This is a genomic window from Arthrobacter sp. U41, assembly GCF_007679325.1.
GTDB lineage: Bacteria > Actinomycetota > Actinomycetes > Actinomycetales > Micrococcaceae > Arthrobacter.
The window spans coordinates 1,424,651-1,535,624 of record NZ_VEGI01000001.1 but is presented as its reverse complement, the minus strand read 5'-3'; the positions used below and the strand labels follow the sequence as shown (position 1 = coordinate 1,535,624).

Genomic DNA, 110,974 nt, shown 5'->3' with positions numbered 1-110,974 from the left:
CCGGCTGGTCGAACTCCCTGGCCACGGTAATGAAATCAACCCCGGGATCTGCCGCGAGGCGGGCCGCGGCGGACGGCGTCATGGTGGCGGCGTACCCTTTCACGGCATTGCGGTAGACCGTGGAAACAGCCAGACCGTACTTTCCTTGCTGGGCCGAGGCTGCTGTTCCGGCGTCAACGGCGCCGTCTTTCAGCACCACGATGTAATCCTGTTTCTGCTCGGCGCCGGTTGAGGGCACGGCGGCAACGAGGCTTCCGGCCACGGCCAGGCTCAGCGCCGCAAGGCCGCCGAGGATTCCCCGGATCCGTTGCCTGGCCTTGGGTGGGGGAGCAGATTTCCCGGGATCTTTGCGTCGACCCGCGGTGGCGGGCGCTGGTTGTCGCAATATTCCCGGACGGCGGACGTAGCTGAACATGGTGGCCTCCATTTTTGCGTCTTCGCTATTGAGCGCCCCCCGCTCCTTAGCTTAGGCCAGCGATTGGATATTGCCCACGGACCTTAGGATTTTCTTGGAGCGACCTGTGAAATCACGCCGACGGCGGGAGGCTTAGGCGCGGAGCCAGTCCTGCTCGAAGCCGGGATGGTCGTAGTAGGGAAGGGCCAGGGCATAGAGCGACTGTTCCATCCACTCGAGGGATTGCGGGACCCAGCCCAATTCCGGGCCGGTATCGCTGACCATCGCTGCGAGGGCCGACTGACGGGCGGATTCCACAATGCGGATCAGGCGCCGCTTGGCCTCGCACTCGAGCAGCAGGCGCTGTTCGTACCAGGCGCCGGATTTCGAGACAGCCCGGTCGCTGAGAAGCGTCCGCGCCACGGCCTCGTCCTCGGTGATCCGTTCGGACAGGAATTCCACGATGTCCACACCGCGAGCGTACGCGCGCTTGGGCCCCGGCAACCAGCGCCGGGTGCCGGATACGCTGTGGAACCTTAGCGTGCTGCCAGGTTTTCCGCGTCCTCGGGCGCAATGAAGTGGCAGGACCCCTCATGCCGCTCGGACAGGACACAGGTCCGGCCCGTGGGCAGATGCACGTTGCCGCAAAGCCCGGTAATCGCCACGTCCTCGCGGACATGCAGGCTGCTGAGGTCGGGACGTTCCTGGCTGGTCTCGTGGATCCGGGGGCCGCCGGGGGAGTTGGGTTCTGGACTGGTCATGTCTGCTGCTCCTTGGAGGGTTTGCCGTGCAGGAAGGTGTCAGTCTCGAATGGCTCCGTAATCCAGTTTCACACCGCCGCGTTAACTGTGGGTTACCAGCCCGTAAGATTCTTGTCTCCGGTCCGCTGCCGGGGCGGGTTCACCGGTGCACGTCGGCGGCGAGCGGGATCTCCAGGCACCCGGCGGCGGCGTCCCACCTGCTCGCCGTCCCGAGATGGCGGCTGAGCCGTTGCATCCGTTCTGCGATCTGCCGGGAGCTCCTGCCCGCCAGCCTTGCCTGGAAATCAGTGATCATTGTCGGATACAGCCACAGCGTCCGGGGCGTGCCGGCGTCGGTGTGGAGCAGGAAAATGAATGACTGGTCGTTGCGTTCCACCGGATCCACCGCATAATCGTCCACGAAGTCTCCGGCGCTGTAGATGACGGGCCTGCCCTGAAAGACCTCGATGCCGCGGAAGATGTGCGGCGAGTGCCCGAAAACGACGTCGGCACCCGCCTCGATCAGTGCCCGCGCCAGTCCGCGGTGCTCGGACGGCACCCCGGAGCCCCAGTTCGGCCCCCAGTGCGCGGACACAATCAGGAACTCCACGCGGGCCTTCGTCCGACGGACCAATGCCAGCAGGTCCGCCACCCTGCGGTCGCTGTCCACCACCGGCACAAAGAAGACGCCGGGCCCGCCATCTGCTTCCCAGTCCGGCTGGTTGTCGGTAAACGCAACGAGACCGACGGCGGTCCCTGACACGCGGCGCACCGCGGGCCGGCGGGCGGCGTCGCCGTCGACACCGGCCCCGGCATGCAGGATGCCGGCCGAGTCGAGCGCGGGCAGCATCTCCCGGAAGGCCCCGGCCCCGTAATCCAGGACATGGTTGTTGGCCAGCGACACCATCCCGATCCCCGCGGCGCGGAGGCTCGCCACATTCCTCGGGTCAGAGCGGAAATGGAACACCTTGCCGGCCTGCGGTTCGCCGCCGGCAGCCAGGACGCATTCAAGATTGGCGATCCTGAGGTCCGCCCTGCCCAGAACGGTGTGGGTATCTCCCCACGGATAAGCAGCGCCGGCCCGCCGCAGCCGCTCATTGACCAGGCGGCCCAGCATGACGTCGCCCACCAACGCAATTAACATGGCAACCCGCCCGTCGGCGCTTCCCCGGAATGTTCCCGGTCCTTCTCCCAGCATGGACCGTCCCACGGATCCTGGCCAGCCGCCGTCAGGCGTCAACCACAATATAGTCAGCTTGCTTATTACTTTGTGGCTTCCTAGAGTTGATCCTGTCAGGCATCAAAATTCCCCGAGCGGGGATCCGGCCCGTCCAAAGGCCGCGGATCCTCCCCGGGCACCAAGAGGAGGACCCATGTCCCAGCACAACATTGCCGGTAAGAAAGTCGCCTTCCTGCTCACCGACGGCGTGGAGCAGGTGGAACTGACCAGCCCTTGGAACGCCGTGAAGGAGGCCGGGGGCGAGCCCACCCTGGTGGCGCCCAAGCGCGGAACGCTTCAGGGCTACGACGGCACCGAGAAGGGGCAGACGTTTGATGTCGACATGGCGGCCTCCGAGGCCAACGCCGCTGACTTCCATGCCCTTGTGATCCCCGGCGGCGTGGTCAACGCGGACCATCTCCGCGCGGACAAGGACGCCCAGGCTTTCACCCGGGCCTTCTTCGAGCAGCACAAGCCGGTGGCTTCGATCTGCCACGGCCCTTGGCTCCTGATCGAGGCCGGTGTCATCAGCGGCCGGAACGTCACGTCCTACTACACGCTTCAGACCGACCTGAAGAATGCCGGTGCCAACTGGAGCGACCAGGAAGTAGTGGTGGACCAGGGGCTGGTGACCAGCCGGAACCCGCACGATCTCCCCGCCTTCAACGACAAACTGCTGGAGGAAATCGAGGAAGGCGAGCACGCCGGACAGACAGCCTAAGCGGCGGCAATGCCCTGACGAGGGGACAGCGGCGGAGGCCTACCGTGAAGGCCCGATTTGGGGCAGGATATGCCGTGTAAATGTGCGTCGGCCGCGCCGCGACATGGCACGCTTGCCGGCATCCCAGCTGCAAGGAGTCCCGGATATGACAACGCTGAACCCGTACCTGAGTTTCCGCGACAACGCCAAGGAAGCCATGACCTTCTACCAGTCGGTCTTCGGCGGTGAACTGCACATGAGCACCTTCGGCGAATACCACGCCAGCGAGGATGCATCCGAGCAGGACAAGATCATGCACGCCATGCTGACCACTGACAAGGGCATGGTGCTGATGGGCGCGGACACGCCCAACGGTATGGACTTCACACCCGGCAACAGCATCTCCGTGTCCCTGAGCGGCTCGGACGAAGCAGAACTGCGCGGCTACTTCGACAGACTCGCTGAAAGCGGGAAGGTAACAGTTCCCATGGAGCAGGCGCCGTGGGGAGACGTCTTCGGCATGTGCACGGACAAGTTCGGTACTGACTGGCTGGTCAACGTCGGTCCGGAGGCGGTCCAGGGCTAGCGCAGGCGGGCGAGGTCCAGGGCAGGGTTCGCAGGTAATAAAGGATCCGGCCGTGTTCCCCTCCCTCAGGGGCGCGGCTATCCTGAAGGCGGCCGGGACACAGCATCATCGAGTCCACCTGTCCGGCTCAGAGAGGCACGCCATGAGCGAGAAGCTGCACATCACACCGGAGGATGAATTCCCGGAGGACCTCAGCAAGGTGGGGGACAAGGACCTTCAGGTCCTCGACAGCCAGGTCCAGCGGCAGCTGGACTATGAGTACGTGGCCGACGGGGAACCGAATCCGGAAACCGAGTTCAGGCACTACGACCTTGACGAGGAGTTCAGCGAGCGGGACAAGCGGGAGGACTGACCGGCGGAATTCTGTCAGTATGCTTAGCGGACGCTGACACTCGGCGGGGAAACACCGGACAGAAAAGAGCCCACCATGAGCAGGCCCGACCGTCTAGAGATCGAGGCCGCAGGCCATGTGGGCCATGTGTTCGTCTCGGCGGGCCAAGCCGGCCCGGCGGGCGGCGGGGCGGCGCGCCCCGCCGTCGTGCTGATCCACGGGATCGGTGTCTCACATCGCTATCTCGGCAGGCTCCACCGGCACCTGGCGGAGTCAGCCGACACGTACTCGATCGATCTCCCCGGCTTCGGAGCCACCCCACATCCCGAACACGCTCTTTCGGTCGCGGACCACGCCACCTACATTCTTGGGGCGCTGGAGCAGCTGGGCGTCCGGGAGTTCGTGTTGGTCGGACATTCAATGGGCGCCCAGTTCGCGATTGAAGCCGCGCTTCAGCAGCCCGGGCGCGTGTCCCGTCTTGTCCTGATGGCGCCGGTGGTCGATTCGAAACGGCGCACCATCATGCAGCAGGCCCTCGCGCTCGGCCGGGACAGCCTGTTCTTCGAGAGCCCGTCCGCCAACGCCCTCGTCTTCACGGACTATCTCCGCTGCGGTCCCGGCTGGTACCTGAAGACCCTGCGCGTCATGATTGGCTACCCCACGGAGCAGAAAATTGCCGGCGTGACCGCCCCGGTCCTGTTGGTGCGCGGCGCGAACGATCCCGTAGCCTCGGCTGAGTGGTGCCGCCGGCTGGCCGCCCACGCGGCCGAGGGGCGGTTACTCGAAGTCCCAGGCAGCGGGCACGTCGTGCAGCACAACCGCTCCGCGGAAGTGGCGGCAGCCATCCTGGAATTTGCCGGGATCCGCCAGCGCGCAGGGGAGGCCACCCAAGGACACCCGGCGTGAGCGGGGTGCTGAGCGGGGCGCTGCAGACCGCCCGCTGGTGGGTCCAGGACTATGTGTATGCCGCGGGCCGGCAGATCCTCAGCGCCGCCTCCCGCACCAAGCCGGAGGATTTCCTCTCCGGAACCCGGCGGCCCGTCGTGGTGATTCCGGGAGTGTATGAGGACTGGCGCTTTATGCTGCCGCTCGTGAAGCGGCTTCATGAGGCGGGCCATCCGGTGCATGTGCTGGCGCTGCTGCGCCGGAACCGGCACGCGGTGCCCAAGGCCGCGGACTCGATCGCCGGGTACATCCGGGAACGTGAGCTGACGGACGTGATGATCGTCGCGCACAGCAAGGGCGGACTGATCGGCAAATTCGTGATGATGCAGCTGGATCCGGAGCGCCGGATCGCGGGCATGGTGGCGGTCTGCACGCCGTTCTCCGGATCGCGCTATGCGTCGTTCATGCTGCTGCCGAGCCTGCGCGCCTTCTCGCCACGGAGTGCGGTGACCATGCAGCTCGCGCGGGAAGAACGCGTCAACCAGCACATCACGTCGGTCTACGGAGGCTTCGACCCGCACATCCCCGAGGGCAGCGTGTTGCCCGGAGCCCGGAACATCCAGCTGGACACCGCCGGGCACTTCCGGATCCTGGCCGATGAGGAGACCGTCCGGACCATCCTCGACATCGCGGCCGCGCCTTAGCACCGGGCCTTGCCGGACGTTCGGCCACCGGACGGCTAGTCTGTCAGTAAACTTATCAATTTCCGGACCCCGGACTGACTTCCCAATGGATCCAGCATGTCTCTTCGCAGGCCACCTCCCGCGCTCACGGCCTCGCCCCACGTTGCCGATGGCATTCCCCCGGAGCTCCTTGTCAGGGCGCTGTCCGCAACGTCCGAAATCTCGCTGATCACGGACGCGGCGCAGAACATCCTGCACGCCAGCCGCTCCTTCAGCACCATCACCGGGTACTCGGAAGCCGAGGTGCTGGGCACCAACTGCCGGATCCTGCAGGGGCCGGGCACAGCGCCGGAGGCCGCCGCGACCATCCGGGACGCGTTGGCGCGCGGGGAACAGTTCCGGGGGGACATCCTCAACTACCGCAAGGACGGGTCACCGTTCTGGAACGCACTGACCATCACCCCGCTCCTGGACGAAAACGGTCAGGTCACACACTTCGTCAGCGTGCAGCGGGACATTAACGCCCGGATGGCACTGCACGAACAGCTCCGTTTCCAGGCCACCCACGATCAGTTGACGGGCCTGCCCAACCGTGCGGCCCTGGACGGGCACCTCGCCAAGGCGCTGGATCCCGACGGCGGCTCCCGGCCCGTCGTCGCCGTCGGACTCATTGACCTGGACCGGTTCAAGGAAGTGAACAACTCCCTCGGCCACGAGGCCGGCGACGGCATCCTGAAAAGCTGGGCCGCCAGGATGCAGGCGCGGCTCCAGCCAGCCGAGTTCCTCGCCCGGATGGGCGGCGACGAATTTGTGCTCGTGGTTGAAGGCGCCGACGGGGATGACGCCGCGGCGACACTGGGCGGCGTGCTCCGGCGGCTCGGCCACAGTGTCGACGAACCCTTTGACGTGGGCGGGGAAACGATTTCCCTGACCATGAGCGCCGGGCTGGCCTGCTCGCCCCGGGACGGCAACGACATGCGCACCCTGCTGCGCGGCGCCGACGCCGCCCTCAACGTGGCCAAAGCCCGAACCGCGGGAACGCAGGGCTGGTGGGAACTGGCCGGGAACGCGCCGGACGCCGGTGCGGCTCAGGCCCCCGTTCCGGCGGCCGGCGCACCCGCCGGAGTGGGGCCGGCGCCCGGGCCGGCCAACGACGTCGTTGCCTCATACCGGGAGCAACTGTTCGACGGCGGGCTGGAGATGTTCATGCAGCCGGTCGTGGACCTTCACGCCGGCAGCGTCTACCTGTTCGAGTCCCTGGCCCGGCTGCGGCTGCGCGACGGCAGCCTTCTACCGCCGGCAGCGTTCCTCCCGCACCTCAACCCGGCGGAGACGGACAGGCTGTTCAGGGTGGGACTTGATCAGGTACTGGCCTGCCTCGCGGCGTGGGACGGACTGGAGCTGTCCGGCAAGGTCTCCATCAACATTGCACCGTCCAGCCTGCTGGACCCGGACTGCCCGCGTTTCGTCGAGGAAGCCCTCCGGCGGCACACGATCGCCCCGCCGCGGCTGGTCCTGGAATTACTGGAAACCGAGACCACGGACTGGGACCGGCTCCGGGGCCCCTTGGACCGCCTGATCGAGCTGGGCGTCGGGCTCGCCATGGATGATCTCGGTGCGGGCTACAGCAGCCTGAAGCGACTGTCCATGCTGCCCTTCACGGCGGTTAAAATCGACAGGGACATGCTCACCGGCCTGCGTACCAGTCCGCTGGAGACCCTCAGTCTGATCGCCACCCTGGTACAGATTGGCAGGGATTTCGACCTGTCGGTCGTGGCAGAGGGGCTCGAAGACCTCGGCATGACCGAAGCCGTGGCCGTCCTCGGTGCCCGGTACGGCCAGGGCTACCATCTCGCCCGCCCGATGCCTGCCGCCAAGGTGCCCGGCTGGACAGCGGGCTTCGAATCGCTCGAGTCCCCCCGCCAGGTCACCACGGCCCTCGGAGCCCTGGCCTTTCACTGGAAGTTCGTTCGCCTCGGTTCCCCGCACCCGCACCACCTCCAGGACTGCCCTTTCACGGACTACCTCGAGTCCCGCGGCGGACGGCGGGGCGACGTCCACCGCTGGCACGCGCAGCAGCACCGGGCCGACAGCAGTTCCGGCGCCAGCCGGATGATCGTGGACTGGCTGATCCGGGAAATCCGGCGCGAGGCTTAGACGTCGAAGTGCGTCCTGGCCGGCCCCTTGCCCAGTGATTCAACAACGCCGGCGGCCACCGCGTGCAGCTTGACGTTGCGCGCGCTGGACGCGGCCTTGAGGAGCTCAAAGGCCTCGTCCTGGCTGCAGCGGTTCTGCGCCATGATGATGCCCACCGCGACGTCGATGCCGGTCCGTGTCTCCAGGGTGGCCCTGAGGTTCGCCGCTGTGTCGCTGTAGTTCGCGAAACGCACGGCGAGGCGCAGCGCCATGGACGTTTGGCTCACGAAGTTCGACGCCAGGTCCATCGCCCTGCCGTCGAACCGGCCGGAGCGGTGCGAGTACAGGTTGAGCGCCGCACGGGTGTCGCCGTCCAGCAGGAACGGAAGGGCCAGAATCGAACGGACGCCGTGGCCCCGGACGGTGGCGGCGTATTGCGGCCAGCGTCCGCAATCCTCCAGGTCGCGGATATGCACGGTTTCCTGTTCCCGGGAGGCCGTCACGCACGGGCCGTCACCGAAGGCGTACTGGATCTCATCCATGGCCTGGGCGGCCGGGCTGCTGCTCGCCACGGTCGCGGCCTTGCGGTGCCGGAAGAGCGTGATCCCGCACAGGATCTCGTCACCGGGCTCCGAGAGGCTGCCGGCGGATACCCGGGCCAGTTCGCCCAGGAACTCCTCAACGTCGGAGCTGCTGAGCACCAGTTCGTTGAAGTGCTGATCGGTTGATGTTGCGTCTGTGTAAGCTGCGGTTGATTCGCTAACCACTGTCTCGTCGTGCCGTTTCACTCAGGTCAAAACGATCCGGACAGGCCACCGACGTGCGGAAGCTGCAACGCCGGGCGGCCGGATCGAAGAACAATCCAACGGCCCGCTGCAGAACCGTACCGGAAAATTATATACAGCCGTTTCGCGCCTTTTCGTCACGGAACCGTCCCCGCCAAACCGGGCATAAAGGCCCTCACGTCCGGAGGGTTCCTGGCAGATAGTGGAGGAAGAGGCCAATCGGTCATTTTCCCAGCCTGCGGAGCGCACTCCTGAATGGAGGCCACCGGCGGCACCTCGAGTGGAAAGCCTTACCGATGAGCATTTTCGAAGACAGGGTCGACGCCGGCCGGCAACTGGGCCGCCGCCTCGCGGACCTGCGGGGACAGGACATCGTGGTCTTGGGCCTGCCGCGCGGGGGCGTCCCGGTGGCCTTCGAAGTCGCCGCCGCCCTTGATGCTCCGCTGGACGTGATCGTGGTGCGGAAACTGGGACTTCCCTATCAACCTGAGCTTGCCATGGGCGCGATCGGGGAGGGCGGTGCCCGCGTGCTGGAGGAACGTGTGCTGGCCCATTCCCGGGTCAGTGACACCGAGTTGCAGGCCGTCGAGGACCATGAACGAGCTGTTCTGGAGAACCGGGTGGTGCGGTTCCGGAAGGGCAGGACCCGGCAGGAGCTCACCGGGCGCATCGCCGTGATCGTCGACGACGGGATCGCCACCGGGTCCACGGCCAGGGTCGCCTGCCGGATCGCCCGGCAGCTCGGTGCCGCGAGGGTCATCCTCGCTGTTCCGGTGGCACCCGCCGACACCCTCAGGAGCCTGACCGAGCCCGACGAAATCGTCTGCCTCGCCACCCCGCACCAATTCTCCGCGGTGGGCTACCACTACCGAGATTTCTCGCCCACCGAGGACGACGAAGTGGTGCAGCTCCTCGACGCGGCGGCCAAGCGTCTGCGGAATTCGAAGCCTGCGCCGTGGAAGCCGTCGACGGACAGTGTGGAGGACCCGGCGGAGATCGAGGAGGAGGTCGAGATCCCGTCGCGCGGGGTGCGGCTCCAAGGCCAGCTGCACCTGCCGGTCCCGGCCCGGGGGGTGGTGCTGTTCGCGCACGGCAGCGGCAGCAGCCGCCACAGCCCGCGGAACAGGTATGTTGCCGGGGTGCTCCAGCAGGCCGGTCTCGGCACACTGCTGCTGGACCTGCTGACCCCGGCGGAGGAACGGCACCGGGCCAACGTCTTCGACATCGAACTGCTGGCCCGGCGGCTGTCCTCTGCCACGGACTGGCTCGCCTCGCGGCAGGACACCGCGTCCTGCACCATCGGCTATTTCGGTGCCAGCACCGGCGCCGGGGCCGCGCTCTGGGCAGCCTCCGAACCAACCGCCAGGATTGATGCCGTGGTCTCCCGCGGCGGCCGTCCTGACCTGGCCGGGCCCAGGTTGTCCGCCGTCCGGGCCCCCACGCTCCTGATCGTGGGCAGCTATGACTACGAAGTGCTGGAACTCAACCGGAAGGCGAAGTCCATGATGCGGTGTCCCAACCAGCTGGCGGTGGTCCAGGGCGCCACGCATCTTTTCGAAGAGCCCGGCACGCTGGCGGCGGCTGCCATCCTCGCCAGGGACTGGTTTGTCGACTATCTGCTGCAGGCAGGCACCGAATAACAGGGGTAGGCGCGTCAGATCCCGTGGGCCTTGTGGTGGCCGCCGGTGCGATGGCGGAGGGCGTAGATCAGCAGCGCCACCCCGGCGAGCACCAGCAGCACCGGGACGAAATACTCGCTGGCGGTGAGCAGCGCCGTGGCCTCCAAGGCGAAGATCAGCCCCAGCACGGCCAGGACCGCGGCCGGAATCAGCGGCCACTTCATCCGTGAGGGTTCCGCTGCCGCGGTCTGACCCTGCTGACCCGGCTGACCCGGGAAAGCTGCGGGCCCGCCCGGGCTGTGCTCGGGGCGGACGGGAACCAGGGACAGCGCCGCAAACGTGGCTGCCAGGCCCAGAAACAGAACCGCGGCAACGGGCATGCCTTCCCAGGCCGGCGGGAGGGCCACAACGAGTGACAATGTCAGCATCACCCCGCAGGGGATCAGCGCCCACCAGTTGGCGCGTTCGCGCACGTACACCGCGCCGAAGCCTGCGCCCATGAACAGGAACAGGGCGGCGCCCGCCCAGTACGCCGCCGGGCCCGGCCAGAGCTGGGTGATCAGGATGACCGCCGCCAGGCCCAGAAAGACCGAGCCCGGAATGGCGGCCCACCAGTCAGCGCGGCTGCGGAAGAACACGGTCAGGAACGCGGTTCCGGCGGCCGCGAAAATGAGCGGCCACACAAGGGCCGCACTGTCGAGGATCCCGAGCAGATCCAGGAGCAACAGGACGCCGGCCCCCATCAGCACGATGCCGGCGATGATGCTGGTCTTTGCCGAACTCACGGGGTGCGCCCCTCCGCCCGGGACTTGATGCCCAGGAGCATGCGCCGTTCCATCACGAACTGTACGGGTTCCAGCAAAGGCCGGAGGATGAGTCCCACGGCCAGGGGAGCATAGTCGTACCGCGTCCGGGACAGCAGCCGCGTGGTGCGCTCATCGACGGGTTCCAGCACGAACGTCCAGCCGAACTCCATTCGCGGAGCTGCGGCCGGAGAACCGGGTGCGATGGCGTCCCCGGTGAGCGGATCCATGGTGCCGCCGAGAGCCAGCACGGAGCCGGCCACGATCTGCCGCACCGGGACCCCGAGGTCGGGGCCCAGCGGAATGACGTCGCCGACGTCGAGCCTCTGGTGTTCGGGAAGGATCCGGTCGGCGCTGTGGATGCCGAGGCCCGCAGCGTTCTCCAGCAGATCGTAGCTGTACATTCCGCCGCGTCCGGCGCCCAGCTGGACGAGCCAGGGCCAGACGTCCGCGGCCGGTGCATGGATGGTGACGGCACGGGTGCTCTGCATCCGAGGTGTTGGAACGAGTTCATCGCCGGGAAGCGGGCCGGCGGCTTCCTGGGTGCTTGCACCCCACCGCAACAGCCGGGGCCGGACTGCCAGGACGTAGCAGGCGGCCGCTGCCGCCGCGGCAAGGCCCGCCAGGGGGCCGCGGAGCCGGAGTGATGCAGGGGTCCGGTTCATCCGCCCGGCCGGGTTTTGCCCGTGTCCTCACCGACGACGAGGACCGGGCAGTGCGCGTGGGCCGCGCAGGCGCCGCTGACAGAACCCATGATCTGCGCGAGGAAGCCGCCGCGGCCCCGCCGGCCGACCACCAGCAGCTGGGCATCCCGGCTCTCCTCCACCAGGACCTTCGCCGGCGGGCCGAACTTCACGGTCCGGGTCAGTCCCTGGGGCATGTCGCCGCCGAAGGCCCGGTCCAGGGACTCGTCAACGAGTCGCTTCGCCGTCTCTTCAAGCTCGGTGGTGGTGGGGGAACTCTCCTCGGGCAGATGGGAGGCCAGGAAATGGTCCGAGCTGCCAAGGCAGGTGACCACCGCCAGCGGTGCGTCGAGGCTCCTGGCAAGGCGCCCGGCGAGCCGGAGCGCTGTCGTTGAGAAATCCGAACCGTCCACACCCACGACTATCCGCTGATCAGCGTTCATGGCCCCCAGCCTGCCCGGTCCGCCCGGCAGCGCCTAGGGCCAAAAGTCACCCGGGAAGCCGTCCGGCGCGCCCGGTGCGCGGGACCTGGGGCTGTGCACCGTCCGCGGTCCCCTCTAGGGTGGAACAAACCTGCCATATAACCCCACCCCCAAGGAGTGCTGATGAGAGTTGCTGTTACCGGAGGAAGCGGAAAGCTGGGCCGGAGCGTTGTCCGGCGGCTGAGCGAGGAGGGCCACGACGTCACCAACCTGGACCGCGCCGGCACGCGCGAACACGGTTTTACCGAGGTGGACCTGCGCAACTACGGCCAGGTGGTGGACGTGTTCCTGGGCCTGGAGGACCGGCACTCGGGGTTTGACGCGGTGGTGCATCTGGCCGCCATCCCGGCGCCCGGTCTCGCACCGGACGCCGCTACCTTCGAGAACAACATGCTGGCCACGTACAACGTGTTCCAGGCGGCCCGTCGGGCAGGGATCAAAAAGATTGTCTACGCGTCCAGCGAGACGGTGCTGGGACTGCCTTTCGACGTCGATCCTCCCTATATACCGGTGGACGAGGAATACCCGGCCCGGCCGGAAAGCACCTATTCCCTGGTGAAGCACCTGGAGGAGCAGATGGCCATCCAGCTCACCCGCTGGGATCCGGAACTCAGCATTACCGGCCTGCGCTTTTCAAACGTGATGGACGCGGAGGACTACGAGGAATTCCCTGGCTTCGACGCCGACGCCAGGCTGCGCAAGTGGAACCTCTGGGGCTACATCGACGGCCGCGACGGCGCGCAGGCAGTATCACGGGCCCTCGAGCACGGCGCCCCCGGGTTTGAGGCGTTCATCATCGCCAACGCGGACACCGTGATGAGCCGTTCCAGCGCCAGCCTCGCGGCGGAGGTGTTCCCGGACGTGCCCGTGGTGAAGGAACTCGGCGAGCACGAAACCCTGCTCTCCATCGAGAAGGCCAAACGCCTGCTGGGCTACGCGCCGGAGCACAGCTGGCGGAGCTACCACCCGCTGCGCACCACTCCCACCGAAGACTGAGGAGACCCATGCACTACCGCACCCTGGGTACCAGCGGCGCCGTCGTCTCCAGCTACGCGCTGGGCACCATGACCTTCGGCGCCGAATGCACTGAGGAACAATCCCACGCGATCCTTGATGATTACGTCGCGGCGGGCGGCAATTTTATCGACACCGCCGATGTCTACGCCGGAGGGGTCTCGGAGGAGATCATCGGCCGCTGGCTGGCCGCGCGCCCGGACGCCCGGGACCGCATGGTGCTCGCCACCAAGGGCCGCTTTCCGACGGGCACGGCCCCGAACGACGTCGGCACCTCCCGGCGGCACCTGACCCGCGCGCTGGATGACTCGCTGCGCCGTCTCGGTGTGGAGCAGATCGACCTGTACCAGCTGCATGCCTGGGATCCGATCACACCCCTGGAGGAATCCCTGCGGTTCCTGCACGACGCCGTCAGCAGCGGGAAAATCGCCTATTACGGTTTCTCGAATTTTCTGGGCTGGCAGCTGACGAAGGCCGTCCACGTGGCGCGTGCCCACGGCTGGAGCGGGCCGGTAACGCTGCAGCCGCAGTACAGCCTGCTGGTCCGCGAAATCGAGTCCGAGATTGTGCCGGCATCGCTCGACGCCGGGATCGGCCTGCTGCCGTGGTCGCCGCTGGGCGGGGGCTGGCTGTCCGGAAAGTACAGGCGTGACCAGCCGCCCGCCGGCGCCACCCGGCTGGGTGAAAACCCGGAACGCGGCATGGAAGCCTGGAAAGCCCGGAATGCCGACCCACGCACCTGGGAAATCGTGGAGGCAGTCCATGACATCGCCGGCCGCCATGAGGCCAGTGCCGCCCAGGTGTCTTTGGCCTGGCTGGCCGAACAGCCGGCCGTGACCTCCGTGATCCTGGGTGCGCGCAGCACGGAACAGCTCGCCGACAATCTCGCGGCCGCGGACCTCCTGCTTACCGAGGGGGAGCTGATGCGGCTGAGCGAGGTGAGCCGGCCGCGCGTCGGAGTCTATCCGTACGGGCCTCTGGCCCAGGAGCAGCGCAGCCGGAAGCTCAACGGCGGCCGCTAAGTGAGCAACGCGGGGTCACTTCCCGCCCGTCCAGGGCGCGAAGTGACCCCGCGTTGTGGTGCGGGCGCGGGTGGGGCGGGTTGCTGGTGCCTGGACCAGATGTCGCCCATCTCCTCGGTGGACTGCTCCACGATCCGGCTCATGGCGGCATGGGCCGCCGCCGCCTCGCCACGCTGGATGGCGCTGGCAACATCCACGTGCAGCTGAAGCGCTTCATGGTGCGGCAGGTGCGGCATTAGCCCATGCTCGGTGCGTCCTGTCAGGACCTCGGTCACGAGGTTGTGCAGCTGGGAAAACATGGCATTCCCGGAAGCCTTGAGCACGGCTGCGTGGAATTCGATGTCGAGCCGGAGGAATTCGTCGTGGTCTCCGCGCTGCCCCGCGGCCCACAGCCGCGCCGCCTGGGAGACGAGGTCGCTGGCTGCGTCCAGGGAGGCGCGCCCCGCGGCCAGCCGCGCAGCCTGGGGTTCGATGGCTCCGCGGAGTTCATTCAAGGCCTGTAGCTGCTCAAGCCGTTTGGATGAGGCGAGCCGCCAGCGGATCACCTGAGGATCGTACGCGTTCCAGGAGCCTTCCGGCTGAACAACGGTGCCCAACCGGCGTCGTGACTCCAGCATGCCCTTGGAGGAGAGCACCCGGGTGGCTTCCCGGACCACCGAGCGGGACACGCTGTGCTGCGCTTCAAGCTCGTCCAGGCGCAGGATCGAGTGCGGCGCCAGGGTCCCCTCGGCAATGGCGAGTCCCAGGTTTTGGACCAGCACCGAATGCAGGTCAGCTGAGGACTCCGCCTTTGGGGTTTTCATAAATAAATCATACGGGTGCGGCACAAGGGGTTGTTTAAGTCTGCTTTATTTCTCTAAGATCGCTTCCAGAGCAGATGTAAAGATGCATTTGCAACCGGCTGGACTGTGACGCCCAGCCCTGAAGAACCAAGGGAGTCGTAATGAAGCGACGTTCGATCGTGCAGTACGCGGCTGTCGCCGCGGCCCTGTCTCTGGGCCTCACCGCCTGCGGCGGAGCCAGCGGCAGCAGCGATGCCAAGGCCGCCGGCACCGTCCGGGTCACCCTCGCAAACCACGTCTGGACCGAAGGTATCAAGGCCGCGATTCCGGAATTCGAGGAGTCCAGCGGCCTCAAGGTCGAGCTGACCCAGCTGGGCGAAGACCAGCTCTCCGACCAGTACAACGTCAAGCTCAACGCCGGCAGCGACGAGATCGACGTCATGATGTACCGCCCGCTGCAGGAGGGCAAGGCGTTCGCCAAGAACGGCTACCTCGCCGACCTGACATCCAAGGTTTCCTCGGACACCAGCTGGGACTGGAAGGACTACCAGGAGGGCCCGGTCAAGGCCACCACGGCTGACGGCAAGGTGGTGGGTGTCCCGATCATCACCGAACGCGAAGTGCTCTACTACCGCAAGGACCTGCTGAAGGCAGCCGGCCTCGACGTGCCCAAGACCATGGAAGAACTTGAAGCGGCAGCCAAGGCCATCAAGGCTTCCTCGCCGGACACCGCAGGCTTTGTGGCCCGCACCGGCAAGTCCGCAGCCGTCACCCAGTTCTCCAGCTTCCTGTACAGCTTCGGCGGTGACTTCACGGATGCCGACGGCAAGTCCGCCGTCAACACCGACGCCGCCAAGAAGGCCTACGCGTACTACGGCGGCCTGATCAAGAACTACGGCCCGGCCAACGTCAGCACCGACATGAGCTGGCCCGAGGCGATGGCCATCTTCACGCAGGGCAAGGCCGCCTTCTACACCGAAGCCGACTCCCTCTACAAGAACGCCACCGACCCGGCCAAGTCCAAGGTCGCGGACACGGTCGGCTTCGCCGCGCTGCCCGCCGGCCCGGCCGGTTCCAAGCCTTACAACATCCCGTCGTGGGGCCTCGCCGTCAACGAAGCCTCGGGCAACCAGGACAACGCCTGGAAGTTCATCCAGTGGGCCACCAGCAAGGAACGCACCCTGGAAGCGCAGAAGGCCGGCGTCCCCGGACCCCGCGCCTCCGTCTGGGCCGACCCCGCCGGCACCTCCACCTACCCGAAGGACCTGGCCGAGGCCATCGCCGCCAGCGCCAAGAACGGCGTCGGCCACGACCGTCCCGAGGTTGTCACCGTCGGAAAGGCCCGCGAAATCGTGGGCGGACCGATCGTAGCCAGCATCACCGGTGAAGACGCTTCCGCAGCCGCCGACACGGCCCACGAGGCGTTCCAGAAGTTCCTGGACAGCGAAAAGAAGTAACGCACCCGGCGCGGTTCGCGCCCGATGCATCACCAGCCCGGCGGGGCGTCAGCCCAAACCGCCGCCCCGCCGGGCCAGCTCTTCACTTCACCCCCGACTCCTTAGGTGAACCATGTCTGTATTGACCCCTCCCCGCAGCGCGCAGTCCCAGCCGCCGTCCGGCCGCAACGCCGGCCGCGCCACCGGTGCTCGTGAGAATTTCTCCGCCTGGGCGAACCTGCACCGCAAGTGGCTTTTCGCGGCCCCCGCCATGATCTTCGTCGGCGTCCTCATCATCTTTCCACTGGCCTGGACCCTTTATCTGAGCCTCACCGATTCGCAGGGCTCGGTCCGCGCCGCCACCGAGTTCATCGGGCTGGAAAACTACCTCACGGTCCTGTCCGACGTCGAACGCTTCTGGCCCGCCGTCGGACGCACGCTGACATTCACCGGAGTCGCCCTGGTCTGCGAGGTGGTGCTGGGCATGTGCATCGCGCTGCTGCTGTGGCGCCCGTTCCGCGGTGAAAAGTGGGTCCGCGTGGCCATTCTCCTGCCGCTCGTCGCCACCCCGGTAGCTGTCGGCATGATGTGGCGGCTGATCTTCGATCCCAATATCGGCTTCGTCAACCAGCTGCTGGGCATGGTGGGCATCCCGCCCCAGCCGTGGCTGTCCGGACAGGACACCGCGCTGGGAACCACAATCTTCATGGACGTGTGGCAGTGGACGCCCATGGTGGTGCTGATCCTGCTCGCCGGCCTGACCTCCCTGTCCGAGGAGCCCGACGAAGCGGCCCGGATGGACGGCGCCAACGCGTTTCAGCGCTTCTTCTTCATCACACTGCCACTCATGATGCCGACCGTGATTGTGGCCATCCTGCTCCGGGGCATCGACGCCCTGAAAACCTTCGACATTCTGTACGCCACCAAGGGCAAGGGTGGCGGTTCCTTCCACGAGGTGGAGACCCTCAACGTCTACGCCTATGGCCTGAGCTTCGACTACAACCAGTACGGGCTCTCCTCCGCGGTGCTGATCCTGTTCTTCATGATCATCATCGGCTCCATGTGGCTGCTGACCATGCGCAAGAAAGCGGTAAGCAAATGACCGGCCTGACAAAAGAAACAGAACACACAGAACACACAGAACTCGCCGGGCCCTTGTCCGCAACCCCCGCCCGGCCCGGACCGGCCCCCCGCCGCCGCAAGCCTCTGGGCACCCGCGCCTACAAGGTCTTCCGCGTTGCTGCCTTGGTCGCCGTCGTGCTGTTCCTGGTGGCCCCGCTGTTCTGGATGCTGCTGGCATCATTCAAGACCAACGTGGACATTTACGACACCGGCAAGTCGTTCTTCTTCACGCCCACGGGCGAGAACTACGCGAACGTGCTGCAGCGCAACAACTACTTCGTCTTTATCTTCAACAGCTTCTGGGTGGCCTTCGTCTCCACGGTCCTGTCCCTGGTCCTGGGTGTTCCGGCGGCGTACGCGATGAGCCGCTTCACGATGCACCGCTCGGCCCTGGTGGTCCTGATGGCCCGCGTCATCCCGGGCGTCTCGCTGCTGGTGCCCTGGTACTACGTCTTCTCCAACCTGAAGATGGTGGGTGGCTTCGAGGTCCTGATCCTCAGCCACATGTTCGTCTCGCTGCCGCTGATCGTCTACATCATGATGAGCTACTTCGACTCGCTGCCGCTGGAGCTGGAGGAATCCGCGCAGGTGGACGGGCTCACCCCGATCGGTGCGTTCCGGCGCATCACCCTGCCGCTCTCGGTGGCCGGCATGGCCACCGCGGGCATCCTGTCCTTCATCTTCTCGTGGAACAACTTTATGTTCGCCCTGGTGCTCTCCGGTTCCAAGACCAAGACCCTCCCGGTCGCGATCTTCGACTTCGTCTCCTACGCCAGCATCGACTGGGGCGGGCTTATGGCGGCCGCCACGGTGGTCACCGTTCCGATCATGATCATTGCGCTCTTCACGCAGAAGTACATCGTTTCCGGCATGACCGCCGGCGCGACCAAGGGCTAGGCCACCGATGACACTCATCAGCAGGATTGAAACGTTCCTCGTCGCGCCGCGCTGGCTGTTCGTACGGATCGAAACCGACAGCGGGATCGTCGGCTGGGGCGAGGCCAGCTGCGAGGGCCGCAGCGAAACGGTCCGCACCGCCGTCGACCAACTCTCCGAGCTCCTCATCGGCACCGATGCCCTGCGGATCGAGGACCACTGGCAGGTGATGACCAAGGGGTCCTTCTACCGCGGCGGCCCGATCCTGGCCAGCGCAGTCTCCGGGCTGGACCAGGCCCTGTGGGACATTGCCGGCAAACACTTCAACACCCCCGTGCACCAGCTCCTGGGCGGCCACGTCCGCGACCGGATCCGGATGTACGGCTGGGTCGGCGGGGACGAACCCAACGAGGTGGCGGACCAGATCAGCGCCCAGCTGGAGGTCGGGCTCACGGCCGTCAAGATGAATGCCAGCGGCAGGATGAGCCCCATCGCTTCCGTCGCCGAGCTCGACGGCGTGGTCCGCCGCGTCGCGGCCGCCCGCGAGGTTTTGGGCGACCACCGCGACGTCGCGGTCGACTTCCACGGCCGCTTCAGCCTGGCCAACGCCCGCCGGGTGGCACCGCTGCTGGAACCGTACCGGCCCTTCTTCCTGGAAGAACCCGTGGTCCCGGAAAACACGCACCTGCTGCGCGAATTCACCTCGTCAACCACGACGCCGGTCTCCACCGGCGAGAGGCTCTACAGCCGGCAGGAATTCCTGCCCGCACTGCAGGCCGGCATCGCGGTGGCCCAGCCGGACCTTTCGCACGCCGGCGGCATTACCGAGGTCCGCAAAATCGCCTCGCTCGCCGAAATCTACGAGGTCCAGCTCGCCCCGCACTGCCCGCTGGGTCCGCTGGCCCTGGCCGCCTGCCTCCAAGTGGGCTTCGCCACGCCCAACTTCCTGATCCAGGAGCAAAGCATCGGCATCCACTACAACCAGGGCGCCGAAGTCCTGGACTACGTGGTGGACAAGTCCCCGCTGAAGTTCGTGGACGGCCATATCGAACGCCTGACCGGCCCGGGTCTTGGCATCGAGGTCGACGAGGCCGTGGTCCGCGCCGCGGACAAGCGCGGACACGCCTGGCGCGGGCCCGTCTGGCGACACCCCGACGGAGCCTTCGCAGAATGGTGAACAACATGACTTCAGTACTGACCCCGGAAGTACTCCTCGCGGGAATCCGGGAGACCCGGCTGGTGGCGATTGTGCGCGGCACCGACGGCGCCGCGGCCGCGAAGGCGGCCCTCGCCGCGATGGAGGAGGGCTTCCGCTTCGTCGAAATCGCCCTGACCACGCCGGACGCCCTCGCGGCGATCCGCGCAGTCCGCGCCGCCGCCCCGGCAGGCTGCTTCGTCGGCGCCGGCACCGTGCTGACCGCGCAGGACGTGGACCACGTGGCCGAGGCCGGCGGCCAGTTTATGGTGACGCCGTCACTCGCCGGGTCGATCGAAGCCTCCGCTGCCCTGGGGATCCCCGTGCTGGCGGGGGCCCTGACCCCCACGGAGTCCTACGAGGCGATGAGCCGCGGCGCCACCGCCGTCAAGCTCTTTCCCGCCTCCATCGGCGGACCGGGCTACCTCAAAGCCCTGCGTGACCCGTTCCCCGGGATCCCGTTCATCGCCGTCGGCGGCGTGGGCCTCGACGAGGCGGCGGGCTACTGGAGCGCCGGTGCCATCGCCGTCGGACTCGGCGGACCGCTGTTCGGGGATGCTGGCTCCGGCGGGGAACTGGCGCCGATGCGCGAGAGGGCCCGGGCCTTCGTCGCGGTCGCGGCCGACTTCGACCGCCGGTTCGCCGCGGAGCGGCTGCCGTGACTTCCGATTCTGTGCTTCCCGTCCCGGGGATTCCTGAGCTCCTGACCTTCGGAGAGTCGATGGTCTCGCTGCGCTCGGCCGGACCGCTGTCCGCCGGCGGCTCCCTGGCGATGCATGTGGCCGGGGCGGAATCGAACGTGGCCGTGGGAGTCGCGCGGCTCGGCCACCGGGTGGGCTGGGCAGGAGTGGTGGGCGCTGACCCGCACGGCGAGTTCATCCTGCGGCAGCTGCGGGGCGAGGGCATCGGGGTGCACCACCGCGTGGACGCCTCCCGTGGCACCGGAGTGATGTTCCTGGAACAGCGCACCGCGGACGTCACCCGCGCCTTCTACTACCGTGCGGGGTCCGCAGGATCCACCCTCAGCCGGGACGACGTCGACGCCGCCTTCCGCAACGGCGCCCGCGTCCTGCACCTCACGGGAATCACGGCCGCGCTCAGCCAGCAGGCGAGGCGGGCCGTGGAATATGCGGCCGCACGGGCTGCCGGCGAAGGGCTGGACGTTTCCCTGGACGTCAACTACCGCAGCAAGCTCTGGTCCCGTGACGAGGCGCGCGCCGTGCTCACCCCGCTGGCCCGGCATGCCAGCATCCTGATCGCCTCCGACGACGAACTCGGCCTGGTCTGCGCTGCAGACGCCGGCAACGGCCCTGAACCGTACACGGCAGACGACGCCGAACTGGCCATGGCCGCCGAACTCCTCGACCGCGGCGTACGGGAGGTGGTGGTGAAGCGCGGCGCGGCTGGCGCCGGGGTCCACACCGCGGCCGGCCGGTGGGAAACGCCCGCCGTCCCCGTCACCAGCATCGACACCGTGGGCGCCGGGGATGCCTTCACCGCCGGCTACCTCTCGGCCCTGCTCGATGGCGAGGACGTGCCCGGCCGCTTGCAGCGAGGCGCCCTTGCGGGGGCATTCGCCGTGAGCACCGCCGGTGACTGGGAAGGCCTGCCCCTCAGGGCCGAGCTCGCACTGCTCGGGGCCACGCCCAGCGGAACCACCCAGCGCTAGGGCATCCCCGCAAGCATCCACCCGCCATCCACCGAACTTCAATCGACACCGAAAGCCTGGACCACCTGTGAAAATCATTGCTGCTGAAGTCTTTGTGACCAGCCCTTCCCGGAACTTCGTGACCCTGCGGATCACCACGGAGGATGGTGTGACGGGCATCGGGGATGCGACGCTGAACGGCCGGGAGCTCGCGGTGGCCGCGTATTTGAAGGAGCATGTTGCTCAGCTGTTGATCGGGAAGGACCCTCAGCGGATCGAGGACACGTGGCAGTTCCTGTACCGGTCCTCGTACTGGCGGCGGGGTCCGGTGACGATGGCCGCGATCGCCGCGGTGGATATGGCGTTGTGGGATATTAAGGGCAAGATGGCCGGGATGCCGGTGTACCAGTTGTTGGGCGGGGCGTCGCGGAACGGGCTGCGCGCGTACGGGCATGCCTCGGGCGCTGACCTGCCGTCGTTGTTCGATTCGGTCCGGGAGCACCTGGAGCTCGGGTACAAATCGATCCGGATCCAGACCGCGGTGCCCGGGATCAAGGCCGTGTACGGGGTCGCGGCGCAGGCGCAGGCCTCGGGGGAGCGGTATGACTACGAGCCGGCCGGGCGCGGTGCGTTCCCGTTGGAGGAGGACTGGGACACCCGGGCGTACCTGCGGCACCTGCCGGGCGTGTTTGAGGCGGTCCGGAACGAGTTCGGTCCGGACCTGCCGCTGCTCCATGACGGGCACCACCGGATGACGCCGATCCAGGCCGCGAAGCTGGGCAAGTCGCTGGAGCCGTATGACCTGTTCTGGCTGGAGGACTGCACCCCGGCGGAGAACCAGGAGGCGCTGCGCCTGGTCCGGCAGCACACCACCACGCCGCTGGCGATCGGTGAAATTTTCAACACCGTGTATGACTACCAGACGATCATCAAGGAACAGCTGATCGACTACGTCCGGGCCGCGTCCACGCACTTCGGCGGGATCAGCCCGTTGAAGAAGGTGATGGACTTCGCCGCGCAGTACCAGATCAAGTCCGGCTTCCACGGACCCACCGACATTTCCCCGGTCGGATTCGCCGCGCAGCTGCACGTGGGCCTGGCGATCCATAACTACGGGATCCAGGAGTACATGCAGCACTCGGACAAAACCAACGAGGTCTTCGAGCAGTCCATGACATTCGTCGACGGGTACCTGCACCCGGGCGACAAGCCCGGCATCGGCGTCGAGTTCAACGAAGAGGCCGCCGCCGCGTTCCCGTACCAGCAGGCCTACCTGCCCTATAACCGACTCGTCGACGGAACCGTTCACGACTGGTAGTCAGGAAACAGTGCCGGGCGCAAAGAAGGTCCCGGGCGGGAGTCGAGGCTCAGCCGCCCGGGACCTGGCTTTGTGCGCCTGGGCATGCGCCCAGGCGGCGGCGGGGCTAGTGAATGAGTTCCCTGGTCATGCCGAAGGGGACCTGATCGGACAGCGCAGCCGTGTAGTGGCCGGGCTTGTGCCGGGTGATCAGGATGCCGTGCGTCCCGGTTGCCATGGCGATCTGCTGGAGTCCGCGCACGGCGTCGTCGAGCCGTTCGTCCAGGACCTGGCGGCTGTCAACCTGGATTTCAATGCACTCGGTTATTGTGGTCATCGCTCTGTTCTTTCTTGGGAGTTACTCGTTGGCCCCAATAATTGAAGCGACAATAACGTCATATTTATCGGCCCGTCAAATCACCACGCCGTGTCCCGCCGGAGCCTGTCCGGATCCAAGCTTCGACCGCAGCCTGCGGCGCGGCGCTGACCTGCGGTTCCATCCCTGCCGGCGTCCCTCTCGTGAAGATGCTCACCCGGATCAGGCAGAACGCCGGCAGGCGAAGGGTTCACGGTCGCGGACGGCGGTTGCTGCTACGGTCCGCAGCGCCTGAGGCGTCCCGGGGGCTGGGGCCGCTGGCAGTGGGCACGCCAGGGGCGGCTCAGTCCTTGTCGAGTTCGGCCAGGAGGGATTTCGCTGCCTTGGCGATGTCGTTGTGATCGTGCTGGGCGGCCCGGCTTTCGATCGCGAGGATGGCGCAGCGGTGCAGGCGCCGGAAGTCACCGAACGGGAAGCTGTACCGGCCCTTTGTGCCCTCAGTTTTCTCGCTGTCCGTACCCAGATGCCAGGTGCCGTATTCGGCGTAGCCGTGTTTGTCGATGTAGGCGTTTTCCTGGCCGGTATCGGGGGCGTGCTCGCTCCAGTCGTCGCGCGCGTCCCTGGCGATCCTGGAGTCTTTGATCAGTTGCCGGGCGTGGCTCAGAGCTGCCTGGTTGAGCTTGACGGCCATGGTGTTCCTTTCGTCGACTAGCGGCGCCCGTACGGCGGATTGGTTCTTGGACCTGGGCTGTCAGCTGCTGACGGTGCGCGCCTATGCGCGCCGCGATCTTTACGACCTCACTTTTTGCCTGTCGTTTCATCCCCGTGGCGCGCCGGTTTTGACGAGGGACCGCCCCAGCGGCGCCACGCCAGGGCTGCGGCGGCGACGGCAAGGATGAGCACTGCGGCCAGGACATAGGGAGCGTAGTCCACACGTGTTTCCTTAGCGGCCGGTGTTTCGCCGGTGCCAGGGTCCACGGGGCCGGAAGGGGACGCCGAGTCAGTGGGTGTAGCCGTGGTGGAGACGCTATTGAGGGCGCTCAACCCGTCAGCCTGATTGGGTGTTGCAGCACTGCCCGCCGCCGCAGGCATAAGGAAGGCTGCGCACAGCGCGAGTGCGGCGAAAGCGGTCCTGAGAATAGATTTCATCGGTTCTCCTTTACAAAGCCCAAGTGGCGCGGGCCCGCGGGCCCGCGCCGGGTTCCGTCCTTGCCCGTCCGGACACGGTCGGTCAGTGCTGCCCCAGGCTTCCCCCGGTGGGCGGGACAGGGCCCGGGCGGCGTTCCCTGCCTGCTTCGCGGTCGGCCGCGCTCGATGTGTCGCTCGCGGCGGTCCCGTCGGAATCGCCTTCGGTATCGATGAGGCCATTGGTCTGGTCGAATGGTTTGGCCTCGGGCCGGCCAACTGTCCCGTTCGAACGAGGCGTCGCGTCCTGGGAGAGTCCCTCCCCGGGGAAGACGCTGCCTGCGGTGCCCGTCGGAGGAACGGCCGTAGCCGGCACGGCCGAGGGCCTCGCATCAGCCGCGGCGCCGGGTTCCGGGTCGCTGGGATTCTTGCGGCCCGCTGCTGCCGCAACGCCTGCGCCGGCCGCGGCAGCGATTCCGACCCCGGCGATGACTTTGCCGGAGACGCCTGCTTTGCCGCTGTCTCCCCGGGAGTCGAGCGCCGCCTCAACGCCCGGCGAACCGGCCTGTGTCCCTCCGCTGACGGTGCCGCGCCAGGCACCTGTCGCATAACCCTCATCTTCGATGAAGGCCTTGAACCGGTTGAGGTCGTTCTCGGCCTGCTTGTCAACAATGCTGAGCTTGTCGCCGATCTTTTCCACAATCCCTTCGGGATCGTATTCAAGTGACAGCTGCACGGAGGTTTGCCCGCCGCCGAGGTCTTCGAACACCACGGACCCTGCGTTGGTGGCGCCCTCGGTGGCCGCCCATGCCACTTTCCGGTCAGGTATCTGCTCCAGGATCCTGGCCTGCCACTGCCGGCGCACCCCGGCGATCTCTGCAATCCATTCCAGCCGGTCGTCACTGAGCTGCTTGACGCTCTTCACCCCGCCCATGAAGTGGGGGAATTCCTCGAACTGGGTCCACTGGTTATAGGCCACGCTCACAGGAACGTTGACCAGAATGCGCTTTTCAACCTTGGTGCTCACGATGTCTCCTTTGACTCAATTTTCGGGAACGGCGAGAGGGTGCCATTGATTATCAGCATGCTTACTATAACCAGCCACGGACGTCTCCGCCAGAGGGCGGCGCCAGTGGAGCAACGAGGAAGCGGCCACCGGCGACGTCGGCACACCTACGTGAGGACGGTGAACTCCTCCGCCGGATATCGGACCCCGTTGACCTGCAACTGCAGGGTGTGGCCGCCGGGGTGGTGGACGCGCGTGGTCATCTGGCGGAACGCGTGGCGCTTCGAAAAGGTCCGGGACTCGCCCGGGGCAAGGACGGCCGTTCCGAGCTTGAACACCTTCTCCGTGCGGGTGCCGTTGGCCTTGGCGTAGTGGACCACGTAGTCGACGGCGAGCCGGGCCTCCGCCGGCCCGGTATTGGACACCGCGAACGTGAAGCCGAGTTCCCCGGGAAGCTCGACGACGGTGCGATCCAGCTGGGGCGCCGTCACGGCCAGCGAAGCAGGCGGGAAACCCAGCAGCTCCAGCGCGCCGGGGTGGGCCTTCTTGAGCAGGGTCCGCAGCCCGTGCCGGACCACGCTGGCCGTGTTCCCGTCGGGTTCGGCCATCCACCGGGCCGCGGTGGCAACCACTTCGTCCGGGGCGTGGCGGGCCAGGTCGTTCAGGTGGTTGGCCACCGAGCGGCGGACATCCTCGACAGGATCCCGGTACAGGGCGTCGAGGATCGGCAGGGTCGCGGCGGGCCGGTCCGTGATCTCCGGGACGCGGATGGCCCACGGCAGGTAGGGCCGGGTGCCCTCGCTCGCGAGCCTTCGCACGTGCCAGTCCGGATGCGACGTCCACCCCTGGATGACGGACAGCGCCCGGTCCAGATCGGCCGCGAGGAGCCGCCGGATCGCGAATTCCCCGGTCAGCCGCGGCGTCAGCTCGGCGAGGAGCGCCAGGCAGTCCTCGAAATCGGCGGGTTCCGCGCGCGTCAGGGCGAGGGTGGCCGCGGTCTCGGTCACCGGCCAGATCATCCACCCGGTGAAATCCGGTTCCTCCAGCGCCCGGCGGAAGATTGCCGCCGTGCCGGCATAGTTTTCCGGCAGGTCAGCCAGCAGCGCGCGGCTCAGGAGGTCGGTGCGTTCCCGCAGGCTCAGTGGATCGAGGTGCCCGGCCGTGCTTGCGAGACCAGGGAATGTGCGGTCCGGCGAGGCAGTGGCGAGGATGCGCTCCAGCGAGCGGACGGCGTCCGCATTGATCAGTTCATTCATGACGCCCATGGCATCAGGCTACCGGGGGGCGCGCCGCGGGCCCGCCGCGGAGCTGTACGCCCCCGCCGGTCCCGAACCGGGATATTCTTCACGAAGGAAATGTCCAGACACGGCGAAGAGGCGGATGCGGAAATGGCTGAGGATACTACCGGGAAATCGCCCGGCAGGTGGCGCGTATTCCACGACAAGTTCGTGGTGGAGGAACGCTACATGGAGGCCCGGGACCGGAAGAACCTGTACCGGATCGCCGTCGGCCTGGTGGTTCTGGGCGTTGTGCTGTTCTTCTCGATCCTTGCCGGTGTCCTCCAGCAGGACGGCCTGACCGCCGGCGACGAGCCGGTCCGCTCGTGGCTGCTCACCCTCCGCTCCGAACCGCTCACGACCATCATGATCTTCCTTGCGATCGTTTTCGGACCCGTGGCACTGCCGATCATCATCCTGGTGGTGACGGTGGCCTGGGGCCTGCTGGCCAAGCACGCCTGGCGGCCGATGCTCCTGGCCGGGGCCATGCTCACCGGTGTGATCCTGGCCCAGATCATCGGGCGCACCATTGACCGCCAGCGCCCACCCGTGGACCTGATGCTCTTCGGCGCCGACTTCACCTTCTCTTTCCCGTCCGGCCACGTCCTTGGCGCCTGCGACTTCCTGCTGGTCAGCGCCTTCCTGGTTTTCTCCCGCCGGCACAACCGCATGGCCGCCGTCGCAGGGTTCCTGCTGGCCGGCGTCGGGATCTTCTTCGCCGCGGTGAGCCGGCTGTACCTGGGCTACCACTGGCTGACCGACGCGTTTGCCTCGCTGTCCATCTCATTCGTGATCCTGGGCGGCGTGATCGCCCTGGACACCTGGCGGACCGCCCGGGTCCGCGGTGAGGAGATCACCGGAACCCTCTCCAAGGCCGATACGAGCCAGACGTAGTTCCCGGCGGGAGCCTCTTGCCCGGCGCCTGCACCGGTGCCACAGTGGGGCATGCCCACCGAAGACGATGTCCGCCGCACCGCACTGGCCCTGCCGGGTGTGGTCGAACGGCCCAGCTGGGGCCAGCCCGCCTGGTTCGCGGGCACGCTCATGGCCCGGATGTGGGAGGAAGGTGTACTCACGGTCAAGACCGGGGAACGCGAAGCGCTCGCAGGAACGGACCCGCAGACCTATTTCTGGACGGCCCATCATGAGCGGTCACCGCTGCTCGTGCTCGTGCGGCTGGACCGCATCGACCTGGCGGAACTCGGCGAGCTCCTCGAGGAGTCCCACCGCATCGCAGGGGGCCGAGGGCGCTAGGTCCGGCGTGACCGGAGCCGCTTCAGCTCGCTCTGCAAACGGGCGTTGACCGCTTCCAGCTCCAGCACCTTGGCTACCCCGGCAAGATTCAGCCCCTCCTCCAGCAGTTCGCCGATCCGCTGCAGCACCGCCAGGTCCGCATTGCTGTACTGCCGCGTTCCCCCGGCAGTGCGGTCCGGCGTCAGCAGGCCCCTCCGCTCGTAGAGCCTGATGTTCTGCTGCCCGGTCCCGACCAATTGGGCCACCACGGAGATCGCGTAAACGCCCGGCTCCTCTCCACGTTCCGTCACGGTGTTCCCTTCCCAGTTGTTCGATGGCCCGGTTTCCCTCTTGTGTCCGGTTTCCCTCTTGCATCAGTTTCGCACCGGTGCTATAAAAAATCTATATCCACCACTACAGATAATTGAGTGGTTCGGATACAGGAAAAGGCACACAAATCTCGCATGAAGGAGTGGGAAATGATGTTGATGCGTACGGACCCGTTCCGTGAACTGGACCGGCTGACGCAGCAGGTCTTTGGAACAGCGGCACGGCCGGCGGCCATGCCGATGGACGCGTGGCAGGAGGACGACGAGTTCGTCGTCGCATTCGATCTTCCCGGCGTCAACGTTGACTCGGTGGACCTCGATATCGAGCGCAATGTCCTGACCGTCCGGGCTGAACGGCGCGATCCGACGCCCCCCAACGTTGAACTGATTGCTGCGGAGCGGCCGCGCGGCGTCTTTAGCCGCCAGCTCATCCTCGGCGACACCCTGGACACCGAGAAGGTCAGGGCGCACTACGCCGACGGTGTCCTGACGCTCCGGATTCCGGTGCTGGAACGGGCCAAGCCGCGGAAGATTGAAATCACGCACACGCAGGACAAGATGCAGGAGATCGGGACGTAGCTGCGGCGGCGGACGCACGCCGTCCGCCCGCCGATGAGCACGGGACCAGAGGGCGCCGGCCGCCGCCGGAGTCGTCTGGTCCCCGCCCGGTCCGTACAGAGGCGGCGAATGACAATGAACCGCGACCCCCGTGGCTACTATGCTGCGCTGCGGGTATCGCCGGACGCGACGGCGGCCCAGATCCGCCACGCCTTCCGGGCGCTGATGCGCCTCCGCCATCCCGACGTCGAACTGTCCGCCGGAAGTGGGCAGGGTGACGTGTATGGCGCCGGCGAGGCGCGGCGCATCCTGGAGGCTTTCGCAGTGTTGCGGGACCCGAAATCCCGGGCGGAGTACGACCCCGACGCCGGCGGTGCCGGTCCCGGCTCCGGCGGCACCGGGAGCCGGGACATTCCGGTGCGCCTGCACCGGAACCCCCAGCCGTTGTTCCGGGCCACCCCGGTGCGCTGGGAACGGGGGCCGTACTGACTTCAGGGCCTTGCCCACGCAGCTCCCGCCACGACACGTCAGGCGAAAACACACTTCCGAGCACCACAGAAGGAGGGCGGCCATGAGCGCATGGCGCCGCTACGATTCGCATCTTATGCCGGTCTTCCACGAGCGCTTTGAGGCTCGGTGGGGCCAAGGCACAGCCCCGTTTCTTGACCCGGAAGCCCACGAAGCGCCGCTGCCGCGGGCGCAGTGGATCAATATCGACACCGGGGCCGCCCTCGCGGTGGTTCCCATCTGGACCGTCGATGACAGCCAGCACCGTTCCTTCGGCGTCTTCTACCTCCCTCCGGCCGGCGATATCTGGGTGCTGCGCCCGGGCTACACGAGTTACCTGGAACCCACGGCCGACGAGACCGAACAGCTGCAGGCGCTGCGGAACGATGCGTTCAAGAAAGCGGTAGCCCACGCCAAGGAATTCCTGTTCGGACCTGAGGCCGCGTCGTACTGAGGCGCGGTGGATGCTGGTGCGGTGAGGGACCCGGACCGGCCCGCGGACGGAGGTCGTGGCGCGGGGATGCGCCACGGCCTAAAATCAGTCCACTGCCGGAAACTACATAGGGGAATCCACTGATGAAAGCATCCGCCAAGGACTTGGCCGCGCTGCTGCCGCCGCGCTTTACGCTGGGCGTGGCCACCGCCGCCTTCCAGATCGAAGGCGCCCTGGATGAGGACGGGCGCGGCCCCTCGGGGTGGGACGTCTTTGCGGCGAAACCCGGATCGATCGTGGAGGACCACAGCCCCGCCATGGCGTGCGACCACTACCACCGGATGCCCCAGGACGTGGCCCTGATGAAGGAACTCGGGATCGATTCCTACCGTTTTTCCCTGTCCTGGTCCCGCATCCAGCCTGGCGGCAGCGGCCCGGTCAACTCCGCCGGCCTTGATTTCTACGACCGGCTGATCGACCTGCTGCTGGCCAACGGGATCGCACCGATGGCCACGTTGTATCACTGGGACACGCCGCTGGAGCTGGAGGAGGCGGGCGGCTGGATGAACCGGGACACCGCCTACCGGCTGGGAGAGTTCGCCGCGATCGCGGCGGCAGCCTACGGAGACCGGGTGACCCGCTGGGTGACCGTCAACGAGCCCGCCACGGTCAGCACCAACGGCTACATGCTGGGGATGCACGCGCCGGGCGAGGCACTCATGCTCAAAGCCCTGCCCAGCGTCCATCACCAGCTGCTGGGCCACGGGCTGTCGCTGCAGGCACTCCGGGCCGCCAACGTGCCGGGCGAGATCGGGATCACCAATGTGTACTCACCGATGGTGCCCGCGTCGGGCAACCCGCTGGACAAGCTCAGCGCCGGCCTGATGGACATGGCCCAGAACCGGCTCTACGCGGACCCCGTATTGCTGGGCAAGTACCCGGACACTATCCGGGCCGCCACCTTCTTCTCCTCGTTCAGCCCCTCCAGTGAGGACATGAAGCTGATCTCGCAGCCGCTGGACTTCTACGGCCTTAACTACTACATGCCGACCCGTGTGGCCTCCGGTCCGGGCGAGGGCGCCGTGCCCAAGGGAATGGCGGAAGCGATGGGCGATGACCTGAGCGGCACCGCTCCCGGCTCGCCGTTCCACATTGCGTCCTTCCCGGACACCGAGATCACCGCGTACGGCTGGCCCATCAAACCGGAATACATGGCCGTCGCGCTCGCGGAAATGGCCGAACGCTACCCGGATCTTCCGCCGGTCTACATCACGGAGGGCGGGGCAAGCTTCGAGGACCTTGAGATCCAGGATCCCGACGGCGGGCTCATCATCCCGGACGAGCGGCGGGTGCGCTACCTGGCGGACCACATTGCCACCGCCATTGAGGCGACGTCACCCGGAGGCGCGGCAGAATCCGTCGACCTGCGCGGCTACTACGTGTGGTCGCTGCTGGACAACTTCGAATGGTCGGCCGGCTACAAGCAGCAGTTCGGGCTGCTGCACGTGGACCGGGAAACCCAGGAGCGCACCAGGAAGGCCTCGTTTTACTGGCTCCGGGAAGTCCTCGGGGCGCGGCACCGGGACGCCGTCCCGGAGGCTCCCGTCGCGGGCGCAGCGCCGGGGGCTGGCGCCCAGGCCGCCGCCGCGGCGGTGGGGACTTCCGACGTCGAACGCCCCCACCCGGTGGGCTGAGTACAGCCGGGGCAGGTTAGAGAAGGTCCATATCCTGCAGACTCTTCGCCATGCCTGCGCCGTCCGGGGAGTAGATCCACGGAACCTGGGAGCCGGTGTGGTCGCCGGACTCCGAGTGGCCGCCGGCCAGGACGGCCTCGCTGGCGGAGAGCTGGCGGATGCCGATGGCGGCCACCCGGTCGCCGTGCTGCTGGGCGAAGTGTGAGTAGATTGCTTCGTCGTGCTGCCCGTTGTCCCCGAAGAGCAGCCAGCGCATGTTCGGAAACTCCTCGGCGAGCAGTTCCAGGTTGCGGCGCTTGTGCTCCTGGCCGCTGCGGAACCAGCGGTCCTGGGTGAGCCCCCAGTCCGTGAGGAGCAGAGCGCCGGAGGGGTACATGTTCCGGGTGATGAAGCGGGCCAGGGTGGGGGCTGCGTTCCACGGCCCGGTGGACAGGTAGATCACCGGGGCCTCCGGGTATTCCACCATCAGCCGGTCCATCAGCACGGCCATCCCCGGCGTCGCCATCCGGGCCCGCTCATTGAGCACAAACGTGTTCCACAGCGCGAGGAACGGCCTGGGGAGTGCGGTGACCATGATCGTGTCATCGATGTCGGAGACGATGCCCAGCTTGGTGTCGGGGGAAATGACGAAGATCTTCGCGGTGGCAGGTTCGGTCCCCTCGGCGCGCAACACCGCCGAGTGCCAACCCGGTGTGAGCTCCACCTGCACCACCGTGTCCACCAGTCCGCCGCGGTCCGCATGCACCCGGGCCGTCACCCCGCCGATCTCGATCTCCACCTCGGAGTATTGGATCGGTACGGACGTGAACGCCCGCCAGCCGCGGATGTTCTGGTTGCCGTTCTGAGCTGCCTTCTCGGCCCGGCTGCCGGGGTTCGGCTTGCTGGTCAGCACCACCCGGCCCAGCACCCGGACCCACGTGGTGGACCCGTAGCCCTGGTATGCGACGGTCTGCGGGACGAAGTCCCAGCGGCGGGCGGTCTTCAGGCGAAGACTGTTGACGGTATCCGAGACCCAGTGCGCCAGGCGGAAAGCCCGGTTGCCGGTGGCCGGTTGCTGAGCGGGTGTTTGCTGTGACGCCAATTCCATGCCTCCACTCTCCCACACGGGCCCGTTCCGCCGTCGCCTGTGTCCGGAGGCGCGCGGTTCAGGTGTCGCCTAGCACGTGGCGCAGTGCCATGGCGTTGCGGACGGCGTTGCCGCCGCCGTCGTTGTTGAAATACACAAACACCTCCTTGCCGGCGTGCTGCCATTCGCGGATCCGGTCCGCCCACCAGCGCAGGTCACCGTCCGGGTAGGAGCCTCCGTAGAGGTGCTCCCGGTCCGGTCCGTGCAGCCGGACGTAGACGAACTCTGCGGTGGCCCGGAGGACGCACGGGAGGCCCGCGCCGCTCATGATGCAGTAGGCGGCGCCGTGCCGTTCCAGCAGCGCGTAGACCGCGGGCTCGTCCCAGCTGGCGTGGCGGAACTCCATGCTGACGCGGATCCAGTCGGGAAGCGCCGTCAGGAAGTAGTCCAGCCGCGCGTCGTCCCGGGGGAAGTCCGGGGGCAGCTGGACCAGCAGCACCGCCCGTTTTTCGCCCAGTTCATGCCAGCACCGGGCGATCCGCTCGATCCAGACCTCCGGGGCGAACAGCTTTTTGCCGTGCGTTAATCCGCGGGGGGCCTTGACGGAGAGCAGGAACCCGGGAGGAAGGCGCCGGCGCCAACTGGCGAACGTGGCCTCCCGGGGCCAGCGGTAGAAGCTGGCGTTGAGCTCCACCGTGGCGAAGCGTGCCGCGTAGTACCCCAGCCGCTCCCGTGCCGGGAGCCCGGGCGGGTAGAACACGTCCTCCCAGTGGTCATAGCTCCAGCCGCTGGTGCCGACATGCGTGCGTCCGATCTGGTGCCCTTTTAGCATCTACGGATCCTAGTCCGACGGAACCGCCTATGGCACTGTCTGGGTCCGGCCGATATTTACGGCCGGTGTTCGTCCACAGTTTAGATAAGTATACTTACTAATATCCCAACGTGGGGTAGAGGATAAAGGAGTGTGCGATGGCTGGCTATTTTGAACTCGTGGACGCGCCCGACGGCGGCTACAGGATCCGCATGCTGGACGGATCAGGCAGCCTGATGGCCGTCTCCGTCACCTTTCCCACCAAGGGGGCAGCCGTTGCCGGCATTGCCCAGGCCCGCGAAATCGCCGGCACGGGGCTTATCCGGGACCGCAGCGCCGGCGGCCAGGCCGCGCCGGCGGGTTCGCTCTCCAGGGTGACCAGGCGGACCGCCGGGGGCGCCGGCCGGGGAACCTCGCTGTCCGGAGGGTCGCTGGCCGCGGGAAAGCGGGCGCGCGCCCACCACTGAGTGGTCCGCCCCTTCGCGTGATGACACATCGCCGCTCGCGTGATGACACGTCGCCGCGAGATGACACGTCGCCGCAATGTTGGCGCTGGACACTGCCGTGAGGTGCGAACTCGGCATACGCTAGCCGGATGACACGACATCACCTGCCCGGCCGAGTCGCCGTCGTCACCGGCGCCGGATCCGGAATCGGACGGGCGGTAGCCCGGCTCATGCTCGCCGACGGCTACCGGGTGGTGCTGGCCGGCCGCCGGGAATCGCAGCTGCGGGAAACCGGCGCGGGACATGCCCAGGCGCTCGCCGTTCCGTGCGATGTGACGGTGCCCGACGACGTCGAACGGCTGTTCTCCGAGACCCTCAAGCTGTGGGGCCGCGTGGATGTCCTGTTCAACAATGCCGGCGTGTTCGGCCCTGCCGCCTCCGTGGACGAGATCAGCCTCGCCGACTGGGACGCGACCCTGTCGGTGAACCTCACCGGCTCCATGCTGTGCGCCGCCGCCGCCGTCCGGGCGATGAAGGCCCAGTCGCCCCAGGGCGGGAGGATCATCAACAACGGCTCGATCGCCGCCCATTCGCCGCGGCCCCGGACTGTGGCTTACACGGTCACCAAACATGCCATGACCGGGCTGACCAAAAGCATCGAACTCGACGGCCGGGGGTTCGGGATCACCTGCGGCCAGATCGACATCGGCAACACGGCCACGGAGCTGATGGACACGATCGGCGTCGGCTCCGGCGCGGTCCAGGCCGACGGCAGCAGCCGCGTGGAACCGACTTTCCCGGTGGACGAGGCCGCCCGTGCGGTGCTGCTGATGGCCGGGATGCCGCCGTCGGCCAGCGTCGGCTCCCTCGTCATCACCGCAGCCGGAATGCCGTTCATCGGGCGCGGCTAGCGCCGAAAGCCTAGAGCGGCAGCAGGGCGGACAGGTCGGCGCGCAGCCCCGACGCTGCCACCCGGCCGGCGTCGACGGCGTCTGCCCAGCTCAGCTGCCCGCTGACCATCGCCAGCCAGGTGGCGGCGTCGCACTCAATGACGTTCGGGGGAGTGCCGCGGGTATGCCGCGGACCCTCCACGCACTGCGTCACGCCGAAGGGCGGGACGCGTACTTCCACCGAGTTTCCGGGGGCCCGGGCGGTGACTTCCTCCAGGGAGTAGCGGACCGCCGTCGCGAGCGTGCTGCGGGGGACGGGGCTGCCGGCCTCGGGGCCGCCGGCTGCCTGCCATGCGGCGAGGGCCGCGCGGCCCTCATCGAGGGCTATCCGGCGTCGGGCTACACCCATGGCTAGTCCAGCAGGGCCGAGACGGCGTGGCCCAGCCGGATCTTGCCCACCGGCCGGCCGCCGCCGAGCACGGGGGCGACCACCTTGTCCAGGACGCTGGCCACCTCCGGGACGTCGACGGCGCCGGCCGCGGCCAGCAGGGTCAGCCCGACGAGCGTGGTGGCCCGGACGTTGCCGTCCAGGATCTTGATCGCGACCGAGGCGCCGGTGGGGGTGGCCATCACCAGGACACCCTCGGCGCCGATCTTGGCGAGGATCCCGAGGTCGTCCATCACCACTGTGTTGGACTCGCCCTTCCCCTGCACGGCCCACGGGTAGTCCAGCATCGAGGTGGCGATCGTGGCGGCGCGGGCGTTGGAGTTCTTGTCCCCGGGGGCCTTGGCGAGTTTGGAGAAGGCCCGGGCCAGCCCGGTCAGGGAGACGGCGGCCACGGGGGCGCCGCACCCGTCGATGCCGAGGTGGGCGATGCTCTCGCCGCAGTATTCCTCGATAACGGAGCGGATGCGCTGCTGCAGGGGATGGTTGGGTTCGAGGTAGCTGTGGGTGTCCCAGCCGTTTTCGGTGCAGGCCCAGAGGAACGCGGCATGCTTTCCGGAGCAGTTGAAGGCAAGCTTGGACTGGCCCCGCTCTGTGCGGACCAGCCATGTGCGTGCGGTCTCGTCCTCGGGCCAGGCTGCCGGGCACTGGAGCTGTTCTTCCTTGACGCCGGCGGCCTTGAGCATGCCTTCGACGACGTCCATGTGATCCAGCGAGCCGACGTGGCTGCCGCAAGCGATCGCCGCCTGCGCGCCGCGCAGGGGGACGCCGGCCTGCATGGAGGCAAGGGCCTGCAGGGGCTTCAGTGTGGACCTGGCATAGATCGGCGTGGTGATGTCGCCCAGTTCGGTGACGACGGTGCCGTCCCCGGCGATGAGGACGGCCGAGCCGATGTGCCGGGACTCCACGAAGCCGCTGCGTTCAACGACGGCCAGTTCGACGGCGGACTCGACGGTGAAGGTGGCACGCGAATTCAAGGGCATGCAGCAAGTCTATGGTGCCCGGCGGGGATACCCCGTTATTCCACGGTCACCATCAGCGACTGCCAGCCGGACGCGCCGTCGGGCACGGGATCCGCGCGCTTGTCCGTCTGGACCTCGCCGGTTCCGTCCGTGGCGCGGGCCTTGATGTAGTGCGGGCCCGGGGTGGCCTCCCAGTCGAAGGACCACTGCCGCCAGGTGACCAGCGAGGCTTCCGTGGAGAGGGTGGCCTCAACCCAGTCCCCGTTGTCGATCTGCACCTCAACCTTGGTGATGCCGCGCGTCTGGGCCCAGGCGGTCCCGCCGATCGCGACCCGCCCGGCCGGAACCTTGGCGAAGGACTTGGGGACCTCCACGCGGGCCATGGTCTTGATGGGGCCGCGCTCGGACCAGCCGCGCTGCGTCCAGTAGGCCTTGCTGTCCGCGAACCGGGTGACCTCCAGGTCCACCACCCATTTGGTGGCCGAGACGAAGCCGTACAGGCCGGGAACAACCATCCGCACCGGATAGCCGTGTTCCAGCGGGAGGGCTTCGCCGTTCATGCCGATGGCCAGCATGGCGTCCCGGTCATCCTGCAGGACCTCCAGTGGAGTCGAAGCGCTGAAGCCATCGATCGAGGTGGAGAGCACCATGTCCGCGCCTTCCTTGGGCCGGGCCAGCTTGAGCACGTCACGGATGGGCATGCCCAGCCATTTGGCGTTGCCGGCCAGGTTCCCGCCCACCGGGTTGGACACACAGGTCAGGGAAACGTGGGACTCGATCAGGTTCGCGCCGAGCAGGTCCTGGAAGCTGAGCCGGACTTCCTGTTCCACGAGGCCGTGGATGCGCAGCTCCCAGTCCTGGGCGTTGATCTCGGGCACGCTCAGTGCGGTGTCAATGCGGTAGAACTCGTTGTTGGGCGTCAGCCACGGCGTGACCCCGGGCGCCTTGGACTGCACCCCGGCGGGCACCGCGGGGGCGGGCTTCACCGGTGCGGGGAGCTGCAGGGATTCGCGGGCCTGGGCCACGTTGCTGCGGGCCGCGCTGAGCATCCGGCCCCCGGTCGCGGCGACGGCCGAGGCAGCGGCCGTGACTCCGGTAGCGGCGAAGAAGGCGCGGCGGCTGGTGGCGGGACGTTCCGGGTCCTTGGCGGCCAGGTCCGCGTCCATCTCCGGCCACGGCTGCATCCGCCACAGCCGCGTGATGAGGAACCGGAGCGCAATGAGTCCGGCCACGGTACCGATCAAAGTAGGAATCGCATCCAGCGGCTTCACACTGGCCCGGGTCACCACACTCGCGACGATCACGGCGCCCATCAACAGCACGCCCGCGACGCCGAGGGCCCACTTGCGGTAGGCCACAATGCCCAGAACGCAGGCAAGCAGCAGGATGGTCACCGCCATGCCGACGAACAGGGCGAGTTTGTCATTCGTACCGAAGGTGGCGATCGCGAAATCCTTCAGCCACGACGGCGTGAAGTCGATGAAGGTCGAGCCCAGGGCGATCACAGGCGTCGCCCGCGCCGTGAAGAACGCTCCGATCAGCTCCGCCACGGACAGCACGACGGCGGCCGCCGCCACCCCGGCCAGTGCGGCGAGGGCGGTGGGACCGGACAGCCGCCGGGACGGCCTGTGCTTGCCGGGCTGCTTCCGGGCGGGCTTCACTATGCTGAGTTCTTCCGCGCGGGGCGTCTGCGTGCTGGGCTTCTCCATAACCAGTCTTCGCAGCCGGACGCGCCGCGGATGGCCCCGGGGGCTTCCGTGGGGGACATGCCCTCCGGTCGGGCGTACGAATGAGCATATGGGCACTATGTCCAGTGGGTGCGGCCGAGGCTGGGCATGTCCGGTGGGCGGGAGGCGGCTGCGCGTGGGGCATGCTCTCCGGTCGGGCGGAAGAATGAGCATGTGGGCACTATGTCCAGTGGGTGCGGCCGAGGCTGGGCATGTCCGGTGGGCGGGAGGCGGCTGCGCGTGGGGCATGCCCTCCGTGCGGGCGGAAGAATGAGCATGTGGGCGCTATGTCCAGTGGGTGCGGCCAAGGCTGGGCATGTCCGGTGGTGGTCACAGCTTAGGAGCCAGCAGGGTCCACAAAGTACCCTTGGGAACTGTGAAGGTACTTGTCATCGGCCCCGGCGGCCGCGAACACGCCATTGTCCGATCCTTGCTTGCAGATCCGAATGTAGCCGAGGTCCATGCGGCCCCGGGCAACGCCGGCATTAGCAAACTGGTCCCCACACACGCCATCGACGCCAACAATCCCGACGCCGTCGCTGCCTTGGCGACCAAACTCGCCGTCGACCTGGTGGTCGTCGGCCCCGAGGCGCCGCTGGCCGCCGGCGTTTCCGACGCCGTCCGCGACGCGGGCATCCCGGTGTTCGGCCCCAGCAAGGCAGCGGCCCAGCTTGAGGCCTCCAAGGCGTTCGCCAAGGAAGTCATGGCCGAGGCCGGTGTCCCCACCGCGATGGCCCGGGTGGCCGGCAACGCCGAGGAAGCCGCCGACGCGCTGGACACGTTCGGCGCGCCCTACGTCGTCAAGGACGACGGACTCGCCGCAGGCAAGGGTGTGGTGGTCACCAACAACCGGGACGAGGCCCTCGCCCACGCCCAGAGCTGCTTCGATGCCGGCGGCACCGTGGTGATCGAGGAATTCCTGGACGGACCCGAGGTCTCGATCTTCGTCCTCTGCGACGGCAGCAACACCGTGGCGCTCTCCCCGGCGCAGGACTTCAAACGGATCTTCGACAACGACGAGGGCCCCAACACCGGCGGCATGGGCGCCTACACCCCGCTGGAATGGGCCCCCGAAGGCCTCGTCCAGGAGGTTCTTGACCGCGTCGCCCAGCCCACGGTCAACCAGATGGCCCACCGCGGCACCCCGTTCGTCGGTGTGCTCTTCGTCGGGCTGGCCCTGACGTCCCGCGGCACCCGTGTGATCGAATTCAACGTCCGCTTCGGCGACCCGGAAACCCAGGCGGTCCTTGCCCGCCTCAAGACCCCTCTCGGCGGGCTCCTGATGGCAGCGGCCAAGGGCGAACTGGACAAGGTCCAGCCCCTGCGCTGGTCCAGGGAGACCGCAGTCGCCGTCGTCGTCGCCGCCGAGAACTACCCCGACGCGCCGCGCACCGGCGACCGGATCCGGGGGCTCAAGAAAGTCGAGTCGATCGAAGGTGTCCACGTGATCCACGCCGGCACCAAGCTCGACGACGAAGGCAAGGTTGTGTCCGCGGGCGGACGCGTCCTGGCCGTGGTGGCGCTCGGAACGGACCTCGTCGAGGCCCGGGAGCGGGCGTACGACGGCGTCGAACTGGTCCAGCTCGACGGCAGCCAGTTCCGCACCGACATCGGCGGCAAGGCGGCGCGCGGCGAGATCAAAGTGCAGACGCCCGGCGCCCCGGCCGCCACGAAAGCGAAGGCTTGAGCATGACCCGTGAACCCCTGCCGGACGCCACCGGACCCACGCCGTCCGCGCCGAAAGGCGGCCTGGATACCGCGACGCTGGACCTGCCGGGCTGGAAGCACATCTACTCGGGCAAAGTCCGCGACCTCTATGTTCCGGTGGACCGCTCCATCACGGAGCGCATCGGCCAGGAATGTGTCCTGGTGGTCGCCAGCGACCGCATCAGCGCCTATGACCACGTCCTCGCCAGCGAGATCCCGGACAAGGGCCGCATCCTGACCCAGCTGAGTCTGTGGTGGTTCGAACAGCTGGGCGTTGCCCACCACGTGCTCGCGTCCACGGTCGACGGCGGTGTGCCCGCCGCGGTGGAGGGCCGCGCGATGATCTGCAAGAAGCTGGACATGTTCCCGGTCGAGTGCATCGCCCGCGGCTACCTCACCGGCTCCGGGCTTGTCGAGTACCGGGCGTCCGGCACCGTGTGCAGCATCCCTCTGCCCGGGGGCCTGGTGGACGGGTCCCGGCTCGACGAGGCCATCTTCACCCCCTCCGCTAAGGCCGAGGTGGGCGAGCACGACGAGAACATTACTTTCGACGCCGTCGTGGAGACCGTTGGGGAGGACATCGCGTCCCGGCTGCGTGAACTCACCCTGGAGATCTACACAAAGGCAGAAGCCATCGCCCGTGGCCGCGGCATCATCCTTGCCGACACCAAGGTGGAATTCGGCTTGGACGTCGCCACCGGCGTCATCACGCTCGGCGACGAGGTGCTCACCCCGGACTCCTCACGTTTCTGGGATGCCGCCACGTACCAGCCCGGCAAGGCCCAGCCTTCCTACGACAAGCAGTACGTCCGCGACTGGCTGACCTCGGCCGCATCCGGCTGGGACAAGTCCTCGGACCTGGCGCCTCCGGCGCTGCCGGCCGACGTCGTCACCCGCACCCGCAGCCGGTACGTCGAGGCTTACGAGAAACTCACCGGCCGGACGTTCGCCTAGGGGGTTCGGGGCGGTCCGCTTGGGCTGCGGCTGCGGCCCGCTCAGGTTCCGGACGCCGCGGCGGACTGCGCGCGGCGCTGGGCCAGCCGGATTTCCAGCACGGCGTCCATCGACTGCTGGACCCGGTCCGAGGCGCCGGCCGCGCTGAATTCCTTCTGGGCCTCCTCGAGGTAGACCAGTGCCTCGTCGGATTCGCCGGCGGCCTTGAGGGCCTTGCCGAGCAGCAGCGATACTTCGCCGGCGGTGTGCTTGGCGAGCGCACCCTTGTCGGCGTGGATTTCGCGCAGCTTCTGGATGGCCGCGACGATATCCCCGGTCAGGTAAAGCCAGCGGGCCCGGATGAAGGCCACCTCCAGCTGGTCCGTTTTGTTGCCGCCGACGATCGAGAGCGCCAGCTCGGCCCGCTCAATCGATGTCAGCGTCTCCGGTTCCACGATCCCGGAGGACAGGCGCACGGCCGCGGAGGCCTTGTTGAACCGGGCCCAGAGGTCGATGTCGTTTGCGGGGGAGAGCAGCTGCGCCGCCCGCTCGTGGTACTTGATCCCCTCCGGGTAGTCATGGCGCATAAAGGCCACGTTGCCGATCACCCACGCGACCTCGCCGGCGAGCTGGGTCATGGAGTGGTCGTCCATCTGCTCGTTCATGGCCTGGCAGTATTCCCACGCCTCGTCCAGCCGGCCGCTTTCGGCCAGCGCGCCGATCAAGGCGCGCAGCGCGCCGATGACCAGGGTGGAGCCCTTGGGCAGCTCGGCGCAGAGCCGCACCGCCTGCTCGGCATGCTCGACGGCGGCGGTCAGCTGCCCTTGTCCCTGTGAGGCCGCGGCGAGCATCTGCCGGGCCCGCACCCCCAGGCCTGCCGATTCGGCGGCCATCGGGTGGTCCAGGAGGCGCTGGACGATGTCCTTGCATTCCTGCCACTGGCCCTGCTTGATCAGGCATTCGGCCTGCATATAGGTCATGTTCCACCAGGCGCTGGTGTTCCTGGCTTCGAGGGCGATCCGGGCCGCAGCCGCGGCATGGGTCGCCGCCAGGGAGTAGTCGCGCAGATCCCAGGCCTGGCGCGCATAGAGGCCCGAGAGTACATATTCCGCGTCGCTGACGGAGACCGGCTGGCTCCAGGCTTCCAGCGCCTTGGGCGCCAGCTCCAGTCGTCGGGCCAGTTCCTCGATGACATCGGCCGTCGGTTCGCGGCGTCCGGTCTCCAACAGGGAGATGTAGCTGGGCGAGTACAGGTCCCGGCCCAATTCCGCTTGCGTTAGGCCACGTTCGAGCCGTTCCGCTCGGAGTTTCTCCCCGAATCCGTTCCCCACGGATACCTCCTAATTCCGGACAATCTTTGTACTAAATGCTTGACAGTCTCTGTGGAAATCATTTTACAATGTGTGTCAACAAGGGTAGTGCTGACTTGGTAAGGACCCCGACTCATATTGAGGAACTCTATGTTGAAGAAGATTGCGGCCGGCGCCGTCCTGGCGGGCGCTCTGGCATTCTCCGCTGCGGCTCCGGCCGTCCTGTCCATTGGTTCCACTGGTGACGCTGGCTTCACCGCCGTCGGCAACTGGCCGGACCCCATGAAGGCGCCTCAGGCCGTCGGTAACTGGCCTGACCCCATGATGTACTCCACGAATGTCGGCAACTGGCCTGACCCGATGACGTACTCCACAAATGTCGGCAACTGGCCGGATCCGATGTAGGCATTGGCTTTTTGATAGCTCCGGGACATGCGCGAACCGTGTCCCGGAGCTATTTTTTTGCCCCGCAACCCTCATCGACTGCTCCGTAGCCGCCCTTTTGAGGGGTCAAAACGGCAGTTGCGGAGCAATCGACGGGAACCGGGCGCACAAAGAAGAGGGCCTTCCTAATGGAAGACCCTCTTCTTGATTGGTCGGGATGACAGGATTTGAACCTGCGACCTCGTCGTCCCGAACGACGCGCGCTACCAAGCTGCGCCACATCCCGATCCGTTACTTCAAAAGCAACTTCACAAGAGTATCCGATCGGGGCCCCGGATGCGAAATCGAGCCACGGGCGGCCGCGCAACAGAACGCACTGCACGCGCAGCCGGGCCGCGCAGAGCCGGTGCGGCTCAGACCAGCGAGTCCTTCCAGGCGCCATGCAGCTGCGCGAAGCGGCCGCCGCCGCCGATCAGCTGATCCGGGGTGCCGTCCTCGACCACCCGCCCGTCGTGGACCACCAGCACCCGGTCGGCGGTCTCCACTGTCGACAGGCGGTGCGCGATGATGAGGGCGGTGCGGCCGCTGTCGGCGCCGATGCCCTGCAGCAGCCCGGCCAGGCCGGTTTGGACGAGTCGTTCGGACGGGATGTCCAGCGAGGAGGTGGCCTCGTCCAGGATCAGCACGGCCGGACGGGCCAGGAACGCCCGGGCGAAGCTGATCAGCTGGCGCTGCCCGGCGGACACCCGGCCGCCGCGTTTGTTGACGTCCGTGTCGTAGCCGTCCGGGAGGGCCTGGATGAAGTCGTGCGCGCCCACGGCCTTGGCCGAGGCCTCGATCTCCGCGCGCGAGGCCCCGGGCCGGCCGAGGGCGATGTTGTCCGCGACGGAGCCGCTGAACAGGAACGCCTCCTGGGTGACCATTACGACGTTCCGGCGCAGGTCCGCCGTCGCGAGTTCCCGCAGGTCCACGCCGTCGAGCGTGAGCGAACCGGCGGAGACGTCGTAGAAGCGGGCGATCAGTTTGGCGAGCGTGGACTTGCCGGCGCCGGTCTGGCCCACCAGCGCCACCGTCTGGCCGGCGGGGATGTGCAGGTCCATGGCCGGGATGATGACGGGCCCGTCGCCGTAGCGGAATTCGACCGCCTTGAAATCAATGGTTCCCTTGGCGTCGTGCAGGGTCACCGGGTTTTTGGGCGGACGGACCGTGGGGACTTCCTCGAGCAGTCCGGAGACTTTCTCCAGCGCCGCCTGGGCGCTCTGGAAGGAGTTGTAGAACATGGCCATCTGGTCCACCGGCTGGAAGAAGCGTTTGGTGGACAGGATCAGGGCCAGCAGCACGCCGACGGCGAGGTCGCCGCTGAGCACCCGGAAGCCGCCGAACAGCAGGACGACGGCGACGCAGACGTTGCCGATCAGCACCAGGCCGGGCTGGAAGACGCCGTTGAGGTTGATGGAACGGACCGTGACCTTGCGGTAGTCCTCGGCGAGCTCGGCATAGAGGCCGGCGTTTTCGCGTTCCTTGCGGAACGCCTTGACGGCGCGGATGCCGGTCATGGTCTCGACGAAGTGCACGATCAGCCGGGCCGAGACCACCCGGGACTCGCGGAACGCGATCTGGGAGTGCTTCTGGTACCAGCGGGCCAGGAAGTACATCGGCACGCCGGCGGCCAGGACCAGGAGCCCGCTCCTCCAGTCGAGGGCGAACACGGTCGCGGCCGTGAACACCATGAACAGCATTCCGGAGGCCAGCGAGCTGATCCCGGAGTCCAGGAGTTCGCGCAGCGCCTCCAGGTCCGAGGTCTGTCGCGCGATGATGCGCCCTGAGGTGTACTTTTCGTGGAATTCGAGGCTGAGCCGCTGGGTGTGCCGGAAGACCCGGACGCGGAGGTCCAGGAGCATCGCCTGGCTCAGTCTGGCCGTCGAGGTCACATACAGGGCGGTGAGGCAGGCCGTGGCGACGGCGGCGGCGAGGTACGCGGCGCCCGTGAGCATCAGGGGGACGTTGTCGCCGGCGATCAGGGCCGGGAGGGCCCGGTCGATGCCGAAGGCGATCAGCGCCGGCCCGGCGACGCGGGCGGCCTGGGACAGCACGACGGCGGCAATGGTCAGCCAGAACCGCCGGCGGACCGGGCGGATCAGCGAGCCGAGCAGGGCCAGGGACCGGCGCCGGACGGTTTTGCTCTCGGTCCTGGACAGGTGCGCGTTGTCTTCATTCGCGGTGCCGAAGGTTGCGCTGCTCATCGGGAAACCTCCTCGGCGTTGAGGCCGGACAGCTCCGAGTCCAGCAGATCGGAGTCCAGGTCGCGCGGCTCGGGGTCGAGGCTGGCAATCACGTAGCGGTAGTGGGGGTTCTCCGCGAGCAGTTCGGTGTGGGTGCCGACGGCGGTGATCCGTCCGTTCTCCAGCAGCGCCACCCGGTCCGCCAGCGCGACGGTGGACGGCCGGTGGGCCACGATCAGCGTCGTCGTGGCGGTAAGCACCTCCCGCAGCCTCGTCTCGACGAGTTCCTCGGTGTGGACATCGAGGGCGGACAGCGGATCGTCCAGGACCAGCACCCTGGGACGGGCGGCGATGGCCCGGGCCAGGGCGATGCGCTGCCGCTGCCCGCCGGAGAGGCTGAGTCCCTCCTCACCGATCAAGGTGTCCAGACCGTCCGGAAGCGAGTACGCGAAGTGGGCCTGGGCGACGTCGAGCGCCTCCTCGAGGAGTTCTTCGCGGCGCTCGGGCGGGAGGCCGGCCGGGGCGCCAAGCAGGACGTTGTCGCGGACCGAACTCGAGAACAGCGTGGTGTCTTCGAACGCGACGGCGACCACTGTGCGGAGGTCCTCAACGCTGAACTCGCGCAGGTCCACCCCGTCGATGGTGATGGTGCCGGCGGTGACGTCGTACAGCCGGGGGACCAGCTGGAGCAGGGCGCTCTTGCCGCTGCCCGTGATTCCGACCAGGGCCATGGTTTCGCCGGGCCTGATGTCCAGGGTGACGTCGGTGAGGATCGGTTTGTCCGGGGCGTCCTCGTAGGCGAAGGTGGCGTTGTGGAAGCTGAGGGCGCCCTGCAGCTCGGCGGGGCTGCGCGGATGGTCCGGGCTGGTGATGGTGTTCACCGAGTCCATCACCTCGAAATGCCGGTCCACGGCGGTCTTGGCGGTGAGGGCCATGGCCAGCAGCATGCCGCAGAACTCCACGGGGGCGGCGATCACGGCGGCGGTGGCGAAGAAGGCCACCAGGGCGCCGATGCTCAGCTCGCCGGTGGAGGCCAGCAGGATGCCGACGACGAGGCCGGTCCCGAGGGCCAGCTCCGGCAGAAGGGTGACCACCAGGCTGAAGGTGGCGACGTGCTTGGCCTTGGCGATCTCCGTCTGGCGGAGCTCCTCCGCCTGTTCGTTGAAGTTCTCCAGTGCCTCGCGGCTGCGGCCGAATGCCTTGAGGACGCGGATCCCGTGGACCGATTCCTCGACAGTGGTCGCGAGGTCGCCGGCCTGGTCCTGGCTGCGCCGGGCCACCTTGCTGAAGCGGGTGCGGAAGCGGAAGCCGTAGATCATGATGGGCACCGCCGCGGCGAGGAAAATCAGGGCCAGCTGCCAGCTCATTGCGAACATCACGGCCACACCGATCACGACCGTCAGGGTGGTGACCACCAGCATGATGGCGCCGAAGGCCATCCAGCGGCGCAGGAAGTTCAGGTCGGTCATGGCGCGGGAGAGCAGCTGCCCGGAGCCCCACCGGTCGTGGAAGGAAACTGTCAGGTCCTGCAGGTGGCCGTAGAGGGACACCCGCATCCGGGTTTCCACCGTGGTGGCGGGGTTGATGACGAACTGCCGGCGCAGCGCCACGAGTCCGGCCTCGGCGATGCCCAGGCCCAGGATCACGAGGGAGGCGGTCCAGACCGCGTCTGTGCTGCCGCCGGGTTCCAGGGACTGGTTGATCAGCACCCGCAGCACCTGGGGGATGGTCAGGGCCACCACGCTGGCGAGCAGGGCGCAGAGCAGGCCCATGACCAGCCGCGGAATGATCGGCCTGACATGCGGATAGAGACGGCTGATGGAGGAGAAAAATGAGGTCTGCTTGGCCATGCCTGCTTCTTAAAACGCAACTGCGAAATAACTAACGCAACTGGATGTAGTTTCCTGTAGCAACTACCCTAGGCCATCGGGTGACCCGGTTCACAGGAAAATCCACAGCATCAGGATCTCGCCCAGTAATTACATTCCGCAATGGATGCGCGACCCTCCCCTCACGGGAGGACATGTCCGGTCCCGGGCGCGGCGAGTGGACATAAGACCTGCCGTGCCGCTGGACATGTCCAGTACATGGCGCGGGGAGTGGACATAGGCCCCTATGTCCATTCGTGGATCGCGCCGGAGGGCATGTCCGGTGGTGGAGAGGGGAGCGGGAGGGCATGTCCGGTGGTGGAGAGGGGAGCGGGCGGGCTCAGGAACGCGCAGTGAGCGTCAGCATTACGGCCTCGGGCCGGCAGGCGATCCTGACCGGCGCGAAACGGGAGGTGCCGATGCCGCCCGAGACGTTCACCGGCGTCGTGCGTCCGTTGCTTTCCCAGTCGTGCAGGCCTTTGGCGCGCCAGGTCGGGAGGTCGCAGTTGGCGACGAGGGCGCCGTAACCCGGGACGCAGATCTGGCCGCCGTGCGTGTGCCCGGCCAGCAGGAGGTCGGCGCCGTCCTCGGTGAAACGGTCCAGGACACGCTGGTAGGGGGCGTGGATGACAGCGACGCGGAGGTGCGCACGGCTGTCCTGGCCCTTCGTGCCCCGCGGCCAGCCGGCGTACCGTTCAAGGCCCAGGTGCGGATCGTCGACGCCGGAAAAATCAACGCGCAGGCCTTTGATCACCAGCGACTGGCAGCGGTTGGTCAGGTCCACCCAGCCGCCCATGCCGAAGCCTGCACGGAGCCGGGGCCAGTCCAGCCGGGCCGGCTCCTTGGTGTGCGAGGACGGCCCCCGGAAATACGACACCGGGTTTTTCAGCATCGGGGCGAAGTAGTCGTTCGAGCCGGGCACAAAAACGCCGGGGAATTCCATCAGCGGGTGGAGCGAGTCCAGCAGGGGCTGCACGGACTTGGCATGGCTGAGGTTGTCGCCGGTGTTCACCACCAGGTCCGGCCGCAGTTCCGCAAGCGAGGCCAGCCATTCGGCCTTCCGGTGCTGCCCCGGGACAAAGTGAATGTCGCTGAGGTGCAGCACCCGGATCGGTCCAAACCCGGCAGGGAGGATGGGCAGGGTCTCTTCCCGCAGGACGAACTGGTTCTTCTCCCACAGCCCGTAGCCGGTCACGGCGGCGCCCACCGTGGCACCGGCTGCGGCGGTTACGGCAAAGCCGCGCCCGATGCTTCGGACGCGGCTTGCCAGATCAAATCCCCCGGCCACGGGCTACTTATCCTCTTTTTTCGGCGGCGCGGAAGGCGCCGGTTCCTTCGGCGCTTCTTCCTTCGGGGCTTCGTTCTGCGTCGACGGAGCCTCCTCGCTGCCCTCGTTGCCGCCATTTCCGCGGTTGTTGCTGTTGTTGTTATTGCTGGGCGGCTGGTACGGCGCGGCCTCGTACAACAGGTTCGACGGCGGTTCCGGGAACGGCTCCGTGCCGTGCGATGGGGCGACCTGGGACATGAACTGCGAGAACATGGGGCCGGCGATCATGTAACCGTCGACGCCCTTGTAGAAGTTCCCGTTGATCGTGACGTTCTGTCCGGCGCGCTGCTGGTTGCCCAGCGGGTCGCCGAACCAGGCAGCGGTGGCAAGGCCCGTGGTGTGGCCGACAACCCACGTGGAACCGTTGTTGTTGGACGTACCGGTCTTAGCCGCGATCGGGAAGGTTGTCCGGGTGGAGATCCGCGGCTGAATGAGCGCGCCGGAACCACGGTTCAGGACTTCCTGCAGGGCGTAGTTCACGCCGCGGGCGACCTCCGGCTTGAGCGCGTCCCGGCAGTTGGTGGCCTGGGCGGGGAGCTGGGCCCCGGTCGCATCCGTCACTGACGTGATGGCGATCGGCGCGCAGTACCGGCCATCGTTGGCGAAGGTGGCGAACGCACTGGCCATGGTCAGCGGCGAGGTCTGGGTGGAACCCAGGAGGTTGGACAACTGGAACATGTTGACCTTCGGGTTCGCCTCGAGGATCTTGCCGGTCTCCTTCTCCACCGAGGGAAGACCGGAGTGGATGCCCACGGCGTCCACGATCTTCTGGATCCCGCAGAAGTCCACCTGCGCGGCGGAGGCGAAGGTCACCGTGTTGATGGAGTTGTACAGGCCCTGCAGGACCGTCATGGGCCTGTAGTAGCCCTCTTCGGCGTTCTGCAGGTCCTCCGCGGCGCCCAGTTGCGCCTGGTTTTCCGGCGTGCTGTAGGCGCCCGTGGTGGTGCCGCAGGAGTTCCGCCACTGGAAGCTCAGGGGGTACCTGCGGACCGAGCCGTCCACCACGGTGTTCATGGACTTGCCCTCATCCAGCCACTGGGCGAACGTGAACGGTTTCATTGTGGACCCCGGCTGGGCGCCGCCGAGGCCGTTGAGGTCGTTGCCGTTTTCGTCGAATTTGTCGACGTTGAAGTTGAGCTGGGAGTCGAACTTCCCCTTGGCCTGCAGCCACGAGGTGTTCTGTGCCATGTTGGTGATTTTGCCGGTGCCCGGCTCCACCGAAACCAGGGCAGCGCCCCACTTGTCCGGGTTCGCGCCGGCAGCGGCATCCACCTGTGCCTGGGCGGCCTTCTGGGCGGCAGGTTCCAGCGTGGTCTTGATTGTCAGACCGCCGCGGAAGATCTTCCGCTCACGTTCTTTCGCGTCCGCGCCGTACGCGGGGTTGTTGAGCAGCAGGTGCAGCACGTAATCGCAGAAGTATGGCGACGTGGGCGAGTAGGCGCAGCCCTGCCGGGGCTGGGTCACCTTGGTGGTGACCGGCGTGGCGACGGCGGCTTCGTAGTCCGCCTGCTTGATCTTGCCCTGCGTGTACATGGCTTTGAGGACCAGGTCGCGGCGCTGCTTGGCGTTCTCCGGGTTGGAGATCGGATCGTAGAACGACGGGCTGTTCACAACGCCGGCGAGAAGCGCGGCCTGCGGCAGGGTCAGTTTCTTGGCAGTGGTGCTGAAGAACAGCCGGGAGGCGGCCTCAATGCCGTAGGCGTCACGGTTGAAAAAGACGATGTTGAGGTAGCCCTCAAGGATCTCCTCTTTGGTGAACTTCTTCTCCAGGGCGATGGCGAGCTTCATCTCGCGGAGCTTGTCCCCGACGCCTTTGTTCACGCCGTTCAGCAGGACCTCGTCGCCCTTGCCCTCGGCCTCAAGGGAGGAGTTGATGACGTTGTTCACGTACTGCTGCGTGATGGTCGACGCGCCCTGCTTGTTGCCCCGGGCGGTGCTGACCAGCGCGCGCATGATGCCGGTGGTGTCCACGCCGCCGTGTTCATAGAAGCGGCTGTCCTCGATGGCGATCACCGCGTTCTTGATGTGCGGGGACATGTCATCCAGCGAGACGCGGGTGCGGTTCTCAAGGTAGAGGTTGGCGATGACACTGCCGTCGGCCGCCAGGATCTTGGTTGACTGGCTTGGCGGATCAACCTTCAGCTCCGCCGGGAGGGTGTCGAAGAATTTGATTGAGCCGCTGGCCGAGCTGCCGGTGACGGCCGCCGCAGGGACCAGCAGTCCCGCCACCAGGACGCCACAAATGGCGCTCACGCCCAGGAAAAGAAAGATCTTTCCGAGGGTGGTGGCCGTGTCAAATAAAGGGTTCTTACCAGTCGCCATGTTTTCCACTTTACCGGCAAGGACTAGGCTTTAGCTCATGACCAAATGGGAGTACGCCACGATTCCGCTCATTATCCACGCCACAAAGCAGATTTTGGACCAGTGGGGTGACGACGGCTGGGAGCTTGTCCAGGTTGTTCCGGGTCCCGAAGGAAACGGCCTGGTTGCCTACCTGAAGAGGGAGAAGCAGTAGCCGTGAGCACCCCCGCATCTGCCGCTCCGGGAGCGCCCGGAGCCTCCGGAACTCCGGGCCGCAGCACCTCAGGCACGGGCGCGTCGTCCGCCGTCGAGCAGCGCCTCGCCGAGCTGGGCCTGACCCTGCCGGAGGTTGCCGCCCCGGTGGCCGCCTACGTCCCCGCTGTGATCTCCGGCAACCACGTCTATACGTCGGGACAGCTGCCGTTCATCAACGGCAAGCTCGAAGCCACCGGCAAGGTGTCCTCCGGCGCCGAAGGCGCCTCGGACGAGGCCACGGTGTCACCGGATGCCGCCCAGCGGTACGCCGCGGTGTGCGCCGTCAACGCCCTGGCAGCCGTGAAGAGCGTCATCGGGGACCTCGACCGGATCACGCGGATCGTCAAGGTTGTCGGGTTCGTCTCCTCCGACCCGTCGTTCACCGGCCAGCCCGGTGTGATCAACGGCGCGTCCGACCTGCTGGGCAAGGTCCTCGGCGACGCCGGCCAGCACGCGCGCTCCGCCGTCGGCGTGGCCGTACTTCCGCTCGACTCGCCGGTTGAAGTCGAACTGATCGCCGAATTCGCCTAGAGGGCCGGTCACTTCCTTGCCTCAGTTAGCCCGACGACTGTTTGTCCTTCCCCCCGATCTTGAGGGGGCGGCCCGCAGCTGGCTTGAACACGGCGAAAGGACCCCCCGGGCGGCACGGTTCGCTTCCTCGGTGGTGCTGCTTCGTGATTCGCCCACCGGCCTGGAGACCTGGCTGGGTTACCGCCCGGGATCGTCACCGCTGGGGGTCCTCGCCTTTCCGGGCGGGTCGCTGGAGGCGTCCGACGACGACGCCGTCGGCTGGCTGGGCCCCTCACCGCAGCATTGGGCCGAGCAGATGGGGACCGACGACGTCGGACTGGCACGCCGCCACGTGGTGGGCGCCATCCGTGAACTGTTTGAGGAAACCGGCGTGCTCCTGGCCGGCCCGGACCTGTCCACCACGGTGGAGGCCACGTCCTCTGCCGAATGGATGCGGGCCCGGGTGGCCGTGGCGGAGCAGGAGAAGTCCTTCACCGAAGTGCTGGCCAAACGCGGGCTCTCGGTGCGCACGGACCTGCTCAAGCCACTGGTCAACTGGCTCAGCCCGGATTTCGCGCACCGCCGCTTCAACACCCGCTATTTCGCGGCCACGGTGCCGATGAACCAGCAGCCCTCGTTGCTGGCCAGCAAGGGCGTGTGGGGCCGCTGGGTGTGCGCCCGGAAGGTCATTGACGGCCGCGACACCACCGAGCTCGGCGATGAGGTGGGCCAGGAGAACACCGCTGGGCTCACCCTCGGCCAGCTTCTGGTGCCCGGCTCGGAGATCATGCTGGAGAAGATGGCGGCGGCCAACGGCTGCATCGCCTACCTGAGCTACAAGCGCAAGGCCCACGTCTACCAGCCGAAGCTTGTCGAGGAGAACGGCCAGCTCCTGCTTGAGGTGGAGGCGGCCAAAACGGTCGCCGGGGAACCCCAGCGCGAACGCTGACGCCGGGGCGCTGAAGCGAGGTCTCCAGGGGCGTGGCCCGGAGTAGCGTCAACGGAGTGCCGTCTATTGCGGGCCTGCCAGGTCGGAGCGCTCAGCGGACATGCCCGTGCTGCGCCCCAGCAGTGCACATGCCCCCCGTTCAGCCCTCCATGTCACTGGACATGCCCTCCGCAGGCCTGAGCCAGTGGACATAGTGGCATTCTGTCCGCCCTTAGCTGCTAGGAATGGGCATGTCCGGCGGGGAGTGAGCCCTGGACTGGGCATGTCCTGCGGTGAGGCGTTCATTCGGGCCTAAACGCCGAAGGCCGGCTCCGTTGTCACGGGCCGGCCTTCAGCTGTAGTGCGGGGCACTGTCAATCGGGCTTAGCGGGAGCGCTGGCGGAGGCGCTGCATGTCGAGGATGACGACGGCGCGGGCCTCCAGGCGCAGCCAGCCGCGCTGCACGAATTCGGCCAAGGCCTTGTTGACCGTCTCGCGGGAAGCGCCGACCAGCTGGGCCAGTTCTTCCTGGGTGAGCTCGTGGGCCACCAGGACGCCGTCGGTCGCGGGACGGCCGAAGCGGTCCGCGAGGTCCAGCAGCGCCTTGGCGACGCGGCCTGGAACGTCGGAGAAGACCAGGTCGGACAGGGAATCGTTGGTGCGCCGCAGGCGGCGTGCCAGCGCCTGCAGCAGCTGCGCCGAAACCTCGGGGCGGGTGCGCAGCAGGGCGTTGAGGCTCTCGTTCTTCAGCCCGGCCAGCCGTGTTTCCGAGACGGCCGTTGCTGTTGCGGTCCGCGGGCTCGGATCGAACAGTGCCATCTCGCCGAAGAGTTCACCCGGGCCGAGGATGGCAAGCAGGGACTCCCGGCCGTCCGGGGACGTGCGGCCGAGCTTGACCTTGCCGGAGACGATGAAATAGAGCTGGTCGCCCTGGTCGCCTTCCCGGAATACCGAGGCTCCGCGTGAGAGGTCCACCTCGGTGAGTTCGTCCGTCAGCAGACGGAACGCCTCGTCGTCGAGCGTGGCGAAAAGGGGTGCGCGGCGCAATACCTCGATATCCATGAAATCTCCTGACTAAAACTGTGTCGGCTGGGGCGCTTCAGCCATTGTTTCAGAATTTTGGCGCTTCTGTGACGTACTTGGCACTGAGACGCGCCAAACATCGTGGCAGGGGGAGCCTGCCGGCTGTCCGCGGCCTCCGCGGGCGCTCGGCAAACTGTCAGCCTGCGCCGGTAGAATTGGGGCTTACCCGCCTATAAGGAGCATCGGTGTTCGGCTTGACCATCCTGGATCTCGTGTTGATTCTGACACTGCTGTCCTACCTGTTCCACGGCCTTCGCAACGGCTTCCTCGTCACCGTCGGCGGCATTGCCGGATTCGCCGCGGGCGCCGTGGCCGCGTTTGTGTCCGTCCCCATTGTCAGTGGCCTGGTGGAGGACAGCGGCTGGCGCCTCACGGCGATCATCGCCACCGCCGTGCTGCTGATGATGCTGGGGCACGGGCTGGGCACCGCCATCGGGCGCAGTGTGCGCAGCGCGGTCAAGATCAACCCGCTGCGGTCCATGGACCGGCTGGCCGGCGGCGGCGTCAACGTGGTGGTCTCCGCTCTGGTGATGTCGATGCTGGCGTTCAGCATCGGCGCGCTGGGCGTGCCCTTTGTCTCCCAGCCGCTCGCCGAATCCAAGGTGATCCGCTTCATCGACGGCGTGACGCCCGTGCCGCTGAAAACCTCGATGGCCCAGCTGCGGTCCGCGGTGATCGGTGAAGGCATCCCGACGCTGTTCGAGGGCATCGGGGAAGGCCAGCCGGTGGCCATTCCGGACACCAGCACCGACACCCCGGCGCTGAACCGGGCGTCGGCGTCGGTCCTGAAGATCGCCGGCACCGCCTACCAGTGCGGACAGAACCAGACCGGGACCGGTTTCGTGGTTTCGCCCGGCCGCGTGGTCACGAACGCCCACGTGGTTGCCGGCGTGCCGGAGCCGGTGGTGGAGATCCCTGGTGCCGGCGCCCTGCCCGGGCGTGTGGTGTACTTCGACGCCCAACATGACCTCGCGGTGGTGGCCGTGGACGGCCTCCGGTCCGCCCCTCTGGCCCTTAGCCCTGACCTGCCGGCCGGCAGCCCGGCGGCGTTTTCCGGCTACCCCCACGGCGGCCCGTTCCAGTCCAAACCTGCCACCGTGCAGGACATCGCGACGGTGCTGGTGCCGGACATCTACGGCAACAACCCCGCCCCAGCGGACGTGTACCGGATCGCCGGGGACGTCCAGCCGGGCAACTCGGGAGGCCCGCTGCTGACCAACGACGGCCAGGTGGCGGGAGTAATTTTCGCCAAGGCCACCAGCGGATCCTCGCTCGGTTATGCCATCACCATGGAGGATCTGGGACCGGTCGCTGCCCAGGCGCCGGGCCTGGCGAACGCTGTCTCCCCGGGCCAGTGCATCCAGAAGTAACAGCCCGGACGGTAACAGCCCGGACGTAAACGAACCGGAAGCAGCAGTCCGGAACTAGCAGGCCGCCCCGATACGGCCGGTCAGAGCCACTCCAGGCTCTGGCCGTGCGGGCCGGTGATCGCCACCGGTTTCCCGTTGTGCAGCAGCAGGAAGCGGCCGCGGAGCCGCGCGTCGTCCATCTCCGGAACCACGCTGGAGCCATCGGCCTGGAGGATGACGGTGTGCCCCTCGTTGGAGAGCCAGTGACAGCCGGTGTCGACGGCGAGCCGCGCCATCGCGGCGCGGAACCGGCCCCGGGCCTCCGCATCGAGGTAGGCCAGGACCGCGCTGTGGAAGACCACCAGCGTGGCGTCCGACGGCGCTTGCGCGGCCAGGGCGACGAGCCGGTCGTTGAGGTCCCCGGCCACCAGGAGGGGCGGGTCGGCCCGCGCCACGGCGATCGCCCGGCGCAGCCGCTCGCGGCGGAAGTCCTGCTCCGGCCAGATCAGCGCCTCCAGCCAGGCGACGTCATCGGGGTTCCGGACATCCAGGGGGTTGAGGTCGATGCCCGCCCGCCACGCCACCGGAGGGAGCGCCGTCGGGAGCGGGACCGGGCCGGTGACGGCGCAGCCCAGGACCGGGTAACTGCCGGGAGCAGCGCCGGCCGGGCCCAGCCGGGTGACCCCGGGAGCGGCGTCGTACTCATAGCCGTAGCGGTCCGGAAACAGGTTGAGTCCGGCCGAGGCCCCGACCTCAAGGAGCGCGAGCGGGCGCCCGCTCGCGGCGGCGATCTGCGCCAGGGACGGCAGCAGGGTGGCGCAGCGGCCGGCCTCATTGGTCTGGGTGGCCCGGGTAAGCACAATCCGGGAGACGTCCGCCCAGCGCGCGTCCAGGAACGCCCGGAAATCCGGGTAGGGGCTGATCTGTGCGCCGAGGAAGCGGGCCGCCGCGAGCATCAGCAGGGGCTGGCGCTTGTTGTGCGGCCACTGGTCGATCCGCCGGAGCAGGTCGGGGTCGTCCGCGATGCCCACCGACCATTCGGCGTAGCAGGCGGAATGGCCGGGCGCGTCGATGGTGCCGAAGTGCCGGTACCACTGCGATGTTCCCGTTTCCCCCGTGCCCTGACCGGCTGATTGCCCCGCACCCGGTCCGGCCGGGCCTGATCCAGCCGGGCCCTGCCCGGCAGCGGGCGGCTCCCCGCCGGCGGCATCAGCGGGGGACATGCTCAGTCCCGGCCGGCCTGCAGCCCGGCGAGGTACTCGACGGCGAACCGGTAGCCCAGGATCCCCGCACCGGCGATCACTGCCTTGCTGACGTCCGAAAGGTACGAGTGGTGCCGGAACGCCTCGCGAGCGTGGACATTGGTGATGTGGACCTCGACGGCGGGCAGCTGCACCGCGGAGATGGCGTCCCGGATGGCCACCGAGGTGTGGGTGTAGGCGCCGGCGTTGATGACGATGCCGACAGCCTTTCCGCGGGCGGCATGGATGGCATCCACAAGGGCGCCTTCGTGGTTCGACTGGAAGCACTCGACGTCGAGGCCGTGCGCCGCGCCGGTGTCCTTGGCGAGCTGTTCGACGTCGGCCAGTGTGGCGGTGCCGTACTTCTCCGGTTCGCGGGTGCCGAGCAGGTTCAGGTTGGGCCCGTTGAGGACCAGGATGGTGCCGCGGCCGGCGCCGTCGGGGGTGGCTTCGCTCATGCCTGCCAATGTATCGCGTTGCGTCGCGGGCCGCCGCACCCGGCCGCGGTGCGGGCACCCAGAGACAGCCCGGGACCGGCCCGCGGGCTCTGGCCCGCGCCGGGCGGCGTGCCTACACTGGAAAGACCATCGCGCGGAGCTCCCGTGCTGGCCGACCCGCGCGGAAAGCCCGATCCCGGAGCAAAAATCATGCGCAAAATTCAGGCAAAACCAATCCGTTGGATCGCCGTCGGCATCCTTGCCCTGGCGGCATTCCTCGTCCCGGCGCCCCTCGCGACCGCCGACCGGACGCACGGCGATGAGCGGTCCTCGGTGATCAAACTCCCCGGCGCCACCGGCGCTGAGGGCATCGCCGCAGGGGAGGGGACCACGTTCTTCGCCGGTGACCGGCTCAACGGCAACATCTTCCGCGGAGATATCGACAGAGGCACGGCGAAGCTGTTCATCAAGGCGCCGAAAGGCCGCGCAGCCCTCGGCATGAAGGTCGACCGGGACAACGAGCTTCTCTTCGTCGCCGGCGGCGCCACCGGCCAGGCCTACGTGTACGACCTGGACACGAAGAAGACCGTGGCCGTGTACCAGCTGGCCACAGGCGGCGACAGGTTCATCAACGACGTCATCCTGACCCGCGACGTCGCCTGGTTCACCAATTCCCGCGCCGGTGAGCTCTACCGGATCCCGATCGGCCGCGATGGGACCCCGGGCAAAGCCCGGACAGTCCCCCTCAGGGCGCCAGCCGGGACCGTGGACGAGGGGTTCAACCTCAACGGCATCGCCGCCGCAGATGAGGGCCGCAAGCTGATCGTCGCCCACTCGGGCCGCGGCGCCCTGTACACCGTGGACCCGCGCGACGGATCCAACAAAAAGATCCAGGTCACTGACTCCGCCGGGAAACCGGTCACTCTGGCGAATGTTGATGGCATCGTCGTCCGCGGCGACACCCTTTGGGCTGTCCAGAACCGCCTCAACCAGGTCAGCCGGATCGACCTGAACGGACGCGTGAGCTCCGGTGAAGTGGAGGAAATCATCACCAGCAAGAACTTCGACGTCCCCACCACGGCGGCGCTGTACGGCAACACCCTGGCCCTCGTCAACGCGAAATTCACCACCCCCGAGGCCAAGAGCTTTGAAGCAGTCCTCGTCAAGGCGCGTTCCCGCGGCTGACCGCCCGCACGGCGGCGGGCAGAGGACCTAACGTGCCGCAAGCCGTTCAATCCGGCGCAGCGCCAAGGCGCAAACCGGAAGGTAGGCGGGCGCCCACCACGGGACCGTAAAGGTAACGACGCAGCAGCCGCCCTGCGGAACGATCCGGTGGCCGGTGGCCGGGATTCCCGCCACGGACCAGGACCAGTACCGTCCGGGCTCAAACGCCGTCACGGTGTACGGCAGCGTCACGCCCAGAACGGTGCGGACCCTGCCGCGGCTGCCCAAGGCAAGGCCTCCGCGGGCGGGCCCGGCTCCGGTCCCGCCCGCGGCCGGCTCGGCCCCGGTGATCGACGGCCCCCATGCCGGCCACTTCCCGGTATCGGTGAGCAGAGCCCAGACGTCCTCCGCGGACGCGGCGATCCGGCGCGAGACGGAGAAGCTCATCCGGGCAGCCCGGACCGGGGCCCGTTCACCTTCTCAGCGACTGCGCAATCTGCGCCATGACCGTGTTGTCGGCCAGGGTGGTGGCATCGCCCACCTCACGGCCTTCCGCGACGTCCTTGAGCAGGCGCCGCATTATCTTGCCCGAGCGGGTCTTAGGCAGTTCCGGCACCACGAGGATGGTCTTGGGCTTGGCGATCGGCCCGATTTCCTTGCCCACGTGGTTCCGGAGTTCCTGCACGATCGCGTCGCCTGTGTCCACGGCGTCGCCGCGCAGGATCACGAAGGCGACGACGGCCTGGCCGGTGGTTTCGTCCGCGGCGCCCACGACGGCGGCTTCCGCGACGGCGGGGTGGCTGACGAGGGCGGATTCGATTTCGGCGGTAGAGAGCCGGTGGCCGGAAATGTTCATCACGTCATCGACCCGGCCGAGCAGCCAGATGTCGCCGTCCTCGTCCTTCTTGGCGCCGTCCCCGGCGAAGTACATGGTCTCAAAACGGGACCAGTAGGTTTCCTTGAAGCGCTCAGGGTCGCCCCAGATGCCGCGCAGCATGGCCGGCCACGGCTCCCGGATCACAAGGTAGCCGCCGGAGCCGTTGGGCACGGACTCGCCGAGCTCGTCCACAACGTCCACGGCGATGCCGGGCAGCGGGACCTGGGCGGAGCCGGGCTTGGTGGCCGTGACGCCGGGCAGCGGGGCGATCATCTGCGCGCCGGTTTCGGTCTGCCACCAGGTGTCCACGATCGGCGCCGGAGTTTCCTTCCGCTCGCCGTTCTTCCCGGCGTTGCCGCCGATGACCTCGCGGTACCACATCCACGCTTCGGGGTTGATGGGTTCCCCGACGGAGCCCAGGACCCGGATCGAGGAGAGGTCCGACTTCGCCGGGATCTCCTTGCCCCACTTCATGAACGTGCGGATCGCGGTGGGGGCGGTGTAGAGGATGGACACCTTGTACTTCTCCACGATCTCCCACCAGCGGCCCTGGTGCGGGGAGTCGGGGGTGCCTTCGTAGATCACCTGGGTGGCGCCGTTGATCAGCGGGGCGTAGGCGACGTAGGAGTGCCCGGTGATCCAGCCGACGTCGGCCGTGCACCAGTAGACGTCAGTCTCCGGCTTAAGGTCGAAGACCGCCTTGTGCGTGTACGCGCCCTGCGTGAGGTAGCCGCCGGTGGTGTGCAGGATGCCCTTGGGCTTGCCGGTGGTCCCGGAGGTGTAGAGGATAAAGAGCGGGTGTTCGGAGTCATGCCCGACGGCGGTGTGCTCGGCGGAGGCGGTCCCGACCGTGTCCGCCCACCAGTGGTCCCGGCCCTCGTGCCAGTCGACGTCCTGGCCGTTGCGCTTGACGACGACGACGTTCTGCACCGTGTGGCCGCTGCCGTCGCCCTCGTGGGACAGCGCCTCGTCGACGGCGGGCTTGAGCGCACTGGGCTTGCCGCGCCGGTACGTGCCGTCCGCGGTGACGACGAGTTTGGCTTCGGCGTCGTCGATCCGGGAGCGGAGCGCCTCGGCGGAGAAACCGCCGAAGACCACCGAGTGGATGGCGCCGATCCGGGCGCACGCCAGCAGCGTGATGACCGCCTCCGGAATCATCGGCAGGTACACGGCCACCCGGTCGCCCTTGGCGACGCCGAGGGACTCGAAAGCGTTGGCGGCCTTCTTGACCTCCTCGGTGAGCTGGGCGTAGGTGTACGTGCGGGTATCGCCCGGTTCGCCCTCGAAGTAGATGGCAACCCGGTCCCCGTGGCCGGCCTCGACGTGACGGTCCAGCGCGTTGTACGCGGCGTTGATCTCGCCTCCGACGAACCACTTGGCGAACGGCGGCGTGGACCAGTCCAGGGCCTGGCTGAAGTCCTTGCTCCAGCTCAGCAGCTCGCGGGCCTGCTTCGCCCAGAAGGCGGGCCGGTCGGCGTCGGCCTCGGCGTAGTCCGCGGCGGTGACCACCGCGTTGGCGGCGAACTCGGGGGAAGGGGCGAACTTCCGGTCCTCCTGCGACAGGTTTTCGAAGGCATCGCCCTGGGGCGCCTGCGTCGTCGTGGAGCCGGGTGACTGCTGGGACATGGTGAACCTCATCATTCATCGATCCGTGCTGCGCGGGACGCCCGTTCCGCCGCAGCACCGTGCCGCATGCGCGGCGTCGGGCATCGGCTGGTCACGGTCGGACCGCAAAAGCTGTTCCGAAATACACACTAACGCCTGAGCCGTTCCCGACGTGTGCCGCGTCACACAGTGAACCGTGAGCGGTGTTTTTTAAGCGCCGAATGGTGGTGGGGGCTGACGGGCGGCCTTGCGCCGGCGACCTACGGATTCACCGTTCAGGCCGGCGCGGACATCCTTCCCCTGGCGGCAACCCTTGCCGACAGCCTGGGTCCGCCGATACGAACTCTGGCGCTGGGAATACCCCTGTCGGCAGCGGCGGCGGCGGGAAGGGCAGCCCTGTTCCGTCCCCGTGTCCGCGGCTCGTCAGCTAGTGATCGGCCAGCCACTTGACTAGGCTGAGATGAAGTTGTGACATCCGATGGAGGCGACGGGACCGCGTGCGGTCCCGTTTTGGTCTGCCGTTAGACGGTGCTGTCCAGAGCGCCGCCGTGTAAGGAGAACCGAATGAACGAGCAAGCAAACGGGCAGCTCAAGGCGCCCGCCCAAACCCAGGCGAACGGCGGAGCGGACCGGCACGCCGGCTACGGGGAAGCCCCCCGTTTCACGGTGGACAAGGCCAGCAAGAAGACCGGCAAGAAGAACGAGGCGGTCCTTGGGCCCTTCACCATCCGCGACCTGACGGTTTTCGGCTCGACGCTGATCCTCTTTATTGCCTCGCTGATCCCGATGTTCGCCGTCCGGTACAACCTGTGGAATCTGGGCAGTCTGTTCTTCCTTGGCCTGGGCATCATCCTGCCCGTGATCGTGGCCGCCCTGTTCGTCGCGCGCCGCGTCAGCCCGGAAACCAAGATCCGCATCGGCTCGCTGTCAGTGGACCAGTTCGGCTCCGTGGTGGCGTCCTTCGCCGTCGCCTTCTTCTTCCTGTCGGTGGCGGGCGCGTTCGTGCCCGCCATGTTGCTGGCCCTCGTCGGCGCCCTCGGTCTCCTCGCGGCCACCGTCCTGGCGCGGCTGATCCCCTTTTTCGCCGGGGATTTCCTCGACCGCGCTGAAGTGCCCGCCCATGTTGTGGCCCGCGACTCGGCTGTCCCCGTCCACAAACCCCGCGCGCCCAAGGCTCCGAAAGAGGCCACGGATGACAAGGCGCCCAAGGCCGCTGGCGCCAGCGCCGTCGCCGGCTGGGCGAAGCGCATGACCCCCGGCGGAAAGCCTGCGGCCACGGACCCGGCCCCGCGTGGCTACGAGTCGTTCGGCGCAGGAGCGGGCGCAGCTGCAGCCTCGGGCGCGGCCGCTGCAGCGGCCGGTTCCGCGGCCGCGGCCCCGGCCGCTGGGCAGGTCAAGCCCGCCCCTGAGTCGTCTGCCCACGAAAAACCTGCCCAGGCCGCGGGCCCCGGCCCGGTGGTCAGCTCCCCGGCAACCCAGGTCGCAAGCACCGTTCCCGCGGCCTCCGCGACTCCGGCCGACGCGTCGGGCCCCGGGGTTTCGTCCGCCGCGCCGTCGGCTGCCGAGCAGACGCAGGCTGCCGCCGTCGGGTCTCCCGCCGCCGAGCAGACGCAGGCCGCCGCCGTCGTGCCGCCCGCCGCTGAGCAGACCCAGGCCGCCGAGGTTCCCGCGGCCTCCGATCACAGCGCCCCCACGACGGTGAACCCGCAGGTGCGCCAGCAGGAGCCGATCGGGGCCACTGTTGACCCGGCCAGCCGTCCCGAGGAACGCGACGCCCAGCCCGCATACGAAGCCTTCTGGTTCGCCGTCGCCCAGCCCCGCACCGCCATGGACGAGCACAGCGGCGCCGCCGCCTTCGTGATCGAACCCGGCGGCTGGGTGCTCGCTTTGGAGGACCGTGGCCACGAATTCCTGGTCCAGCACACCGACGGCCGGGTGGGCGTGCTCCGGGACCTCAGCAACATCGAACGCGGTTAGCCGGCGCCAGTGGCCACCGAGTCCAGCGATCCTGCCGCCGGCAGCGCCACGCCGACACCCATGAGCGCCGGCCGCAAGAACGCCGGCTCCAAGAACAGCGTTGTGAACAACGCCGCGGCTGTGGGCGCCGGGCCGCGGGCGGCCGGGGAGTCCCTGCTGGCCCTGAAACGGCGAGCCCGCCGGATCAACAAGGCGCTGGCGGAGCAGTACCCGTATGCGCACGCGGAGCTGGACTTCCGGAATCCGTTCGAGCTGGTGGTGGCCACGGTGCTTTCCGCGCAGACCACCGACGTGACGGTCAACCAAATCACGCCGCTGCTGTTCGGGCGTTACCCGGACGCGCGGAGCATGGCAGAGGCGGACCCGGACGATCTGGAGGCGATCATCAAGCCCACCGGGTTCTTCCGGGCCAAGACCCGGAACCTGATGGCGCTGTGCAACCGGCTGGTGGATGAGTACGACGGCGAGGTGCCAGGACGGCTCGCTGATCTGGTGACGCTTCCCGGCGTCGGGCGGAAGACCGCCAATGTGGTGCTCGGCAACGCCTTCGGCGTCCCGGGGATCACAGTGGATACCCACTTCGGCCGTCTCGCGCGGCGTTTCGGCTGGACGGAGTCGGATGATCCGGTCAAGGTCGAATCCGACGTCGCGGAACTGTTCGAACCGAGGGACTGGACCATGCTCTCGCACCGGGTGGTTTTCCACGGCCGGCGCGTGTGCCATTCGCGCAAACCGGCCTGCGGTGCCTGCGCGGTGGCGAACTGGTGCCCCAGCTACGGCATGGGGGAGACGGACCCGGAGAAGGCGAAGAAGCTGCTGAAGTACGAACTGGCACCGGGTCAGGAGGAGCTGCTGTCCAAACTCCTCGCGGAGACGCACCGGGCCGCGGAAATCCGGATGGAATCGCAGAGGAGGCCGCTGTGACGGCCCGGCAGGACCTCATCGACCTGGTGGCCGCGGTGGAGGCCGGCACGGCGCCGTCACCGGATCCCCGGTGGCGGGAACTCGCCGTCGAGCCCGGGGAAAGGGTCCGCCGGGCGGCGGTGCTGATGCTCTTCGGCTCCCTCGACGATGTCCCGGCGGCCTCCGTCAAGGCCCTGGCCCCGGCGGATCTGGACGTCCTGCTGTTGCAGCGCGCGCAGACGCTGGATGACCATCCCGGGCAGGTCGCCTTCCCCGGCGGCGGCATTGACCCGGGCGAATCCGTGACCGATGCCGCCCTGCGGGAAGCGGAAGAAGAGACCGGGCTGGACCCGGCCGGCGTCGACGTCCTCGGCGTGATGCCGGAGCTGGCCCTGCCGCGCGGAAACTTCCTGGTCACCCCTGTCCTCGGATGGTGGGCATCCCAGTCACCCGTGCGGGTAGTGGACTATGGCGAATCCTCCCAGGTGTTCCGTGTCCCGGTACGGGACCTGCTGGACCCGGACAACCGCGTGATGGCCACGGTGAGCCGGGCCGGTCAGACCTTCCAAAGCCCCGCATTCACTGTCAATGACGTGGTGGTGTGGGGCTTCACTGGGATGATTCTCAACCAGCTGTTCGACCAGCTGGGGTGGGCGGTTCCTTGGGACCGCTCCAGCTTGCTCAGCGTCGACACGTGGAGCCGGCTCCACGGCTGAGGCCGGACCTCAAGCGCGTCCCGCGCCCGGATTCCAGTCTGATCCTAGCCGGAGGCCAGGCTGGCACGGGCCCGCGCGGCGGCGCTACGGGTGGCGGCCCGCGGGGGGACGGACTTGCTGCGGGCACGGGACTTGTCCACCACCAGCCCGGTGGCAGCGTTCTCCCGCACCGCGTTGATGCCCGCGGCGGCGCCCTTGATGGTGTTGAACAGTGGTGAAACGGCGACCACCGTTCCGTCGGATGCCGTCAGCTTGAAGAAGTACTTCTTCTCGCCGGCCATGGCGATCTCGAAAATGCCAGCCAATGTGCTGCCTCCCCAAAAAAACTCTGCGTCGTTGCACGGCCGGCAGACTATCGGATCAGCCACCGGCCTTTCCGAGCGTAACCGGCCTCACATGCGGGCACAACGCTACCGACGGGTACGTTACGGCGGGCGACGCCGGGACCTATTTGGCGGTATCGTACGAGTCCACAACCGCCACGCTGACCGGGAATTCCACCGGAATCCGGCCAAACAGCAGTTCCTTGGCCGCGGTCGCGGCCTCCTCAATCGCCCGGATGCAGTCGGCCACCGCGGCGTCGGGGCAGTGGACCATAACTTCGTCGTGCAGGAAGAACACCAGTTCCCCGGCAGGGGTGCCGTCAGCACGCATGGCGCGCAGCCGCCGTCGTAATTCGGCCAGCCAGCAGGCCGCCCAGTCCGCCGCGGAACCCTGGACGACGAAGTTGCGGGTGAACCGGCCGCGCGAGCGGGCGATCGAATCGGCCCTGCGTTGTTCCTCGGCGCTGGTGGACTGCTGGCTTTGCAGCCATCGCTCGGACGGCGGGGGGCTGCTGCGGCCCAGCCGCGAGGTGACCGTCCTGCCGGCTTCACCCTCGCGGGCGGCCTGCTCCACGAACCCGACGGCGCGCGGATACGTGCGGGTCAGCTGCGGCATGAGGCGCCCCGACTCGCCGGTGGTCGCCCCGTAGATCGCCCCGAGCAGGGCAACCTTCGCTTTGGCGCGGTCTCCGCCGAAGCCCTGCGCGGCGATGCCGGCGTACAGGTCCTTGTCCCGCGCGGCCTCGGCCATCTTCGAATCCTGCGCCAGCGCCACGAGCACCCGGGGCTCCAGCTGCGAGGCGTCGGCGACAATCAGCTTGTGTCCCGGATCGGCGTGCACTGCGCCGCGGATCTGCCGCGGAATTTGAAGGGCACCGCCGCCGCGGGACGCCCAGCGGCCGGAGACCACGCCGCCCACCACGTACTCCGGCTGGAACCGGCCGTTCTTTACCCAGGCATCCAGCCAGGCCCAGCCGTTGGCGGCGTGCAGGCGGGAGAGTTTTTTGAAGGCCAGGAGCGGTTCGATCGCCGGGTGGCTGGATTCCTTCAGTTCCCACTGCCGGGTGGTCTTGACCTCGATGCCGTTGCGGTGCAGCGCGCGCATGAGCTCCTGCGGAGAATCCGGGTTCAGCGCGGGCGAATTCAGCAGCTGCCGCAGCTCGGCGGTGAGCGCTTCCAGTTTGGCCGGGCGGTGGCCCTGGGGAGGACGGGGTCCGAGGTACTCGGCGAGGATCCGCTCATGCAGCTCTTCGCGCCACGGCACACCGGTGTGCTGCATTTCCGCCGCGATCATGGCGGCGGCGGACTCTGCCGCGAGCAGGAGCTGGAGGCGCTGTCTGCGGTTGTCACCGGGGCGCTCGACGCCGGCTCCTCCCGCCTGGCTGAGGGCGTCCTGCTGGGCGGCGTATTCGTGGCGGAGGTCTTCAGGGCTGTGCCGGGGCGGGGTACGCCAGCCGGGATCATCAAACAGGGCGCCCTGGTCGGCCGGCGGCGGTGGCGGCTGCAGGCCGCGGGGAGGCTGCTGCAGCTCGTCGTCCTGGGTCAGTTTCTCGGCGTTCTGCGCGTAAGCGGTATGGGCCGTGAACTCGGAGTGCGCCAGGATCGCGCCGCACAACGTGAGGTCGTAGCAGCGTTCCAGTTCCACGCCGGCGGCCAACAGGGCGGGGTACCAGTCCTGGGTACGGTGCCAGATCCAGCGCGGCCGCCGCTGTTCGAGTTCACGCACGACGCCGGGCAGCCCGGTAGCGTCGATGATCCGCAGTGCCGGCGCAGCCGGGTGCGGGGCGCCGTCGGCAGTGACTTCCTGGAGGGCTGCGCCGTCGGCGTGGGCGGCGAGCAGCAGGTACATAGGGTCAATTCTGCCCTGCGGCGCGGAGTCCCTTGTCCAGCGGGCTGCAGCGGGTTCTCAGCCGGGGTGTCAGCACCGGTTGTTCCGCACGGCTTGTCCACATAGGGGCGGGCCCGGGTTACGGCGGGATGTGGTGACGGGAAGAGTTGCCGCATGAGTCGTCACGAGTTACCCACGCACCGCCCCGGTTCCGGGGACGGCCTTCTGCGCGGCGCCGGTTCGGTGACCAGCACCGGGGTGGGCGCCGGGCCGTGGCTCCCGGACGGGACGTCGGAGACGCTGCTCGTGACGGGGTTCGAGCTGCTGCGCGGCGAGGTGGAACGGATCGTGGCGGCCACGGGCGGCCAGCTGCGCACGGTGGGGAACCTCAGGGAGGCGGTGCCCTTCTGGGACACTGCCGCTGCGGTGCTGGTCGGCAGTGACATCAGCGAGTTGCCGCCGCGGGGACGGTCGCCCGCGGTCCTCGTCGGCCTCAACGAAGACGGCGACCGGCTGTGGCACCTGGCAGCTGCCATCGGCGCTGAACGCGTCGCAGTGCTGCCCGAGGCCGCGACCTGGCTCGCCGAGTATCTCAGCCGCTCCCGCACGCCCCAGCCGGGCGGACTGGTCCTTGGGATTGTCGGCGGCTGCGGCGGTGCGGGATCCAGCACCGCCGCAGTCTGGCTGGCCCATGCCGCCGCACGCGGGGGTGTGCGTGTCCTGCTGGTAGACGGAGACCCGTGGGGCGGCGGGCTGGAACTGGCGCTCGCGGCCGAAGAAGCGGCCGGTCTCCGCTGGCCGGATCTGGCTGACGCGAATGGCACGATCGATCCCCGCCAGCTCGCCGATTCCCTGCCCCTGGCCGGTGGATTCCCGTTCCTGTCCTGGCCCGGGAACAAGGAAAACCACGGCGGGGTGGACCCCGAAGTCGTGGCCGGAGTGCTGGACGCCGCCCGGCGCGGCTTCGAGCTGGTGGTGGTGGACATCGGCCGGGGGCGGGAAACGCTGCGGTTGTTCGCGTGGGACTGCGACCGGATGATTGTCGTTGCGCCCGCGCTACTGAGGGCGGCCGTGGCAACGGCCCGGCTCCTGCAGGACCTTCCTCCGGTGGAAACTGTGCTCGTTGTGCGGGGCAGGCCGGGGGCCGTGCTGGATGCGGAGTTGATAGCTGAGTCCGTCGGGCTGCCCCTCGCCGGCATCATGCCGGACGTTAGGCGCGCTGCGACGGCCACGGAGAACGGGCGGCTGCTGGACACCGGACGGCAGCGCAAGGTGCGGCGGTTCGCCGGCATGGTGCTTGACTTCGGCTCGGGACACTCCGCATGAGCGCCCACTCCGCGCCGGGCCCGCCCGACGCCGGACGCCCGGGGGCTCCGCGGTACCGGCCGCCGGCCCGCGGCTCCGTTGATGCCCGGCTGCTGGAGTCGGTCCGGGAATCCGTGATGTCCGACGCCGGGCCGGTGACCCCGTCGCGCGTGGCAGCCGCCGTCCAAGCGAGCGGACGCCTGCTGGGGACGGCCGGCGCCCTGGCCGCGGTCGAAGGGATCAGCGCGGAGTTGAACGGTCTCGGACCGCTGCAGGCGCTGGTCCGGGACCCGTCCGTGACAGACATCTTCGTGAACGGCCCCGGCGCCGTCTGGCTGGACCGCGGGGACGGACTCGAGAGGGCACCTCTGGCCTTCTCCGGTGAACAGCAGGTCCGTGCGCTGGCCGCGCGGCTCGTGGCTGCCGGCGGACGGCGCCTGGACGATGGTTCGCCCTGCGTTGACATCAGGCTCGACGGCGGCTTCCGGGTCCATGCTGTCCTGCCGCCCATTTCCACGGCGGGGACCCTGCTGAGTATCAGGATCCGGCGTGAGCGGGTCTTCTCCATGGACGAGCTGCGGCGGAACGGCATGTTTGGGGTCCGCGTGCAGGCCGTGCTGGAACGGATGCTGGAACGCCGTCTGAGTTTCCTGATCAGCGGCGCGACAGGGTCGGGGAAGACAACGCTGCTCGCCACGCTCCTTGGCCTGTGTGCGCCGGGTGAGCGGCTGGTCCTGATTGAGGATGCCGCGGAACTGAACCCGGTGCACCCGCACGTCGTCTCGCTGGAGGCGCGGCACGGCAACCTGGAAGGTGGATTTGGGCGAGCTCGTGCGGCAGTCCTTGAGGATGCGGCCGGACCGGCTGGTGGTGGGTGAGTGCCGGGGCGCCGAAGTGCGGGAACTCCTCGCTGCCATGAATACCGGCCACAGCGGAGGCGGCGGCACCATTCACGCCAATACCGCGGCCGACGTCCCCGCCAGGCTGACAGCCCTCGGGGCGTTGGCCGGCATGGGGCAGGACGCTGTGCGCCTGCAGGCGGCCAGCGCCCTCGACGTTGTGGTCCACGTGGAAAGGCTCAACAACGGGCGGACTGTGTCCTGCATCGGCCTGCTGGAAGGCAGCGCTGCCGGCCTGCTGGTCCGCTCCGCGCTGGACATCTGCGGCGGGGCAGTCCGCGCGGGGCCAGCCTGGCCCAAACTCGCGGAACGCCTCGGGCTGGACCCTGGGGAATTGGACGCTGGCGGGCTGGACCCTGGCGGGCCGGACCCTGGCGGGCCGGACCCTGGGGGGCCGGACCCTGGCGGGCCGGACCCTGGCGGGCCGGCCGTCGGCGGGTTGAGCGCGGGAAAGGATGACCTATGCGGCCGCGCCGGTCCAGCGCAACCGCAGGAGCTAGCGGCGCAGGGGGACCAGGGCAGGGGAGAGGAGTGACGGCCGTACTCATGGGAGTTTTGGCACTTGCTGTGTGCCTGGCGTTTTCGACGGCGGGTGCCCCACCCCGGCGGCTTCGCGCGGCCCTTTCCGGAGCACTGCGGGTTCCAACCGCCGGTGCGGAGGCGCTTCCGGGCCCGGCGTCCCGATGGCGGAGCAGAAGCGCTCCCGTGGTGCCTATGAACCTGATCGTTCAGCAGTTGGCGGCACTGCTGAGGGGAGGACGCACTCCCGCCCGCCTGTGGGATGAGTTGTGGCTCTTGTATGTGGGCGCCGATGCCTCGGGTTCCGTGTCCGGGGGAGCCGCTCCCGGCCAGCAGGTCCTGGCGACGGAAACCGTGCGGATGCTCGCTGGAGCCCGCGCGGCCGCGATGCGCGGGGCTCCCGTGGGAGCCGCCATCCGCTCCGCCGGAGCGGCGACACCCGGCCGGACAGCAAGGAAGACCAGAAACAGCGGTGCACGCGCGTGGGCCTACGAACGCCGCGTCTGGTTTCAACTCGCCGCTTGCTTTGACGTTGCCGAAGCCACCGGCTGCCCGCTGGCGGACGTGTTGACGCGCTTCGCCGCCCAGCTGGAAGCAGAGGATGACGCCGAGGCCGCCCGTCAGACGGCGTTGGCCGGGCCCCGCGCGACTGTACGGCTCTTGACCTGGCTGCCGTTCCTAGGACTTGGTTTGGGGTTGCTCCTGGGCGTCGACCCCGTCGAGGTCCTGCTGGGAACCCCCTGGGGCGTGGCGACGCTCGCCGCGGGCCTGGCGCTCACAGCCGGGGGCCGGTTATGGTCCGCCCGTCTGGTCCGGGCAGCGGAGGGGCTTCAGCCGTGACGCCAATCGCGGCCGGGCTGGCGGTGGTTGCGCTTTTGGGGGTCGCCGCCGCCATTGCTTTGTCCGACAGGGGCAGGGCACGGCGGCGACTCAGGCGCCGGATGCAGCGTGCCCCGGACGACGCAGAGCCGGGCCGGACCCGCCGCGGCGATCAGGCTATGGGAGAAGCCGGCGGGTCCGGGGTCCGTGATACGGCGATGATGCTGGAACTGATCGGCGCCATGCTCGACGCGGGAGCCGGACTCGGCCGTGCCCTGGCGCTAGTGGCCGAGCTGGCATCGCCGGATCTCCGTGGTCCGCTGCGGCCGGTCGTCGCGGCGCTCGCCATCGGCGCCGACTGGGACACGGCCTGGCGCAGCTCCAGCGTCCGCTCGCCGGGCCTTCTTGCCCTGCGCGATGCCCTGGGGTTTGCCGCGCTCACCGGCGCGCCCTCGTCCGCCATCCTCTACGCCCAGGCGGCACGCATGCGCCGGGAGCGGTTCCGGGCCGCGGAGAAACAGGCCGCGGCCTTAGGGGTGAAGCTCGTTGTCCCGCTCGGCTTGTGTTCCCTGCCGGCGTTCGTCTGCCTGGGCGTGGTACCTGTGCTGCTGGCGATGCTGCCGGGTTGATTCCGCGAGGCCGATCCCGGCGGCCGCGGGACGCGCCCTGGCAGCGAGTATTCCCCCACAGCCTGCCCTGCGCCGGACCTTTTCCACTTGGCAGCAAGCGCACCTTACTGGCCGTGGACGCAGACGGAAGAGTGGAATCTGCCGGCGGTCCCGCCGGAATCCAACGAAAGGAAAGTCCCATGTCAACCCATCATTTTGCGCCCGCCCGCACGTCCGGGATTGTCCACGCCGAAACGGAGGATGCTGAGATCCGCGAAATCTATCCGGGAGCAAGTAACGCGCTCCGGACACGAAGGCCGGGAAAGCTATTTGGCTCCGAGGCAGGAATGGCGACGGCCGAGTACGCCATCGCCACCCTCGCCGCCGTCGGGTTTGCGGGCATTCTCGTGTTTATCATGCGCAGTGACGAGGTGCGGGGTTTCCTGCTGAACCTCATCCGCACGGCGCTCGCCTTGCCATGAGGACGGGACGGCCAGCCGTAGGAATGGGCGCGGCACCGGCAACTCCGCGCGCAGCAGCGACCGCCCGGTGGCGGCCGGGCTCAGGTGGCGGGACGTGCCGCGGCGCCGTAACGGCCGAGTTTGCGGTGGCGCTGCCCGCGGTCCTGCTCCTTCTCGCCATGCTACTGGCCGGTTCGGCGGCGGGCGTCACCCAGCTGCGTCTGGAGGAAGCAGCCAGGGCGGGCGCCCGTGCCCTGGCCCGGGGTGAAGATGCCGCCGCGGTGGACGTCATCGTCCGCCGGCTCGCCGGCAACACGGCGGCAGCAGCCGTGGCGTCCGACGGTGGGTGGCTTAGCGTGACGGTGTCGGGCAGGGTTCCCGGAGCTGTGGGTTCGCTTCTTCCGTGGACACTCTCGGCCCGGGCGTGGGTCCGCGGCGAATCGTCCGGTCCGTCAGCTGCTGTCAGGGTTCCCGAGGTCTGGCACCATCAGCTGCAGGTCCTGGCCGCATGAGCAGGCTAACAACCCGCAGGTCAGCCCCGGGCGATCACGGTTCAACCAAGAGCCAGGAGCAACCGAAAAAGCGGGAACAGCCGAAACACGCGGAACCGGAACACCAGGAACAGCCGGAGCACCCCGATAGGCCGGAACGGCCGGACGACCAGGAACACCCGGAACGTGGCGCTGGAACCGTCCTGGCGCTGGGGCTGGGAATGCTGGTCGTTTTCGCGGCGGTCCTGACCATGTTGCTGGCCCAGTCGGGGGCGATGGCGTTCCGCGCGGCGGCCGCGGCGGATTTGGCCGCCCTCGCCGCCGCGGATGCTGCCCGGGGAATCACTCCCGGCGAACCGTGCGCAGTCGCCGCGGACGTCGCGCGCAGGAATGGCGCCAGGATTCTCAACTGTTCGGAAGGGGCAGGTAGTACTGTGCAGGTCCGCACGGAGCTGGAAATCCGGACGCCCGTGGGCGGGGCAACCGGACTGGCCAGAGCAGGCCCGCCGCCGTGAGCCGGTGCCCGCCGTCGCCCTGATCGGTCCTGAGCCGGTGCCAGCCGCCGCCGGGGGCATGTCCCGCCAGCCTCGGCTAGGCCTGCAGCGGGGCCGCGTGGTCCGGCTGCCCGGTGTGCATTTGTTCCGTCGCGTCCTGGAGCAGCACATCGATGAGGGTAACGGCGGCGTCCTTATCGAGCGGATTATTTTTGTTGCCGCACTTGGGCGACTGCACACACGACGGACAGCCGGACTCGCACTCGCAGGCCTTGATTGCGTCACGGGTGGCAGCGAGCCAGACCTTGGCCTTGTCGTAGCCGCGTTCGGCGAAGCCCGCCCCGCCGGGGTGGCCGTCGTAGACAAAGATGGTCGGCACCCCGGTGTCGGCGTGGATGGCCGTGGACACCCCGCCGATGTCCCAGCGGTCGCTGGACGCAACCAGGGGCAGGAGTCCGATCGCAGCGTGTTCCGCGGCGTGCAGGGCGCCGGGGAACTGAGCCTCGATCAGCCCCGCACCGGTCAGCGAGCGGTTGTCCATAACAAACCACACCGCCTTGGTGAACAAGTCCCGTGCCCCCAGTTGCAGCGGTTCCTCACCGAGGACCTCATTGGAAATCAGGGCCTTGCGCTGGAAGGAGACCACCTGCGTTGTCACTTTCACATCACCGAAATGCACCGCCACGTCGCCCCACTGGGTGGTGCGCTGCGTCTCGAGAACCTCGATCTGGGTTACGTCCCGGGCGGTGGTGTAGTAGTCCGGGTTCGCCCGCCGCACCACTACGCAGTGATCGTCCTCGTTCAGGTCCTCCACCACGTAGCTCTCGCCTTGGTGGACGTAGACGGCGCCGGTGTGGGCCTGGTAGTGGGTCTGCGGGGAATCCATGGTCCCGAGCAGGGACCCCGTGTCGGCGTCCACAATGCTCACCGGGCCGCCGCCGTCGGCCCTCAGGTTCACCATGGCCGCGGCGCTTTGCGGGTGGGTCCAGAACCATCCGGCGGGCCGGCGGCGCAGGTAGCCCTGGGTCACCAGCTGATCGAGCAATTTCTCGGATGTGGCGCCGAACAGCCCCAGCTCGCCGTCCCCCAGCGGCAGTTCGGCGGCGGCGGCACACAGGTGCGGCCCCAGCACGTAGGGATTGGACGGGTCGAAGACGGTGGCCTCCACGGAGACGTCGAAGATCGCCTCGGGGTGGTTCACCAGGTAGGTGTCCAGCGGGTCATCACTCGCGACGAACGCGGCAATGGCATCCTGGCCGGCCCGGCCGGCCCGGCCGATCTGTTGGAACAACGACGCGCGGGTCCCCGGCCAGCCGGCGACCAGCACGGCGTCGAGGCCGGAGATGTCGATGCCCAGCTCCAGGGCCGACGTGCTGGAGACGCCCAGCAACTCGCCGGAGCGCAGCGCTTTCTCCAGGGCGCGGCGCTCCTCCGGCAGGTAGCCGGAACGGTAGGCCGCCACACGCTGCGGCAGGCTGGGGTCCACCTCGTCAAGGAGGCGCTTGGTGATGGTGGCGATGGTCTCCGCGCCGCGCCGGGACTTGATGAAGGCGATGGTCCGCACCCGCGAGGACACCAGAGTGGCCAGCAGGTCCGCGGTTTCCGCCACGGCCGTCCGCCGTTCCTTGGCGCCGTTCTCGCCGCGGAGTTCGGTCAGGGCAGGTTCCCAGAACGCGACGGTGGTGGAACCGTGGGGTGAGGAGTCCTCGGCCACCGCGCGGACCGGCGCGCCGATGAGCCGGCCGAAGGACTTGCCGGGCTCGGACGCCGTGGCGGAGGCTGCGATGAAAACCGGCCCGGAGCCGTCAGGGCTGTAGTAGGCGCAGATGCGGCGCAGCCGGCGCATGAGGTTGGCAACGTGGGATCCGAAGACGCCGCGGTAGCTGTGGGCCTCGTCCACGATCACGTAGCGCAGCCGGCGGAAGAAACGGGCCCACCAGGCGTGGTTGGGCAGGATCCCGAAGTGCAGCATGTCCGGGTTGGCCAGAATGAAGTTCGCGTGGTCGCGGATCCACCGGCGGGACGCGGGGTCGGTGTCACCGTCGTAAGTCTCGGCCCGGACGGTGGGGAGCTGCAGCGCCCGGATGGCGGCCAACTGGTCCGCCGCCAGGGCCTTGGTGGGGGAAAGATACAGGGTGACGGCGCCGTCGTCGTGGATCTTGCCCGGATCGGCGAGGACCCGCAGTTCGGAACGGTGGACCGCATCGAGCGCCGGCAGCTGGTAGGCCAGCGATTTTCCGGACGCGGTGCCGGTGGCGATCACCACGTGCTCGCCGGCGTGGGCGAGTTCGGCAGCCTGGATCTGGTGGCGGTACGGCTCGTGGATGCCGAGGCTACCGTAGGCATCCACCAGATCGGGGTGCGCCCACTCGGGCCACGGGGCGTGGACGGCCTGGCGGGCCGGGATGGTGCGCACATGACGGAGCTGTTCCGGGTCCGGGCCGCGGCCCAGCAAAGGAATCAGGGACTCATGTGGGTTCACTCGTACATTCTTTCACCCGGCCTCAAATCGTCCGGGACAAGAACGGGCCACCCGGGGACTCAGCCCACGGACAGGTCGGAGCCCTCGTCCGAGGCGGAGAGCATCAGCACGTGGCAGACCGCGGTCCAGCCGAGGTGCGAATATAGTTTCTGCCCGTCGAGTGACGCGAGCAGCAGCCCGGATTCGATGTCGTGCTCGAATGCCTGGGCGGCGAGGGCCCGCATGATGAACCGGCCCAGGCCCCGGCGCCGGTATCCCGGTTCCGTGACGATCTTGTCGAAGATAGCGGTGTGGCCCACCACGAACACCTGCCCGCTCGCTGCCACCTCGTCCCCGGCGTAAACCACGGCATGGTGGACTCCGTCCGTTCGGGACGGCACCCACCGGAGGTCATCATCCGGGAGCCAGGGATCCTCGGCGTCCTGTGTCTCCATGTCCACGATCATCATGGTCTGCGAGGCTGACGTGACGTTGAGTCCGTGCTGCTGGGCCAGGAACTTGTACCGCGCCACGTCGTTCGTGAGGATCGTGAGGACGCGGGCCGGTACTTCAGCGGTGGTGGCGGCCAGGGCGGCGAATTCCGCATCGGAGGGGTCGTGGGCGAAGTATTCCCATTCGTGGGTGGTGTCCGCCCTGAGGGCCGCAGGGAATCTGCCCTCACGGCGTGTCTCATACCCCCGGCAGCCGGCCCAGCCGGTGACCCAGGTTTCCAGCAAGTGGCGAGTGTCTTCAACCATGGCCTCAAGACTCATGTGATGAGAGTATTCCAGCCCCGGCACAAGCAACAGGGGCCGGGTCCGGGAACGGGGTTTGCTTACGTAATTGTGACCGGAAGGCCCCGCCGCCGCCGGCGCGGCCGCCCGCACGCCGCGTAGTGGTCCACCCAGTACCCTTAAAACGTGGCTCTGAACAGAATTGTGCTCTTTTACGGCTTTACCCCCCTCGCGGACCCGGACGCCATCCGGCTGTGGCAGCGTGCCCTCTGCGAAAAGCTCGGCCTGACCGGCCGCATCATTATCTCCAAGGACGGCATCAACGCGACCGTCGGCGGCGAACTGAACGCCGTGAAGCAGTACGTCAAGACAACCCGTGAATACAAGGGCTTCCACAGCATCGACGTGAAGTGGTCCGACGGCGGGGCCGCGGACTTCCCCCGGCTGAGCGTCAAGGTCCGCGACGAGGTTGTGTCCTTCGGTGCGCCGGGGGAGCTCAAAGTGGATGCCGGGGGCGTCGTCGGCGGCGGGAAGCACCTCAAGCCAGCGGAACTCCACCAGCTCGTGGAAGCGCGGAAGGAGTCCGGCGAGGAGGTCGTGTTTTTCGACGGCCGCAACGGCTTCGAGGCCCAGATCGGCAAATTCAAGGACGCAATCGTTCCGGACGTGGCCACCACCCACGACTTCATCAAGGAACTCGACTCCGGCAAGTACGACGCGCTTAAGGACAAGCCGGTGGTCACCTACTGCACCGGGGGAATCCGTTGCGAGGTGCTTTCCAGCCTCATGGTGAACCGCGGCTTCAAGGAGGTCTACCAGCTCGACGGCGGGATTGTCCGCTACGGCGAAACCTTCAAGGACCAGGGCCTCTGGGAGGGCTCCCTGTACGTGTTCGACAAGCGTATGCACCTGGAATTCAGCGAGGACGCGAAGACTATCGGCGAATGCGTCCGCTGCTCGGCGCCCACCAGCAAATTTGAGAATTGCTCCAACCCGTCCTGCCGCACGCTCACGCTCTACTGCCAGGACTGCGCCGCCAGCCCGGAGACGCTCCGCTGCCCGGACGGTTGCGCGGCCTGACACCCTGCGGTCCTATGTCCCGCCGGGCGTCTGCCCGGACTGACGCCTGAGCCGGGAGGCCTTAGATCAGGCTCACGCGGTAGGCGAAGTTGGAGCCCCTCCGCGCCTCCACCGTGATGTGCAGCACGGTGTCGGCGGGCAGGTAGACCACGTTGACCCGTGAGGTCCCGCACCGCAGGTTCAAGTCCACCAGGTCGATGTCGTCGTGGCTGATGTTGAACGACACCCGCCGCGGGCCGCGGCAGGCCAGGGTCAAGGCATACGTGCCCTCGGGCAGGTTCGCGGTGGTCTCCTCCCGCTCCTCTCCTGCGTCCAGGGCGCCGTAGTTGGAGTGGAAGACTTCTCCGTCGGTTTCGGGCAGCACTTCCGCGGCCCACTCGTCGAGTTCCGGGCCGGAGACCGGCCGGTTCCAGGTGGGGTCCCGCGGCAGCGCCGCATCCGTGAATGCCGGAGCGGATGCGGATGAGGTTCCGCTGGAAAAGTCCTCGTCATATTCGTAGGCGCAGCCGGACAGTGCCGTTCCGAGCACAAGCAGGATTCCCACGGCGGACGCCGTGCGGTTTCGGGGAACGCCCTGCGCTGGGAGAGCGGGCATGTGCTGACTTTAACCCCGCCGGTGTCCTGTCCGCCAGAGTCCGACGGCGGGCTCCCGACGAGGCGCGCCGGTGATTACCGCCCCGGCCCGTAGAAGCTGATCCGGATGCCTGCGACGGCGCCGGTCGCGGGCCCGGGGGCGCCTCCGCCGTATCGGACCAGGTGAGCCGAGACTTCGCCGGATTCCAGGTCCAGCAGCGCTCCGGTCGCGATGCCGCAGTCGAGGCTGCGCACCAGGAGGGTGCCGCCCTCGCGGGCGCCTTGGAAGACGGATAAATGCGCGTCCGGCGCCCCGACGCAGGCCGCGGAGACTTCGTACCGGCCGGCCCGCACCACCTTGCTCGATACCGAGAATCCTCCGCTGCTGGTGTCGCCGATCCCGCCCGAGCCGCCGAAAAAGGGACCGTCCTGCGCGCCGTCGAGGACAGCCTCCAGCTCCAACAGATTGCGGGCCTCGGCGGCAACAAGTTCCGGATCCCGGGTCGGCGGCGGCGCACTGGCCGGCGAAGAGGGCCAGGACGGGCTGGCCGCGGCCCCTGAGGGGCCGACGTCGTCGGCGTATTCACACCCCGCCAGCCCTGCAGCGACGGCGCCGGCCGTCAGCAGCAGCGCCGTTCGGCGCGTCCAGTGCATACCCCCAGTAGCAGACATGCACCGAGCCTAGCCGCGGGCGCACGTCACAGCGCCCCTCGCGGCCGGCGCGGCGCCATGCTCCTACGCCGCAGGCGCCAGGTGGTAGGCGTAGATCAGCGGAGCATCGACACTCGACGTGCTGATGCGGAGCGTGCCGGCGGCGGGGACCTTGATGCGTGCCGTCTCCCGGCTGCCGTTGCAGGCCGCTCCCACCTCGGTCAGCCTGGCGCCGTCGAGGGTGACGTCGAAGAAGGCCTTGCCCCCGCCGTCGCAGGTGATCGTCAGGACGTACGTGCCCGGACCGAACCCGGGCGCGGTCTTCACGATCGGATCCCGGTTGAGGATCTTGCCTGCATCCTCGAACACGGTGCCTTCGGCTGAGGGCAGGGCGGTGGCCTGCCACGCCGGCACATCGGCCGATTCGATGGAACCGGCCGGGGAGCACGCCGCGGCGGAAAGTACGACGGCGGCGCCCGCCGCGACGCCGGATGCGCGCTGCAGGACGGCCCGGGCGCGGCGGGAAATGGGGAAGAGCATTCCTCCAATTTACCGCCGATGCCGGCTGCCTCCGGTTCCTCCCGCGCCCGGACCCGCCCTACTCCGCGGTGAGCTCCAGCAGCCGGCCCCGGTGCAGGGCGAGGTACACGCGGTCGCGCAAGCGTCGGGCCACCCGGGCGCACTCCTTGACCTTGACGCAGCGTCAAGATCTAGCATCGGATTACCGGCCGGACAGGACCGGCCAGCCGGACAGGGCCGGCAGCGGAGCGGAAGGGGGCAATCAGATGGAATGGTCCGTGCAGCAGATCGCCAGGAACGTCGGGACCACCAGCCGTACGCTGCGCCACTACGACGACATCGGGCTGCTCAAACCCAGCCGGACCGGAGACAACGGCTACCGGTTCTACGACCAGTCGTCGCTGGTGCGGCTGCAGCGCATCCTGCTTCTGCGGGACCTCGGGCTCGGGCTGCCGGCAATCGCCGAAGTCCTGGACCACGAGCCCGATGCCGAAAAGGCCCTGGGCCGCCACTTGGACTGGCTGCGGCAGGAACAGGAACGGCTGACACGTCAGATCGCGTCGGTCCGGCAGACGATGGAAGCACTGAAAAATGGAGGACAGATCATGGCGGAACACATGTTCGACGGCTTCGACCACACCCGCTACAAGGACGAGGTGGAGGAGCGCTGGGGCAAGGACGCATACGCGACAAGCGACGCATGGTGGCGCGGGATGGGCCCGGCTGAGAAGGACGCGTGGAAGCAGCGTTCCCGGCAGCTGGGCAGCGACTGGATCGCGGCGGCCGAATCGGGTGTTGCAGCGGACAGCACGGAGGCGCAGGAGTTGGCCCGGCGGCACGTCGAGTGGCTGACCGGGATTCCCGGCACACCCGCCCCGGCGCCCGGTACCGGTGGCGGCGGCGATCTGAAGGGCTACGTCACCGGACTCGGCGAGATGTACGTTGCCGATCCGCGCTTCGCCGCGAACTACGGCGGCGAAGCCGGGGCGGTTTTTGTCCGTGATGCCTTGCGGATCTACGCCGCGAAGCACCTCTAGCGCCGGTCCCTGGGAGCCGTCTCTTTGGTGTGGACCAGGGTCCAGGCCCTTCAGAGCCCGGCGCCGGGGCCGCGTGGGCCGGGACTAAACTTGTCCGGTGACTCCCTCAACGCATTTCACGGCCGGCAACACCCCCGACGCCCCCCGCAGCGATCTGCCCGACCTGCTCGAGTCCCTGGCCCGGGACCTGCGCGGCATCGGCTACACCGTTGACGGCGTCGCCGGACTCCTCGGCCCCGCCGCGCACAGCGCCCTCAGCCGCGACCAGCTGGTTCCCGCCCTGATTGTCACCGAACAAGCGCGCCACGGGGAGCCGGCGACGGCGGCGCTCGCCGCCGTCGTCCGTCTCTGGCTGCTGGCCGAACCGCAGCCGGCCGCAACACTCGACGCCGCCCTGCCCGGCGTCCGCACGCAGGGGCTGCTGGAGCTGGACCTCGTGGAGCCGGCAACAGACGGCCTGGTCCAGGCGAAGGTGGATCTGCGGCCGTACGGCTGGGACGGAACCGCCGCGGAAAGCGCCCAGGGGGACGAGACCCAGCGGGAAAGTAGCAGCGGCGGGGCGGAACTCTGGGTGGCCAGCGATCTGGCCGCCCACCAGCGCCCGGGCGTCCTGCGCCACGACCACGTGCTCGGGATCGGGCAGGCGTCCACCACCCTGGTGCAGGTCACCGCCCGGCGGCACGCGGCCCGGGCGCTGGACCTCGGCACCGGCTGCGGCATCCAGACGTTCCACCTGCTGCACCACGCTGAGCACGTGACGGCCACGGACATCTCGGACCGCGCCCTCGCGTTCACCCGCTTCAACCTGCTGCTCAACGCCGGCCAGCTCCACCTGGACCCCTCCGATCTGGAAGCCCGCGTGAGCCTGCGCCGGGGCTCCCTGCTCGAACCGGTGGCGGGTGAGGAGTTCGAGCTGGTGGTCTCCAACCCGCCCTTCGTGATCACGCCGCGCACCCCGGGCGAGGCCGCCGCGGACCAGTTCACCTACCGCGACGGCGGCCTGCCGGGCGATGACATCGTCGCCGCACTGGTCCGGGCCCTGCCCTCGGTCCTTGCCCCTGGCGGAACAGCCCAGCTTTTGGGCAACTGGGAGATCCCGGCGGGCACCGACTGGGCCGAACGGCCGCAAAGCTGGGCGAGTCCGGACGCGGACGTCTGGTTCATCCAGCGTGAGCAGGTCAGCCCGGAGCAGTACGCCGAAACCTGGCTGCAAGACGCCTCCGAGGCGCGGGACCGGCGGCTCTACCAGGACTCGTACGCCGCCTATCTGGACGACTTCGCCTCCCGCAGCGTCGATGCCATCGGCTTCGGAATGATCTGGCTGAGGCGTCCCGCCGGGGCCCCGGTCCTGAGGCGCTTCGAGGAGATCACCTATCCGATCGAGCAGCCCGTCGGCCCGCACATCGGTGCCGCGGTGGAACGCGCCGACTGGCTGGCCGCCCACGACCTGGCGGCCGCGCACCTCCTGGTGGCCGAGGACGTCACCGAGGAGCGGCACCAGCGCCCGGGCGCCGAGCACCCCGGCGTCATCCTGCTGCGCCAGGGTGCGGGCCTGCGCCGCACCAACCTGCTGAGCACCGAGCTGGCCGGCTTTGTCTCAGCGTGCGACGGCGACCTGTCCGTCGGGCAGATCATCGGCGCCCTGGAGGCGCTGCTGGGCGGGGGCGAGGACTGGAACGGCGAGACCTTCCGCGCCGGACTCCTCACCGAGGTGGCGAACCTGGTCCGCGACGGTTTCCTGCTGCCTGCCTGAGGCGCCACCTCCGGCAGACGCAGCCGGCGGGACCGCACCGCCGGCCGACGGGGCGGTGTCCGCCGCAGGTCCGGCTTCCGCTTCCGGCCCGGCTTCCGCTTCCGGCCCGGCGTCGGCGGCCGGACCTGCCGCGCCCTCGCTGCCAAAGCGGGGCAGGACATAGGCGGCGACGGCCAGGGCCACCAGGACCCCGGCCGCTCCGGTGGCCAGGAAACTCATCCGGATGGGGAGCAGGGCGCCCAGCAGCCCGCCCAGAGCCAGCGCACCGATGGAGACGGCCCGGGTCAGGCCTCCAAGGATCGCCATCGCCTGGCCGCGCCCGCTCTCCGGGATCCGCAGGATCGCGATCGCCCCGAAGCACGCATTCAGCACGCCGCAGGCTGCCCCCATCGCGGTGTAGGCCACGAACAGCAGCTCCACACTCGGCACCAGGGCCATGATCCCCAGGAACGCTGAGGTCAGTGCCATCGAGGCCAGCAGCGCCCGCAGCCGGGTTGGCGGGGTCTTGATCCGTCCGGCCATCGCGGCCCCGGCAGCCATGCCCAGACCGAACGAGGCTGCCAGTAGCCCGTACTGGGTTTCGGTGGCACCGAGCTCGTCGCGGGCCAGGAACACTTCAAGGACGTTGGTCGCCTCGCCGACGGTGATGAAGAACAGGGCCCCGAGAACCAGGGCCCACACCAGGCTGTCCCGGCGGATGATGCGCAGGCCGTCCAGCAGGGCGGGAACGTCCTTGCCGACCCGCTCGGCGGCAGTTCCACGGCGCGTCCGGATGAGCATGGCGGCCACCCCCATCGCCAGGTAGCAGGCGCTGGCCACGGCAAACACGAGGCCGGATCCGCCCCAGCCGCTGAGCAGCCCGCCTGCGGCCGGTCCCACCATGCCGGCGATCATGATGGTTGCCTGCATGGTGCCCAGCGCCCGCGGGGTCCGTTCTTCGCCGACGATCCTCGGCAGCAGGGCCTGCCAGGTGGGCCCGGCCACCGCCTGTGCGGTGTCGAGCAGGAAAGTCATGGCGAAGAGCGCCGGAAGGTAGTTGTCCAGATACTGCATGCCCAGGCCCATGCCGGCGACCGCCGCGGCACTGACCACGGACGACGCCGTCGCCAGCGTCCGGGAGTCCCTGGTGTCCGCCAGCCGGCCGGCCCATGGGGCGAGGAGCACGAGAGGGAGCGCCGAGCAGAACAGATAAGCCGCCACAAGCCAGGGCCCGGCCACCGAGGTCTGGCCGGCCGCGGCGAGGTTCTGCAGGTGCAGCATGACGCTGACGATGACGGCGCCCATGCCGGCCGTGGCGACGAAGCGGGCGCTGCCGGCGAGGAGGAAATCGTGGTTGCGCCAGAGGGGCTGCGCGTCCCGCGACTCGCCCGGCAAGGTATGAAGTATCTGTTTCATAAACAGCAAGCTACTCTTCCGCGAAACATAGTGTCAAGCAGTTCTTTCATAGTTTGGTGCCGCTCGGTAGACTGGTGGGGTGAATGCAGAATCCCCCACGGCGGAGCCACCGGTACCTCCGGCCGCCAAACGCCGGCAGCGCCCGGAAAAGAAAGTGGAAATCACCGACCCCAAGGCAATCCGGGCACTGGCCCACGCTGCCCGGCTGGAGGTCATTTCCGAACTGTATTCAACCCAGGTAAGCCGGACGGCCACGGAGCTCGCCGCGCAGACCGGCCTCACCCCGAGCGCCATGAGCTATCACCTGCGCGCCCTGCAGAAGTGGGGCATCGTGGTGCCGGCCGCCACCGCGGGCGATGCCAGGGAGCGACGCTGGAAGGCCGCGGGCACTGACTTCACGATCAACTCGGGCGGCGGTGTGGCCAGCCCCGAGTTCGCCGTGCTGGATCTTGAACTGGACGCTTACCGCCGGCGCGTCAATGCCTACGCCAAGACCCGGGATGAGCAGCGCCAGCGCGGCGAAGCCGTGGACGGGCCCTCCTCCGTTGTACTGGCCAGCAATCTGCTTTACCTGACGCCGGACCAGCGGGCGGAACTGAACAACCGGCTCTTCGACCTGCTGCGGGACTACGAACTGGATGACCCGGACCATGTCCCCGCAGGTGCGGAGCGCATGGCGACCATGTGGTCCATGATCCCGGATGACCGGGGCAGGGCCGCTGCGAACACTGCCGGCACCCCTCCCGGAACCCCCGCCTGACAACCTCCCGGCCCCACGGGGCGCGTCCGGCAAAAGGGCTCAACTGCGGGCCTTCATTACGTCCGAAAGTCGTGTCCGGAGGCCCGGGTTTTCATGCGGGATGCGCGGGAATCCGCAAAATATGGTGAACTAGGCGGGTATGGGCGCATCTGCCCGAGAAACCTTTTTCTGTAGGAGCACCGTGCCAAGCAAGGCCAAAACCGGTAAGAAACTCGTGATCGTGGAGTCTCCCGCCAAGAGCAAGACCATCGCCAAGTACCTCGGCGAGGGCTTCATTGTTGAGGCCTCCATTGGTCACATCCGGGACCTCCCGCAGCCCTCGGAATTGCCTGCGGACCTGAAGAAGACCTCGGTGGGCAAGTTCGCCGTCGACATTGATAACGACTTCAAGCCGTACTACGTGGTTTCTCCGGACAAGAAGAAAAAGGTCGCCGAACTCAAGGCCCAGCTCAAAGACGCTGACGCTCTTTACCTCGCGACCGATGGGGACCGCGAGGGCGAGGCCATCGCGTGGCACCTGCTGGAAGTACTCAAGCCCAAGGTGCCGGTCTACCGGATGACCTTCGGTGAAATCACCAAGGAAGCCATCCACCGCGCCATGGACAACCTGCGCGACGTCGACCAGGACCTCGTGGACGCGCAGGAAACCCGCCGTGTGCTGGACCGCCTCTACGGCTACGAGATCTCCCCGGTGCTGTGGCGCAAGGTGGCCCGCGGCCTCTCCGCCGGCCGGGTGCAGTCCGTTGTGACCCGCATGGTGGTGGACCGCGAACGTGAGCGGATGGCCTTCAAAGCGGCCTCCTACTGGGACCTGACCGGCCAGTTCGGCGCCGGCTCCGGCTCGTTCAAAGCGAAGCTGGCCATGGTCGACGGCGCCAAGGTGGCCAGCGGCCGCGACTTCAACGACAGCGGCGAGCTCACTTCCCGCAACGCCGTGCACCTCAACGAGGAACTCGCCACCTCCCTTGCCGCGGGGCTGCAGGACGCCGATTTCCGGGTCCGCTCCGTCGATACGAAGCCTTACACGCGCCGTCCGGCCGCGCCGTTCACCACCTCGACGCTCCAGCAGGAGGCCGGCCGCAAGCTGCGCTTCTCCTCGAAGAGCACCATGCAGGTGGCCCAGCGGCTGTACGAAAACGGCTACATCACCTATATGCGTACGGACTCCGCCGCACTGAGCAACGAGGCCATCACGGCCGCACGGCGCCAGGCCTCCGAGCTGTACGGCCCGGAATATGTCCCCGCGTCACCGCGTCTCTACAGTGGCAAGGCAGCCAACGCCCAGGAGGCGCACGAGGCCATCCGTCCCGCCGGTGACTCGTTCCGCACCCCCGCCCAGGTGGCCAAGGCGCTTTCGGGCGACGAGTTCCGCCTGTACGAGCTGATCTGGAAGCGCACCGTCGCCTCGCAGATGGCCGACGCCAAGGGATCCACCGCCACCATCCGCCTCGGCGCTGTCGCTGAAGACGGCCGCGACGCCGAATTCTCGGCTTCCGGCACCGTCATCACCTTCCCCGGCTTCCTCGCCGCCTACGAAGAGGGCAAGGACGAAAGCCGCGGCGACGAAGATTCCGAGGAAGCCCGCCGGCTGCCCAACGTGGCCAAGGACGACGCGCTGACCGCCTCGGAGATTGCCGCCGTCGGGCACGAAACGTCCCCGCCGCCGCGCTACACCGAAGCGTCGCTGACCGCCGAGCTGGAAAAGAAGGGGATCGGACGCCCGTCCACCTACGCCTCCACTATTTCCACCATCCAGGACCGCGGTTACGTCCGGAAGCAGGGCTCCGCGCTGGTCCCGAGCTGGATCGCATTCTCCGTCATCCGCCTGCTCGAACAGCACTTCCACGACTATGTGGACTACGAGTTCACCGCCGATATGGAAGCGGACCTCGACAAGATCGCCAACGGCCAGGCTGAGGGGCCTGCTTGGCTTAAGCACTTCTACTTCGGCGAGGACTCCAACCCCGGGTTGCTGAGTATCGTCAACAACCTCGGCGAGATCGACGCCCGCGAAATCAACTCCATTCCGATCACCGAGGGCATCACGCTGCGGGTCGGCAAGTTCGGGCCCTATCTGGAAAGCTCCGTCCCGACCGTCGATGCGAAGACCGGCGAAGTGGTTGAGGCCGCCCGCGCCAACGTCCCCGAGGACCTGGCCCCGGACGAGCTCACCGCCACCAAGGCGGTTGAGCTGATGGAAACCGCGGCGCCCGAAGAACGCGTGCTCGGCACGGATCCCCACACCGGGCACGCCGTCGTCGCCAAGAACGGCCGCTACGGCGCCTATGTCACCGAGATCATCCCGGAAATGACCGAGGAACAGCTCGCCAACCTGCCGGTGGAGTACTACAAAAACGGCAAGCCGAAGCCGCCGAAGAAGCCCGTGAAGGCCAAGCCCCGCACGGGGTCGCTGTTCGCGTCGATGAGCGTGGACACCATCACCCTGGATGAGGCCCTGCAGCTCATGAGCCTGCCCCGGGTGCTGGGCCAGGACGCCGAAGGCAACCCGATCACGGTGCAGAACGGCCGCTTTGGCCCGTACCTGAAGAAGGGCACGGACTCCCGTTCCATCGGCTCGGAAGAGGAAATCTTCACGATTACGCTGGAGCAGGCCCTGGAGATCTATTCCCAGCCGAAGCAGCGCGGCGCCCGCGCTGCGGTGCCGCCGCTGGCCGAGTTTGGCCCGGATCCGGTCTCGGAGAAGAACATCGTGGTGAAGGAAGGCCGGTTCGGCCCGTATATCACCGACGGCGTCACCAACATCACCGTGCCGCGCTCCACCTCGCTGGAGGAGCTCACCCGGGAACAGGCCGTGGAGCTCCTCGCCGAGAAACGCGCCAAGGGACCGGTCAAGCGCAAGACGACAGCCCGCAAGGCCCCGGCCCGCAAGGCCGCTGCCAAGAAATAGACCCGCGCACTGAAATCGCCGGAAACGTGCGGATTCGCCGGAAGCTTCCCGGCGACTTCGATGGTTTCCGGCGATTTCGCGTTTGCGGAGCCGGGCGCAACGTGATCGAGTAGGAACATGACTGAACAGCCCGATCACTTGGACCTCCAGCCGCTGAATGACCTCGAAGAGAAGCTTGCCCGGGGGGAGCAGCCGGACGCCAACCCCGTTGACGTCATCCTCGCCTTCCTCAACAACGAGGTTTACATTGTCAGCTCCGATGCGCTCGAGGGAGCCGATTCCCAGGTGGAGCCGCTGGTGCTGGCCAACTCCGCCGGGAAGCCAGTCCTGGCCGTTTTCTCCCACCCGAGCCGCGTCACCGAGCAGTACCTGGAAGCCGCACCCAACGTTCTCGGCACCCAGGGCGCAGCGATCCTCGGCAACCTCGGCGACGACCTCGGCATGGTCATCAACCCCGGGGCAGCCTTCGGCTTCGAAATCGATCCGGAAGGCGTGGCGAACATCCGCCGCGACTTCAAACCCGCCGAGGAGTCCGAGGGCTCCGGTGAGGACGCCGGCCGGGACGGCCAGCCCTAGCCGGCCCTAAACCGGTGCACCGGGCGCGGCCGGCCCGTTAGGCGGGCCGCGCCCCCGGGGGAATAATGGCACTATGCGTCTTGGCGTCCTTGATATCGGATCAAACACCGTTCACCTGCTGCTTGTGGACGCCCATCCCGGCGCGCGCCCCGTGCCCTTCGCCTCGCATAAGCGGCCGCTGTCCCTCGTGCAGTACCTCGAGAGCGACGGCAGCATCAACGACGCAGGCCAGCACGAGCTGATCGAGTTCGTCCTGGAAGCGTGGGAATTCGCAGCCAAACACAAAGCCGAAGACCTCCTGGCGTTTTGTACCTCCGCCATCCGCGAGGCCACGAACGGTGCTGCGGTGCTGGCCCGGGTCAAACATGAGACCACCGTGACGCTCCGGGAACTGACCGGCAGCGAAGAGGCCTCAATGACATTCTTCGCCGTCCGCCGCTGGTACGGGTGGGGTGCCGGCCCCATCCTGAACCTGGACATCGGCGGCGGTTCTTTCGAAATGGCCTTCGGCGAGGACGAGCTCCCCGAACTGGCAACGTCCGTCCCGCTCGGAGCGAGCCGGCTCACCCGGGATTGGCTGCAGGAGGACCCGCCCTCGGCCAAGAGCGTCAAGGAACTTCGCCGCTACATCCGGACCACGCTCAAACCGGTGGTGCGGGACTTCGGGAAGCTCGGCAAGGCGAACCACGTGGCAGGCACGTCCAAGACCTTTCGCTCGCTGGCCCGCATCGCCGGGGCCGCGCCCAGCGGCGCAGGCCCCTACGTCAAACGAGAACTGTTCGCCTCGGATCTGGGACTCTGGGCGCAGCGCATCTCGGCCATGGACGTGGAGGACCGGCTGAATCTTCCCGGCGTTTCTGAAGCCCGGGCACCCCAGCTATTGGCCGGCGCCCTCGTAGCCGAGGCCGCCCTGGAACTGTTCGAGTTCCCCAGCATGGAGATCTGCCCCTGGGCGCTCCGCGAAGGCTTGATCCTCCGGAGGCTGGACCAGCTGGTCTTCGAGGGCCCGCTGGAACCCGCACCCCACGTGACGCAGGTCGACCACCCCGCCGTGCTGCAGTCACCCGACGGTGACGCCGAGGGCGCCACGCAGGCCGCGCCCGCCGATTCCCGGTGAGAGCCTCGGAGCTCCGGTGGCCGGCTTCGTCACCGGAATTCCTGGAGCCCGTGAACAACCTGGAGCCCGTGGACAAGGGGAGTTAACGACGAAGGCACCGGCCGTCCGCTGCGGGAAAATGGGGGGAAACCCGCTGCAGACCACCGGTGCCGGGCAGACATCCGCATGCCTGCCGCATCACTCGCACCCTCAATGAGGTAATAACTACGTTAGTCACGGAGTTTGTGAAGATGCTGACCTGAACATGGGAGCTGGCTGTGAATCGGGCCGGACTGCAATGATGGGGGACATGAGCAACCGAATCGCATTCCTGGGCTGTGGATCAATGAACGAGGCCATCATGGGCGGCCTGATCGCCGGCGGCGCCGACCCGGCGGACATTGTCGCCACCGTCCGCCGCGCCGAACGGGCCGACGAACTCGCCAAACGGCATCACGGCATCACGGCCATCGCCGGCGAGGAAGAGCCCGAAAACAACAAGCAGGCCACCACCGGTGCCGCCGTCGTGATCCTGGGCGTCAAGCCCGTGGGCATCGCGGCTCTGGCCCGTGAGATTAGCGATTCGCTGGCCCCTGACGCGATTGTGATCAGCGTCGCCGCAGCCGTGTCGCTGGAGCAGCTAGAAGCCGCCCTTCCGGCCGGCCAGCCCGTAATCCGGACCATGCCGAACACCCCGGCGAAGCTGGGCCGCGGCGTAGTGTCCGTGTCGCCGGGCACGCATTGCTCTGCGGAGCAGCTCCAGCGGGCCAAGGACGTCCTGGCTGCCGCGGGCACCGTCGTCGAAATCCCCGAGTCCCAGGTCGACGCGCTGTCCGCGATCAGCGGCTCAGGCCCGGCATACGCGTTCTACCTGGCCGAAGCAATGGCGGACGCCGGCGTCGAACTGGGACTCGACCGGGAACTGTCGTTGCTGATTGCGCGCGAAACCGTCGCCGGGGCGGGCCTCATGCTGGCGGAACAGGGGGCGGATCCGACGGCGCTGCGCAAGGCCGTCACCAGCCCCAACGGCACCACCGAACGCGCCATCGCGACGTTCGACGATCGCGGCCTGCCCGCGATTGTTGCCGACGGCGCCCGCGCCGCCGCCGCCCGGGCCGCGGAGATCACCCGGCAGCTCGCCTAGCCGCAAAGCGCGCGCAACCCATGACGCAGACCGGACCGGGTGGCAGGATAGGACCCATGGAATTGCACATCACAGGGGATCCCGCGGCGGACAAACTACTCAGCGACGACGCGTTTGCCCTGCTTACAGGCATGCTGCTTGACCAGCAGGTGACCATGGAGTCGGCTTTTGCCGGTCCCGAAAAGATCAGGACACGCATCGGGTCAATGGCCCCCGCCGCGATCGCCGATTACGATCCGCAGGCGTTCGTCGAGATGTTCAAAGAACGCCCGGCAGTCCACCGGTTCCCCGGATCGATGGCCGGCCGCGTCCAAGCGCTTGCCGAGACGGTGCACAACGACTGGAATGGCGACGCTACTGCCATCTGGACACAGGGTGACCCTGACGGGCAGGAGGTGCTGCGCCGGCTCAAGGCCTTGCCGGGATTCGGTGAGCAGAAGGCGAAGATCTTCCTGGCGCTGCTGGGGAAGCAGTGTGGGCTCCAAGCCGAAGGCTGGCGCGAGGCCGCCGGCCACTATGGCCAGGAGAACGCGTTCCTGTCCGTCGCCGACATTGTGGATCCTGAGTCGCTGAGCAAGGTGCGCGCCAGCAAGCAGGCAGCCAAGGCCGCGGCCAAAGCGGCGAAGACCGCCGGGCCCTGATCCTGCGGCAGCTGCGCCGGCGATGCACGCGCCCGAACAGGGACCCTGCGCCGGGCGCTGCTGCTACGGCCGGGCGGCGAACCGTTCCAGCAGGTCCACGTGCCCGGACACAATGAGCATGTCCCGTGAGGACACCTTTGTCTCCGGCCGGGCGTAGGTGAAGTCCTCGCCCGGAGATTTGACGCCCACAATCGTGACACCGTATTTGGACCGGACCTTGGATTCGTCCAGCGTGAAGCCCACGGTTTCACGCGGCGGATACATCTTCACGATCGCGAAGTCGTCGTCGAACTCGATGAAGTCCAGCATGCGGCCGGAAACCAGGTGCGCGGCGCGGACGCCGGCATCGGCCTCCGGGTAGATCACGTGGTTGGCGCCGATCCGGGTGAGGATCTTGCCGTGGGAGGGCGTGATCGCCTTGACCCAGAGGTGCTCGATGCCAAGGTCCACGAGGTTCACGGTGATCAGCACCGAGGATTCGATCGAGGTGCCCACACCCACGACGGCGGAGCTGAACTCCTGCGCGCCGAGCTGGCGGAGGGCATCGATGTTGGTTGCGTCGGCCTCGACCACGTGGGTCAGGGTGCCCGACCACTTCTGCACCAGGTTCCGGTCGCGTTCGATGGCCAGCACCTCGCGGCCCTGCTTGACCAGCTGCTCGGCCGTGGACGAGCCGAAGCGGCCCAGCCCGATCACCAGCACGGGGGCGTTGTGGGCGGGGCGATTGACGGCCCCTGAGGAACTAGCCAATGATCGGTCTCTCTTCCGGGTAGTGGTACAGCTGGCTGCGCTGGCGCAGGGCCAGGGCGGCGGCAAGCGTGACGGTGCCGACGCGCCCGGCGAACATTAGGGCGGTAAGGACGTAAACGCCCGACGGCGGCAGTTCGGCACTGAGGTTCGTGCTGAGGCCGCAGGTGGCGAAGGCGGAAATTGTTTCAAAGAGCACCCGGTCCAGGGACGCCCCGCTGATGTGAAGCAGCAGCATGGCCGACACGGCGACGAGGGTGGCGCCGGCGACGATGACCGAGATGGCCACCCGCATGGTGCCCTCCGGGATGGTGCGGCCGTAAACCTTCACGTCCGAGTCGCCGCGGGCCTCGGCCAGGATCGCCAGGAACATCACGGCGATGGTGGTCACCTTGATGCCGCCCGCCGTCGACGCCGAACCGCCGCCGGCGAACATCAGGGCGTCGGTGAGCAGCATGGTGGTTGAATCCATCTGGTTCTGGTCCACGAGGTTGAAACCGCCGGACCGGGTCATCACGGACGCGAAGAGCGAATGAATGACCTTGTCCGCCGTGCTCATGCCGCCGATGGTCCGCAGGTTCTCCCATTCCATCAGCCCCCAGAGGACAGTCCCTCCGACCAGCAGGATCAGCGAGACCTGGATGGTCAGCTTGGTGTGGAGGTTCCACTTCTTCCAGTTCAAACCGTTTTGATGCAGCACCATGACCACCGGGAACCCGAGGCTGCCGAGGAAAACGCCCACCATCAGCGGGATCAGGATCCACAAATCGGTCTCGTAGGGGACGATGCCGTCAGAGTGCGGGGTGAAACCGGCGTTGTTGAACGAAGAAATCGCGTAGAACACCCCGTGCCACACGGCCTGGCCGAAACTTTCGCCCAGCGTCAGGAACCGCGGGATCAGGGCGACGGCCAGCGCGGCCTCGATCACCACTGACGTCACGATGACAATCCGCAGCAGGGTACCCACCTCGCCGAGGCGCCCGGCGTTCATGGCTTCCTGGGCGATCAGCTTGCCGCGGACACCCAGCTTCTTGCTCACCATGAGGGCCAGCAGGGAGGCCAGGGTCAGGGTTCCCAGGCCGCCCACGAAGATGCCGACCAGGATGACGAGCTGGCCGAAGAAGGACCAGTGCACCGCCGTGGACACCACGGTCAGGCCCGTGACGCAGACTGCCGACACCGCGGTGAACATGGCCTGGTGCAGCGGGGTGAAATCACCCGTGGCGGAAGACACCGGCAGGGACAACAGGGCGGTGAACACCAGGATCACCATGCCGAACGCGGACAGGGCCAGCCTGGCCGGCGAGGTGTTGGCGATGTTGTCGATGAAGTCGCGAAGGCGTGTGAAGATCCACAGGCCTTCCCGCTCCGGAGTGCCGGGGTGCCAGCTGGCCGGGCTCTTGGACCTCGACTGGCTCTGCGTCATGTGTGACATTTCCTTGCTAGAAACTGTTTCCTTCAGTAGTAAACCACTAAACCCCGCGCAATGACGGGGGAGCGGGCTCCCGCGCTCGGGTAGCCTGTGATTGATGACATTCCTGCCGGGGCTCGCACAGTCCGCACTGCCAACGACGGTGGTGTGGGACCCTGCCATGACCGCCTACAACTTCGGCCACGGCCACCCGATGGCCCCGGAGCGGATGGAACTCACCGCGCGGCTGGCCGGGAGCCTTGGTCTGCTGGACCTGGACCACGTCACGGTCGCGGCCCCGGACGTCGCCAGCGACGCGGAGCTGTGCACGGTCCACAGCCCGGACTTCGTCGCCGCGGTGCGGCGCGTGAGCGCAGATCCCGGGACCCCGGACCTGGACCGCGGACTCGGTACCGAGGACGACCCCGCCTTCGCCGGGATGCATGAGGCGAGTGCCCGGCTGGCGGGCGGCTCCCTCCTTGCTGCCGCCGCCATCCTGGACGGCACTGCCGTCCGGGCGGTGAACTTCGGCGGGGGCATGCACCATGCGGCCCGCGATCGTGCCAGCGGTTTCTGCATTTACAACGACGCGGCCCTCGCCATCCAGCGGCTGCTCGACGGCGGTGTGCAGCGCGTTGTGTATGTCGACATCGACGCCCATCACGGCGACGGTACCCAGAGCATCTTCTGGGACGATCCGCGGGTACTGACCATTTCCCTGCACGAAACAGGGCTCACGCTCTTCCCGGGCACCGGTTACGCCAACGAGATCGGCGGACCCAATGCCCAGGGCAGCGCCGTGAACGTGGCCCTGCCGGCCGGGACCGGGGACGGCGGCTGGCTCCGGGCCTTCCACGCGGTGGTGCCGCAGCTCATCGGGGCCTTCGAACCGGAGGTCATCGTCAGCCAGCACGGCTGCGACTCCCACCGGCTGGACCCGCTCACGCACCTCAACATCAGCGTCGACGGCCAGCGGGAAGCCGCCACGGCCATCGGCAACCTCGCGGCCCGCTACTGCGACAACCGCTGGATCTCCACCGGCGGCGGGGGCTACAACGTGGTCACCGTGGTGCCGCGCGCCTGGAGCCACCTGATTGCCATCGCGGCCGGACGACCCGTGCCGCTGCGCACGCCGGTGCCTGAGGAATGGCGCAGCTACGTGAAGGAGAAGTACGGGGCCAAATACGGTGTGGCCGCACCCGAGATGATGGGCGACGACGTCGACCTCTGGTGGCGCTCGTGGGAAGTCGGGTTCGACCCGAACGACGACGTGGACCGGACGGTTATGGCCACCCGCAAGGAAGTCTTCCCGCTCTACGGGCTGGACCCCTGGTTCGACTAGCCGGCTGTTCCGGCTAACCAGCGGCCGGCAGGGAACTGGGCTTCTCGGTCTGGAACACAACCCCCGCCGCGCCAATGATCCAGCCCAGCAGCGACAGCGAGAACGCCCCGATCAAGTCGGTGGAGGCCGTCCCCTTCACGAGCCACACACCGAGAACCAGCATCCCGATCACCAGATACACCATCAACGCCGTGATGACCCGGCCGGAGAGCTTTGTGGTGATCCCGCCGGCGTCGAAGATCCCTTCGCTGGCCTGGCCGGCGGACTTCCCGCCGGCCTGCTCCTCCCGGCGCACCTCGGCCATGGTGAAGCCGAGCGCCGAGGCAGTCAGCGAACTCAGCGACGTGGACAGTGCCCCGGCGGCACAAACGACTGCGCCGTTGAGCTTGGGCGCGGTGCCCGGCACTTCCGGGACGAACACCCAGACCTGGATCAGCACGTTGCCCCAGACGATCACGAAGAGGGCCAGGAACACGGCCGCGATGATGTTGAACAGCTGTTTCCGGAAGAAGTCGCCCATGGTCCGTGCACTCCTCTGCGTCGGCAGGCTGCGGCGTCACCCGCCGGGCCGGCGGTGGGTCCGTTCTAGCACCGTGCCGGGCGCAGGGGCAATGCCCGGCGCATGCGGTGCGGGCCGCAATTAGTGGATGCCATCCGGCGTATATGTCGCTAGTGTGGAGGGCATGGTGACAGACGACGTATTTGCCGTCATTGCTGAGGCAACCCGGCGTGACATTCTGGTATCCCTCCGCAAAGGGGACAAAGCAGTGGGGGAACTGGTCCAGGAGCTCGAGGCCAGCCAGCCCACCATTTCAAAACATCTCAAAGTTCTCCGCGAAGCGGACCTGGTGAGCATGCGCGCCCAGGGCCAGAAACGCTACTACACGCTTAATCCCAAGCCGCTGGCCGGCGTCGCCAGCTGGCTGGAAACGTTTGACGTCGCCAGCGCCGCCCCGGCACCAGCACAGCCACCCGCACAAGGACCGTCGTCCGCGCCGTCACCGTCGCGGACGCCCGATCTCCGGCTGCAGCCCGTCCCGGACACCCTGGCCGAAGCCGCCACCGCTGCTCCGGCCCAGCAACCTGCCGCCGCGCTCGCCGGCCGCGCCGCCGGCAGCCCGCTGAGTCCCGCCGTCGTTCTTCCTGTGGGGACGGCCGGCGAGGATAAGATGCCGCAGCAGATCGGCCGGACCGTCGGCCGGGCAGCCACCAAAGCCGCCGACCTCCTGGCTAACCTGCCGAAGTTCGGCCGCAAGAAGTAGCCCTGCCCGCTTGTGGCCCGCATCACACCGTTCCTGTCACACGGCGTGATGAGCGGTGCCCGAATGGATATCCCCTCCGGCCCGGTGCAACCATGGAAAGGCTTGTTGTGGTGCGCCCGATGAGGGGCGCTGGAGTTTAGGGAGTTGCAATGGACGCACGGCTTGAAGCCATCCGGGACACGGTGCTGGCCCGGAATCCCGGCGAAGGGGAGTTCCACCAGGCCGTCACCGAGGTCTTCGAAAGCCTCGGCCCGGTCCACGACCGCCACCCCGAATTCCTGGAAGGCGCCGTCCTGGAGCGGCTCTGCGAGCCCGAACGGCAGATCATTTTCCGCGTCCCGTGGGTGGACGACGCCGGCCGCTTCCAGATCAACCGTGGCTTCCGGGTAGAGTTCAACTCGGCGCTGGGTCCCTACAAGGGCGGCCTGCGGTTCCACCCCTCGGTGAACCTTGGCATCGTGAAGTTCCTCGGTTTCGAGCAGATCTTCAAGAATGCCCTGACCGGCATGCCGATCGGCGGCGGCAAGGGCGGCTCCGATTTCGACCCCCGCGGACGCTCCGACGCTGAGATCATGCGCTTCTGCCAGTCGTTCATGACCGAGCTGTACCGCCACATCGGCGAGTACACGGACGTCCCGGCCGGGGACATCGGCGTCGGCGGCCGCGAAATCGGCTACCTCTTCGGACAGTACAAGCGGATCACCAACCGCTACGAATCCGGCGTCCTCACCGGCAAGGGCATCTCCTGGGGCGGCTCGCTGGTGCGGCCCGAAGCCACCGGCTACGGCACCGTGATCTTCGCGGAGGAAATGCTCAAGACCCGCGGCCAATCCTTCGACGGCCAGCGCGTGGTGGTCTCCGGGTCCGGCAATGTCGCCATCAATGCGATCGCCAAGGCCCAGACGCTCGGCGCCATGGTGGTCGCCTGCTCCGATTCCTCCGGCTACATCGTGGACGAGGCCGGGATCGACGTCCCGCTGCTGCGCCAGATCAAGGAAGTGGAGCGCGGCCGGCTCAAGGAGTACGCAGCCCGGCGTTCCGCCGTCACCTACGTGGACGGCGGCTCCGTCTGGGACCTCGACGCCACCGTGGCCCTGCCGTGTGCCACGCAGAACGAGCTCGACGGCGACGCGGCCGCGCGGCTGGTCCGCAACGGGCTGCTCGCGGTGGGGGAGGGCGCCAACATGCCCTCGACGCGTGACGCCGTCGCGGTATTCCAAGAGGCCGGCATCCTGTTCGGCCCCGGCAAGGCGGCGAATGCGGGAGGCGTGGCAACGTCCGCGCTGGAAATGCAGCAGAACGCCAGCCGCGATTCCTGGTCCTTCGCGCACACCGAAGAGCGGCTCACCGAGATCATGGTGGGAATCCACCACCGCTGCGCGGCCACCGCGGACGAATACGGGGATCCGGGAAACTACGTGCTGGGCGCGAACATCGGCGGCTTTGTGAAGGTGGCCGACGCGATGCTCGCCCAAGGCCTCATCTAGGACTGCTTTTTGAGGATCCGCACGTGGTCCGGGGTCAGCTCCGAGACCCGGCTGACGCCCAGCAGGGCCATGGTGCGGAGCATGTCCTTTTCCAGGATCTCGATGGCCCGGTCCACGCCGGCGCGTCCGCCGGCCATCAGCCCGTAAAGGTAGGCGCGGCCGATCAGTGTGAAGTCGGCGCCCAGGGCCAGTGCGGCGATGATGTCCGCGCCGCTCATGATGCCGGTGTCCAGGATGACCGCCGCGTCGCTGTTGTCCGCCTTGAGCGCGGCCGAGACCTCCGGAAGCAGGTGGAACGGGATCGGCGCACGGTCCAGTTGGCGGCCGCCATGGTTGGACACCACAACGCCGTCGGCCCCGTGGTCCACCACCCTGCGGGCGTCTTCGACGGTCTGGATGCCCTTGACCACCAGCTTGCCCTTCCACGTTTCGCGCAGCCAGTCCAGGTCATCGAACGTCAGGGTGGGGTCGAACATCGAGTTGATGAGGTCCGCAACGGTCCCGGTGTAGCGGGACAGCGACGCGAAGGTCAGCGGCTCGTGGGTGAGGAAGTTGAACCACCAGGCCGGCCGGTAGGACGCGTCCAGCACGGTCTTGATGGTCAGTGCCGGCGGGATGGTCATGCCGTTGCGGACGTCGCGCAGCCGGGCCCCGGCGACGGCGGTGTCCACGGTGACCATCAGGGTGTCGTTGCCGGCCTTGGCGGCGCGCTCGATCAGCTCCAGCGAACGGTCGCGGTCCGTCCACAGGTAGAGCTGGAACCAGTTTCGCCCGTCGGGTGCGGCGGCGGCCACGTCCTCGATGGACGCCGTGCCCATGGTGGAGAGGGTGTAGGGGACGCCGGCGGCAGCGGCGGCCCGGGACCCGGCGTACTCGCCCTCGGACTGCATCATCCGGGTGAAGCCGGTGGGTGCGATGCCGACGGGCAACCGGGACGGCTTCCCAAGGATGTCGGTGGTCAGGTCTACTTTGGAGACATCACGCAGGATGCCGGGCCGGAACTCGATGTCCAGGAAGGCCTCGCGGGCACGGCGGAGCGTGATTTCCGCTTCGGCGGCGCCGTCGGTGTAGTCGAACGGAGCCTGCGGCGTGCGCCGTTTGGCCATGTCCCGGAGGTCCCAGATGGTGCTGGCGCGCCGCAGCCTGGCGGCGCGGCTGAACTCGGGTTTCTTGAACTGCATCAGCGGGGCGAGGTCCGCATACTTAGGGACACGGCGCTTGAGCGCTGCTGGGAGGCCTCCCGGGGCGGCCGCGGGGGAGGGCCTGCCCGTGCCGGTGTCGGCGGGTTTCGTGGGCGCCTCGGGGTTGCCGGGTTCGATCGTCTGCGTCATTGCTGCCTCCGGGCAGGTCTCGTATTCCTGGATGTCGGGGTCCCCGCCGGACTAAGAACCTAAGCCTCAGCCGCCGGGGAGTGTGGTCCAACCACAGTCTAGGCGTGTGGTCCAACCACATCAAGTAATATGAGCGCATGCGTACGCACCAGCTTGTCCTGCAGTGGATCGAGGGCCAGCTTTCCAGCGGCCAACTGGCCCTTGGCGGGCGGCTCCCGGCCGAGCGATCGCTCGCCGAACAGCTCCAGGTCTCCCGCACGTCCGTCCGCGAGGCCATCCGCGTCCTGGAGGCCATGGGGGTGCTCCGCGCCGGGGTGGGTTCGGGCCCGGAGGCGGGGACCGTCGTCATCGCGGATCCCACCGCGGCTCTGGGCTCGGCGCTCCGGCTGCACGTCGCCACCTCCCACCTGCCCGTCAAGGACGTCGTGGAGACGCGTGTGCTGCTCGAATCCTGGGCCGCGTCCCGGGCGCGCCCGGAGTCGCCGTCGTTGGCCGAGGCGGCCCGGCTGCTGGAGGAAATGGACGGCTGCGCCGACACGGAGGAATTCCTTGCCCTCGACGTCCGCTTCCACCTGGCCCTCGCGGACGCCGCGGGTAACGCCGTCGTCAGTGCCATGATGGGCTCGCTCCGCGAAGCCATCCAGGAATACGCCGGGCGCCTCACAGGAAACCTCCCGGACTGGGACGCCACTGCCACACGGCTCCGGGCGGAACACCGGGGCATCCTGGCTGCCATCACCGATCACGACGGCAGCCGCGCCGCCCAGCTGGTGGCGGAGCATATCGAGGGATACTACGCGGAAGCCGGGCTGGGTTCCGGGGCCTGATCCGCCGCCGGATCCCACGGCTGCGCTTACGGCTGATTTTATGGCTGATCTTACGGCTAGGGACGCTATGTTACGGGCCGGACTTTGCCGTGGCGACAACCGCCGGGCTATGGTCGAGTCATGACTAACCGTTGGTATGCGTATTTTTCGTTGGCTCTGGAGGGGCCCGCGTCTAGCTGACACGCATCCAACCTTCCTTCAGAGCCAACAGGGCAGAGATCATTCTCTGCCCTTCGCCATTTCCCGGCGGGCTCTGATCTGGGCCCGCTCCGCACCCCCGGAACAGGACCCCCGCACATGAGTATCGAAGCAGCCCCCGAATCCCAGCAGTCCACCTCGAACCTGCGCGTCAGCGAGTTCACGCCGCTGCCGACCCCGCAGGACGTCGTTGCGGAGCTTCCGCTGGACGCCCGCCTGGCCGACGTCGTCGCCCGGGGCCGGGACGAGGTGCGCGCCATCATGGACGGGGTGGATGACCGCCTGCTCGTTATTGTGGGGCCCTGCTCCATCCACGATCCCAAAGCCGGCCTGGAATACGCCCGCCGGCTGGTCAGCCAGGCCGAGCAGCACAAGGAAGACCTGCTGATCGTGATGCGGGCATACTTCGAGAAGCCCCGCACGACCGTCGGCTGGAAGGGCCTCATCAACGATCCCCGGCTCGACGGCAGCCACGACATTGCCGCCGGCCTGCGCGCAGCGCGCCGCTTCCTGCAGCAGGTCACGGCGCTCGGCCTGCCGGCGGGGACCGAGTTCCTGGAACCCATCAGCCCGCAGTACATGGCTGACCTGGTCTCCTGGGGCGCGATCGGCGCCCGCACCACCGAAAGCCAGATCCACCGCCAGCTGGCGTCCGGGCTGTCCATGCCGATCGGCTTCAAGAACGGGACCGACGGCGACCTCCAGGTCGCGCTCGACGCGTGCAGCGCCGCCGGGGCCGCGCAGGCGTTCCTTGGAATCGACGGCGACGGCCGGGCGGCGCTGGTCTCCACTGCCGGGAACCCGGACGCGCACATCATCCTCCGCGGCGGGCGAAAGGGGCCCAACTACTCCGCCGCCGATGTTGAGGCCACCACCGCCAAGCTAGCGGCCAAGCAGCTCAACCCGCGCCTGATCGTTGACGCGAGCCACGCCAACAGCGGCAAGAACCACCACCGGCAGGCGGAAGTCGCCCTCGAAATCGGCTCACAGCTGGAGCGCGGAGGTGACTCGGCAGTCGCCATTGCCGGTGTCATGCTGGAGAGCTTCCTCATGGGTGGGGCCCAGAACCTCGACGTCGACGAGCACGCCGCCGGAACGGACGCGCTGGTCTACGGCCAGAGCGTGACTGACGCCTGCATGGACTGGGACGTCACGGCGTCGGTCCTGACGCAGCTTGCCGCGTCCGCGCGCATCCGCCGGACGCGGGCCTGAGGCTGCGGACGGGGGCGGCTTGAACGGCTGCATCAGACCGAATCTGACCCTCGACAGCCCTGCGAAGATGCGCCGATCCTGCGGGAAGAGTGTGCTGATTCCTGCGGAAGTCTTTCACAGGGGCACCATCAGCCCCTACAGTATCTAGTACATGGTTGTTTGATGACTCAGCATCGGCACACCGCCATGTCACTCAGATGGGGCTGCCGTTCGCTTGAGTAAAGGAATAGGGAAATGTCTTCGGAGGCTAACTTCTCCAACGCACGCTTCTTGACCGTGGCCGAAGTCGCGGATGTGATGCGCGTGTCCAAAATGACCGTGTACCGGCTTGTTCATTCCGGCGAGATGCCGGCAGTCCGTTTCGGGCGCTCCTACCGCGTGCCGGAAGCCGCCGTCGACCAGTATCTTAAGGGCGCTGTCGTCGACGGGCACACGGAAACGGCCTGACTCTTCCTCGACTTCTGCGGTCCGAATAGGGCCTGCAGGGCGACCGGAGGTGTCCGCGGTCGTGGTGTGCCCCCGATAGGCGGTACCCTGTTAAGGAACGTTTTACGTCATTGTAAGAACCTGTCAGTTGTACAGTCTGCTGCTTAGACCGCGGACCCTTTCCAACAGGCAGGTACTGCATCTAGCCGGTAAGGAACTTTCGTGGGTTCAGTTATTAAGAAGCGTCGCAAGCGTATGGCCAAGAAGAAGCACCGCAAGCTGCTTCGCAAGACGCGCCACCAGCGTCGCAATAAGAAGTAGAGATACTTCACCTCATGTGAATGCCCGTTGCCTTTATGGCAGCGGGCATTTTCTTTGGGGCGCCGCACCTGGTCGATGCGGGTTCGGGCGGGCGACGCGGGTTCGGACGGGCGCTACGCGTTTGGCTGCGCGATGCGGGTTCGGACGGGCGCTACGCGTTTGGCTGCGCGATGCGGGTTCGGGCGGGCGCTACGCGTCTGGCTGCGCGACGCGGGTTCGGCTGGGCGACGCGGGTTCGGATGGGCGCTACGCGGATCCGCGTAGCGCCCATCCGAAAAAGCAGCGTGAGGCAGGAAGCGTAGCGGAAAGACGCGGTTCGGGTCAGACCGTGGGGCCGCGGAAGCGGGAGAACCCCCGCCAGAGGCCGTAGATGGCTCCTCCAACAGTGGCGGCCTTGAGCCCCAGGGTGGCCGCGCGCCGTCCGGAGCGGAAATCGTAGACCGGCCAGTTGTGTTCGCGGGCATGGCGGCGGAGCCGGGAATCGGGGTTGATGGCCACGGGATGCCCCACCATGCTCAGCAGCGGAATGTCGTTGTGCGAATCGCTGTAGGCCCAGCACCGGGTCAGGTCCAGGCCCTCGGCCTTGGCCATCGCGCTGACGGCCACCGCCTTGGCCGGGCCGTGCAGGATCTCGCCGACCAGCCGGCCGGTGTAGGAGCCGTCCAGGATTTCGCCCACCGTGCCGAGGGCGCCCGTGAGGCCCAGCCGGGTGGAAATCACCGTGGCCACCTCGATCGGCGTGGCTGTCACAAGCCAGACTTTGCGGCCCACCCGGAGGTGCTGTTCGGCCAGGGCCTTGGCCCCCGGCCAGATCCGCGATTCAATCATTTCGTCGTAGACTTCTTCGCCGAGCGCCTCGATGTCCTCAACGGTGAATCCGGAGGCCAGGCCCAGGGCGGTGTCGCGGACCGCATGGACGTCATCCATATTTTCCCCGCGCAGCACGAACATCAGCTGCTTCCAGGCGAAACCGGCCGCCTGCGGAATGGTGAACGCCCCGCGCTGGTGCATCTTGCGGGCCACATGGAACAGGCTGGCGCCCCGCATCAGGGTGTTGTCGACGTCGAAGAACGCGGCTTCGCCGTGCTGCGGCGCTGCAACAGGCTCGGTGACCACAGCGGCGTACTTCTCTTCGGGCATGCCACGAGTCTAGTCAACGCCGGGGCTCGTTCCCGCCGCCCTGCCGCGACGGCGGTGCCTGATGTGCCGGATGTGTTGGGACCGCGTCGACGCGGGCCGCGCCGCCGGGCTACCGTGGAGCCATGCCGAATCCCGACGTCGTCCTCATCACCAAAGCCGACTGCCACCTATGCTCGGCGGCGCGGGCCGCCGTCGACCGCGTGACAAAGAGCCTCGGGATCGGCTGGCGGGAGCAGCCGGTGGATGACGACGCCGAACTGCGGGAGCGCTTTGCGGAGGAAATTCCGGTGGTGCTGGTGGACGGTGTCCAGCGGGATTTCTGGAAGATCGACGAAGTCCGGCTGGAACGGACGCTGCGGCGGGTGCTGGGCCGGCAGGCCTGACGCGCCGGGAGCGGTTGGAGCGACTGCTTTGTTCGCCGAACCGCGGGGGCTCTAGAGTGGAAGTCACAACGCGACTCAATGGAGCAGATAGTGACTTCGCTCGATTCATCCCCTGAGGCGCTGCCCGGGGGAGCAGGGACTGCCTCCAAGCAGATTCCGCCCGCGGCCGTGGCCCGGCTGACCATCTATCTGCGCGCCCTCACCACCCTGCTTTCTGAAGGCGTGGACAGGGTGTCCTCCGAATCCCTGGCCGAGGCCTCAGGCGTCAGCTCCTCCACGCTTCGCAAGGACCTTTCCTATGTCGGCTCCTACGGGACCCGCGGCGTCGGCTACGAAGTGCAGTACCTCAACCGGCACATTGCCGCGGCGCTGGGCCTGACGCACGACTGGAAGGTCGCGATCGTCGGTGCCGGCAACCTCGGCAAGGCCCTGGCCCGGTATGGCGGGTTCGAGTCCCGGGGATTCGATATTGTCGCGATCTTCGACGCCGACCAATTGGTGGTGGGCAGCGAGGTGGGCTGGCTGCGGGTCAGCGACGCCGCGGATCTGGAGCCGGTACTGCAGCGGACCGGCGCCAACATGGTGGTGCTGGCCCTGCCGGCCGCCGTGGCGCAGGACGTCTGCGACCGTGTGGTTGCCGCCGGCGTGCGCAGCATTCTCAGTTTTGCCCCGGTGATGCTGCAGGTGCCGCCCGGCGTGAACCTGCGCAAGGTGGATATGGCCACCGAGCTCCAGATTCTCGCCTACCACGCGCAAAGGGCGCAGGTGCCGGAGGATGCTGACTAATTTCAGTCAGCCCGTCCGGCTCCCGCGCCCTCGGTATGCCAGCCCGCCGGCTACGGCGGCTTAGCTTCGCTGCTTAGTCTGAATGCTTAGTTTGAATGGCTGGTCCGGCTGCTTAGTACGGGCCGCCCGGCTGCCCGTACGGGTTGGCGAACGGCTGCTGCTTGCTGAAGTACGGCGACGCTGCCGGCAGGTACAGCATCACGATGCCTGCGATGCCGAGCAGAACTGCCAAGGTGCCGAGGCTCAGCGGGAAAATGCTGAAGAGCGACAGGGCAGCGAAGACAGTGCCGAGGATCCGTGCCCAGTTTTTGCCTTTGCGCACGTTCAGTGCAACCAGGGCGTAGAGCCCTGCGCTGATCAGGGCGAACACGAGGATGCTGCCGACGAGGACGCCGCGGATGTCCTCAAAGCTGACGTCCGCGCCGCTCGCGGACATCTGCTCCTCGAACATGTTCCGCATATCGGGGGAGTCCAAGGTGCCGAGCGCCATCAACAGGGAGAGGATCCATACAACGCCGGACGCGACAATAAGCCAGAACGCCGTGTTGACGAGTTTGGGCATTCCGGACGTGCCCTGCGACTGCTCGGAGGGGTACTGGGCATAGGGGGACTTGCCATACTGAGGCTGTCCGTACCCGGGCTGTCCATACCCTTGTTGACCGGCCTGCGGCTGGTTGTACTGAGGCTGGTTGTACTGGGGCTGGTTGTACGGCGGCTGGTTCTGGCCGTACTGGGGAGGCTGCTGTGCATTCTGCCCGTACTGGGGTGCGTTCTGCCCGTACTGCGGCGCGGACGGCGCCTGACCATACTGGGGTGCGGAGGGCGGAGTCTGTCCGTACTGCGGGGCGGACGGCGGCTGCTGGCCTGACTGTGGCTGGTCCTGCGGCTGGTTCTGGCCGTAGCGGGGCGCCTGCTGGTCGCCGGGCTCGGGGGCGTCCGGGTTCGACGGCGGGACTGGCGGGATACTCATGGGCATTCCTTTGCATGGCGGTCTGATTCGGGTACCGGAAACAGCGTCCTGCCCTGCCCCCAGCATGGTTACGTCCACCGTACCGCGGGCCGGCGTCAGTACGGATCATTCCGGAGAGGTATTCTCACCGCGCGTCCGGCGACCGTCGCGGCGTGTAACTGTGAGCTGATTGAGGCCCGCCGGGACAGAGCTTGGACGGCGATCAAGGGAGGTTCAGACGCGGCCCCGCAGCGAGGTGAACCATGCCTGCGAGTTGGGCAGCCACATCAGCACGGTCGCCACGAGGCTGATGATGAAACTCGGCCAGCTGCCGCCGCCCCGGCCGTCGGCCGCACTCGCATTGAGGATGGCCAGCAGCAGAGAGATGCCGGCGACAATCGTGAGGGCGAAGCGGGCCCATTCGCGCCCTTCCTTCATCTTCATGGCAAGGATCACCTGTGCCGCGGCGAGGGCGAGTGCCACGAGCACCAGGAGGAGCACCACGAATCCCAGGCCCGGAACCACGGCCAGGAGCACGAAGGACCCGAAGAGGCCGATCACGCCGCCCAGCAGGCCCAGCAGTCCGCCGATGAGCCAGATCCAGTACGCGACCTTGAGTTCTGTTGGCATCCACGACACCGTAAACATGCCGGAGAAACCGCCGCGCGGCATGGCGTCGTTGAAGTTCCGCGGCCGGTCCGTCGGCAGTTCGAAGCGGAAGCCCCCAGCCGGTCGGCCCGGCGCCTCATTTCCTGGCGGCGGCTGGTAGCCCGGGGCTGGGTAACCCTGATGCGGTGGCGTGACCCGCGGCGGCTCGGCGCCGGCGGGCGGGACGCTGCCCGGCTGCGGGGGCCGGGCGCCCGGCTGCTGCGACGGGGGTACATCATTGGGGTTGCTCATGGATCTCACTGTAGACCGCGAATCTGCCCGTATCTAGGGAACTTGCGTGTGTTGCGGAGCATGTCGGGAGCAGGCCAAAAGGCGCCGCCGCACCTGCTCAAAGGGCCCACGTTCAGCGTCTGCCGCAGGCCGGGTTAAACGCGGCACCCCGCTCCGTCGCAGGGACGAAACGGGGTGCCGGAGGCTGCAGGCCCCAGGGTTGGCCCTGGTCGCAGGGACCGGCCAGCCAGGTGCTGCGGACTAGGCTGCGGGGGCGATGAAGGCGAGTTCGAGGTTGACGGCAACCTTGTCGCTGACCAGCACGCCGCCGGCTTCGAGGACTGCGTTCCAGGTCAGGCCGAAGTCCTTGCGGCTGATGGTGGTCTCGGCGGACAGACCGGCGCGGGTCATGCCGAACGGGTCGACTGCAACGCCGTTGAACTCGGTCTCGAGGGCCACCGGGCGGGTGACACCCTTGATGGTGAGCTCGCCCTGGAGTTCGTAGGCGTCACCCTTGGGGACGATGTTGTTGGAGACGAAGGAGATTTCCGGGAACTGCTCGACGTCGAAGAAGTCTTCACCGCGGACGTGGCCGTCGCGGTTAACGTCGCCGGAGTCGAAGCTCGCGGTCTTGATGGTGGCGTTGACCTTTGAGTCGGCCACGTTCTCGGCGAGGTCCAGGGTGGCCTCTGCGTCCTTGAACTGGCCGCGGACCTTGCTGATGCCCGCGTGGCGGACTGTGAAGGCAATCTCGCTGTGCGAGTTGTCGAGGGTCCAGGTGCCGGTGGTGACGTTAGCGGGAAGTGCCATGGTGTTTCTCCTTGAGTCGGGTGGTGGTGCTTGGTTTGATCGCCAGTTGAAGCATCATTTGTTGAAGTCTCAACTAACTGCTTCACCCAGTATAAACATGCATTTGCATCTTTTATTCCAACGGCGGGGAACATTTTTCCAAACTCCTCAGTTCTACCTTCTGTAGAAGATTTCGAATCGCCCGACATCTTTGAGAAACTGGTACACATGCCCCAAGCCACTGTTCATTTGCTCCGCCACGGCGAGGTCTACAATCCCGACGGCGTCCTGTACGGCAGGCTGCCCGAATTTCACCTGTCCGAGCTTGGCCGGGAGATGGCCCGGACGCTTGCGGAGCACTTCAGGGAACGGTCCGCTCAGGGGGCCAAGATCGTCCACCTGGCGGCCTCGCCGCTGACGCGCGCGCAGGAGACGGCGCAGCCCATCTCCGAGGCGCTCAACCTCCAGATCGCCACCGAGGCCCGGATCATCGAGGCAGCCAACTATTTCGAGGGGCTCCACGTCGACAAAGCGGAGATCCTCAGGCCGAAGCACTGGCCCATGCTGCGCAACCCCTTCCGGCCCTCCTGGGGCGAGGCCTACAAGGACCAGGCAGCCCGCGTTATGGCCGCCGCGCAGGACGCCCGGCTGCGCGCCCTCGAACTCGGCGGCGAGGGTGCTGAAGCCATCCTCGTCAGCCACCAACTGCCCATCTGGGCCACCCGCCTCAGTGCCGAGGGCAAGCCCCTGTGGCATGATCCGCGCAAGCGCGAATGCACCCTCACCTCAGTCACCTCCCTGGTGTTCGACGACGCCGGGAACCTCGTGCGCGTCGAGTACAGCGAGCCTGCTGCCGCCCTTCTCCCCGGTGCCTCCAGCACCCCCGGAGCCTGAGCATGACCGGGAACGACGCAGGCTCCTCACCCCTGTCCCGCCGCAGCGTCCTGACAGCGGGCGGCGCGGCCCTCGCCGTCGTGCTGGGGCTCTCCGGCTGCGCCCAGGAGGACGCGCTGGCCCAACAGGCCAAGGCCGGAGACAACAAGAACTATGTGGCCGGCGACGGCTCGGTGACGGAATTCGCCGTCGCGGACCGCAAGAGCCCCATTGCCATCGAAGGCAAGCTCTTTGACGGCACTGCCGTGACAGCTGAAGCCTTCCAGGGCAAAGTGACTGTGCTCAACTTCTGGTTCGCGGCCTGCGCCCCCTGCCGAGTGGAGGCGCCCACGCTGGAGGCTCTGCACCAGGATTTCAAGAGTCAGGGCGTGCAGTTCTTCGGCGTCAACCTTCGCGACGAAAAGGCCACGGCGGAAGCGTTCGACAAGACCTTCAGCCTGACCTACCCGAGCTTCAACGACAAGGACGGCGCCGTCCTGCTGGCCGTATCAGGCCTGGTTCCCCCCGGAGCGGTGCCCACCACGCTGGTACTGGACAAGCAGGGCCGGGTGGCGTCCCGCGTCCTCGGCGAGATCCAAAAAGGCACGCTGAAGTCACTTATCGCCGCTGCCGTGGCCGAGTAGCGGACCAGCCACCGTGAACAGTCCCTTCGCCGAAGCCATCCTGAGCGGATCGCTCTTGCTTGCCATCCCGGTGGCGCTGCTCGCCGGGTTCGTCTCCTTCCTGTCGCCCTGCGTGCTGCCCCTCGTGCCGGGGTACCTGGGATACGTCACGGGACTGACCGGCGTCGACCTCCAGAAGCAGAAGCGCGGCCGCATGCTGGCCGGCATCGGGCTGTTCGTCCTGGGCTTCTCGGTGATCTTTGTGTTGCTGGGCGGGGCGTTCGGGCAGCTGGGGACGCTGATCACCGGCTCGCAGAACGCCTGGATCACGCAGGTTCTGGGCCTGCTCGTGATCATCATGGGCGTGGTCTTCATGGGCGGCTTCGGCTGGCTCCAGCGCGACGCCAAGATCCAGTCCAAACCGCCGGCCGGGCTGTGGGGTGCCCCGCTGCTGGGCATCACCTTCGGACTGGGCTGGGCGCCCTGCATCGGCCCGACCTATTCCGCGGTCCAGCTGCTGAGCCTTTCCGGCGGGTCGTCGGCGACCAAGGGGGCCTTCCTGGCCTTCGTGTACAGCCTGGGCCTGGGCATCCCCTTCCTGCTGATTGCCCTGGCCGTGCGCCGCGGCATCGGCGTGATGTCCTTCTTCCGCAAACACCGCCTCGCCATCCAGCGCATTGGCGGCGGCATCCTGGTGGGGCTGGGCCTGCTGATGGCCACCGGCGTATGGGGGACCTGGGTTTCCGAGTTGCAGTACTGGTTCCAAACCGATGTGAAATTGCCGATCTGATGAGCGAGCGAGTGAACGAAGAGAAGAAGTCCCCAGCCACGCAGCCTGACGGCACGCAGCCTGACGGCACGTCCGGCAGCACTAGGCGTGGCGGCACGTCCGGCGGGGCCGGCGCCACGCCCGGCGGGGCCGGCGCCACGCCCGGCGGTAGCCCGGTCGCGGCTGCGAAGGCGGAGGCTGTCCTGCCCGCGCTCGGGCCGATGGGCATGCTCCGCTGGGCCTGGACCCAGCTGACCAGCATGCGCACCGCGCTGTTCCTGCTGCTCATGCTGGCCGTCGCCGCCGTGCCCGGCTCGCTCTTTCCGCAGCGGCCGGCCAACCCGTCGATCGTCACGCAGTACATCAAGGACAACCCGGACTACGGCAAGATCCTCGACTCGCTCCAGCTCTACGATGTGTACTCCTCGGCGTGGTTCTCCGCGATCTACATCCTGCTCTTCATTTCGCTGATCGGCTGCGTCGTCCCGCGCGCTATCGCGCACTACAAGGCCATGCGGTCCCAGCCTCCGCGGACGCCCGCGCGGCTGTCCCGGCTGCCCGAATACGGCACGATGGTGATCCCCGCCAAAGCCGGCATCCCGGCGTCGGACGCCATCACGGAGGCCGCCGGCCTCCTGAAGAAGCGCGGCTACCGCGTCGACGTCCGCGATCGCGACGGCGCCCGGCCGTCAGTGGGCGCGGAACGCGGTTTCCTGCGGGAAGTCGGCAACTTGGTCTTCCACACCTCGCTGATCGGCGTGCTGGTGTCCGTCGCAATCGGCGGGCTGTTCGGGTACAGCGGGCAGCGGATCCTCGTGGAGGGCGACACGTTCGTGAACACCCTCGTCGGCTATGACCAGTTCACTCCGGGCACCAACTTCCAGAGCAGCCAGCTGCAGCCGTACTCGGTCCAGCTGGACAAGTTCCAGATCACGTTCGACCGGGAGTCCCAGGGCAAGATCGGCCAGCCGATCGACTTCCAGGCCGACGTGACCACGAAGGAATCCCCGGATGCGCCCGCCAAGAAAGAGGTGCTGAAGGTCAACGACCCCCTCACCCTCGGCGGCACCAGCATGTACCTCACCGGCAACGGCTACGCCCCCGTGGTCACCATCCGCGACGGCGCCGGCAACGTCGCGATGCAGGGCCCGGTGGTGGCCAAGCTGCAGGGCGACAACTACTACTCCTCCGCGGTCATCAAGGTCCCCGATGCCAAGCCGGAGCAGCTCGCCTTCGCCGGCTTCTTCCTGCCCACCGCGTTCGTCACCGACGAAGGCGTGTCCTTCAGCGGCGATCCGGAACTGTTCAACCCGCAGCTGACCTTGAACTCGTACTACGGCGACCTCGGCCTGGACGACGGCGCCCCGCAGAACGTCTTCGAACTCGACGTCAAGAAGCTCACACCGCTCAACGCCCGCAACCTCGACGCCGGCGGCATCACCCTCGCGCCGGGCGCCAGCTACACCCTGCCCGACGGCAAGGGCTCCATCAGCTTCGACGGCGTGAAGCGCTACGTCGGCGTGGACATCCACCACAATCCAGGCCAGCTGTACGCCCTGATCTTCGCGCTTCTGGCCGTAGCGGGCCTGGTTACGTCGCTGTACGTGAACCGCCGCCGTGTCTGGGTCCGGACCGGTACCCACGAGGACGGCCGCACCATGGTCGAATACGGGCTCCTGGCCCGCGGCGAGGACCACCGGCTGGCCGGGGAAGCTGCCGCGATCCGCAGGCTGCTCGCCGGCGCCTGGGATCTCGAGGACCAAGGCTCCCAGTCGGCTCCCAGCGGGAGCGCGGATAATGGCCGGGCGGATACCACGACCCCCGGCGCCGGTGCTGCTGGCGCTGCTGCTGCCGGGCAGGACACCGCGGACCACCCCGCAGCAGACTTCATCCAGTCAACAGCAGGCTCTTCCGAGTCAAAGAAGGATCAGTAATGCTCCCCATCAACGAAACCATGGGCCAGTACAGCGAGTTGTTTATGCTCCTCGCGGCGGGCACCTACACGGTGGCGTTCATCGCCTTCGCCTGGGACCTTGCCAAGAGCAGCAAAACGCTGCGCGCGGTGGACCTGAAGGCCGCACAGCTGTCGGGCGCCGACGCCACCCGCGTTCCGGTGGCCGCCGGCGTCGGGGAGTCCTCCGGTGCTGTTGACCGGGCCGACGCGGACGTTGCCGGGCCTGTTGGCCGGGCCGAACGCCCGACGTCGTCCGTGGCGGGTGCCGCTGCCGGGAACAATGCCGGGGTTGGCCAGACGGCCGACGCCGCCATGCGCTACTCCGCGGAGCGCCGCGCCCCCGCCCGGGTGGCCGTCGCCCTGACCGTGCTGGGTGCCGCCATCCACGCGGCCGGAGTCATCACCAGGGCCATCGGTGCGGGCCGAGTGCCGTGGGGGAACATGTACGAGTTCCTGACCACCGGTGCGTTCGTGGCCGTGGCCGTCTTCCTGCTGGTCCTGGTCCGGCGCGACCTGCGCTTCCTTGGCACCTTCGTGGTGGGCCTGGCGATCATCATGTTGGTGGCTGCCTCCGTGGCGTACTGGACGCCGGTGGGCCACCTCGTGCCCGCGCTCCAGAGCTACTGGCTGATCATCCACGTTTCCATCGCCGTTCTGTCTTCCGCGCTCTTCACCCTGACGTTCGCGATGTCCGCGCTGCAGCTGGTCCAGTCGCACCGGCAGAAGACGATCGCTGCCGGCGGCGGGGACAAGCTGGGCTTCATGCGCCTGGTCCCGTCCGCGCTGAGCCTCGAGAACCTCTCCTACCGGATCAATGCCATCGCGTTCGTCGGCTGGACCTTCACGCTGATGTTCGGCGCCATCTGGGCCGAGAAGGCCTGGGGGCGCTTCTGGGGCTGGGACACCAAGGAAGTCTGGACGTTCGTGATCTGGGTGGTCTACGCCGGCTACCTGCACGCCCGCGCCACCCGCGGCTGGACCGGAACCCGCGCGGCCTGGCTGTCGATCGTGGGCTACCTCTGTGTGGTCTTCAACTTCACCATCGTGAACCAGTTCTTCAACGGCTTGCACTCCTACTCGGGGCTGTAGCCGGGCGGAGGACTCCCTTCATCGATTCGCCACAAGTGGCCGCTTAACCGACCCGTTAGCGGCCATTCGTGTCAGATGGGTAACCACGGGGTCCGCTTAGCGGCCATTCGTGTCAGATGGGTGGCCGGGCGGCCGACTCTCTTCGTCGATTTGCCACAAGTGGCCGCTAAACCGACCCGTTTAGCGGCCATTCGTGTCAGGTCGGTGCGGGACGGGGGCGCTAGGCCTTGGGCTCCGGGCCGGCTGCGGGTTCCAACCGCGCTCCTGCAGCGCCGCCCGCACCCGGGTCACGGCAGTCGGCGGCATGCCGGGTGCCAGCGGGTCCAGGTCCGTCTGCGTCAAGACGACAACGCGCCACCCGGCCTCCCTGGCGTTTTCATCTCGAAAGATGTCGCTGCGGCGCTGCGCCGGATTAGCGTGATGCCCGCCGTCGTACTGGATCGCGACCTTCTCCCGCTCGTAGGAGAGATCCGGGTCCTGGATCCAGCAACCGGTCTCGCCGAAAATCGGCACATTGATCCCGGGCTCCGGCAGACCATAGCGAGTCAGGAGCAGCCGGAGTTCCGTCTCTTTGGGTGAGTCCGTGTTGGCGCGCATCAGGGCCCGGGCACGCAGGGCACGCCGGTAGCCCGGCTTGCCCCGTTTCCCGGCGAGGAACGCGTCCAGGGCATGGACCGTGGTCAGCGGGTTCCTCCGGCGCAGCAGAAAGTCGCCGGCCATCACCAGATCATCGAGGCTCAGTGTGCCGGCGAGATCGAACCACGTCCGCAGTGGGGACGTGCAGCTCACCCAGACCCCGGCCACGATCTCGTCCGGTTCGAGCGACTGCTGATGGCCCACGACATCCTTGTAGCGCACGGACCGCCTACCCGGATCACTCGTCAGGTGCACGACAGCCACGTTCGCCAGTGAAGCCGGCAGGGGGAAGCCCCAAAGCACCGCCGCAGACAGGTAGCTTACGATAGCGCCGGTCACAGCAGTCAGTGCGCGCAACCGTTCCATCAGGCCATTCTGGGTGGTTGCCGGGATGCGCACGCCGTGGCAGGGTCTGGCGAAATCCCGGGCCCGGGTTCGGCGTCGGCTCAGCCCGGCGGCGCGGGCCTCGGCCACGGTGAAGGGCTGGTTGCGAAGCTGCGGGGGAAGCTCGCTGGGCTGGCGCATACGGGCATTCTGCGCCCGTTACGAGGTGACTCGGCGGTTATCCACAGTGTGGGGGAGGAGAGGACCTGTGAGAGCGAAGAGAGGACCCTGTGAGCGGCCGCGAAAAGGATAACGGGTGCCGTGAGGCGCCGGTCGGATGCTACTTGACCTCGTCGGTGCCCTGCGCGTCGCCGCTGCCGGAGGCTTCGCCCGACTCGGAGGCCTGCGTGCCCGGGGTGCCCTTACCGTCGTCGAGCTTCTGTTCCTTGGCGTCCAGCTCGTCCTTGAGCTTCTTGATCCGGTCGGCCTCGGCCTGCTGGCGGCGACGGAGTTCGAGATTGCGCAGGAATTCGGGGTCGTCGTCGGGAGCGATGGGGTGGCTGTAGGCGGCGCGCGCGGGGCTGGTGCCGCGGGGGCGGCCGATGAGGAACCACAGGATGGCCCCGATCACCGGAAGGACAATCTGCACCACAATCCATGCCGGCTTGGAGATGCCCTTGGTCTCGCGAGGGTCAGTGCGGATCACGTCGACGAGCCCGTAGACGAACACGACGATGACGGCGACAACAACCACTACACGGAGCATGTAATTAGTCTAGCCTCCGGGGGACTCTCCGGCTTCTCCCGGTGGGCAGGTGCCCGAGGAATGCATGGTGGGGCGCCGCAGTTGGGGCGGTAGACGGCAGGACGCGGGCCTCGGTGGGCCGGGACGACGCCGGGCGGCTAAACTTGGAGGGTGGCTTTCCTGAAATACTCCCTGATCCGGCTGGCGCTCTTTGTGCCCTTGTTCGCCCTGTTCGTCTACCTGGAGCTCGGGTGGCTGCTGGCCGTCCTGTGCGCGGGAATGATGGCCTTCGCGATCAGCTTCCTCTTCTTCCAGAAGCAGCGCGACGCCGCCGCCGCATCACTGCACCACCGTTTCTCGGGCAAGGCCAAGCCGATGCGCAGCGCCGGGGAAGTGGACGACGCCGACGCCGAAGACCGTCTCGTCGATGAGCACCCGGACATCACAGTCCATACGGACCGCCGCCCGAAGGACGCGTAGCTTCCCAAAAGCTGGCGTACGGCGCGCGTCCGGGAAAACGACCGCGAAACCCCGCGGCCCCGCCGGAAGCGCCCCTAGAACCCGTGGCTCAGCACCAGGCCCAGGGAGAACAGCAGCGCATACCCGAGATTGATCAGCCCTGTCTGCTTGAGCACCGGGATGAGGCTCTTTCGGCGTCGGCCGGAAATCATCAGCCAGGACGGCATCAGGCTGGCCGGGATCAGCAGCAGCACAATCAGCATCCACGGCCGGGTCGGAGCCAAGACGATCGGCAGCAGGATGGCGACGGCGAGCATCAGCACGTAGCTTTCCCGCGCGTGCTTGTCGCCGAGCCGCACGGCCAGGGTCTTCTTCCCGGCCTTCCGGTCGGTGGGGATATCGCGGACGTTGTTGGCCATGAGCAGGGCGCAGGCGATGAGGCCGGTGCCGATGGCGCCGATGATGGCGGCGAGGCTGATCTGGCCGGCCTGCGTGTAGGTCGTGCCGAGCGTGGCCACAAGGCCGAAGAACACAAACACGAACAGATCGCCCAGGCCCATGTAGCCGTAGGGGTTCT

The 110,974-nt window shown here is 67.8% G+C and carries 113 protein-coding genes, 1 tRNA gene and 2 pseudogenes (2 of these 116 cut by a window edge); 66 read left to right on the top strand and 50 right to left on the bottom strand.

Annotation, left to right across the window (positions count from 1 at the left end; all coding sequences use genetic code 11):
- The 4 genes from FS787_RS07140 to FS787_RS07125 form a co-directional block, all read right to left on the bottom strand.
- Window positions 1-427: the start of a S8 family serine peptidase gene (locus FS787_RS07140; protein ID WP_260982432.1), read on the bottom strand. It extends 1,028 nt beyond the left edge of the window; 427 of the gene's 1,455 nt are visible here — the first part of the coding sequence; its start codon is at window positions 425-427; its stop codon lies off the left edge, out of view.
- 120 nt (window positions 428-547) lie between these two features.
- Window positions 548-865, bottom strand: coding sequence for a DUF6221 family protein (locus FS787_RS07135; protein WP_144671497.1), 318 nt, complete (start codon window positions 863-865; stop codon window positions 548-550).
- A 65-nt stretch (window positions 866-930) separates the two neighbouring features.
- Complete coding sequence (locus FS787_RS07130; RefSeq protein WP_144671496.1) at window positions 931-1,155, bottom strand: hypothetical protein; 225 nt, start codon at window positions 1,153-1,155, stop codon at window positions 931-933.
- A 139-nt stretch (window positions 1,156-1,294) separates the two neighbouring features.
- Window positions 1,295-2,278: a CapA family protein gene (locus tag FS787_RS07125; protein ID WP_144671495.1), complete on the bottom strand. Its 984-nt coding sequence runs from the start codon at window positions 2,276-2,278 to the stop codon at window positions 1,295-1,297.
- A 229-nt stretch (window positions 2,279-2,507) separates the two neighbouring features.
- Between FS787_RS07125 and FS787_RS07120 the strand changes: the two genes are divergently transcribed.
- The 6 genes from FS787_RS07120 (at window position 2,508) to FS787_RS07095 (ending at window position 7,695) form a co-directional block, all read left to right on the top strand.
- The gene (locus FS787_RS07120; protein ID WP_144671494.1) at window positions 2,508-3,074 is read left to right on the top strand and encodes a type 1 glutamine amidotransferase domain-containing protein; all 567 of its coding nucleotides are present in this window, start codon (window positions 2,508-2,510) and stop codon (window positions 3,072-3,074) included.
- A 145-nt stretch (window positions 3,075-3,219) separates the two neighbouring features.
- Window positions 3,220-3,639, top strand: a complete 420-nt coding sequence (locus FS787_RS07115) for a VOC family protein (RefSeq protein WP_144671493.1) — start codon at window positions 3,220-3,222, stop codon at window positions 3,637-3,639.
- 142 nt (window positions 3,640-3,781) lie between these two features.
- The gene (locus FS787_RS07110; protein ID WP_144671492.1) at window positions 3,782-3,991 is read left to right on the top strand and encodes a hypothetical protein; all 210 of its coding nucleotides are present in this window, start codon (window positions 3,782-3,784) and stop codon (window positions 3,989-3,991) included.
- 75 nt (window positions 3,992-4,066) lie between these two features.
- Complete coding sequence (locus FS787_RS07105) at window positions 4,067-4,876, top strand: alpha/beta fold hydrolase (protein ID WP_144671491.1); 810 nt, start codon at window positions 4,067-4,069, stop codon at window positions 4,874-4,876.
- Window positions 4,873-5,559 carry a triacylglycerol lipase gene (locus tag FS787_RS07100; RefSeq protein WP_144671490.1) on the top strand — a complete coding sequence of 229 codons (687 nt, stop codon included), beginning with the start codon at window positions 4,873-4,875 and terminating at the stop codon, window positions 5,557-5,559. The genes FS787_RS07105 and FS787_RS07100 overlap by 4 nt, the downstream gene beginning before the upstream one ends.
- Window positions 5,560-5,655: 96 nt before the next feature.
- A complete protein-coding gene (locus tag FS787_RS07095; protein ID WP_144671489.1) occupies window positions 5,656-7,695 on the top strand; it encodes a bifunctional diguanylate cyclase/phosphodiesterase in 2,040 nt (679 codons plus the stop codon).
- Here the strand turns inward: FS787_RS07095 and FS787_RS07090 are convergent.
- On the bottom strand, window positions 7,692-8,441 hold the full coding sequence (locus FS787_RS07090) for a GAF and ANTAR domain-containing protein (protein ID WP_144671488.1): 750 nt from the start codon (window positions 8,439-8,441) through the stop codon (window positions 7,692-7,694). The two genes, FS787_RS07095 and FS787_RS07090, sit on opposite strands and share 4 nt — an antisense overlap.
- Before the next feature lie 314 nt (window positions 8,442-8,755).
- On the opposite strand from FS787_RS07090, the gene FS787_RS07085 reads away from it, so the two are divergent.
- Window positions 8,756-10,099 carry a phosphoribosyltransferase gene (locus FS787_RS07085; protein ID WP_144671487.1) on the top strand — a complete coding sequence of 448 codons (1,344 nt, stop codon included), beginning with the start codon at window positions 8,756-8,758 and terminating at the stop codon, window positions 10,097-10,099.
- Window positions 10,100-10,113: 14 nt separating this feature from the next.
- Here FS787_RS07085 and FS787_RS07080 read toward each other — a convergent pair whose 3' ends face one another.
- From FS787_RS07080 to FS787_RS07070, 3 genes are read right to left on the bottom strand one after another with little or no spacing between them, the layout of a single operon-like run.
- The gene (locus tag FS787_RS07080; protein WP_144671486.1) at window positions 10,114-10,863 is read right to left on the bottom strand and encodes a hypothetical protein; all 750 of its coding nucleotides are present in this window, start codon (window positions 10,861-10,863) and stop codon (window positions 10,114-10,116) included.
- Window positions 10,860-11,546: an SRPBCC family protein gene (locus tag FS787_RS07075; RefSeq protein WP_222124043.1), complete on the bottom strand. Its 687-nt coding sequence runs from the start codon at window positions 11,544-11,546 to the stop codon at window positions 10,860-10,862. Before FS787_RS07075 ends, FS787_RS07080 begins: the two co-directional genes overlap by 4 nt.
- Complete coding sequence (locus FS787_RS07070) at window positions 11,543-12,007, bottom strand: universal stress protein (protein ID WP_144671485.1); 465 nt, start codon at window positions 12,005-12,007, stop codon at window positions 11,543-11,545. The genes FS787_RS07075 and FS787_RS07070 overlap by 4 nt, the downstream gene beginning before the upstream one ends.
- A 162-nt stretch (window positions 12,008-12,169) precedes the next feature.
- On the opposite strand from FS787_RS07070, the gene FS787_RS07065 reads away from it, so the two are divergent.
- Entirely contained in the window at window positions 12,170-13,042 is an 873-nt protein-coding gene (locus tag FS787_RS07065) for an NAD(P)-dependent oxidoreductase (RefSeq protein ID WP_144671484.1), read from the top strand.
- A gap of 8 nt (window positions 13,043-13,050) precedes the next feature.
- Window positions 13,051-14,082 (top strand): aldo/keto reductase, encoded by a 1,032-nt coding sequence (locus FS787_RS07060; RefSeq protein WP_144671483.1) that lies wholly within the window; start codon window positions 13,051-13,053, stop codon window positions 14,080-14,082.
- Here FS787_RS07060 and FS787_RS07055 read toward each other — a convergent pair.
- Complete coding sequence (locus tag FS787_RS07055; RefSeq protein ID WP_260982431.1) at window positions 14,079-14,885, bottom strand: FadR/GntR family transcriptional regulator; 807 nt, start codon at window positions 14,883-14,885, stop codon at window positions 14,079-14,081. The two genes, FS787_RS07060 and FS787_RS07055, sit on opposite strands and share 4 nt — an antisense overlap.
- A 140-nt stretch (window positions 14,886-15,025) precedes the next feature.
- Between FS787_RS07055 and FS787_RS07050 the strand changes: the two genes are divergently transcribed.
- The 7 genes from FS787_RS07050 to manD all read left to right on the top strand — a co-directional run bounded on the left by FS787_RS07050 (window position 15,026) and on the right by manD (window position 22,459).
- A complete protein-coding gene (locus FS787_RS07050) occupies window positions 15,026-16,321 on the top strand; it encodes an ABC transporter substrate-binding protein (protein WP_144671482.1) in 1,296 nt (431 codons plus the stop codon).
- A gap of 112 nt (window positions 16,322-16,433) precedes the next feature.
- Window positions 16,434-17,402: a carbohydrate ABC transporter permease gene (locus FS787_RS07045; protein ID WP_260982430.1), complete on the top strand. Its 969-nt coding sequence runs from the start codon at window positions 16,434-16,436 to the stop codon at window positions 17,400-17,402.
- Entirely contained in the window at window positions 17,399-18,319 is a 921-nt protein-coding gene (locus tag FS787_RS07040; RefSeq protein ID WP_144671481.1) for a carbohydrate ABC transporter permease, read from the top strand. The genes FS787_RS07045 and FS787_RS07040 overlap by 4 nt, the downstream gene beginning before the upstream one ends.
- 7 nt (window positions 18,320-18,326) lie before the next feature.
- Complete coding sequence (dgoD, locus tag FS787_RS07035) at window positions 18,327-19,475, top strand: galactonate dehydratase (protein WP_144671480.1); 1,149 nt, start codon at window positions 18,327-18,329, stop codon at window positions 19,473-19,475.
- Window positions 19,476-19,480: 5 nt separating this feature from the next.
- Entirely contained in the window at window positions 19,481-20,155 is a 675-nt protein-coding gene (locus FS787_RS07030; RefSeq protein ID WP_144671479.1) for a bifunctional 4-hydroxy-2-oxoglutarate aldolase/2-dehydro-3-deoxy-phosphogluconate aldolase, read from the top strand.
- Window positions 20,152-21,162, top strand: coding sequence for a sugar kinase (locus FS787_RS07025; protein ID WP_260982429.1), 1,011 nt, complete (start codon window positions 20,152-20,154; stop codon window positions 21,160-21,162). Before FS787_RS07030 ends, FS787_RS07025 begins: the two co-directional genes overlap by 4 nt.
- Before the next feature lie 67 nt (window positions 21,163-21,229).
- Window positions 21,230-22,459, top strand: coding sequence for a D-mannonate dehydratase ManD (manD, locus tag FS787_RS07020; RefSeq protein WP_144671478.1), 1,230 nt, complete (start codon window positions 21,230-21,232; stop codon window positions 22,457-22,459).
- Window positions 22,460-22,565: 106 nt separating this feature from the next.
- Here the strand turns inward: manD and FS787_RS07015 are convergent, their stop codons facing one another.
- The 5 genes from FS787_RS07015 to FS787_RS06995 all read right to left on the bottom strand — a co-directional run bounded on the left by FS787_RS07015 (window position 22,566) and on the right by FS787_RS06995 (window position 26,150).
- Window positions 22,566-22,775: a hypothetical protein gene (locus tag FS787_RS07015; RefSeq protein WP_056433817.1), complete on the bottom strand. Its 210-nt coding sequence runs from the start codon at window positions 22,773-22,775 to the stop codon at window positions 22,566-22,568.
- Window positions 22,776-23,097: 322 nt separating this feature from the next.
- Window positions 23,098-23,445, bottom strand: coding sequence for a hypothetical protein (locus FS787_RS07010; protein WP_144671477.1), 348 nt, complete (start codon window positions 23,443-23,445; stop codon window positions 23,098-23,100).
- A gap of 107 nt (window positions 23,446-23,552) precedes the next feature.
- A complete protein-coding gene (locus FS787_RS07005) occupies window positions 23,553-23,903 on the bottom strand; it encodes a hypothetical protein (protein WP_144671476.1) in 351 nt (116 codons plus the stop codon).
- A gap of 82 nt (window positions 23,904-23,985) precedes the next feature.
- Window positions 23,986-24,906: an SRPBCC family protein gene (locus FS787_RS07000; protein ID WP_144671475.1), complete on the bottom strand. Its 921-nt coding sequence runs from the start codon at window positions 24,904-24,906 to the stop codon at window positions 23,986-23,988.
- Between the two features lie 146 nt (window positions 24,907-25,052).
- Window positions 25,053-26,150, bottom strand: coding sequence for a DNA alkylation repair protein (locus FS787_RS06995; protein WP_144671474.1), 1,098 nt, complete (start codon window positions 26,148-26,150; stop codon window positions 25,053-25,055).
- 123 nt (window positions 26,151-26,273) lie between these two features.
- Here FS787_RS06995 and FS787_RS06990 point away from each other — a divergent pair, with 123 nt between their 5' ends.
- Window positions 26,274-27,056, top strand: coding sequence for a phosphatase PAP2 family protein (locus FS787_RS06990; protein ID WP_144671473.1), 783 nt, complete (start codon window positions 26,274-26,276; stop codon window positions 27,054-27,056).
- Window positions 27,057-27,107: 51 nt separating this feature from the next.
- The gene (locus FS787_RS06985; protein ID WP_144671472.1) at window positions 27,108-27,416 is read left to right on the top strand and encodes an MmcQ/YjbR family DNA-binding protein; all 309 of its coding nucleotides are present in this window, start codon (window positions 27,108-27,110) and stop codon (window positions 27,414-27,416) included.
- Here the strand turns inward: FS787_RS06985 and FS787_RS06980 are convergent.
- A complete protein-coding gene (locus FS787_RS06980; RefSeq protein ID WP_144671471.1) occupies window positions 27,413-27,706 on the bottom strand; it encodes a MerR family transcriptional regulator in 294 nt (97 codons plus the stop codon). The genes FS787_RS06985 and FS787_RS06980 overlap by 4 nt on opposite strands.
- A gap of 171 nt (window positions 27,707-27,877) precedes the next feature.
- Between FS787_RS06980 and FS787_RS06975 the strand changes: the two genes are divergently transcribed.
- The 4 genes from FS787_RS06975 (at window position 27,878) to FS787_RS06960 (ending at window position 30,916) form a co-directional block, all read left to right on the top strand.
- Window positions 27,878-28,303: an Hsp20/alpha crystallin family protein gene (locus tag FS787_RS06975; RefSeq protein WP_144672027.1), complete on the top strand. Its 426-nt coding sequence runs from the start codon at window positions 27,878-27,880 to the stop codon at window positions 28,301-28,303.
- 108 nt (window positions 28,304-28,411) lie between these two features.
- A complete protein-coding gene (locus tag FS787_RS06970) occupies window positions 28,412-28,771 on the top strand; it encodes a J domain-containing protein (protein ID WP_144671470.1) in 360 nt (119 codons plus the stop codon).
- A gap of 82 nt (window positions 28,772-28,853) precedes the next feature.
- On the top strand, window positions 28,854-29,243 hold the full coding sequence (locus tag FS787_RS06965) for a hypothetical protein (protein ID WP_144671469.1): 390 nt from the start codon (window positions 28,854-28,856) through the stop codon (window positions 29,241-29,243).
- A gap of 122 nt (window positions 29,244-29,365) precedes the next feature.
- Entirely contained in the window at window positions 29,366-30,916 is a 1,551-nt protein-coding gene (locus tag FS787_RS06960) for a GH1 family beta-glucosidase (protein ID WP_144671468.1), read from the top strand.
- A gap of 16 nt (window positions 30,917-30,932) precedes the next feature.
- On the opposite strand, the gene FS787_RS06955 is transcribed toward FS787_RS06960, so the two are convergent.
- Together FS787_RS06955 and FS787_RS06950 are read right to left on the bottom strand one after the other, a co-directional pair.
- The gene (locus FS787_RS06955; protein WP_144671467.1) at window positions 30,933-32,003 is read right to left on the bottom strand and encodes an App1 family protein; all 1,071 of its coding nucleotides are present in this window, start codon (window positions 32,001-32,003) and stop codon (window positions 30,933-30,935) included.
- A gap of 58 nt (window positions 32,004-32,061) precedes the next feature.
- The gene (locus tag FS787_RS06950; RefSeq protein WP_395940318.1) at window positions 32,062-32,814 is read right to left on the bottom strand and encodes a DUF72 domain-containing protein; all 753 of its coding nucleotides are present in this window, start codon (window positions 32,812-32,814) and stop codon (window positions 32,062-32,064) included.
- 137 nt (window positions 32,815-32,951) lie between these two features.
- Here FS787_RS06950 and FS787_RS06945 point away from each other — a divergent pair, with 137 nt between their 5' ends.
- Together FS787_RS06945 and FS787_RS06940 are read left to right on the top strand one after the other, a co-directional pair.
- Window positions 32,952-33,260, top strand: coding sequence for a hypothetical protein (locus tag FS787_RS06945; protein WP_144671466.1), 309 nt, complete (start codon window positions 32,952-32,954; stop codon window positions 33,258-33,260).
- A 128-nt stretch (window positions 33,261-33,388) separates the two neighbouring features.
- Window positions 33,389-34,150: an SDR family oxidoreductase gene (locus FS787_RS06940; protein WP_144671465.1), complete on the top strand. Its 762-nt coding sequence runs from the start codon at window positions 33,389-33,391 to the stop codon at window positions 34,148-34,150.
- Between the two features lie 10 nt (window positions 34,151-34,160).
- On the opposite strand, the gene FS787_RS06935 is transcribed toward FS787_RS06940, so the two are convergent.
- From FS787_RS06935 to FS787_RS06925, 3 genes are read right to left on the bottom strand one after another with little or no spacing between them, the layout of a single operon-like run.
- Window positions 34,161-34,538, bottom strand: a complete 378-nt coding sequence (locus FS787_RS06935) for a sterol carrier family protein (protein ID WP_144671464.1) — start codon at window positions 34,536-34,538, stop codon at window positions 34,161-34,163.
- Window positions 34,539-34,540: 2 nt separating this feature from the next.
- A complete protein-coding gene (locus FS787_RS06930) occupies window positions 34,541-35,557 on the bottom strand; it encodes an asparaginase (protein WP_144671463.1) in 1,017 nt (338 codons plus the stop codon).
- 35 nt (window positions 35,558-35,592) lie between these two features.
- Window positions 35,593-37,245, bottom strand: a complete 1,653-nt coding sequence (locus FS787_RS06925; RefSeq protein WP_260982428.1) for a molybdopterin-dependent oxidoreductase — start codon at window positions 37,243-37,245, stop codon at window positions 35,593-35,595.
- A gap of 394 nt (window positions 37,246-37,639) precedes the next feature.
- Here FS787_RS06925 and purD point away from each other — a divergent pair, with 394 nt between their 5' ends.
- On the top strand, window positions 37,640-38,950 hold the full coding sequence (gene purD, locus FS787_RS06920; protein WP_144671462.1) for a phosphoribosylamine--glycine ligase: 1,311 nt from the start codon (window positions 37,640-37,642) through the stop codon (window positions 38,948-38,950).
- 2 nt (window positions 38,951-38,952) lie between these two features.
- Entirely contained in the window at window positions 38,953-39,924 is a 972-nt protein-coding gene (locus FS787_RS06915) for a phosphoribosylaminoimidazolesuccinocarboxamide synthase (protein WP_144671461.1), read from the top strand.
- A gap of 41 nt (window positions 39,925-39,965) precedes the next feature.
- On the opposite strand, the gene FS787_RS06910 is transcribed toward FS787_RS06915, so the two are convergent.
- Window positions 39,966-41,234: a helix-turn-helix domain-containing protein gene (locus FS787_RS06910; protein ID WP_144671460.1), complete on the bottom strand. Its 1,269-nt coding sequence runs from the start codon at window positions 41,232-41,234 to the stop codon at window positions 39,966-39,968.
- Window positions 41,235-41,363: 129 nt separating this feature from the next.
- Between FS787_RS06910 and FS787_RS06905 the strand changes: the two genes are divergently transcribed.
- On the top strand, window positions 41,364-41,618 hold the full coding sequence (locus FS787_RS06905; RefSeq protein ID WP_056433769.1) for a hypothetical protein: 255 nt from the start codon (window positions 41,364-41,366) through the stop codon (window positions 41,616-41,618).
- A 188-nt stretch (window positions 41,619-41,806) separates the two neighbouring features.
- Here FS787_RS06905 and FS787_RS06900 read toward each other — a convergent pair.
- From FS787_RS06900 to FS787_RS06880, 5 genes are all read right to left on the bottom strand, one after another.
- Window positions 41,807-41,883, bottom strand: a tRNA-Pro gene (locus FS787_RS06900).
- Between the two features lie 127 nt (window positions 41,884-42,010).
- Window positions 42,011-43,840, bottom strand: a complete 1,830-nt coding sequence (locus FS787_RS06895) for an ABC transporter ATP-binding protein (protein WP_144671459.1) — start codon at window positions 43,838-43,840, stop codon at window positions 42,011-42,013.
- Window positions 43,837-45,669 carry an ABC transporter ATP-binding protein gene (locus FS787_RS06890; RefSeq protein ID WP_144671458.1) on the bottom strand — a complete coding sequence of 611 codons (1,833 nt, stop codon included), beginning with the start codon at window positions 45,667-45,669 and terminating at the stop codon, window positions 43,837-43,839. The genes FS787_RS06895 and FS787_RS06890 overlap by 4 nt, the downstream gene beginning before the upstream one ends.
- A gap of 358 nt (window positions 45,670-46,027) precedes the next feature.
- Window positions 46,028-46,975, bottom strand: a complete 948-nt coding sequence (locus FS787_RS06885; RefSeq protein WP_144671457.1) for a metallophosphoesterase — start codon at window positions 46,973-46,975, stop codon at window positions 46,028-46,030.
- 3 nt (window positions 46,976-46,978) lie between these two features.
- The gene (locus tag FS787_RS06880; RefSeq protein WP_144671456.1) at window positions 46,979-49,336 is read right to left on the bottom strand and encodes a transglycosylase domain-containing protein; all 2,358 of its coding nucleotides are present in this window, start codon (window positions 49,334-49,336) and stop codon (window positions 46,979-46,981) included.
- A gap of 37 nt (window positions 49,337-49,373) precedes the next feature.
- Between FS787_RS06880 and FS787_RS06875 the strand changes: the two genes are divergently transcribed.
- The 3 genes from FS787_RS06875 to FS787_RS06865 are packed head-to-tail and all read left to right on the top strand — an operon-like array spanning window position 49,374 to window position 51,029.
- A complete protein-coding gene (locus FS787_RS06875) occupies window positions 49,374-49,529 on the top strand; it encodes a DUF4177 domain-containing protein (RefSeq protein ID WP_144671455.1) in 156 nt (51 codons plus the stop codon).
- A gap of 2 nt (window positions 49,530-49,531) precedes the next feature.
- Window positions 49,532-50,101 (top strand): RidA family protein, encoded by a 570-nt coding sequence (locus FS787_RS06870; protein WP_260982427.1) that lies wholly within the window; start codon window positions 49,532-49,534, stop codon window positions 50,099-50,101.
- A 16-nt stretch (window positions 50,102-50,117) separates the two neighbouring features.
- Window positions 50,118-51,029 (top strand): NUDIX hydrolase, encoded by a 912-nt coding sequence (locus FS787_RS06865; protein ID WP_144671454.1) that lies wholly within the window; start codon window positions 50,118-50,120, stop codon window positions 51,027-51,029.
- Window positions 51,030-51,392: 363 nt separating this feature from the next.
- Here the strand turns inward: FS787_RS06865 and FS787_RS06860 are convergent, their stop codons facing one another.
- Window positions 51,393-52,070, bottom strand: coding sequence for a Crp/Fnr family transcriptional regulator (locus FS787_RS06860; protein ID WP_011693220.1), 678 nt, complete (start codon window positions 52,068-52,070; stop codon window positions 51,393-51,395).
- Between the two features lie 206 nt (window positions 52,071-52,276).
- Here FS787_RS06860 and FS787_RS06855 point away from each other — a divergent pair, with 206 nt between their 5' ends.
- A complete protein-coding gene (locus FS787_RS06855; RefSeq protein ID WP_144671453.1) occupies window positions 52,277-53,461 on the top strand; it encodes a MarP family serine protease in 1,185 nt (394 codons plus the stop codon).
- 80 nt (window positions 53,462-53,541) lie between these two features.
- On the opposite strand, the gene FS787_RS06850 is transcribed toward FS787_RS06855, so the two are convergent.
- Both FS787_RS06850 and aroQ read right to left on the bottom strand, forming a co-directional pair.
- Window positions 53,542-54,663: a DUF2332 domain-containing protein gene (locus FS787_RS06850; RefSeq protein ID WP_144671452.1), complete on the bottom strand. Its 1,122-nt coding sequence runs from the start codon at window positions 54,661-54,663 to the stop codon at window positions 53,542-53,544.
- Between the two features lie 2 nt (window positions 54,664-54,665).
- Window positions 54,666-55,139 (bottom strand): type II 3-dehydroquinate dehydratase, encoded by a 474-nt coding sequence (gene aroQ, locus FS787_RS06845; protein WP_144671451.1) that lies wholly within the window; start codon window positions 55,137-55,139, stop codon window positions 54,666-54,668.
- Window positions 55,140-55,328: 189 nt separating this feature from the next.
- Between aroQ and FS787_RS06840 the strand changes: the two genes are divergently transcribed.
- The gene (locus tag FS787_RS06840; RefSeq protein WP_144671450.1) at window positions 55,329-56,303 is read left to right on the top strand and encodes an SMP-30/gluconolactonase/LRE family protein; all 975 of its coding nucleotides are present in this window, start codon (window positions 55,329-55,331) and stop codon (window positions 56,301-56,303) included.
- Between the two features lie 27 nt (window positions 56,304-56,330).
- Here the strand turns inward: FS787_RS06840 and FS787_RS06835 are convergent, their stop codons facing one another.
- Both FS787_RS06835 and acs read right to left on the bottom strand, forming a co-directional pair.
- A complete protein-coding gene (locus tag FS787_RS06835) occupies window positions 56,331-56,729 on the bottom strand; it encodes an SRPBCC family protein (RefSeq protein ID WP_144671449.1) in 399 nt (132 codons plus the stop codon).
- 25 nt (window positions 56,730-56,754) lie between these two features.
- Window positions 56,755-58,785 (bottom strand): acetate--CoA ligase, encoded by a 2,031-nt coding sequence (gene acs, locus FS787_RS06830; RefSeq protein ID WP_144671448.1) that lies wholly within the window; start codon window positions 58,783-58,785, stop codon window positions 56,755-56,757.
- 543 nt (window positions 58,786-59,328) lie between these two features.
- Between acs and FS787_RS06825 the strand changes: the two genes are divergently transcribed.
- Genes FS787_RS06825 through FS787_RS06815 form a run of 3 tightly spaced genes read left to right on the top strand, consistent with a single transcriptional unit; the run spans window position 59,329 to window position 62,360 of the window.
- Window positions 59,329-60,741, top strand: coding sequence for a hypothetical protein (locus FS787_RS06825; RefSeq protein ID WP_144671447.1), 1,413 nt, complete (start codon window positions 59,329-59,331; stop codon window positions 60,739-60,741).
- 60 nt (window positions 60,742-60,801) lie between these two features.
- Entirely contained in the window at window positions 60,802-61,665 is an 864-nt protein-coding gene (gene nth / locus FS787_RS06820; RefSeq protein WP_395940331.1) for an endonuclease III, read from the top strand.
- A complete protein-coding gene (locus FS787_RS06815; RefSeq protein ID WP_144671446.1) occupies window positions 61,662-62,360 on the top strand; it encodes a CoA pyrophosphatase in 699 nt (232 codons plus the stop codon). The genes nth and FS787_RS06815 overlap by 4 nt, the downstream gene beginning before the upstream one ends.
- Before the next feature lie 44 nt (window positions 62,361-62,404).
- Here the strand turns inward: FS787_RS06815 and FS787_RS06810 are convergent, their stop codons facing one another.
- Together FS787_RS06810 and FS787_RS06805 are read right to left on the bottom strand one after the other, a co-directional pair.
- Complete coding sequence (locus FS787_RS06810; RefSeq protein ID WP_186329103.1) at window positions 62,405-62,665, bottom strand: YegP family protein; 261 nt, start codon at window positions 62,663-62,665, stop codon at window positions 62,405-62,407.
- Window positions 62,666-62,807: 142 nt separating this feature from the next.
- Window positions 62,808-64,532, bottom strand: coding sequence for a bifunctional 3'-5' exonuclease/DNA polymerase (locus FS787_RS06805; protein WP_144671445.1), 1,725 nt, complete (start codon window positions 64,530-64,532; stop codon window positions 62,808-62,810).
- 153 nt (window positions 64,533-64,685) lie between these two features.
- Between FS787_RS06805 and ssd the strand changes: the two genes are divergently transcribed.
- The 7 genes and pseudogenes from ssd (at window position 64,686) to FS787_RS06770 (ending at window position 70,128) form a co-directional block, all read left to right on the top strand.
- Window positions 64,686-65,837, top strand: coding sequence for a septum site-determining protein Ssd (ssd, locus tag FS787_RS06800; RefSeq protein ID WP_144671444.1), 1,152 nt, complete (start codon window positions 64,686-64,688; stop codon window positions 65,835-65,837).
- Window positions 65,838-65,953: 116 nt separating this feature from the next.
- Window positions 65,954-67,112: pseudogene (locus FS787_RS06795) on the top strand (TadA family conjugal transfer-associated ATPase); the annotation flags it as partial.
- Window positions 67,113-67,429: 317 nt separating this feature from the next.
- Window positions 67,430-68,074: a type II secretion system F family protein gene (locus FS787_RS06790; RefSeq protein ID WP_260982425.1), complete on the top strand. Its 645-nt coding sequence runs from the start codon at window positions 67,430-67,432 to the stop codon at window positions 68,072-68,074.
- Window positions 68,029-68,682: a type II secretion system F family protein gene (locus FS787_RS06785; RefSeq protein ID WP_144671442.1), complete on the top strand. Its 654-nt coding sequence runs from the start codon at window positions 68,029-68,031 to the stop codon at window positions 68,680-68,682. The genes FS787_RS06790 and FS787_RS06785 overlap by 46 nt, the downstream gene beginning before the upstream one ends.
- A gap of 158 nt (window positions 68,683-68,840) precedes the next feature.
- Window positions 68,841-69,143 carry a DUF4244 domain-containing protein gene (locus FS787_RS06780; RefSeq protein WP_395940330.1) on the top strand — a complete coding sequence of 101 codons (303 nt, stop codon included), beginning with the start codon at window positions 68,841-68,843 and terminating at the stop codon, window positions 69,141-69,143.
- A 23-nt stretch (window positions 69,144-69,166) separates the two neighbouring features.
- Entirely contained in the window at window positions 69,167-69,634 is a 468-nt protein-coding gene (locus tag FS787_RS06775) for a TadE family type IV pilus minor pilin (RefSeq protein WP_144671440.1), read from the top strand.
- Window positions 69,631-70,128: an Rv3654c family TadE-like protein gene (locus FS787_RS06770; protein ID WP_144671439.1), complete on the top strand. Its 498-nt coding sequence runs from the start codon at window positions 69,631-69,633 to the stop codon at window positions 70,126-70,128. The genes FS787_RS06775 and FS787_RS06770 overlap by 4 nt, the downstream gene beginning before the upstream one ends.
- A 76-nt stretch (window positions 70,129-70,204) precedes the next feature.
- Here FS787_RS06770 and FS787_RS06765 read toward each other — a convergent pair whose 3' ends face one another.
- Window positions 70,205-72,589, bottom strand: a complete 2,385-nt coding sequence (locus FS787_RS06765; RefSeq protein ID WP_144671438.1) for a DEAD/DEAH box helicase — start codon at window positions 72,587-72,589, stop codon at window positions 70,205-70,207.
- Window positions 72,590-72,648: 59 nt separating this feature from the next.
- Complete coding sequence (locus tag FS787_RS06760) at window positions 72,649-73,341, bottom strand: GNAT family N-acetyltransferase (RefSeq protein ID WP_144671437.1); 693 nt, start codon at window positions 73,339-73,341, stop codon at window positions 72,649-72,651.
- 147 nt (window positions 73,342-73,488) lie between these two features.
- Between FS787_RS06760 and FS787_RS06755 the strand changes: the two genes are divergently transcribed.
- Window positions 73,489-74,382: a rhodanese-related sulfurtransferase gene (locus tag FS787_RS06755; RefSeq protein ID WP_144671436.1), complete on the top strand. Its 894-nt coding sequence runs from the start codon at window positions 73,489-73,491 to the stop codon at window positions 74,380-74,382.
- A gap of 61 nt (window positions 74,383-74,443) precedes the next feature.
- Here the strand turns inward: FS787_RS06755 and FS787_RS06750 are convergent, their stop codons facing one another.
- The 3 genes from FS787_RS06750 to FS787_RS06740 form a co-directional block, all read right to left on the bottom strand.
- The gene (locus FS787_RS06750; RefSeq protein ID WP_144671435.1) at window positions 74,444-74,977 is read right to left on the bottom strand and encodes a hypothetical protein; all 534 of its coding nucleotides are present in this window, start codon (window positions 74,975-74,977) and stop codon (window positions 74,444-74,446) included.
- A gap of 74 nt (window positions 74,978-75,051) precedes the next feature.
- Window positions 75,052-75,627, bottom strand: coding sequence for a hypothetical protein (locus FS787_RS06745; RefSeq protein ID WP_144671434.1), 576 nt, complete (start codon window positions 75,625-75,627; stop codon window positions 75,052-75,054).
- A gap of 63 nt (window positions 75,628-75,690) precedes the next feature.
- Window positions 75,691-76,146 carry a hypothetical protein gene (locus FS787_RS06740; RefSeq protein ID WP_144671433.1) on the bottom strand — a complete coding sequence of 152 codons (456 nt, stop codon included), beginning with the start codon at window positions 76,144-76,146 and terminating at the stop codon, window positions 75,691-75,693.
- Between the two features lie 245 nt (window positions 76,147-76,391).
- Between FS787_RS06740 and FS787_RS06735 the strand changes: the two genes are divergently transcribed.
- Both FS787_RS06735 and FS787_RS18115 read left to right on the top strand, forming a co-directional pair.
- On the top strand, window positions 76,392-77,162 hold the full coding sequence (locus FS787_RS06735) for a MerR family transcriptional regulator (RefSeq protein WP_144671432.1): 771 nt from the start codon (window positions 76,392-76,394) through the stop codon (window positions 77,160-77,162).
- Window positions 77,163-77,259: 97 nt separating this feature from the next.
- Window positions 77,260-78,915 (top strand): methyltransferase, encoded by a 1,656-nt coding sequence (locus FS787_RS18115; RefSeq protein ID WP_144671431.1) that lies wholly within the window; start codon window positions 77,260-77,262, stop codon window positions 78,913-78,915.
- Between the two features lie 150 nt (window positions 78,916-79,065).
- Here FS787_RS18115 and FS787_RS06725 read toward each other — a convergent pair.
- Window positions 79,066-80,199, bottom strand: a pseudogene (locus FS787_RS06725) (MFS transporter); the annotation flags it as partial.
- A 190-nt stretch (window positions 80,200-80,389) separates the two neighbouring features.
- Here FS787_RS06725 and FS787_RS06720 point away from each other — a divergent pair.
- The 6 genes from FS787_RS06720 to FS787_RS06695 all read left to right on the top strand — a co-directional run bounded on the left by FS787_RS06720 (window position 80,390) and on the right by FS787_RS06695 (window position 87,435).
- Window positions 80,390-81,070, top strand: a complete 681-nt coding sequence (locus FS787_RS06720) for a helix-turn-helix transcriptional regulator (protein WP_144671429.1) — start codon at window positions 80,390-80,392, stop codon at window positions 81,068-81,070.
- A 181-nt stretch (window positions 81,071-81,251) separates the two neighbouring features.
- Window positions 81,252-83,978: a type I DNA topoisomerase gene (gene topA, locus FS787_RS06715; protein ID WP_144671428.1), complete on the top strand. Its 2,727-nt coding sequence runs from the start codon at window positions 81,252-81,254 to the stop codon at window positions 83,976-83,978.
- Window positions 83,979-84,095: 117 nt separating this feature from the next.
- Complete coding sequence (locus tag FS787_RS06710) at window positions 84,096-84,554, top strand: SseB family protein (RefSeq protein ID WP_144671427.1); 459 nt, start codon at window positions 84,096-84,098, stop codon at window positions 84,552-84,554.
- Between the two features lie 73 nt (window positions 84,555-84,627).
- Window positions 84,628-85,671 (top strand): Ppx/GppA phosphatase family protein, encoded by a 1,044-nt coding sequence (locus FS787_RS06705; RefSeq protein WP_144671426.1) that lies wholly within the window; start codon window positions 84,628-84,630, stop codon window positions 85,669-85,671.
- A gap of 289 nt (window positions 85,672-85,960) precedes the next feature.
- Window positions 85,961-86,794: a pyrroline-5-carboxylate reductase gene (gene proC / locus FS787_RS06700; protein ID WP_144671425.1), complete on the top strand. Its 834-nt coding sequence runs from the start codon at window positions 85,961-85,963 to the stop codon at window positions 86,792-86,794.
- Between the two features lie 56 nt (window positions 86,795-86,850).
- A complete protein-coding gene (locus FS787_RS06695; RefSeq protein ID WP_186329102.1) occupies window positions 86,851-87,435 on the top strand; it encodes an HhH-GPD-type base excision DNA repair protein in 585 nt (194 codons plus the stop codon).
- Window positions 87,436-87,498: 63 nt separating this feature from the next.
- Here FS787_RS06695 and FS787_RS06690 read toward each other — a convergent pair whose 3' ends face one another.
- Window positions 87,499-88,137, bottom strand: coding sequence for a TrkA family potassium uptake protein (locus FS787_RS06690; RefSeq protein WP_186329137.1), 639 nt, complete (start codon window positions 88,135-88,137; stop codon window positions 87,499-87,501).
- Window positions 88,138-88,177: 40 nt separating this feature from the next.
- The gene (locus FS787_RS06685) at window positions 88,178-89,608 is read right to left on the bottom strand and encodes a TrkH family potassium uptake protein (RefSeq protein WP_144671423.1); all 1,431 of its coding nucleotides are present in this window, start codon (window positions 89,606-89,608) and stop codon (window positions 88,178-88,180) included.
- A 103-nt stretch (window positions 89,609-89,711) separates the two neighbouring features.
- Here FS787_RS06685 and FS787_RS06680 point away from each other — a divergent pair, with 103 nt between their 5' ends.
- A complete protein-coding gene (locus FS787_RS06680; RefSeq protein ID WP_144671422.1) occupies window positions 89,712-90,935 on the top strand; it encodes an acetoin utilization protein AcuC in 1,224 nt (407 codons plus the stop codon).
- Window positions 90,936-90,948: 13 nt separating this feature from the next.
- Here the strand turns inward: FS787_RS06680 and FS787_RS06675 are convergent, their stop codons facing one another.
- A complete protein-coding gene (locus FS787_RS06675) occupies window positions 90,949-91,455 on the bottom strand; it encodes a hypothetical protein (protein ID WP_144671421.1) in 507 nt (168 codons plus the stop codon).
- Between the two features lie 163 nt (window positions 91,456-91,618).
- Here FS787_RS06675 and FS787_RS06670 point away from each other — a divergent pair, with 163 nt between their 5' ends.
- Both FS787_RS06670 and gdhA read left to right on the top strand, forming a co-directional pair.
- Window positions 91,619-92,197 (top strand): helix-turn-helix transcriptional regulator, encoded by a 579-nt coding sequence (locus FS787_RS06670; RefSeq protein WP_144671420.1) that lies wholly within the window; start codon window positions 91,619-91,621, stop codon window positions 92,195-92,197.
- Between the two features lie 149 nt (window positions 92,198-92,346).
- A complete protein-coding gene (gene gdhA, locus FS787_RS06665; protein WP_144671419.1) occupies window positions 92,347-93,684 on the top strand; it encodes an NADP-specific glutamate dehydrogenase in 1,338 nt (445 codons plus the stop codon).
- Here the strand turns inward: gdhA and FS787_RS06660 are convergent.
- The gene (locus tag FS787_RS06660; RefSeq protein WP_144671418.1) at window positions 93,681-95,015 is read right to left on the bottom strand and encodes an alpha-hydroxy acid oxidase; all 1,335 of its coding nucleotides are present in this window, start codon (window positions 95,013-95,015) and stop codon (window positions 93,681-93,683) included. The genes gdhA and FS787_RS06660 overlap by 4 nt on opposite strands.
- A gap of 137 nt (window positions 95,016-95,152) precedes the next feature.
- Here FS787_RS06660 and FS787_RS06655 point away from each other — a divergent pair, with 137 nt between their 5' ends.
- From FS787_RS06655 to FS787_RS06640, 4 genes are all read left to right on the top strand, one after another.
- The gene (locus tag FS787_RS06655; RefSeq protein ID WP_144671417.1) at window positions 95,153-95,842 is read left to right on the top strand and encodes a FadR/GntR family transcriptional regulator; all 690 of its coding nucleotides are present in this window, start codon (window positions 95,153-95,155) and stop codon (window positions 95,840-95,842) included.
- Window positions 95,843-96,139: 297 nt separating this feature from the next.
- On the top strand, window positions 96,140-97,252 hold the full coding sequence (locus FS787_RS06650) for a 3-deoxy-7-phosphoheptulonate synthase (protein ID WP_144671416.1): 1,113 nt from the start codon (window positions 96,140-96,142) through the stop codon (window positions 97,250-97,252).
- Window positions 97,253-97,486: 234 nt separating this feature from the next.
- Window positions 97,487-97,699: a helix-turn-helix domain-containing protein gene (locus tag FS787_RS06645; RefSeq protein ID WP_144671415.1), complete on the top strand. Its 213-nt coding sequence runs from the start codon at window positions 97,487-97,489 to the stop codon at window positions 97,697-97,699.
- 201 nt (window positions 97,700-97,900) lie between these two features.
- A complete protein-coding gene (locus FS787_RS06640) occupies window positions 97,901-97,999 on the top strand; it encodes a 30S ribosomal protein bS22 (protein WP_003792170.1) in 99 nt (32 codons plus the stop codon).
- A gap of 321 nt (window positions 98,000-98,320) precedes the next feature.
- Here FS787_RS06640 and FS787_RS06635 read toward each other — a convergent pair whose 3' ends face one another.
- Window positions 98,321-99,139, bottom strand: a complete 819-nt coding sequence (locus FS787_RS06635; RefSeq protein WP_144671414.1) for an HAD family phosphatase — start codon at window positions 99,137-99,139, stop codon at window positions 98,321-98,323.
- Between the two features lie 122 nt (window positions 99,140-99,261).
- Here FS787_RS06635 and FS787_RS06630 point away from each other — a divergent pair, with 122 nt between their 5' ends.
- On the top strand, window positions 99,262-99,522 hold the full coding sequence (locus FS787_RS06630) for a glutaredoxin family protein (protein ID WP_144671413.1): 261 nt from the start codon (window positions 99,262-99,264) through the stop codon (window positions 99,520-99,522).
- Window positions 99,523-99,612: 90 nt separating this feature from the next.
- Complete coding sequence (locus tag FS787_RS06625; RefSeq protein ID WP_144671412.1) at window positions 99,613-100,308, top strand: redox-sensing transcriptional repressor Rex; 696 nt, start codon at window positions 99,613-99,615, stop codon at window positions 100,306-100,308.
- Window positions 100,309-100,420: 112 nt separating this feature from the next.
- On the opposite strand, the gene FS787_RS06620 is transcribed toward FS787_RS06625, so the two are convergent.
- The 3 genes from FS787_RS06620 to FS787_RS06610 all read right to left on the bottom strand — a co-directional run bounded on the left by FS787_RS06620 (window position 100,421) and on the right by FS787_RS06610 (window position 102,946).
- Window positions 100,421-101,278 (bottom strand): DUF4064 domain-containing protein, encoded by an 858-nt coding sequence (locus FS787_RS06620; protein WP_144671411.1) that lies wholly within the window; start codon window positions 101,276-101,278, stop codon window positions 100,421-100,423.
- A 213-nt stretch (window positions 101,279-101,491) separates the two neighbouring features.
- Window positions 101,492-102,157: a hypothetical protein gene (locus FS787_RS06615; protein ID WP_260982423.1), complete on the bottom strand. Its 666-nt coding sequence runs from the start codon at window positions 102,155-102,157 to the stop codon at window positions 101,492-101,494.
- A gap of 240 nt (window positions 102,158-102,397) precedes the next feature.
- On the bottom strand, window positions 102,398-102,946 hold the full coding sequence (locus FS787_RS06610) for a YceI family protein (protein ID WP_144671410.1): 549 nt from the start codon (window positions 102,944-102,946) through the stop codon (window positions 102,398-102,400).
- A 207-nt stretch (window positions 102,947-103,153) separates the two neighbouring features.
- On the opposite strand from FS787_RS06610, the gene FS787_RS06605 reads away from it, so the two are divergent.
- The 5 genes from FS787_RS06605 (at window position 103,154) to ccsB (ending at window position 108,233) form a co-directional block, all read left to right on the top strand.
- Window positions 103,154-103,819 carry a histidine phosphatase family protein gene (locus tag FS787_RS06605; RefSeq protein WP_144671409.1) on the top strand — a complete coding sequence of 222 codons (666 nt, stop codon included), beginning with the start codon at window positions 103,154-103,156 and terminating at the stop codon, window positions 103,817-103,819.
- Between the two features lie 2 nt (window positions 103,820-103,821).
- The gene (locus FS787_RS06600) at window positions 103,822-104,442 is read left to right on the top strand and encodes a TlpA disulfide reductase family protein (protein ID WP_144671408.1); all 621 of its coding nucleotides are present in this window, start codon (window positions 103,822-103,824) and stop codon (window positions 104,440-104,442) included.
- Window positions 104,443-104,455: 13 nt separating this feature from the next.
- Entirely contained in the window at window positions 104,456-105,211 is a 756-nt protein-coding gene (locus FS787_RS06595; protein WP_144671407.1) for a cytochrome c biogenesis CcdA family protein, read from the top strand.
- Window positions 105,212-105,411: 200 nt separating this feature from the next.
- A complete protein-coding gene (locus FS787_RS06590) occupies window positions 105,412-107,124 on the top strand; it encodes a cytochrome c biogenesis protein ResB (RefSeq protein ID WP_260982474.1) in 1,713 nt (570 codons plus the stop codon).
- Window positions 107,124-108,233 (top strand): c-type cytochrome biogenesis protein CcsB, encoded by a 1,110-nt coding sequence (gene ccsB / locus FS787_RS06585; protein WP_144671406.1) that lies wholly within the window; start codon window positions 107,124-107,126, stop codon window positions 108,231-108,233. The genes FS787_RS06590 and ccsB overlap by 1 nt, the downstream gene beginning before the upstream one ends.
- 180 nt (window positions 108,234-108,413) lie before the next feature.
- On the opposite strand, the gene FS787_RS06580 is transcribed toward ccsB, so the two are convergent.
- Together FS787_RS06580 and FS787_RS06575 are read right to left on the bottom strand one after the other, a co-directional pair.
- Window positions 108,414-109,394 (bottom strand): hypothetical protein, encoded by a 981-nt coding sequence (locus FS787_RS06580; RefSeq protein ID WP_186329101.1) that lies wholly within the window; start codon window positions 109,392-109,394, stop codon window positions 108,414-108,416.
- Between the two features lie 139 nt (window positions 109,395-109,533).
- Window positions 109,534-109,959: a PLD nuclease N-terminal domain-containing protein gene (locus FS787_RS06575; protein ID WP_144671405.1), complete on the bottom strand. Its 426-nt coding sequence runs from the start codon at window positions 109,957-109,959 to the stop codon at window positions 109,534-109,536.
- A gap of 150 nt (window positions 109,960-110,109) precedes the next feature.
- Between FS787_RS06575 and FS787_RS06570 the strand changes: the two genes are divergently transcribed.
- Window positions 110,110-110,418 carry a DUF4229 domain-containing protein gene (locus FS787_RS06570; RefSeq protein WP_144671404.1) on the top strand — a complete coding sequence of 103 codons (309 nt, stop codon included), beginning with the start codon at window positions 110,110-110,112 and terminating at the stop codon, window positions 110,416-110,418.
- Between the two features lie 74 nt (window positions 110,419-110,492).
- Here the strand turns inward: FS787_RS06570 and FS787_RS06565 are convergent, their stop codons facing one another.
- Window positions 110,493-110,974 carry the 3' portion of a 1,4-dihydroxy-2-naphthoate polyprenyltransferase gene (locus tag FS787_RS06565; RefSeq protein ID WP_144671403.1) on the bottom strand. Its footprint extends 400 nt past the window's final position, so the window shows 482 of its 882 coding nt (coding positions 401-882); its start codon lies off the right edge, out of view; the stop codon is at window positions 110,493-110,495.

Bases quoted from the DNA above. Each gene is read 5' to 3' on its own strand.
- FS787_RS06785 (WP_144671442.1), top strand. From the start codon at position 68,029: ATGGTCCGCCCGTCTGGTCCGGGCAGCGGAGGGGCTTCAGCCGTGACG.
- FS787_RS06825 (WP_144671447.1), top strand. From the start codon at position 59,329: ATGAACGAGCAAGCAAACGGGCAGCTCAAGGCGCCCGCCCAAACCCAG.
- FS787_RS06860 (WP_011693220.1), bottom strand. From the start codon at position 52,070: ATGGATATCGAGGTATTGCGCCGCGCACCCCTTTTCGCCACGCTCGAC.
- FS787_RS06695 (WP_186329102.1), top strand. From the start codon at position 86,851: ATGGAATTGCACATCACAGGGGATCCCGCGGCGGACAAACTACTCAGC.
- FS787_RS06580 (WP_186329101.1), bottom strand. From the start codon at position 109,394: ATGCGCCAGCCCAGCGAGCTTCCCCCGCAGCTTCGCAACCAGCCCTTC.
- FS787_RS06685 (WP_144671423.1), bottom strand. From the start codon at position 89,608: ATGACGCAGAGCCAGTCGAGGTCCAAGAGCCCGGCCAGCTGGCACCCC.
- FS787_RS06875 (WP_144671455.1), top strand. From the start codon at position 49,374: ATGACCAAATGGGAGTACGCCACGATTCCGCTCATTATCCACGCCACA.
- FS787_RS06850 (WP_144671452.1), bottom strand. From the start codon at position 54,663: ATGTCCCCCGCTGATGCCGCCGGCGGGGAGCCGCCCGCTGCCGGGCAG.
- FS787_RS07045 (WP_260982430.1), top strand. From the start codon at position 16,434: ATGTCTGTATTGACCCCTCCCCGCAGCGCGCAGTCCCAGCCGCCGTCC.
- FS787_RS06905 (WP_056433769.1), top strand. From the start codon at position 41,364: ATGTTGAAGAAGATTGCGGCCGGCGCCGTCCTGGCGGGCGCTCTGGCA.
- FS787_RS07085 (WP_144671487.1), top strand. From the start codon at position 8,756: ATGAGCATTTTCGAAGACAGGGTCGACGCCGGCCGGCAACTGGGCCGC.
- FS787_RS06675 (WP_144671421.1), bottom strand. From the start codon at position 91,455: ATGGGCGACTTCTTCCGGAAACAGCTGTTCAACATCATCGCGGCCGTG.
- FS787_RS06630 (WP_144671413.1), top strand. From the start codon at position 99,262: ATGCCGAATCCCGACGTCGTCCTCATCACCAAAGCCGACTGCCACCTA.
- FS787_RS06915 (WP_144671461.1), top strand. From the start codon at position 38,953: ATGACCCGTGAACCCCTGCCGGACGCCACCGGACCCACGCCGTCCGCG.
- FS787_RS06955 (WP_144671467.1), bottom strand. From the start codon at position 32,003: ATGGAATTGGCGTCACAGCAAACACCCGCTCAGCAACCGGCCACCGGC.
- FS787_RS06930 (WP_144671463.1), bottom strand. From the start codon at position 35,557: ATGCCCTTGAATTCGCGTGCCACCTTCACCGTCGAGTCCGCCGTCGAA.
- dgoD (WP_144671480.1), top strand. From the start codon at position 18,327: ATGACACTCATCAGCAGGATTGAAACGTTCCTCGTCGCGCCGCGCTGG.
- FS787_RS06750 (WP_144671435.1), bottom strand. From the start codon at position 74,977: ATGCCCGCTCTCCCAGCGCAGGGCGTTCCCCGAAACCGCACGGCGTCC.
- FS787_RS06705 (WP_144671426.1), top strand. From the start codon at position 84,628: ATGCGTCTTGGCGTCCTTGATATCGGATCAAACACCGTTCACCTGCTG.
- FS787_RS06960 (WP_144671468.1), top strand. From the start codon at position 29,366: ATGAAAGCATCCGCCAAGGACTTGGCCGCGCTGCTGCCGCCGCGCTTT.
- FS787_RS06950 (WP_395940318.1), bottom strand. From the start codon at position 32,814: ATGCTAAAAGGGCACCAGATCGGACGCACGCATGTCGGCACCAGCGGC.
- FS787_RS07030 (WP_144671479.1), top strand. From the start codon at position 19,481: ATGACTTCAGTACTGACCCCGGAAGTACTCCTCGCGGGAATCCGGGAG.
- FS787_RS06995 (WP_144671474.1), bottom strand. From the start codon at position 26,150: ATGGGCGTCATGAATGAACTGATCAATGCGGACGCCGTCCGCTCGCTG.
- FS787_RS06775 (WP_144671440.1), top strand. From the start codon at position 69,167: ATGGGCGCGGCACCGGCAACTCCGCGCGCAGCAGCGACCGCCCGGTGG.
- FS787_RS07130 (WP_144671496.1), bottom strand. From the start codon at position 1,155: ATGACCAGTCCAGAACCCAACTCCCCCGGCGGCCCCCGGATCCACGAG.
- FS787_RS06805 (WP_144671445.1), bottom strand. From the start codon at position 64,532: ATGTACCTGCTGCTCGCCGCCCACGCCGACGGCGCAGCCCTCCAGGAA.
- FS787_RS06925 (WP_260982428.1), bottom strand. From the start codon at position 37,245: ATGGAGAAGCCCAGCACGCAGACGCCCCGCGCGGAAGAACTCAGCATA.
- FS787_RS06770 (WP_144671439.1), top strand. From the start codon at position 69,631: ATGAGCAGGCTAACAACCCGCAGGTCAGCCCCGGGCGATCACGGTTCA.
- FS787_RS06735 (WP_144671432.1), top strand. From the start codon at position 76,392: ATGGAATGGTCCGTGCAGCAGATCGCCAGGAACGTCGGGACCACCAGC.
- FS787_RS06945 (WP_144671466.1), top strand. From the start codon at position 32,952: ATGGCTGGCTATTTTGAACTCGTGGACGCGCCCGACGGCGGCTACAGG.
- FS787_RS07115 (WP_144671493.1), top strand. From the start codon at position 3,220: ATGACAACGCTGAACCCGTACCTGAGTTTCCGCGACAACGCCAAGGAA.
- proC (WP_144671425.1), top strand. From the start codon at position 85,961: ATGAGCAACCGAATCGCATTCCTGGGCTGTGGATCAATGAACGAGGCC.
- FS787_RS06660 (WP_144671418.1), bottom strand. From the start codon at position 95,015: ATGACGCAGACGATCGAACCCGGCAACCCCGAGGCGCCCACGAAACCC.
- FS787_RS06895 (WP_144671459.1), bottom strand. From the start codon at position 43,840: ATGAGCAGCGCAACCTTCGGCACCGCGAATGAAGACAACGCGCACCTG.
- FS787_RS06605 (WP_144671409.1), top strand. From the start codon at position 103,154: ATGCCCCAAGCCACTGTTCATTTGCTCCGCCACGGCGAGGTCTACAAT.
- FS787_RS06590 (WP_260982474.1), top strand. From the start codon at position 105,412: ATGGGCATGCTCCGCTGGGCCTGGACCCAGCTGACCAGCATGCGCACC.
- FS787_RS07125 (WP_144671495.1), bottom strand. From the start codon at position 2,278: ATGTTAATTGCGTTGGTGGGCGACGTCATGCTGGGCCGCCTGGTCAAT.
- FS787_RS07065 (WP_144671484.1), top strand. From the start codon at position 12,170: ATGAGAGTTGCTGTTACCGGAGGAAGCGGAAAGCTGGGCCGGAGCGTT.
- FS787_RS06635 (WP_144671414.1), bottom strand. From the start codon at position 99,139: ATGCCCGAAGAGAAGTACGCCGCTGTGGTCACCGAGCCTGTTGCAGCG.
- FS787_RS06990 (WP_144671473.1), top strand. From the start codon at position 26,274: ATGGCTGAGGATACTACCGGGAAATCGCCCGGCAGGTGGCGCGTATTC.
- FS787_RS06835 (WP_144671449.1), bottom strand. From the start codon at position 56,729: ATGAGCTTCTCCGTCTCGCGCCGGATCGCCGCGTCCGCGGAGGACGTC.
- FS787_RS07040 (WP_144671481.1), top strand. From the start codon at position 17,399: ATGACCGGCCTGACAAAAGAAACAGAACACACAGAACACACAGAACTC.
- FS787_RS07120 (WP_144671494.1), top strand. From the start codon at position 2,508: ATGTCCCAGCACAACATTGCCGGTAAGAAAGTCGCCTTCCTGCTCACC.
- FS787_RS06985 (WP_144671472.1), top strand. From the start codon at position 27,108: ATGCCCACCGAAGACGATGTCCGCCGCACCGCACTGGCCCTGCCGGGT.
- gdhA (WP_144671419.1), top strand. From the start codon at position 92,347: ATGGACGCACGGCTTGAAGCCATCCGGGACACGGTGCTGGCCCGGAAT.
- FS787_RS06840 (WP_144671450.1), top strand. From the start codon at position 55,329: ATGCGCAAAATTCAGGCAAAACCAATCCGTTGGATCGCCGTCGGCATC.
- FS787_RS06655 (WP_144671417.1), top strand. From the start codon at position 95,153: ATGCGTACGCACCAGCTTGTCCTGCAGTGGATCGAGGGCCAGCTTTCC.
- FS787_RS06970 (WP_144671470.1), top strand. From the start codon at position 28,412: ATGACAATGAACCGCGACCCCCGTGGCTACTATGCTGCGCTGCGGGTA.
- FS787_RS06615 (WP_260982423.1), bottom strand. From the start codon at position 102,157: ATGAGCAACCCCAATGATGTACCCCCGTCGCAGCAGCCGGGCGCCCGG.
- FS787_RS06790 (WP_260982425.1), top strand. From the start codon at position 67,430: ATGAACCTGATCGTTCAGCAGTTGGCGGCACTGCTGAGGGGAGGACGC.
- FS787_RS07055 (WP_260982431.1), bottom strand. From the start codon at position 14,885: ATGAAAACCCCAAAGGCGGAGTCCTCAGCTGACCTGCATTCGGTGCTG.
- FS787_RS06710 (WP_144671427.1), top strand. From the start codon at position 84,096: ATGACTGAACAGCCCGATCACTTGGACCTCCAGCCGCTGAATGACCTC.
- FS787_RS06975 (WP_144672027.1), top strand. From the start codon at position 27,878: ATGTTGATGCGTACGGACCCGTTCCGTGAACTGGACCGGCTGACGCAG.
- acs (WP_144671448.1), bottom strand. From the start codon at position 58,785: ATGTCCCAGCAGTCACCCGGCTCCACGACGACGCAGGCGCCCCAGGGC.
- FS787_RS07095 (WP_144671489.1), top strand. From the start codon at position 5,656: ATGTCTCTTCGCAGGCCACCTCCCGCGCTCACGGCCTCGCCCCACGTT.
- FS787_RS06680 (WP_144671422.1), top strand. From the start codon at position 89,712: ATGACATTCCTGCCGGGGCTCGCACAGTCCGCACTGCCAACGACGGTG.
- aroQ (WP_144671451.1), bottom strand. From the start codon at position 55,139: ATGAGCGAAGCCACCCCCGACGGCGCCGGCCGCGGCACCATCCTGGTC.
- FS787_RS07105 (WP_144671491.1), top strand. From the start codon at position 4,067: ATGAGCAGGCCCGACCGTCTAGAGATCGAGGCCGCAGGCCATGTGGGC.
- FS787_RS06880 (WP_144671456.1), bottom strand. From the start codon at position 49,336: ATGGCGACTGGTAAGAACCCTTTATTTGACACGGCCACCACCCTCGGA.
- FS787_RS07060 (WP_144671483.1), top strand. From the start codon at position 13,051: ATGCACTACCGCACCCTGGGTACCAGCGGCGCCGTCGTCTCCAGCTAC.
- FS787_RS07075 (WP_222124043.1), bottom strand. From the start codon at position 11,546: ATGAACCGGACCCCTGCATCACTCCGGCTCCGCGGCCCCCTGGCGGGC.
- ssd (WP_144671444.1), top strand. From the start codon at position 64,686: ATGAGTCGTCACGAGTTACCCACGCACCGCCCCGGTTCCGGGGACGGC.
- FS787_RS07050 (WP_144671482.1), top strand. From the start codon at position 15,026: ATGAAGCGACGTTCGATCGTGCAGTACGCGGCTGTCGCCGCGGCCCTG.
- FS787_RS06760 (WP_144671437.1), bottom strand. From the start codon at position 73,341: ATGAGTCTTGAGGCCATGGTTGAAGACACTCGCCACTTGCTGGAAACC.
- FS787_RS06965 (WP_144671469.1), top strand. From the start codon at position 28,854: ATGAGCGCATGGCGCCGCTACGATTCGCATCTTATGCCGGTCTTCCAC.
- FS787_RS06670 (WP_144671420.1), top strand. From the start codon at position 91,619: ATGGTGACAGACGACGTATTTGCCGTCATTGCTGAGGCAACCCGGCGT.
- FS787_RS06645 (WP_144671415.1), top strand. From the start codon at position 97,487: ATGTCTTCGGAGGCTAACTTCTCCAACGCACGCTTCTTGACCGTGGCC.
- FS787_RS07070 (WP_144671485.1), bottom strand. From the start codon at position 12,007: ATGAACGCTGATCAGCGGATAGTCGTGGGTGTGGACGGTTCGGATTTC.
- FS787_RS06935 (WP_144671464.1), bottom strand. From the start codon at position 34,538: ATGGGTGTAGCCCGACGCCGGATAGCCCTCGATGAGGGCCGCGCGGCC.
- FS787_RS06600 (WP_144671408.1), top strand. From the start codon at position 103,822: ATGACCGGGAACGACGCAGGCTCCTCACCCCTGTCCCGCCGCAGCGTC.
- FS787_RS06610 (WP_144671410.1), bottom strand. From the start codon at position 102,946: ATGGCACTTCCCGCTAACGTCACCACCGGCACCTGGACCCTCGACAAC.
- FS787_RS07015 (WP_056433817.1), bottom strand. From the start codon at position 22,775: ATGACCACAATAACCGAGTGCATTGAAATCCAGGTTGACAGCCGCCAG.
- FS787_RS07010 (WP_144671477.1), bottom strand. From the start codon at position 23,445: ATGGCCGTCAAGCTCAACCAGGCAGCTCTGAGCCACGCCCGGCAACTG.
- nth (WP_395940331.1), top strand. From the start codon at position 60,802: ATGAGCGCCGGCCGCAAGAACGCCGGCTCCAAGAACAGCGTTGTGAAC.
- FS787_RS07005 (WP_144671476.1), bottom strand. From the start codon at position 23,903: ATGAAATCTATTCTCAGGACCGCTTTCGCCGCACTCGCGCTGTGCGCA.
- ccsB (WP_144671406.1), top strand. From the start codon at position 107,124: ATGCTCCCCATCAACGAAACCATGGGCCAGTACAGCGAGTTGTTTATG.
- FS787_RS06575 (WP_144671405.1), bottom strand. From the start codon at position 109,959: ATGCTCCGTGTAGTGGTTGTTGTCGCCGTCATCGTCGTGTTCGTCTAC.
- FS787_RS06890 (WP_144671458.1), bottom strand. From the start codon at position 45,669: ATGGCCAAGCAGACCTCATTTTTCTCCTCCATCAGCCGTCTCTATCCG.
- FS787_RS06650 (WP_144671416.1), top strand. From the start codon at position 96,140: ATGAGTATCGAAGCAGCCCCCGAATCCCAGCAGTCCACCTCGAACCTG.
- FS787_RS06740 (WP_144671433.1), bottom strand. From the start codon at position 76,146: ATGCTCTTCCCCATTTCCCGCCGCGCCCGGGCCGTCCTGCAGCGCGCA.
- FS787_RS06940 (WP_144671465.1), top strand. From the start codon at position 33,389: ATGACACGACATCACCTGCCCGGCCGAGTCGCCGTCGTCACCGGCGCC.
- FS787_RS06620 (WP_144671411.1), bottom strand. From the start codon at position 101,278: ATGAGTATCCCGCCAGTCCCGCCGTCGAACCCGGACGCCCCCGAGCCC.
- FS787_RS07110 (WP_144671492.1), top strand. From the start codon at position 3,782: ATGAGCGAGAAGCTGCACATCACACCGGAGGATGAATTCCCGGAGGAC.
- FS787_RS06745 (WP_144671434.1), bottom strand. From the start codon at position 75,627: ATGTCTGCTACTGGGGGTATGCACTGGACGCGCCGAACGGCGCTGCTG.